Annotated in this window: 84 protein-coding genes and 1 pseudogene (1 of these 85 cut by a window edge); 46 read left to right on the top strand and 39 right to left on the bottom strand. The window is 72.0% G+C overall.

The window, feature by feature from the left end; all coding sequences use genetic code 11:
• Positions 1 to 497: pseudogene (locus ACWCSU_RS36745) on the bottom strand (hypothetical protein); the annotation flags it as partial.
• A gap of 235 nt (positions 498 to 732) precedes the next feature.
• Here ACWCSU_RS36745 and ACWCSU_RS36740 point away from each other — a divergent pair.
• Positions 733 to 2322 (top strand): lectin, encoded by a 1590-nt coding sequence (locus ACWCSU_RS36740; RefSeq protein ID WP_357710533.1) that lies wholly within the window; start codon positions 733 to 735, stop codon positions 2320 to 2322.
• A gap of 50 nt (positions 2323 to 2372) precedes the next feature.
• Here ACWCSU_RS36740 and ACWCSU_RS36735 read toward each other — a convergent pair whose 3' ends face one another.
• Positions 2373 to 3332 carry an NADP-dependent oxidoreductase gene (locus tag ACWCSU_RS36735; RefSeq protein ID WP_449941306.1) on the bottom strand — a complete coding sequence of 320 codons (960 nt, stop codon included), beginning with the start codon at positions 3330 to 3332 and terminating at the stop codon, positions 2373 to 2375.
• Positions 3333 to 3435: 103 nt separating this feature from the next.
• Here ACWCSU_RS36735 and ACWCSU_RS36730 point away from each other — a divergent pair, with 103 nt between their 5' ends.
• Positions 3436 to 4032 (top strand): TetR/AcrR family transcriptional regulator, encoded by a 597-nt coding sequence (locus tag ACWCSU_RS36730; RefSeq protein ID WP_449941304.1) that lies wholly within the window; start codon positions 3436 to 3438, stop codon positions 4030 to 4032.
• Here ACWCSU_RS36730 and ACWCSU_RS36725 read toward each other — a convergent pair.
• From ACWCSU_RS36725 to ACWCSU_RS36710, 4 genes are all read right to left on the bottom strand, one after another.
• Positions 4010 to 4864, bottom strand: coding sequence for a dioxygenase family protein (locus ACWCSU_RS36725; RefSeq protein ID WP_449941303.1), 855 nt, complete (start codon positions 4862 to 4864; stop codon positions 4010 to 4012). The two genes, ACWCSU_RS36730 and ACWCSU_RS36725, sit on opposite strands and share 23 nt — an antisense overlap.
• A gap of 66 nt (positions 4865 to 4930) precedes the next feature.
• A complete protein-coding gene (locus ACWCSU_RS36720) occupies positions 4931 to 5944 on the bottom strand; it encodes an NAD(P)/FAD-dependent oxidoreductase (protein ID WP_357710544.1) in 1014 nt (337 codons plus the stop codon).
• Positions 5945 to 5989: 45 nt separating this feature from the next.
• Positions 5990 to 6511, bottom strand: coding sequence for an isoprenylcysteine carboxyl methyltransferase family protein (locus ACWCSU_RS36715; RefSeq protein ID WP_357710547.1), 522 nt, complete (start codon positions 6509 to 6511; stop codon positions 5990 to 5992).
• A 32-nt stretch (positions 6512 to 6543) separates the two neighbouring features.
• Positions 6544 to 7596 carry a type III polyketide synthase gene (locus ACWCSU_RS36710; protein WP_364103877.1) on the bottom strand — a complete coding sequence of 351 codons (1053 nt, stop codon included), beginning with the start codon at positions 7594 to 7596 and terminating at the stop codon, positions 6544 to 6546.
• Positions 7597 to 7722: 126 nt separating this feature from the next.
• Here ACWCSU_RS36710 and ACWCSU_RS36705 point away from each other — a divergent pair, with 126 nt between their 5' ends.
• Positions 7723 to 8595 (top strand): UbiA family prenyltransferase, encoded by an 873-nt coding sequence (locus tag ACWCSU_RS36705; protein WP_449941299.1) that lies wholly within the window; start codon positions 7723 to 7725, stop codon positions 8593 to 8595.
• Here ACWCSU_RS36705 and ACWCSU_RS36700 read toward each other — a convergent pair.
• From ACWCSU_RS36700 to yczE, 3 genes are all read right to left on the bottom strand, one after another.
• Complete coding sequence (locus ACWCSU_RS36700) at positions 8585 to 9760, bottom strand: NAD(P)/FAD-dependent oxidoreductase (RefSeq protein ID WP_449941296.1); 1176 nt, start codon at positions 9758 to 9760, stop codon at positions 8585 to 8587. The two genes, ACWCSU_RS36705 and ACWCSU_RS36700, sit on opposite strands and share 11 nt — an antisense overlap.
• 50 nt (positions 9761 to 9810) lie before the next feature.
• Positions 9811 to 11571 (bottom strand): glycoside hydrolase family 15 protein, encoded by a 1761-nt coding sequence (locus tag ACWCSU_RS36695; RefSeq protein WP_357710557.1) that lies wholly within the window; start codon positions 11569 to 11571, stop codon positions 9811 to 9813.
• Between the two features lie 77 nt (positions 11572 to 11648).
• Positions 11649 to 12251, bottom strand: coding sequence for a membrane protein YczE (gene yczE, locus ACWCSU_RS36690; RefSeq protein ID WP_357710559.1), 603 nt, complete (start codon positions 12249 to 12251; stop codon positions 11649 to 11651).
• Positions 12252 to 12313: 62 nt separating this feature from the next.
• On the opposite strand from yczE, the gene yczR reads away from it, so the two are divergent.
• Entirely contained in the window at positions 12314 to 13744 is a 1431-nt protein-coding gene (gene yczR, locus ACWCSU_RS36685) for a MocR-like transcription factor YczR (RefSeq protein WP_449941295.1), read from the top strand.
• A gap of 15 nt (positions 13745 to 13759) precedes the next feature.
• On the opposite strand, the gene ACWCSU_RS36680 is transcribed toward yczR, so the two are convergent.
• Positions 13760 to 14374, bottom strand: a complete 615-nt coding sequence (locus ACWCSU_RS36680) for a trimeric intracellular cation channel family protein (RefSeq protein ID WP_357710563.1) — start codon at positions 14372 to 14374, stop codon at positions 13760 to 13762.
• An 11-nt stretch (positions 14375 to 14385) separates the two neighbouring features.
• Positions 14386 to 15876, bottom strand: a complete 1491-nt coding sequence (locus tag ACWCSU_RS36675; RefSeq protein ID WP_357710565.1) for a peptide MFS transporter — start codon at positions 15874 to 15876, stop codon at positions 14386 to 14388.
• A gap of 148 nt (positions 15877 to 16024) precedes the next feature.
• Here ACWCSU_RS36675 and ACWCSU_RS36670 point away from each other — a divergent pair, with 148 nt between their 5' ends.
• The 3 genes from ACWCSU_RS36670 (at position 16025) to ACWCSU_RS36660 (ending at position 19591) form a co-directional block, all read left to right on the top strand.
• Entirely contained in the window at positions 16025 to 17869 is a 1845-nt protein-coding gene (locus tag ACWCSU_RS36670; RefSeq protein ID WP_357710568.1) for an AMP-dependent synthetase/ligase, read from the top strand.
• 80 nt (positions 17870 to 17949) lie between these two features.
• Entirely contained in the window at positions 17950 to 18945 is a 996-nt protein-coding gene (locus ACWCSU_RS36665; protein ID WP_449941293.1) for a hypothetical protein, read from the top strand.
• Positions 18946 to 19096: 151 nt separating this feature from the next.
• On the top strand, positions 19097 to 19591 hold the full coding sequence (locus ACWCSU_RS36660) for a hypothetical protein (RefSeq protein ID WP_357710572.1): 495 nt from the start codon (positions 19097 to 19099) through the stop codon (positions 19589 to 19591).
• A 63-nt stretch (positions 19592 to 19654) separates the two neighbouring features.
• On the opposite strand, the gene ACWCSU_RS36655 is transcribed toward ACWCSU_RS36660, so the two are convergent.
• Positions 19655 to 20308 carry an NAD(P)-dependent oxidoreductase gene (locus ACWCSU_RS36655; RefSeq protein ID WP_449941292.1) on the bottom strand — a complete coding sequence of 218 codons (654 nt, stop codon included), beginning with the start codon at positions 20306 to 20308 and terminating at the stop codon, positions 19655 to 19657.
• A 113-nt stretch (positions 20309 to 20421) separates the two neighbouring features.
• On the opposite strand from ACWCSU_RS36655, the gene ACWCSU_RS36650 reads away from it, so the two are divergent.
• The 3 genes from ACWCSU_RS36650 to ACWCSU_RS36640 all read left to right on the top strand — a co-directional run bounded on the left by ACWCSU_RS36650 (position 20422) and on the right by ACWCSU_RS36640 (position 22730).
• Positions 20422 to 20799, top strand: coding sequence for a winged helix-turn-helix transcriptional regulator (locus tag ACWCSU_RS36650; RefSeq protein WP_357710781.1), 378 nt, complete (start codon positions 20422 to 20424; stop codon positions 20797 to 20799).
• 139 nt (positions 20800 to 20938) lie between these two features.
• Positions 20939 to 21928 carry a GTP 3',8-cyclase MoaA gene (moaA, locus tag ACWCSU_RS36645; protein ID WP_449941289.1) on the top strand — a complete coding sequence of 330 codons (990 nt, stop codon included), beginning with the start codon at positions 20939 to 20941 and terminating at the stop codon, positions 21926 to 21928.
• Between the two features lies 1 nt (position 21929).
• Positions 21930 to 22730 (top strand): NTP transferase domain-containing protein, encoded by an 801-nt coding sequence (locus ACWCSU_RS36640; RefSeq protein ID WP_449941288.1) that lies wholly within the window; start codon positions 21930 to 21932, stop codon positions 22728 to 22730.
• Positions 22731 to 23043: 313 nt separating this feature from the next.
• On the opposite strand, the gene ACWCSU_RS36635 is transcribed toward ACWCSU_RS36640, so the two are convergent.
• Positions 23044 to 23358: a DUF3099 domain-containing protein gene (locus tag ACWCSU_RS36635; protein WP_357710775.1), complete on the bottom strand. Its 315-nt coding sequence runs from the start codon at positions 23356 to 23358 to the stop codon at positions 23044 to 23046.
• Positions 23359 to 23457: 99 nt separating this feature from the next.
• Here ACWCSU_RS36635 and ACWCSU_RS36630 point away from each other — a divergent pair, with 99 nt between their 5' ends.
• A complete protein-coding gene (locus tag ACWCSU_RS36630) occupies positions 23458 to 23670 on the top strand; it encodes a dodecin (protein ID WP_357710772.1) in 213 nt (70 codons plus the stop codon).
• 193 nt (positions 23671 to 23863) lie between these two features.
• On the opposite strand, the gene ACWCSU_RS36625 is transcribed toward ACWCSU_RS36630, so the two are convergent.
• Together ACWCSU_RS36625 and ACWCSU_RS36620 are read right to left on the bottom strand one after the other, a co-directional pair.
• The gene (locus tag ACWCSU_RS36625) at positions 23864 to 25222 is read right to left on the bottom strand and encodes a metallopeptidase TldD-related protein (RefSeq protein WP_449941326.1); all 1359 of its coding nucleotides are present in this window, start codon (positions 25220 to 25222) and stop codon (positions 23864 to 23866) included.
• Between the two features lie 14 nt (positions 25223 to 25236).
• A complete protein-coding gene (locus tag ACWCSU_RS36620; RefSeq protein WP_357710769.1) occupies positions 25237 to 26730 on the bottom strand; it encodes a TldD/PmbA family protein in 1494 nt (497 codons plus the stop codon).
• Positions 26731 to 26807: 77 nt separating this feature from the next.
• On the opposite strand from ACWCSU_RS36620, the gene ACWCSU_RS36615 reads away from it, so the two are divergent.
• Both ACWCSU_RS36615 and fabI read left to right on the top strand, forming a co-directional pair.
• Positions 26808 to 27503 (top strand): beta-ketoacyl-ACP reductase, encoded by a 696-nt coding sequence (locus ACWCSU_RS36615; protein WP_357710766.1) that lies wholly within the window; start codon positions 26808 to 26810, stop codon positions 27501 to 27503.
• A 1-nt stretch (position 27504) separates the two neighbouring features.
• Positions 27505 to 28269, top strand: coding sequence for an enoyl-ACP reductase FabI (fabI, locus tag ACWCSU_RS36610; RefSeq protein WP_357710763.1), 765 nt, complete (start codon positions 27505 to 27507; stop codon positions 28267 to 28269).
• Positions 28270 to 28276: 7 nt separating this feature from the next.
• Here fabI and ACWCSU_RS36605 read toward each other — a convergent pair whose 3' ends face one another.
• Both ACWCSU_RS36605 and ACWCSU_RS36600 read right to left on the bottom strand, forming a co-directional pair.
• Positions 28277 to 29161 (bottom strand): hypothetical protein, encoded by an 885-nt coding sequence (locus tag ACWCSU_RS36605; RefSeq protein WP_449941286.1) that lies wholly within the window; start codon positions 29159 to 29161, stop codon positions 28277 to 28279.
• A gap of 124 nt (positions 29162 to 29285) precedes the next feature.
• Positions 29286 to 30233, bottom strand: coding sequence for an aldo/keto reductase (locus ACWCSU_RS36600; RefSeq protein ID WP_357710759.1), 948 nt, complete (start codon positions 30231 to 30233; stop codon positions 29286 to 29288).
• Positions 30234 to 30378: 145 nt separating this feature from the next.
• Between ACWCSU_RS36600 and ACWCSU_RS36595 the strand changes: the two genes are divergently transcribed.
• The 5 genes from ACWCSU_RS36595 to mshC are packed head-to-tail and all read left to right on the top strand — an operon-like array spanning position 30379 to position 34286.
• A complete protein-coding gene (locus ACWCSU_RS36595) occupies positions 30379 to 31065 on the top strand; it encodes a histidine phosphatase family protein (RefSeq protein ID WP_357710756.1) in 687 nt (228 codons plus the stop codon).
• Between the two features lie 9 nt (positions 31066 to 31074).
• Positions 31075 to 31623 (top strand): DUF3090 domain-containing protein, encoded by a 549-nt coding sequence (locus ACWCSU_RS36590; protein WP_357710753.1) that lies wholly within the window; start codon positions 31075 to 31077, stop codon positions 31621 to 31623.
• Positions 31620 to 32384 (top strand): SCO1664 family protein, encoded by a 765-nt coding sequence (locus tag ACWCSU_RS36585; protein WP_357710751.1) that lies wholly within the window; start codon positions 31620 to 31622, stop codon positions 32382 to 32384. The genes ACWCSU_RS36590 and ACWCSU_RS36585 overlap by 4 nt, the downstream gene beginning before the upstream one ends.
• A 31-nt stretch (positions 32385 to 32415) precedes the next feature.
• Positions 32416 to 33072, top strand: coding sequence for an NRDE family protein (locus ACWCSU_RS36580; RefSeq protein WP_357710747.1), 657 nt, complete (start codon positions 32416 to 32418; stop codon positions 33070 to 33072).
• The gene (gene mshC, locus ACWCSU_RS36575; RefSeq protein ID WP_397045598.1) at positions 33069 to 34286 is read left to right on the top strand and encodes a cysteine--1-D-myo-inosityl 2-amino-2-deoxy-alpha-D-glucopyranoside ligase; all 1218 of its coding nucleotides are present in this window, start codon (positions 33069 to 33071) and stop codon (positions 34284 to 34286) included. The genes ACWCSU_RS36580 and mshC overlap by 4 nt, the downstream gene beginning before the upstream one ends.
• Positions 34287 to 34403: 117 nt before the next feature.
• Here the strand turns inward: mshC and ACWCSU_RS36570 are convergent, their stop codons facing one another.
• Genes ACWCSU_RS36570 through ACWCSU_RS36530 form a run of 9 tightly spaced genes read right to left on the bottom strand, consistent with a single transcriptional unit; the run spans position 34404 to position 43875 of the window.
• Positions 34404 to 35366 carry a UDP-glucuronic acid decarboxylase family protein gene (locus ACWCSU_RS36570; protein WP_357707007.1) on the bottom strand — a complete coding sequence of 321 codons (963 nt, stop codon included), beginning with the start codon at positions 35364 to 35366 and terminating at the stop codon, positions 34404 to 34406.
• Complete coding sequence (locus ACWCSU_RS36565; RefSeq protein WP_357707006.1) at positions 35363 to 36235, bottom strand: glycosyltransferase family 9 protein; 873 nt, start codon at positions 36233 to 36235, stop codon at positions 35363 to 35365. Before ACWCSU_RS36565 ends, ACWCSU_RS36570 begins: the two co-directional genes overlap by 4 nt.
• Positions 36226 to 36900: an SDR family oxidoreductase gene (locus ACWCSU_RS36560; protein WP_397044247.1), complete on the bottom strand. Its 675-nt coding sequence runs from the start codon at positions 36898 to 36900 to the stop codon at positions 36226 to 36228. Before ACWCSU_RS36560 ends, ACWCSU_RS36565 begins: the two co-directional genes overlap by 10 nt.
• On the bottom strand, positions 36897 to 38240 hold the full coding sequence (locus ACWCSU_RS36555) for a PfkB family carbohydrate kinase (RefSeq protein ID WP_449941280.1): 1344 nt from the start codon (positions 38238 to 38240) through the stop codon (positions 36897 to 36899). Before ACWCSU_RS36555 ends, ACWCSU_RS36560 begins: the two co-directional genes overlap by 4 nt.
• Positions 38240 to 38788 carry a D-sedoheptulose-7-phosphate isomerase gene (locus ACWCSU_RS36550; protein ID WP_449941279.1) on the bottom strand — a complete coding sequence of 183 codons (549 nt, stop codon included), beginning with the start codon at positions 38786 to 38788 and terminating at the stop codon, positions 38240 to 38242. Before ACWCSU_RS36550 ends, ACWCSU_RS36555 begins: the two co-directional genes overlap by 1 nt.
• Positions 38789 to 38790: 2 nt before the next feature.
• A complete protein-coding gene (locus ACWCSU_RS36545) occupies positions 38791 to 39981 on the bottom strand; it encodes a glycosyltransferase (RefSeq protein ID WP_449941277.1) in 1191 nt (396 codons plus the stop codon).
• Positions 39978 to 41201 (bottom strand): glycosyltransferase family 9 protein, encoded by a 1224-nt coding sequence (locus tag ACWCSU_RS36540; RefSeq protein ID WP_449941275.1) that lies wholly within the window; start codon positions 41199 to 41201, stop codon positions 39978 to 39980. The genes ACWCSU_RS36545 and ACWCSU_RS36540 overlap by 4 nt, the downstream gene beginning before the upstream one ends.
• Positions 41198 to 42247, bottom strand: a complete 1050-nt coding sequence (locus ACWCSU_RS36535) for a glycosyltransferase family 2 protein (protein WP_449941273.1) — start codon at positions 42245 to 42247, stop codon at positions 41198 to 41200. The genes ACWCSU_RS36540 and ACWCSU_RS36535 overlap by 4 nt, the downstream gene beginning before the upstream one ends.
• Positions 42244 to 43875 carry a carbamoyltransferase family protein gene (locus ACWCSU_RS36530; RefSeq protein ID WP_449941271.1) on the bottom strand — a complete coding sequence of 544 codons (1632 nt, stop codon included), beginning with the start codon at positions 43873 to 43875 and terminating at the stop codon, positions 42244 to 42246. Before ACWCSU_RS36530 ends, ACWCSU_RS36535 begins: the two co-directional genes overlap by 4 nt.
• Before the next feature lie 172 nt (positions 43876 to 44047).
• Between ACWCSU_RS36530 and ACWCSU_RS36525 the strand changes: the two genes are divergently transcribed.
• The 3 genes from ACWCSU_RS36525 to ACWCSU_RS36515 are packed head-to-tail and all read left to right on the top strand — an operon-like array spanning position 44048 to position 45873.
• Positions 44048 to 44641, top strand: a complete 594-nt coding sequence (locus ACWCSU_RS36525; RefSeq protein ID WP_357706996.1) for a D-glycero-alpha-D-manno-heptose-1,7-bisphosphate 7-phosphatase — start codon at positions 44048 to 44050, stop codon at positions 44639 to 44641.
• On the top strand, positions 44638 to 45558 hold the full coding sequence (locus tag ACWCSU_RS36520; protein WP_357706994.1) for a glycosyltransferase: 921 nt from the start codon (positions 44638 to 44640) through the stop codon (positions 45556 to 45558). Before ACWCSU_RS36525 ends, ACWCSU_RS36520 begins: the two co-directional genes overlap by 4 nt.
• Positions 45559 to 45588: 30 nt before the next feature.
• Positions 45589 to 45873 carry a WhiB family transcriptional regulator gene (locus ACWCSU_RS36515; RefSeq protein ID WP_449941324.1) on the top strand — a complete coding sequence of 95 codons (285 nt, stop codon included), beginning with the start codon at positions 45589 to 45591 and terminating at the stop codon, positions 45871 to 45873.
• Here ACWCSU_RS36515 and ACWCSU_RS36510 read toward each other — a convergent pair.
• Entirely contained in the window at positions 45809 to 46273 is a 465-nt protein-coding gene (locus tag ACWCSU_RS36510; RefSeq protein ID WP_357706991.1) for a peptide deformylase, read from the bottom strand. The two genes, ACWCSU_RS36515 and ACWCSU_RS36510, sit on opposite strands and share 65 nt — an antisense overlap.
• 305 nt (positions 46274 to 46578) lie before the next feature.
• On the opposite strand from ACWCSU_RS36510, the gene ACWCSU_RS36505 reads away from it, so the two are divergent.
• Both ACWCSU_RS36505 and ACWCSU_RS36500 read left to right on the top strand, forming a co-directional pair.
• Positions 46579 to 47856, top strand: a complete 1278-nt coding sequence (locus ACWCSU_RS36505; protein ID WP_449941270.1) for a uroporphyrinogen-III synthase — start codon at positions 46579 to 46581, stop codon at positions 47854 to 47856.
• The gene (locus tag ACWCSU_RS36500) at positions 47853 to 48608 is read left to right on the top strand and encodes a sirohydrochlorin chelatase (RefSeq protein ID WP_449941268.1); all 756 of its coding nucleotides are present in this window, start codon (positions 47853 to 47855) and stop codon (positions 48606 to 48608) included. Before ACWCSU_RS36505 ends, ACWCSU_RS36500 begins: the two co-directional genes overlap by 4 nt.
• A gap of 178 nt (positions 48609 to 48786) precedes the next feature.
• On the opposite strand, the gene ACWCSU_RS36495 is transcribed toward ACWCSU_RS36500, so the two are convergent.
• On the bottom strand, positions 48787 to 49641 hold the full coding sequence (locus ACWCSU_RS36495) for a PAC2 family protein (protein WP_357706987.1): 855 nt from the start codon (positions 49639 to 49641) through the stop codon (positions 48787 to 48789).
• A 284-nt stretch (positions 49642 to 49925) separates the two neighbouring features.
• Between ACWCSU_RS36495 and metH the strand changes: the two genes are divergently transcribed.
• The 8 genes from metH to ACWCSU_RS36455 all read left to right on the top strand — a co-directional run bounded on the left by metH (position 49926) and on the right by ACWCSU_RS36455 (position 60878).
• Positions 49926 to 53390 (top strand): methionine synthase, encoded by a 3465-nt coding sequence (gene metH / locus ACWCSU_RS36490; RefSeq protein WP_449941265.1) that lies wholly within the window; start codon positions 49926 to 49928, stop codon positions 53388 to 53390.
• An 18-nt stretch (positions 53391 to 53408) separates the two neighbouring features.
• Entirely contained in the window at positions 53409 to 54050 is a 642-nt protein-coding gene (locus tag ACWCSU_RS36485; protein WP_449941262.1) for an HAD family hydrolase, read from the top strand.
• Between the two features lie 85 nt (positions 54051 to 54135).
• Entirely contained in the window at positions 54136 to 54612 is a 477-nt protein-coding gene (locus tag ACWCSU_RS36480; RefSeq protein WP_449941259.1) for a cellulose synthase, read from the top strand.
• A 274-nt stretch (positions 54613 to 54886) separates the two neighbouring features.
• Positions 54887 to 55885 carry an ABC transporter permease gene (locus ACWCSU_RS36475; RefSeq protein WP_357706982.1) on the top strand — a complete coding sequence of 333 codons (999 nt, stop codon included), beginning with the start codon at positions 54887 to 54889 and terminating at the stop codon, positions 55883 to 55885.
• A gap of 63 nt (positions 55886 to 55948) precedes the next feature.
• On the top strand, positions 55949 to 57718 hold the full coding sequence (locus ACWCSU_RS36470) for an ABC transporter substrate-binding protein (protein ID WP_357706980.1): 1770 nt from the start codon (positions 55949 to 55951) through the stop codon (positions 57716 to 57718).
• Positions 57719 to 57811: 93 nt separating this feature from the next.
• A complete protein-coding gene (locus ACWCSU_RS36465; protein WP_357706979.1) occupies positions 57812 to 58825 on the top strand; it encodes an ABC transporter permease in 1014 nt (337 codons plus the stop codon).
• Positions 58822 to 59850 (top strand): ABC transporter ATP-binding protein, encoded by a 1029-nt coding sequence (locus tag ACWCSU_RS36460; protein WP_357706978.1) that lies wholly within the window; start codon positions 58822 to 58824, stop codon positions 59848 to 59850. The genes ACWCSU_RS36465 and ACWCSU_RS36460 overlap by 4 nt, the downstream gene beginning before the upstream one ends.
• On the top strand, positions 59847 to 60878 hold the full coding sequence (locus ACWCSU_RS36455) for an ABC transporter ATP-binding protein (protein ID WP_449941255.1): 1032 nt from the start codon (positions 59847 to 59849) through the stop codon (positions 60876 to 60878). The genes ACWCSU_RS36460 and ACWCSU_RS36455 overlap by 4 nt, the downstream gene beginning before the upstream one ends.
• A gap of 47 nt (positions 60879 to 60925) precedes the next feature.
• Here the strand turns inward: ACWCSU_RS36455 and ACWCSU_RS36450 are convergent, their stop codons facing one another.
• The 3 genes from ACWCSU_RS36450 to ACWCSU_RS36440 all read right to left on the bottom strand — a co-directional run bounded on the left by ACWCSU_RS36450 (position 60926) and on the right by ACWCSU_RS36440 (position 63714).
• The gene (locus ACWCSU_RS36450; RefSeq protein ID WP_357706976.1) at positions 60926 to 61609 is read right to left on the bottom strand and encodes a response regulator transcription factor; all 684 of its coding nucleotides are present in this window, start codon (positions 61607 to 61609) and stop codon (positions 60926 to 60928) included.
• A complete protein-coding gene (locus tag ACWCSU_RS36445; protein ID WP_449941252.1) occupies positions 61606 to 62781 on the bottom strand; it encodes a sensor histidine kinase in 1176 nt (391 codons plus the stop codon). The genes ACWCSU_RS36450 and ACWCSU_RS36445 overlap by 4 nt, the downstream gene beginning before the upstream one ends.
• 72 nt (positions 62782 to 62853) lie before the next feature.
• The gene (locus tag ACWCSU_RS36440) at positions 62854 to 63714 is read right to left on the bottom strand and encodes a RecB family exonuclease (RefSeq protein ID WP_357706972.1); all 861 of its coding nucleotides are present in this window, start codon (positions 63712 to 63714) and stop codon (positions 62854 to 62856) included.
• A 116-nt stretch (positions 63715 to 63830) separates the two neighbouring features.
• Between ACWCSU_RS36440 and ACWCSU_RS36435 the strand changes: the two genes are divergently transcribed.
• Positions 63831 to 64967: a site-2 protease family protein gene (locus ACWCSU_RS36435; protein ID WP_357706970.1), complete on the top strand. Its 1137-nt coding sequence runs from the start codon at positions 63831 to 63833 to the stop codon at positions 64965 to 64967.
• Positions 64968 to 65284: 317 nt separating this feature from the next.
• A complete protein-coding gene (locus ACWCSU_RS36430; RefSeq protein ID WP_449941247.1) occupies positions 65285 to 66811 on the top strand; it encodes an FHA domain-containing protein in 1527 nt (508 codons plus the stop codon).
• Positions 66812 to 67045: 234 nt separating this feature from the next.
• Here ACWCSU_RS36430 and ACWCSU_RS36425 read toward each other — a convergent pair whose 3' ends face one another.
• Both ACWCSU_RS36425 and ACWCSU_RS36420 read right to left on the bottom strand, forming a co-directional pair.
• Entirely contained in the window at positions 67046 to 67543 is a 498-nt protein-coding gene (locus tag ACWCSU_RS36425; RefSeq protein WP_397044269.1) for a hypothetical protein, read from the bottom strand.
• Positions 67544 to 67704: 161 nt separating this feature from the next.
• Positions 67705 to 68796, bottom strand: coding sequence for a GNAT family N-acetyltransferase (locus ACWCSU_RS36420; protein WP_449941242.1), 1092 nt, complete (start codon positions 68794 to 68796; stop codon positions 67705 to 67707).
• Between the two features lie 55 nt (positions 68797 to 68851).
• On the opposite strand from ACWCSU_RS36420, the gene ACWCSU_RS36415 reads away from it, so the two are divergent.
• The 6 genes from ACWCSU_RS36415 (at position 68852) to dop (ending at position 77944) form a co-directional block, all read left to right on the top strand.
• The gene (locus ACWCSU_RS36415) at positions 68852 to 69703 is read left to right on the top strand and encodes a tRNA (adenine-N1)-methyltransferase (protein WP_357706966.1); all 852 of its coding nucleotides are present in this window, start codon (positions 68852 to 68854) and stop codon (positions 69701 to 69703) included.
• 204 nt (positions 69704 to 69907) lie between these two features.
• Positions 69908 to 71671, top strand: a complete 1764-nt coding sequence (arc, locus tag ACWCSU_RS36410) for a proteasome ATPase (RefSeq protein WP_357706964.1) — start codon at positions 69908 to 69910, stop codon at positions 71669 to 71671.
• A 192-nt stretch (positions 71672 to 71863) separates the two neighbouring features.
• Entirely contained in the window at positions 71864 to 74122 is a 2259-nt protein-coding gene (gene hypF / locus ACWCSU_RS36405) for a carbamoyltransferase HypF (protein ID WP_449941237.1), read from the top strand.
• 52 nt (positions 74123 to 74174) lie between these two features.
• A complete protein-coding gene (locus tag ACWCSU_RS36400; protein ID WP_449941234.1) occupies positions 74175 to 75194 on the top strand; it encodes a pyridoxal-phosphate dependent enzyme in 1020 nt (339 codons plus the stop codon).
• Positions 75195 to 75260: 66 nt separating this feature from the next.
• Positions 75261 to 76340, top strand: coding sequence for an acyltransferase family protein (locus tag ACWCSU_RS36395; protein ID WP_357706959.1), 1080 nt, complete (start codon positions 75261 to 75263; stop codon positions 76338 to 76340).
• A gap of 86 nt (positions 76341 to 76426) precedes the next feature.
• Positions 76427 to 77944 (top strand): depupylase/deamidase Dop, encoded by a 1518-nt coding sequence (dop, locus tag ACWCSU_RS36390; RefSeq protein ID WP_357706958.1) that lies wholly within the window; start codon positions 76427 to 76429, stop codon positions 77942 to 77944.
• Positions 77945 to 77969: 25 nt separating this feature from the next.
• On the opposite strand, the gene ACWCSU_RS36385 is transcribed toward dop, so the two are convergent.
• The gene (locus ACWCSU_RS36385; protein ID WP_357706957.1) at positions 77970 to 78374 is read right to left on the bottom strand and encodes a hypothetical protein; all 405 of its coding nucleotides are present in this window, start codon (positions 78372 to 78374) and stop codon (positions 77970 to 77972) included.
• Positions 78375 to 78523: 149 nt separating this feature from the next.
• On the opposite strand from ACWCSU_RS36385, the gene ACWCSU_RS36380 reads away from it, so the two are divergent.
• Positions 78524 to 78733 carry a ubiquitin-like protein Pup gene (locus tag ACWCSU_RS36380; RefSeq protein WP_132622197.1) on the top strand — a complete coding sequence of 70 codons (210 nt, stop codon included), beginning with the start codon at positions 78524 to 78526 and terminating at the stop codon, positions 78731 to 78733.
• 70 nt (positions 78734 to 78803) lie between these two features.
• Here the strand turns inward: ACWCSU_RS36380 and ACWCSU_RS36375 are convergent, their stop codons facing one another.
• The 5 genes from ACWCSU_RS36375 to ACWCSU_RS36355 are packed head-to-tail and all read right to left on the bottom strand — an operon-like array spanning position 78804 to position 83987.
• Positions 78804 to 79841, bottom strand: coding sequence for a DNA polymerase IV (locus ACWCSU_RS36375; RefSeq protein ID WP_397044278.1), 1038 nt, complete (start codon positions 79839 to 79841; stop codon positions 78804 to 78806).
• A 22-nt stretch (positions 79842 to 79863) separates the two neighbouring features.
• Complete coding sequence (locus ACWCSU_RS36370) at positions 79864 to 80910, bottom strand: ABC transporter ATP-binding protein (protein ID WP_449941228.1); 1047 nt, start codon at positions 80908 to 80910, stop codon at positions 79864 to 79866.
• Positions 80907 to 81725: a carbohydrate ABC transporter permease gene (locus ACWCSU_RS36365; protein ID WP_357706953.1), complete on the bottom strand. Its 819-nt coding sequence runs from the start codon at positions 81723 to 81725 to the stop codon at positions 80907 to 80909. The genes ACWCSU_RS36370 and ACWCSU_RS36365 overlap by 4 nt, the downstream gene beginning before the upstream one ends.
• Positions 81722 to 82648, bottom strand: coding sequence for a carbohydrate ABC transporter permease (locus ACWCSU_RS36360; RefSeq protein ID WP_364095628.1), 927 nt, complete (start codon positions 82646 to 82648; stop codon positions 81722 to 81724). The genes ACWCSU_RS36365 and ACWCSU_RS36360 overlap by 4 nt, the downstream gene beginning before the upstream one ends.
• Positions 82623 to 83987 (bottom strand): extracellular solute-binding protein, encoded by a 1365-nt coding sequence (locus tag ACWCSU_RS36355; protein ID WP_357706951.1) that lies wholly within the window; start codon positions 83985 to 83987, stop codon positions 82623 to 82625. Before ACWCSU_RS36355 ends, ACWCSU_RS36360 begins: the two co-directional genes overlap by 26 nt.
• A gap of 170 nt (positions 83988 to 84157) precedes the next feature.
• Between ACWCSU_RS36355 and prcB the strand changes: the two genes are divergently transcribed.
• The 6 genes from prcB to ACWCSU_RS36325 all read left to right on the top strand — a co-directional run.
• Positions 84158 to 85006, top strand: a complete 849-nt coding sequence (gene prcB / locus ACWCSU_RS36350) for a proteasome subunit beta (protein ID WP_449941223.1) — start codon at positions 84158 to 84160, stop codon at positions 85004 to 85006.
• Positions 85007 to 85027: 21 nt separating this feature from the next.
• The gene (gene prcA, locus ACWCSU_RS36345; protein WP_449941220.1) at positions 85028 to 85870 is read left to right on the top strand and encodes a proteasome subunit alpha; all 843 of its coding nucleotides are present in this window, start codon (positions 85028 to 85030) and stop codon (positions 85868 to 85870) included.
• A gap of 153 nt (positions 85871 to 86023) precedes the next feature.
• Complete coding sequence (locus tag ACWCSU_RS36340) at positions 86024 to 86569, top strand: hypothetical protein (RefSeq protein WP_449941217.1); 546 nt, start codon at positions 86024 to 86026, stop codon at positions 86567 to 86569.
• Between the two features lie 135 nt (positions 86570 to 86704).
• Positions 86705 to 88063, top strand: a complete 1359-nt coding sequence (gene pafA / locus ACWCSU_RS36335) for a Pup--protein ligase (protein ID WP_125642647.1) — start codon at positions 86705 to 86707, stop codon at positions 88061 to 88063.
• 89 nt (positions 88064 to 88152) lie between these two features.
• On the top strand, positions 88153 to 89091 hold the full coding sequence (locus ACWCSU_RS36330; RefSeq protein ID WP_357706948.1) for an FKBP-type peptidyl-prolyl cis-trans isomerase: 939 nt from the start codon (positions 88153 to 88155) through the stop codon (positions 89089 to 89091).
• A gap of 120 nt (positions 89092 to 89211) precedes the next feature.
• Positions 89212 to 89777, top strand: partial view of an FKBP-type peptidyl-prolyl cis-trans isomerase gene (locus ACWCSU_RS36325; RefSeq protein ID WP_357706947.1) — the 5' portion only. Its footprint extends 337 nt past the window's final position; only the first 566 of its 903 coding nucleotides appear in the window; it begins with the start codon at positions 89212 to 89214; its stop codon lies off the right edge, out of view.

The following is an 89777-nucleotide window of genomic DNA, read 5'->3' as shown; positions in this document are numbered from 1 at the left end:
CAGCGGTCGTCGTCCTTCCGGCGGTCGTCGTCGTCCCAGGGGCGGTTGTTGTCCCACTGCTGCCGGTGGTCGTCGTCCTTGCAGCGGTCGTCGTCCTTCCGGCGGTCGTCGTCGTCCCAGGGGCGGTTGTTGTCCCACTGCTGCCGGTGGTCGTCGTCCTTGCAGCGGTCGTCGTCGTCACCGTCCCAGGGGCGGTTGTTGTCCCACTGGTGCCGGTGGTCGTCGTCCTTGCAGTGGTCGTCGTCCTTCCGGCGGTCGTCGTCGTCGTCCCAGAGAAGGTCGCCGACCCAGGGGTGCCGGTGGTGGCCGTCCTTGTTGTGGTCGTCGTCCTTGCAGCGGTCGTCGTCGTGGTCGCCGAGGTACGGCCCCCTGACGTCGTAGCCCGGAGCCGCGAAGAACGGCTCCGGACCCGGGTCGGCGACGGCCGGGACGGCGGTGACGAGCGGAATGGCGCCGATCGTGGCGCAAGAGGCAAGTGCTGCGATGAGTCGTCGCATCACACCGATCCAATCACTGTCGATGATCTAACCGCTACAGATAGTAACCGCAGGTCAGCGACTTGAAACGCGGCCCGAAGGGCTCCGTGTCACCCCTTCGGAAGCCCTTTGCGCGCCGGACGGCAGGCAACAGAATCCCTCAAGACCCCTTGACTCCACACGCAAACCGACGGACGATCCCGTTTGATTTAGTCGGATCATGTTGGGTTCTCATCCTCGGTGTTGAAGGAGTCCCATGCGTGCGATCCTTCGGTCAACCCTCGCCCTGGCCCTCACCGCGACCTGCCTGATCGCCGTCCCCGGCCTGGCGCCGCCCGCCTCCGCCCTGGACAATGGCCTCGCCAGAACGCCCCAAATGGGGTGGAATGACTGGAACAGCTTCGGCTGCTCGGTCAGCGACGCCCTCGTCAGGCAGACGGCCGACGCCATGGTGGCCTCCGGCATGGCCGCGGCCGGCTACGCGTACGTCAACATCGACGACTGCTGGTCCACCAGGACCCGCAGCGCGGCCGGCGACCTCGTCCCCGACCCGCAGAAGTTCCCCGGCGGCATCAAGGCGGTCGCCGACTACGTCCACGGCAAGGGGCTCAAGCTCGGCATCTACTCCTCGGCCGGCACCACTACGTGCGCCGGCTACCCGGCCAGCCTCGGCAACGAGCGCAGGGACGCGGCCCTGTGGGCGTCCTGGGGCGTGGACTACCTCAAGTACGACAACTGCGGCGACCACCTCGGGCAGAGCGCGCAGCAGCGCTACACCGCCATGCGCGACGCGCTGGCCGCCACCGGCCGGCCGATCCTCTACAGCCTGTGCAACTGGGGTCAGGACAGCGTCTGGACCTGGGGCATGCCGGTCGGCAACTCCTGGCGCACCACGGGCGACATCCAGGCCAACTGGGGCTCGGTCATGGGCATCCTGGACAGCCAGGCCGGGCTGGAGGCGTACTCGGGGCCGGGCGGCTGGAACGACCCCGACATGCTGGAGGTCGGCAACGCCGGGCTCACCGCCACCGAGTCCCGGGCCCACTTCAGCCTGTGGGCGCTGCTGAACGCGCCGCTGGTCGCGGGCAACGACCTGCGTTCGATGAGCGCCGAGACCCGGACGATCCTCACCAACGGCGAGGTCATCGCCGTCGACCAGGACTGGGGCGGCCGGCAGGGGCACAAGATCGCCGACAACGGGAACCTGGAGGTCTGGCGCAAGCCCATGGCCGCGACCGGCACGGGCACCGGCTCGGTCGCCGTCGTGCTGCTCAACCGGGGGAGCGCGGCGGCCACCGTCTCCACCACCGCCTCCGCGCTGGGCCTCGGCGCCGCCTCCGGCTACGCCGTCCGCGACCTGTGGGCCCACACGACCGGCTCCTCGACGGGCACGATCAGCGCCTCCGTCCCCGCCCACGGAGCCGCCATGTACGTCGTCACCGGCGGCGGCACGCCCCCGGCGGCCACCGCGCTCAAGGGCGCCGGCTCCGGCAGGTGCCTGGACGTGCCCGGCGCGTCCCAGACCAGTGGCACCCAGGTCCAGATCTGGGACTGCAACGGCGGCCCCAACCAGCAGTGGACCCCGACGGCCGGGGGCGAGCTGCGCGTCTACGGCGGCAAGTGCCTCGACGTGTACGACCGCGGCACCGCCGACGGCACCCGCGTGATCATCTGGGACTGCAACGGCCAGACCAACCAGCAGTGGCGGCTCGGCGCCGACGGCACGGTCACGGCCGTCGGCGCGAACAAGTGCCTCGACGTGCCGGACAACGCCACCGCCAACGGGACCAGGCTCGTCATCTGGACCTGCAACGGCGGCGCCAACCAGCGCTGGACCCGGACCTGAGGCCCACCGCGGGACCATGCGGGCCCGCTCCGGGCCCGCTCGGGGCCAGGTCAGGCCACGCGAAGGACGATCTTCCCCTGGATGTGGCCCTGCTCGGCGCGCTCGTGCGCCTTCGGGGCCTCCTCCAGCGGGAAGACGCTGTCGACGCCGACGCGCAGCCGTCCGGCGTCGATCAGCTCGGCGAGCGCGGCCATCTGGGCCCCGTCGGAGTGCACCTGGCCGCCGCGGCGCACGATGCCGCGCCGCGCGACCTCCTCGTCGTGGTAGTCGCCGAAGAAGACCGGGCTGAGCGTGCCGCCGTCCTTGAGCACGGGCAGCAGGCGGTGGCCGTCGGGGCCGCCCACGGCGTCGATCAGACAGTCCACGTCGCGTACCGCGTCCTGCGGGGCGACGCGGGTGTAGTCGACGAACTCGGCCACGCCCAGGTTCTTCAGGAACGCCTCGTGCCGGCCGGAGGCGACGCCGATGACGTGTGCGCCGAGGTCCGCGGCGAGCTGGACGGCGAAGTGGCCGACACCGCCGGCCGCGCCGTTGACCAGGACCCGGCTGCCGGGCCGCAGGCCGATGATGTCGTGGACGTACTGGTAGGCGGTCAGGCCGGCCATCGGCACCGCGGCGGCGGCGACGTGGTCCACCGTGGCGGGCTTGCGGGCCAGGTGACCGGCCGGGGCGGTGGTGTACTCGGCGTACCCCCTGCCGCCCTCGTCGCCGACGCGGGGGAAGCGGACGAGGCCGTACACCTCGTCGCCCTCCCGCCAGTCGGTGACGCCGGGGCCGAGTGCCGCCACGACGCCCGACACGTCCGAGCCGGGGGTGAAGGGCAGCGGGATCTCCGGCCGCATCGACGGCGGGATGTTGGCGAACCCCCTGCGGGCGTACCAGTCGGGCGGGTTGAGCGCGGCGGCGCGCACCTGGACCAGGACCTCGCCCGGCTTCGGCACGGGCACGGGGACCTCTTCGAGCCGCAGGACCTCGGGGCCGCCGACCTCGTGCACGCGGATGGCCTTCATCGTCGATTCTCCTCGGGGAGACGGGCGCCGCTATGATGCGGAGCAGTGTTCCGGATCATAATCGGAGCACTGCTCCACTTGTCAATCGGCCGGAAGGTGGCGGATGACCGAAACACCCCGTAACCAGCGCGCGGACGCCCAGCGCAACCGGGAGCGCATCCTGGCCGTGGCCGCCGCCGTCATCGAGGAGCAGGGCACCGAGGCGTCCCTGCGCGACGTCGCCCGCCGCGCCGAGGTCGGGATGGGCACGCTCTACCGGCACTTCCCGACCAGGGAGGCGCTGCTGGAGGCGCTGCTGCGGCAGCGCTTCGACCGGCTCGCCGAGCGCGCCCAGGCGCTGGCCGGCGCCGCCGCGCCGCGCGAGGCGCTGGTGGAGTGGCTGCGCGCGTTCGTCGAGGGCGCGGGCGCCTACCGGGGGCTGGCCGCCTCGATGATGGCCACGATCAACGACGAGGGCTCGCCGCTGCACGCCTCCTGCCACGCGATGCGCCACGCGGGAGGACGGCTCCTGGAACGCGCCCAGGCCACGGGCGAGGTGCGCGCCGACGTGACGGGGCTCGACCTGTTCGCGCTGGCCAACGCGGTGAGCTGGATCGCCGAGCAGGCCCCCTCGCTGGCCGCGCGCGGCGACCACTTCTTCGGCCTGCTCATGGACGGCCTCCGCCCGCCGGGCGACCTCACCGGCCGGGAGCCTGGCTGAGCGGCACCAGCCTGAGGTCGAACTCCACCTCCTCGTACGGCCCGTCCATGTCCCACCCCCCGGTACGCGGCACCGGCCGCCGCACCAGCTCCTCCTTGACCGCGTACGCCGCGTCGGAGCCCAGGTAGGGGTCGCCGGCCAGGAACACGTGCGTGGTCAGCGGCCGGTGGCCGGGCGCGATGACCTGGTAGTGCAGATGGGCCGGGCGCATCGGGTGCCGCCCGACCGCGCGCAGCAGCCGGCCGGCGGTGCCGTCGACGGGCACCGCGTAGCTGCTCGGGCGGACGGTGCGGAACCAGTAGCGGCCCTCGGCGTCCGCGGTGAACAGGCCGCGCAGGTTGCCGGGCTCCTGGGCGGCGTCCTGGCTGTCGTACAGGCCGTTGTCGGCGGCCTGCCACAGGTCCACGGTCGCGCCGGGCAGCGGGACGCCGTCGCAGGACAGCACCCGGCCGTGCACGACCATGGGCGTCCCGCGCCCGCGCTCGGGGCCGCCGCTGATCCACGCGCCGGGCTCGCGGGCGGGGGCGGGGGAGTGGAAGGGGCCCTCGACCGAGGAGGGCGTCATGTTCTCCGGGCCGGCGTGGTTGACCTCGTCCACGGCTGAGGTCAGGCCGAGCATGTCCGACAGCAGCACGAACTCGTCGCGCTCCGGCGTGCACCACGTGCCGGTCTCGGCGAGGAAGGCGAGCCCGGCCCGCCATTCGGCCTCGGTGGGACGCACCTCGTCCACGAACGCGTGCAGGTGGGCGACCAGCGCGGAGACGATCTCGTTGACCCGCGGGTCGGGGCCGTGGACCTGGTCGAGCACCTGCCGCACGAGCTTGTCTGTCATGGCGACCGTCCTTGACGGGGACCGTGGGGGTTCATTATCCGCACACGTCCGGGCCCCCGGGAAGACTCAGGCCAGGACGCGGACCACGCCGGCGAACACGCGGGGCAGCCGGCGCGCCGCGGGCACCACCAGCCGGGCCGTGCCGGGCCGCCGGGCCGCCTGGACCAGCGCCGCCGTCAGCAGCCGGTGCGTGCGCGACAGCCGCAGCCACGCGCCGTCGTAGTCCTGCGGACGGTCCGCCGCCAGGCACGCGACCAGCAGCTCCGCCGATCGCACGGCCAGCGAGACGCCCTCGCCGGTGAGCGCGTCCACATAACCGGCCGCGTCGCCGACCAGCAGGACACGCCCGGCGCGGCGGGCGCGCACGCCCTGCCGCAGCGGGCCCGCGCCGCGCACCGGGGTGACGGCCGGGCCGTCCAGGCGGCGGGCCAGGCCGGGGAAGCCGCGCAGGTGCTCGTCGAAGCCGCGCCGCGCCGAGCTGAGGACCGCGACGCCGACCAGGTCGTCGCCGACCGGCGTGACGTACGCCTCCCCGGCGCCCGACCAGTGGACCTCGACGAAGTCGCTCCACGGCTCGATCCGGTAGTGCCTGCGCAGCCCGTACCGGCGGGGGCCGCGGGCCGGCCGGTCGAGGCCGAGCGAGCGGCGCAGCGGGGAGTGCAGGCCGTCGGCGGCCACCAGCCAGCGGGCCCGCAGCCCGATCGCGCGCACGCCGTCCCGGTCCTGCTCGGCGCGGGTGATCCGGCCGGTGACCGTCTTGACGCCCAGCTCGGCGGCCCGCTGCCAGAGCGCGCCGTGCAGGCTCGTACGCCGCACGCCCAGCCCCGGCCCGGCGGCGAACGCCGCCCGCGCCTCCCGCCGCCCGTCGAGGTAGTGGATGCCGCGGAAGCCGCGTCCCTCGACCGGCACGCCCATCGCCGTCAGCGCGGCCACCCCGCCCGGCATGACGCCCTCGCCGCACGCCTTGTCCACCGGCGCGGCGCGCGGCTCGACGACGACCGCCTCCATCCCGGCCAGCGCCGCGTGGATGGCCGTGGCCAGCCCCGCCGGGCCGCCGCCCGCGACCAGCACGTCGATCACCGGCCCACCTCCCGGCCGCCCGCCCCGAGCACGTCGATCACCGGCTCACCCCCCTGCCGCGACGGCGAGCGCGGCGTTCTCGCACCGGATGCGCACCACCATCAGCGCGGCGTTGAGCAGCGTGAACGCCAGCGCCGTCAGCCACGCCGTGTGCACCAGCGGCAGCGCCAGCCCCTCGGCCGCCACCGCCACGTAGTTGGGGTGCCGCAACCACGCCAGCCGGTACGGCCCCCGCCGCACCAGCGGCAACCCCGGCACCACGATCACCTGCGTGTTCCAGCGCGGCCCGAGCGCCGTGATGCACCACCACCGCAGCCCCTGGGCCGCCACGACCACCGCGAGCATCGGCCAGCCGAGCGCGGGCACGAACGGCCGCCCGGCCAGGGCCACCTCCAGCGGCGCGCACACCAGCAGCCCGGTGTGCAGCGCCACCATCCACGGATAGTGCCCTCGGCCGGTCACCACGCCGCCGCGCGCCATGCTCCAGGCGGCGTTGCGCCTGGCGACGACCAGCTCGGCCAGGCGTTCCAGGCCGACGAGCACGATGAGCGCCAGATACCAGGTCACAGGTCAACCGCCGGAGGAGTAGAGGGAACGGGCTAGAAACGCAGCAGGACGAGCTCGGAGCAGAAACCGGGGCCCATCGCGATGACCAGCCCCCAGGACCCCGGCGCGGGCGGCTCGCCGGCCAGGGTCTCGCCGAGCACGTGCAGGACCGAGGACGACGACAGGTTGCCGTTGGCCGCCAGCGAGCGCCACGTCACGTCGAGCGCGCCCGCGGGCAGCTCCAGCACCTCCGACACCGCCTCCAGCACCTTGGGCCCGCCCGGATGGCACACCCACGCCGTCACGTCCGCGGCGGTGAGCCCGTGCTCGGTCAGGAACCCGTGCACGTCGTCGGCCAGGTGGCGGCGCACCACGGCGGGGACGCTGGCGTCCAGCATCACACGGAACCCGGTGTCGCCCACCTGCCAGCCCATGACGTGCTCGGACCCGGGATACAGGTGGCTGCGGGTGGCGACGACCTCGGGCCCGGCCGTGCCGCGCTCGGCGCCGCCGGCGACCACGGCCGCCGCGCCGTCGCCGAACAGCGCACTGGCGACCAGGTTCGCGGGCGAGGAGTCGCCGCGCTGCACGGTCAGCGAGCACAGCTCCACCGACAGCAGCACGGCCACGTGGTCCGGCCAGCCGCGCAGGTAGTCGTGCAGCCTGGCGATGCCCGCCGCGCCCGCCACGCAACCCAGGCCGAAGACCGGCACCCGCTTGACGTCGGGCCGCAGCCCGAGCCCGGCGGCCAGCCGGGCGTCCACGGACGGCGCGGCGATGCCGGTCACCGACGTGAACATGATCAGGTCCACGTCGGTCGGCTCCAGCTCGGCGGCGTCCAGGGCGGCCTTCACGCTCTCCAGCCCCAGCTCGACCGCGACGGAGACGAACGCGTCGTTGGCGGCGCCGAAGCCGTTCAGCTTCTCGTACCGGTCGATGGGGAGGGCGAGGTTGCGGTGCTCCACGCGGGCGCTGCGGTGCAGGCGGTCGAGGAGGCGGCGGTCGGCGCCGTCGGGCAGGCACAGGCGGGCGGCCATGTCGGTGAGCTCGGACTGTGGGTACCGGTGAGGAGGGAACGCACAACGGACTGCGGAGATTCGGGTCATGCAGTGCTCCCTCGGCAGGTCGCCCACAACACTCACTCCCCGCACGCTTCCCGCAAGGATGGTCATTTAAGCCATACGCGGCGCGCGGGAATTCTCGCCGCGCGTCCTGCGGTCTACGATCACCGTGTGACCGACCCGGATCCCGCGGCCGCCGCCGTGGCGCGCGGCGGGCCGGCCCGTACGGCTGCCGCGCTGGCGCTGGCCTGCCATCCGGGCCCGACCGTGGCCGTGACCGCCCTGGTCACCGCGCTGGCCGTGGCGGCGGGCCGGGACGCGGGCGGCTGCGTCCTGGTGGCCGCCGCCGTGCTGGCGGGGCAGTTGTCGGTCGGCTGGTGCAACGACGCGCTCGACGCCGGACGGGACGCCGCCGCCGGGCGCGCGGGCAAACCGGTCGCCGACGGCACGGTGAGCGTGACCGCCGTCCGGGTGGCCGCGCTGGCGGCGCTGGTTCTGTGCGTGCCGCTCTCGCTCGCCTCCGGCCTTACGGCGGGACTGCTGCACCTGGCGGGCGTGCTGGGCGCCTGGGCGTACGACTTCGGCCTGAAGGCCACCGTCCTGTCGTGGGCGCCGTACGCGGCCGGGTTCGGGGTGCTGCCGGCGTTCGTGACGCTCGGACTGCCCGGGGAGCCGTGGCCGGCCTGGTGGGCGGTCGTGGCGGCGGCGCTGCTCGGCGTGGGCGCGCACCTGGCCAACGTGCTGCCCGACATCGAGGATGACCTGGCGACCGGCGTGCGCGGGTGGCCTCAGCGGCTGGGGGCGGCGCGCGTACGGGCGCTGGTGCCGCTGCCGCTGCTGGCCGCCACCTGCCTGCTCGTCCTCGGCCCTCCCGGCGGTCCCGGCGTGGCGGGATGGCTCGCCATGGGGGCCGCCGTCCTGCTCGCCGTCGGGGGGACGCTGCTCGCGGGCCGGTCCGCGCGGGCGCCGTTCGTCACCGCCGTGGCCGTGGCCGCCGTGGACGTGCTCCTGCTGCTCGCCAACGGCGCCGCCCTCACCGCCTGACGCCGTCCCGGCGCCCCCGGGGCAGGCCCGTCGCGCCGCGCAGCCAGCGCAGCCCGACCGCCAGGGCCAGCGGCGCGGGCACCGTCCCCGCCCCGAGACCGACCTCCACCAGCAGGTCGAACACCTCCTTGCGGTGCGCGGCGGTGCCGATGGCCGCGTCGATGAACCCCGGCGACTGCGCCAGCCGGGCCAGCACGTCGGTCGTGCGCAGGTGCCGCCCGAGCGCGCCGCGCAGCTTGGCCCGGTACCGGGCCAGCGGGTCGTCCGGCGCCTCGACCGCCGCCTCGGCCGCCAGGCGCCCCGACAGCAGCGCGTAGTAGATGCCCTCGCCGGTGAGCGGGTTGATCAGCCCCGCCGCGTCCCCGGCGAGCAGCACCCGCCCGGCGCCCGGCGCGGGCCGCCCGGTCGACAGGGGCAGGTGGTGGGCGCGCAGGTCGCGCGCGGGCCGGTCGGGCAGCAGCTCGGCCAGCCTGCCGTGCAGCACCTGGCGGCCCGGCGCCCCCGCCGTCCGCAGCCGGGGCAGCAGCATGCCGAACCCGACGTTGGCGGTGCCGTCGCCGATCGGGAACGACCACGCGTAGGCCGGCCAGCCCGCCCGCTGCATGGCGATGAGCTGCACGTCGTCGGACTCGGGCACGTCGGCGTAGCCGCGCACGGCCAGGGCGGTGTGCCGCTCGGCCGCCGCGGGCATCCCGATCAGCCGGCGCACCGCCGAGTAGGCCCCGTCGGCCGCCACCACCGTACGGGCCCGCAGCCGCCCGTCCAGGACGACCCAGGACCCGTCGCGGGCCAGCTCCCTGACGCGGTGGCAGCGCACCTCGACCCCCCGGGCCCCGGCCGCCTCCACCAGCCGCGCGTCGAACACCCGGCGCGGCACCACGTGGTTGGGCCGGGCCGCCTCGGCCGAGACGCGCAGCCCGCCCGGCGAGACCACGGTCAGCCGGGGCGTGGGCCGGTAGTCGTCGATGAGATCGGGCAGCCCCAGCCGGGCCAGCTCGTCGCGCCCGTGGGCGGCGATGCCGTCGCCGCACGGCTTGTCGCGGGGGAAGCCGGCCCGGTCGAGCAGCACCACGCGCAGGTCCGGCCGCAGCTGGACGGCCCGCAGCGCCGCCGCCGAGCCCGCCGGTCCCGCGCCCACGACCGCCAGGTCCCACTCCTCACCCATGCGAGGTCTTGTCCCACCCCGCGCGCGGCGGGAAACCCGTTCCCGCCGGGTCAGGCCCGCGACAGCGCGCGGGCGGCGTGGACGAGGGGCACGTGGCTGAACGCCTGCGGGAAGTTGCCCACCAGGCGTCCGTAGCGCGGGTCGTACTCCTCGGCCAGCAGCCCGACGTCGTTGCGCAGCTCCAGCAGGCGTTCGAACAGCTTCTCCGCCTCCTCCTTGCGGCCCTGCATCGCCATCACCTCCACCAGCCAGAAGCTGCACGCCAGGAACGCGCCCTCGCCGCCGGGCAGGCCGTCGACGTCGTTGTCGGCGGCCAGCGGATAGCGCAGGACGAACCCGTCGGACATCAGCTCCTTCTCGATCGCCGCCACCGTGCCCGCCACGCGGGGGTCGTCGGGCGGCAGGAAGCCCACCACGGGGATCATCAGCAGCGCCGCGTCCAGCTCCGACGACCCGTACGACTGGGTGAAGGTGTTGCGGTGGGGGTCGAAGCCCTTGTCGCAGATCTCGGCGTGGATCTCGTCGCGCAGCGCGCGCCACTTCTCCACGGGGCCGGTGCGGCCGAAGCTGTCGACGTACTTGACGGCCCGGTCGAGGGCGACCCAGCACATCACCTTGGAGTGCACGAAGTGCCGGCGCGGGCCGCGCACCTCCCACAGGCCCTCGTCGGGCTCGTCCCAGTGCTCCTCCACGTAGTCGAGCAGCTGGCGCTGGATCGACCAGGCGCGCTCGTCGGCGGCCAGGCCGCGGGTGCGGGAGACGTAGAGGCAGTTCATCACCTCGCCGTAGACGTCGAGCTGGAGCTGCTGGACGGCCTCGTTGCCGATGCGGACCGGGCGGGAGCCCTCGTAGCCGTCGAGCCAGTCGAGGCGCAGCTCGGGCAGGCGGCGCTCGCCGGCGACGCCGTACATGATCTGCAGGTCCTGGGGGCGGCCGGCGATGGTGCGCAGCAGCCAGGAACGCCAGTCGGCGGCCTCGTCGAGGTAGCCGGAGCTGATCAGCGCGTCGAGCGTCATCGTGGCGTCGCGCAGCCAGCAGAACCGGTAGTCCCAGTTGCGCACGCCGCCGATGTCCTCGGGCAGGGACGTGGTGGGCGCGGCCACGATGCCGCCGGTCGGCGCGTACGTCAGGCCCTTCAGCGTGATCAGCGACCGCGTCACCGCCTCCCGGTAGGGGCCCTGGTAGGCGCACCGGCTCACCCACTCGGTCCACATGGCCTCGGTCTCGGCGAGCTGCTCCTCGGCGTCGATGCGCGGCGGCATCGGCTCGTGGGAGGGATGCCAGGTGAACACGAACGGCAGCCGCTCGCCCGCGTTGACGGTGAACGTCGCCCGGTGGGCGTAGTCGCCGCCTTTGAGCGGCACGGGGGAGTGCAGCCACACCGAGTCGGGGCCGCCGACGGCCTGGAGGTGGCCGTTCGTCCGGCGCACCCACGGCACGATGCGCCCGTAGTCGAAGCGCACGCGCAGCTGGGTGGAGACCTCGACGCTGCCCGAGACGCCCTCGACGATGCGCACGACGTCGGGGTTCCGGTCGCGCGGCGGCATGAAGTCGATCACCCGGACCGTGCCGGTCGGGGTGTCCCACTCGGTCTCCAGGATGAGCGTGTCGGGCCGGTAGCGGCGGCGGGTGGCCGGCCGCCGGGCCGACGGCCCCAGCCACCAGTGGCCGTTGCGCTCGCTGCCGAGCAGGGCCGCGAAGCACGAGGGGGAGTCGAACCTGGGCAGGCAGAGCCAGTCGATGGAACCGTCCCTGGCCACCAGCGCGGCCGACTGCATGTCTCCGATCAGCGCGTAGTCCTCAATCCGCATGCCGAAGACGCTACTCGCGCGCGGGTGATCCCGCGCCGGGTCCGGGCCTGTCGCGTCAGGACGGGCCCGCCGCGGGGTCACGACAGGGGGAACCAGCGGGTGAACAGCTGGGTCAGCGGACCGATGGCCAGGGCGAAGACGAGCGTGCCGACGCCGACGCTGCCGCCCAGCAGCCAGCCCACGGCCAGCACGGTGAGCTCGATGAGGAAGCGGGCCAGCCGCACGGACAGGCCGAGCCGCATCAGCCCGGTCATGACGCCGTCGCGCGGCCCCGGGCCCATGCCGGCCCCGATGTAGAGCACGGTGGCCAGCGCGATCGCGACCACGCCGAGCGCCACGTACAGCGCCTGGACGGCCAGGTGGGACGGCGTGGGCAGCAGCAGGATCGCCGCGTCGGCGAACAGGCCGAGGAACACCACGTTGCTGACCGTGCCGAGCCCGGGCCGCTGGCGCAGCGGGATCCACAGCAGCATGACCAGGGCGCCCACGCCGATGATGACCGTGCCGATGGACACGTCCAGCCTGAGGGCCAGGCCCTGGTGGAAGACGTCCCAGGGGTCGTTGCCGAGGCCGGACTCCACCTGGAGGCCGATGCCGGCGCCGTACAGGGCCAGGCCGCCGTAGAGGCGCAGGAGCCGGGCGGGGAGGGAACTCAGGCGGGGGACGGTTGCTTCGCTCATGATGGCCTCATAGTGGCAGGCCAATGGTTGCCAAAACAGGGCCAATCCTGGAAAGTGGCCTTATGAGGCATTTGTCGGCAGCGCAGGTGGCCCGGCTGGTCGACGTCGATCCGGCCGCCCGCCCGTACTATCGCGCCCTGGCCGACGGCGTGCGCGCGCTCATCATGGACGGCCAGATCCCCGTACGCGTCCGCATGCCCGCCGAACGCCACCTGGCCGAGACTCTCGGTGTCAGCCGCACGACCGTCACCTCCGCCTACGACCTGCTGCGCGAGCGCGGCTACCTGGACAGCAGGCAGGGCTCGGGAAGCTGGACCACCCTGCCCGACCCGGCCACCACCCGTGAGAACCCCTGGCTCAGCACCGGCGACGACGGCCTGATCCAGCTCCACTGCGCCGCCCCGTCGGCGCCGTCCACGCTGCGCGAGGCCATGGCCGAGGCCCTGGACGACCTGCCCAGGTACGGCATGGGCAACGGCTACGACCCCATGGGCCTGCCGCTCCTGCGTGAGCGCATCGCCGCCCGCTACACCGAGCGCGGCCTGGCCACCCGGCCCGACCAGATCGTCGTCACCACCGGCTCCCAGCACGCCATCTCGCTCGTGGCCGGTCTGCTGATCGGTCCCGGCGACCCCGTCCTGGTCGAGTCGCCGACCTACCCGCACGCCATCGACGTGGCCCGCCAGTGCGGCGCGCGGATCGTACCCTTCGGCATCTCGCACGAGGGCTGGCAGCCCGACCTCATGGCCGCCGCGATGCGGCAGTCGGCCGTCCGCCTGGCCTACCTCATGCCCGACTTCCACAACCCCACCGGCGCCCTCATGGACGACGCCACCCGCGCCGCCGTCGCCGGGGCGGCCCGGCGCAACGACGTCATCCTGCTGGTGGACGAGACCTGGAGCGAACTGGCCCTGGACGAGGTGCCGCACACCTCGCCGATGGCCGCCTTCGACACCGACAGCCGCGTGATCAGCATCGGGTCGGCGTCCAAGTTGTGGTGGGGCGGCCTGCGCATCGGCTGGATCCGCACCACGGCCGCCCTGGCCCGCCGGCTGGCCCGGCATCGCGCGGCCGTCGACATCTCCAGCCCGGTGATGGAGCAACTGGTCACCGCCCGCCTGTTCGAACGGCTGGCGCAGACCCGCGCCGAACGCCGCCGCGGCCTGCGCGCCTCGCGCGAGGCGCTGGTCGGCGCGCTGGCCCGGCACCTGCCGGACTGGACGTACACGCCGCCGCGCGGCGGCGGCACGCTGTGGGTGCGCCTCAACGGCGACACCTCCAGCACGCTCGCCGACGCCGCCGCCTCCCACGGCGTGCGCCTGGCCCCGGGCTCCTGGTTCGGCCTGGAAGGCACTCTGGAGGGCTACCTGCGCCTGCCGTTCACCCTGCCACCCGAGACCGTCGCCGATGCCGTCGCCCGCATCGCCCGCGCCCGCGCCGAGGGCCCCACGAGCGCCCGCCGCCACCCCGACTCGCTCGTGCCGATGCTGTAAGTGCTGCGTGAGGGGTTAGGAGTGCTCCTCGGCGCCCTTGGCCAAGGGCGCCCGCCAGTTGCGGCGCATCGCGGTGATGCGCAGGCCGAAGGCCAGCAGCGCGGCGGCCAGCGTGGCCGGCCAGCCGTGCATCCCCGCCGACGACAGGCCCGCCATCACGGCCGAGCCCAGCAGGGCGGGCACCGCGTAGAGCTGGCGGTCGTACAGCAGCGTGGGGATCTCGCCGGCCAGCACGTCGCGGATCACGCCGCCGCCGACGGCCGTCGTGACGCCGAGGATGGCGGCGTGCAGGGGGCTGAGGCCGTACTCCAGGGCCTTCTCGGTGCCGACGGCCGCGAACAGGCCGAGACCGGCCGCGTCGAGCACGAGGATGACGGGCATCACGCGGGCCACGTGCGGATGCCAGAAGAAGACGATCACCGTGGCGGCCACCGGCACCAGCACGTAACCCAGGCTCTGGAAGGCGGCCGGACGCACGTTGAGAATGAGGTCGCGGACCAGTCCGCCGCCGAGCGCGGTCATCTCGGCCAGGACGCCCATCCCGACGACGTCGAGCCGCTTGCGCACACCCATGAGCGCACCGGTCAAGGCGAAGACAAAAATACCGACAAGGTCGAGAATTTCAGACACGTTGGATGTTTTTACCGGATCGGCGGCATGGCCGCCGCATGGTAGTGCTCGGCCATGAGCACCCGCAGCTTCCGCGTGAACAGGAACAGCGCCACCCCGGCCGCGATCGCCATGATCGCCAGGACGAGGTAGTACATCGGATCGGACAGGTAGCGGCTGAGCCGCCCGGTCTGCCCGCCCACCGCGTCGCCCACCGACACCGCGATGAACCAGATCCCGAGCATCTGCCCCTTGAACGCCTCGGGCGCCAGCTTCGTCGTCACCGACAGCCCGACCGGGCTCAGCGACAGCTCGCCGAACACCTGGATCAGGTAGACCAGCACCAGCCACCACACCGACACCCGCCCGCCGGTGGCCAGCGAGGCGGCCAGCGCCATCACCACGAAGCTCAGCCCCACCATGACCAGCGCGAACGCGAACTTCTGCGGCGTGCTCACGCGCACCCCGAGCTTCACCCACAACGCCGCGAACACCGGCACGAAGATCATGATGAACAGCGGGTTGAACGACTGCGTCGTGGCCGCCTGGATCGGCACCCCGAACAATTCCAGCCGGGTGTGGTCGGCGGCGAAGAACAGCAGCTTGCTCGGCGCCAGGTCGTAGATCATCCAGAAGATCGCCGCCGCGACGAACAGCCAGATGTAGGCCTTCATCCGGCCGCGTTCCTCGTCGGTGAGGTTGTGGCTGCCCATCAGGATGTAGGCGAAGTAGACGATCGGCACGATCAGGATGACGATCGTGATCGCCAGCGCCAGACGGTCGATCGTGAGCGTGCCGGTGGCCGCCCACACGCCGAGCGCGACGGCCGTCGCGGCCGCGCCCACCCCGGCCAGCCGGCCGAAGCGGCGGCGCTCGGGCGGCGTCAGCCGGACGCCGGGACGCTCGCCGATGCCGCGCAGGTTGCGGCCGCCCCAGACGTACTGGAGGAGGCCGAGGGCCATGCCGACCGCGGCGGCGCCGAAGCCCAGGTGCCAGCGGTCGCCGTCGGCCAGCCAGCCGACGACGAGCGGCGCGAAGAAGGCGCCCAGGTTGATGCCCAGGTAGAACAGGGAGAAGCCGGCGTCTCTGCGGCCGTCCTCGTCCTCGCCGTACAGGCGGCCGACCATGACCGAGATGTTTGGCTTGAGCAGGCCGGTGCCGCTGATGATGAGCAGCAGCCCGAGCCAGACGAAGAACGACGTCGTCACCGGGATCGCCATGCTGATGTGGCCCAGCATGATGACGAACCCGCCCCAGAACACCGACCGGCGCGCCCCCAGGATGCGGTCGGCGATCCAGCCGCCGGGCAGCGCCACCAGGTAGATCAGCGCGCCGTAGACGCCGACCACCGCCTGCGCGGTCTCCTGGGACATGCCCAGGCCCCGGTGGGCCGGCGAGGCCGCCATGAACGTGGCCAGGATCGCCCGCAGGCCGTACCAGCTGAAGCGCTCCCACATCTCGGTGGAGAACAGTGTCGCCAGCCCCCACGGATGCCCGAAGAAGGTCCTTCCGCCCTTGCTCATGCGCGCCCCCCCAAGACACGTACGGCACCTGGTCGATCACTCTACGTGAACGGACCGACCGTTTCGCGGCTGGGTCTTGCCGCTGCCCAGAGGGTGTGGTGCGATGCATGCCACCTGTGCAAGTGATTACTGACTGGAGGCGGGTGCCATGGCCGAAGTCCTCGACGTACGGGCCTCGATCGAGCGGGAGATCGCCGGTCGCACGGTCTGCGAACAGCTCAGGCAGGTGGCCGCCCAGCACCCTGACGCGCCCGCGTACTCCGACCCCGACGGGGACGGCTGGTCCACCTTGACCTACGGGCAGGCCCGGCGGCGCATCCTGGAGATCGCGGCCGCCTTCGCCGCCCTCGGCCTGGAACGCGGCGAGGCCGTCGCGATCATGATGGTCAACCGCAGCGAGCACGTGCTCGCCGACCTTGGCGCCGTGCACGCGGGCGGCGTCGGCTGCACGGTCTACTCGACGTTCGCGCCCGACCAGATCGCGTTCGTGGCCGGCGACGTGGGCGCCCGCTTCGCCGTCCTGGGCGGCCCGGCCGAGCTGGCCCGCTGGCAGCCCGTGCTCGACCGGCTCGACGGCCTGCGCCGGATCATCATGCTCGACGGCGCCCCCGCCGGCGACGAGCGTTTCCTGTCCTGGGCCGACTTCCTCGACCTGGGCCGCGCCCGCCTGGCCGAGGACGAGGACGCCGTCGAGGCCCGCGCCCGCGAGGTGACCGAAGGCGACGTCGTCACCGTCCTGTACACCTCGGGCACCACCGGCATGCCCAAGGGCGTGCCGCTCACCCACACCAACGTCTTCTACGAGGTCGCCGCCACCGACCGCATCACCACGCTGCCGACGCACGGCACCCAGATCTCCTACCTCACCTACGCCCACATCGCCGAGCGCATCCTCAGCCTCTACCTCCCGCTGGTCAAGATGTCGCATGTGCACTTCTGCACCGACCTGGCGGGCTTGGGCGCCACGCTCGGCCAGGTCAGGCCGATGATGTTCTTCGGGGTGCCGCGCGTGTGGGAGAAGATGATGGCCCGGCTGCTCGCCGTGCTCGCCACCCAGCCGGAGGAGCAGCAGGCCGCCGTACGCCAGGCCATGGCCGCCGGCGCCGCCTACGTCGAGGCCGGCCAGTACGGCGGCACGATCACCCCCGAGATCCAGGCCGCCTACGACCAGGCGGACGCGTCCCTGCTGTCGGTCGTCCGCGGCATGATCGGCTTCGACCGCGCCGAATGGACCGCCACCGGCGCCGCCCCCCTGCCCGCCGAGGTCCAGCACTTCTACGCCGGCCTCGGGCTCAAGGTCATCGACGTCTACGGCATGACCGAGACCACCGGCGCCTTCACCGGCAACAGCCCCTCCTGCTACCGCCTGGGCACCGTCGGCAGGGCCGAGCCCGGCGTCGAGGTCCGCATCGCCGAGGACGGCGAGATCCTCACCCGCAGCCCGCTCAACACCGGCGCCTACCTCAACCGCCCCGAGGCCACCGCCGAGCTGATCGACGCCGACGGCTGGCTGCACACCGGCGACATCGGCACGGTCGACGACGACGGTTTCTACCGCGTCGTCGACCGCAAGAAGGAGCTCATCATCACCGCGGGCGGCGAGAACGTCTCACCCGCCGAGATCGAGAACCACCTCAAGGAGCACCTGCTCATCGGCCAGGCCCTCGCCTACGGCGACAACCGCCCGCACCCGGTGGCCGTGCTGACCCTCGACGGCGAGACCGCGCCCGGCTGGGCGAGCTCCCGCGGCATCGGCTTCGCCTCACTGGCCGAGCTGGCCGAGCACCCCGACGTCCTGAAGGAGGTCTCGGCCGCCGTCGAGGCCGCCAACGCCAAGCTGGCCAGGGTGCAGCAGGTCAAACGGTGGGCCCTGCTCGGCACCGAGTGGACGGCCGAGACCGAGGAGCTCACCCCGAGCCTGAAGCTGAAGCGCCGCGTCATCCACGCCAAATACGCCGACGTCATCGAGTCCCTCTACGGCGAGGCGCGCTGACCCCTCGCCCCGGTGGCTTTGCCATAAGGGGTGTGTGTCGCGGTCCTGGTCATGACCGGGCGCTTCCTAGCGTCTCGCTCATGACCAGAAGCCTCCTTCTCGTCTCGCTCGCGGCGGGATCGCTCACGGCGCCCGTGCCCGCGTATCCCGCCGCGACCGAGCTCGCCATCCGCGCCATCACCGTACGGCCCGCGGAACCGGTCGTGGGCGCCCACGACTCCGTGAGCCTGGTGATCGACGTGATCGCCCGGGGCGCGCGCGGCAAGAACGGCGTCACCGTCAAGGTCGAGCCCGGCGTGCCTCCCGGCCCGCTGCTGTCGGCCAAGCCTCCCCAGCCGGACCCGTCCGGCCTCCCGCCCGCCTCGGAACCCGCCCTCCCGGCGCCCTCCACGCCCTCCGGGCCCGACACGCCTTCGGAGCCCCCCGCCTCCCCTGACGCCAGGCCGGGAATCGTGCCCGAGGACGCGCCCTCCGGCGGCCCGGCCGGGGCGCCGCTGGCCCAGATGCCCCTGGCGCTCGTCGCCGATCCCAGGCTCGACCTGCAGAAGGCCCCGGTCACGAACGCGCTGCCGCCCAGGCTGGTCTGGCGGCAGGGGGAGGTCCCTCCGGCCAGGCTGGCGGGCGACTGGCAGACCTGGCGCTTCCTGCCGGACAAGAAACTGAACCGCTTCTACCCGACCGGCACCTGGACGATCAGCGCCACCGCCCGCGACGCGGACGGCGCCACCGTCACCGAATACGCCTCCTTCGAGCTCAGGAGGGCGACCAGGCTGTCGTCCGTCCGGGTGGAGAGGTCGCCGAAGGCCGCCGGCGGCGTACGGCTGCGCGGCTCGCTGACCCGGATCGACCCGCGCGGCTTCACCGACTTCGGGCCGTACGCCAAGCAGCGGCTGCGGCTCCAGTGGCGCGGGGAGGGCTCGCCCGCCTGGGAGGACGCGGGGGAGACGACGACCGACGCGGCCGGGGCGTTCGTGCAGACCGTCCCGTCCAGGAGGGGCGGCCTGTGGCGGATCCACTTCCCCGGAAACTCCCACTACGCCGCATACACCACAAAACCCCGACAAATCGCCAGTTAAGGCGATAAAACACGCACAAAAGCCGCCAGGGTATTTGTCGTTATCTGATTGTGATCTGTCGTTTCGCAACTTTTCTTTACCCTTACGCGTCATTAGGCGTTGACGTGCTTCGTCCCTGAGGCGCGTCCCAGACGGGGAAGGATTTGTTTTGATGATGCGACGTCTAGCCGCCGGACTGGCCGCGGCCGCCGTGGGCGCCACCCTGGTGGCCACCGCCGCCGCGCCCGCCCTGGCGGACACGGACCCCGATCCCGACTTCGCCGGCGGGCGCACGAGCCTCCAGCTCGACGTCAGCCCGGACCCGGTTCGGCGCGGCAAGGCCATCGACATCGAGGGCAAGCTGTCGGTGTCCTGCGACGAGGACTACATCAGCGGTTTCGTCTCGGTCCACCACGCCGACTACTGCAAGGACAGCGAGCGCTGGCACCGTCTGGCGTCGAAGCGGGTCACGATCCTCTTCCAGGCCGACGGCAGCAGCGGATGGGACTACGTCGAGTCGGTGCGGACCAGCCGCGACGGCTACTTCCACACCACCGAGCGGGCCTACACCTCGGGCACCTGGCGTGCCGTCTTCGAGGGTTCCCGGTACCTGGCCCCCTCCGAGGGCAAGGACTGGGTGAAGGTCTACGGCGGCCGCCGCCACTAGCAGCACCCGGCGGAAGCCCGGCCGCGTGCGGCCGGGCTTCCGGCATGTCCGGCCCCGGATGTCTCAGTAACCGACGGCGACCTGGACCCGGTGGTGCCGCGGCTGCTCGATCTCGTCCACCACCGCCGCGGCCAGATCGGCGTAGGAGAACGCGGGACCGCCCTCCTCGGCGGCCATGACCTGCTCCCCGCCGAACCGGTGACGCCCGCTGCGCTCCGCCAGGTCGTCGAGCACCACGGGCGGCGGCGCGATCACCACCCAGTCCAGCGCCCCGCCCTCCTCGCGCAGCACGTCCAGCTCGGCGGCGTGCCCGAGCGAGAACGTCCGGGCGTCCTCGGGGAAGCCCGGCGTGTCCACCAGCCGCGTCCCCGGCGCGACCTCCAGCAGGGTGCCGATGCCCAGCGCCACCAGCCGGGGCACGCCCGCCTTCGCCAGCCCGGCGGTCAGCGCCCGTGCCGCCGCCGTGTAGAACTCCGCCGACGGCACGTCCATCCGGGCGCCCGCCTGCACCGCCACGTCGTGCCCCGCCGAGACCGCCGCCACGCTCCCCGGGTCGGTCACGTCACCCGCGACCACACGGACGCCGTCGCCGGAGGGCCCCGCGTACCGGGCCGGGTCGCGCACCACGGCCGTCACCTCGTGCCCCCGCTCCAGGGCCCGGGCGACCACCCGCGCGCCGGCCCGCCCGCCACCGCCGAAAACCACGATCCTGCTCATCGTCCAGCACTCCGTTCAGCGGCCGGCACGCCCGGCCGCGCCCGGCAGACGGTAGACGCCCGGTGGTCACTTCCCGCAACGATAGTGACCCTCCGCCGCCTACCATGGACGCCATGGCCGAACCCCTTGACCCCGACATGTTCGCCGAATGCGTCCACGTCCCCCCCTTCCGGGTCGGCGACAAGTGGACCGCCAAGATCATCCACTGCCTGGAGCAGGGCCCGAGGCGCTTCACCGAGCTCCAGGTGCCGCTGCGCGGCATCACCCCGAAGGTCCTCACCGAGTCCCTGCGCGCGATGGAACGCGACGGCCTGCTCACCCGCACGCCCTACGCCGAGATCCCGCCCCGAGTCGAGTACGCGCTCACCCCCCTCGGCCGCAGCCTGCTGGCCCCCATGGCGGCCTGCTGCGAGTGGTCGAGGACCCACCTGTCGGAGCTCATCGACGCCCGCGAGTCCTGGTACGCCGACCACGCCCTGCCCACCTCCTGACGATCCGCCGCGACCCGGCGGAATCGATCACGAGCGCGGCGCGTTGCCGCGAGGGCGAGGCGGTTTTGAGGGTCGCGCGACACCCGTCGTACTCTGGCTCTCTGGCTCTCTGGCGAAAACGGACAGGAGGTGACGCCCCATGTTGCGAGACTCGTTCGGACGGGTGGCCACGGATCTGCGGGTGTCCCTCACGGACAAGTGCAACCTGCGCTGCACGTACTGCATGCCGCCCGAAGGGCTCGACTGGCTGCCCACGGCGCAGCTGCTGACGGCCGACGAGATCGTCCGGCTGGTGCGCGTCGGCGTCGAGCGCCTGGGCATCACCGAGGTGCGCTACACCGGCGGCGAGCCGCTGCTGCGGCGCGAGCTGGTCGACATCGTCACCCGCACCACCGCCCTCGAACCGCGCCCCCAGGTGCTGCTGACCACCAACGGCATCGGCCTGGCCCGGGTGGCCGAGCCGCTGGCACGGGCCGGCCTCGACCGGGTCAACGTCTCGCTCGACACCCTCGACCCGGCCACGTTCAAGCGGCTGGCCCACCGCGACCGGCACGCCGACGTCATCGAGGGGCTGGCCGCCGCCGACGCGGCGGGCCTGCGCCCGGTGAAGGTCAACGCGGTCCTCATGCGCGGGGTCAACGACCACGAGGCCGTCCCGCTGCTGCGCTTCTGCCTGGCCCAGGGCTACGAGCTGCGCTTCATCGAGCAGATGCCGCTCGACGCCCAGCACGGCTGGACCCGCGAGGGCATGATCACCGCCGACGAGATCCTCGAACGCCTCTCGTCCGCCTTCGACCTGGCGCCCGACGACCTGGAGCGGCGCGGCAGCGCCCCGGCCGAGCGGTTCCTGGTCGACGGCGGCCCGGCCAGGGTCGGGGTGATCGGCTCGGTGACGCGCCCGTTCTGCGGGGCCTGCGACCGGGTCCGGCTCACCGCCGACGGCCAGGTGCGCAACTGCCTGTTCGCCACCGAGGAGTCCGACCTCAAGAGCGCCATGCGCGCGGGCGCCTCCGACGACGACCTGGCCGCCCGCTGGATCGCCGCGGTCTCGCGCAAGCGCGCCGGGCACGGCATCGACGACCCGTCCTTCCTCCAGCCGTCCAGGCCGATGTCGGCCATCGGCGGCTAGCGTGCCCGTCGACCCCTTCGACGCGGTGATCCTGGCCGGGGGAGCGGCCCGCCGCCTGGGCGGCGCGGACAAGCCCGGCCTGGCCGTCGGCGGCCGTCCGCTGGTCGAGCGGGTGGTCGCGGCGGCGTCCGGGGCGCGCCGCACGGTCGTCGTGGGCCCCCGCCGCGACCTGCCCGGGGTGCTCTTCACCCGGGAGGACCCGCCGGGCGGCGGGCCCGTCCCCGCGCTGGCCGCCGGGCTGCGCGAGGTCGACGCGCCGTGGCTGGTCCTGCTCGCCGGCGACCTGCCGTTCCTGACGGCGGCGCACGTGCGGGAGCTGCTGGCGGCGGCCCGTCCGGGCGCCGGGGCGGTCATGGTCGACGACGAGGGCCGCGAGCAGTGGCTCGTCGGCGCCTGGCCGGTGCCGGAGCTGCGGGCGTCCCTCGACGCCTACGCCGGGCGCTCGCTCAAGGGCCTGCTGGGCCCCCTGACCGGAACGCGGCTGGCCTCGCCCGGCCGGCCGTGGTTCGACTGCGACACGATGGACGACCTGAAGGAGGCTCGCATGAACGTACTCACCGAGTGGACCGCGCTGGTGTGCGGGGAACTGGGCGTCGACCCGGCCCGGGTTGACCGCGACCTGGTCCTCGACCTGACCAAGGAGGTCGCCCACGGGGTGGCCAGGCCCGCCGCGCCGCTCACCGCCTACCTGCTCGGGCTGGCCCAGGGGGCGGGAACCGCCCCTGAGGACGCCGCGGCCAAACTGATCACATTGGCGAAGAACTGGGAGCGGGCCACCACCGAGACGCTGACTGACGGCTGACACTCGAACGAACTCTTGAAGTCAAGCCGTCCCCTTCCTCAAGATTTCCTGTGAAATACGAGGAGGAGGGCGGTGTAAACGATTTCGGGAAAGCGGTCCTATCGGACTCCGGCCGGCGCGGGGACTGATCGTCCAATGCAAAGGGCTGGCCAGGAAAAGGGCGACGCCGGGTGGTTACGGGGGCAAACCACCCGGCGTCGCTTCATCGGCGTTCCGACGGGGGCCCGGAACGCCGGCACCAGCACTCCGACGGGGGACCGGAGCGCTTGCCTAAAGCGTACACCTACAACCCATGGGATGCGTCAAGACTTAGTCACGACCCGATCTCGCGTCGATGCAGCGGTATCTCGGTTTGGTTAGCCTCGGGAGACTGAAAGGCAGGTGGCGGGGCGCCCTCGCCTCGCTCATTGGCCCCGATTACCGCAATGTATGGCAAAAACACGGCCCCGGCGATGAACACCAGCCGGAACGGCCACGGCAACGGCAGCACGACCGCCAGGATCAGGCAGATCGTCCGGATGCCCATCTTGATCAGGTAGGCGACCTCGCGCTTGCGGATGTCGGCCGTCAGCGAAGGTCTGGCGTCCGTGACCTGGTGAACGTCCTGCTTCTTGCGCCACCCCTTCATACCTTCCACGGTAGACCTCGTACGGGCAGGGCGCGACGGCGCGGCCGGGCGGCGGAGAGGGACATGCGATCATGGCCTTCGAGTAAGGAGGATGGGGAGATGACGGATCGAACGTATCGGGTCACTGAGATAGTCGGCACGTCGGGGGAGAGCCTTGACCAGGCCATCCGCAACGGCCTCCAGCGGGCCTCGCAGACCCTGCGCCACCTGGACTGGTTCGAGGTCACCGAGATCCGCGGCCATCTCGACGGCGGCGACATCGCGCACTACCAGGTGGGCATGAAGGTGGGCTTCCGCCTGGAGGACTCCTGACCGTCCCTGGAGCCTCCGCGGGCACGCGCGGAGGCCACTGACACCCGCCCCACCCGGGGGCCGTCCAGCGGCGCCCTGGGGGCCTCTCGGACGGCGGACCGCACGACGACGCCCGCCGTCCCGTCCGATCGCGGGGCGACGGGCGGGACGGCGGGCGCGGCGGGTTCGGGCGGCGCGTTCGGGCGGGTGGGCGTCAGCTCGCCTGGCTGACCGTCGACATGTTGAAGTCCGGCACCCGCACCGGCGGCATCACCGTGCGCTGGAAGTAGTCGTTCCACTCGCGCGGCAGCGTGCGCTCCGGCGCGCCCACCTCGGTGACGCGCCCCAGCAGGTCGACCGGGCTCTCGTTGAACCGGAAGTTGTTCACCTCGCCGACGACCTCGCCGTGCTCGACCAGGTAGACGCCGTCGCGGGTGAGGCCGGTGACCAGCAGCGTCTGCGGGTCGACCGCGCGGATGTACCACAGGCACGTGACGAGCAGCCCGCGCCGCGTGGAGGCGATCATCTCCTCCAGCGAGCGCGCGCCCTCCGCCGGGCCGGTCATGACGAGGTTGTCGATGCCGGGCGTCACCGGCAGCCCGCTCAGCCCGGCCGAGTGGCGCGTCTGGAGCAGCGCCTCCAGCCGGCCGTCCCTGATCCAGTCGGTCCGGCCCAGCGGCAGCCCGTTGTCGAACACCGAGCTGTCGCGGCTGGAGGTGTGCGCGGTGACGAACGGCGCGCACGAGATGCCCGCGGCCAGGGGATCGCTGGACAGCGTGATCGGCAGCGTGGCGAGCTGCTCGCCCACCCGCGTGCCGCCGCCCGGCCCGGAGAACACCGAGCGGCCGTCGAGCGCGTCCCTGGCCCCCGAGGACCAGTACAGGTAGATCATCAGGTCGGCCACCGCGCTGGGCGGCAGCAGCGTCTCGTAGCGGCCCGCGGGCAGGTCGACCCGGGTCTTGGCCCACTCCAGGCGCTGGGCCAGCGAGGCGCCGAGCGCGGCGACGTCGACGTCGGCGAAGTCCTCGGTGAACACGCCGGTCCAGGCCGACCGCTTCAGGTCGCCGGACTTGGCGTTGAGCTCCAGGCGGCCCGTCGGCTGGTCGTGGCGCAGCCGCACGCCGGTGGAGGTGCCGAGGAAGGTCGAGGTGAGGGAGTGCTCGGCGAAGCCGTAGAGCTTCCTGTCGCCGGCCTCGGCGGCCGAGAACGCCTCGCCGAGCGCGGGCGCGAACCTCTCGAACACCCCGATGTCGGTCGGCCGCACCTCGTCGTCCCAGCCGGCCGCGGCGGTGCCGCCCTCGACCAGCGGGCGGGCGTCCTCGGCCGGACGCGCCTCGCGCGCCGCCCGGTCGGCCGCCGCGACCACGTCGGCGAGCTGGTCGTCGCGCACCGACGAGCGCGAGACCACGCCCACGCCCTCGCCCGCGACCGAGATCACGGTCAGCCGGGACGAGCGGGCCACGCCGTTGGTGGTCAGTGTGTTGCCCGCGAAGCGCAGGTTGGCGGTGGACCCCTCGTCCACCAGCACCACGCAGCCGTCGTTCGCGGAGAGCTCCAGGGCCCTTTCCACCATCTCCTGCGGAGTAGTCACTTCCCGCCCTCCTGCACGGTGTTGAGCACGCGCACGCCCCTGAACAGCGCCGACGGGCATCCGTGGCTGACCGGCGCGACCTGCCCCGGCTGGCCCTTGCCGCAGTTGAAGGCGCCGCCCAGCACGTACGTGCCCGGCCCGCCGACCCCTTCCATCGACTGCCAGAAATCGGTCGTGGTGGCCTGGTAGGCGAAGTCTCTGACCTGCCCGGCCAGCTTCCCATGCGAGATCTTGTACGCCCGCTGCCCGGTGAACTGGAAGTTGTAGCGCTGCATGTCGATCGACCAGCTCTTGTCGCCCACGATGTACAGGCCGCGCTCGACGCCCGCGATCAGCTCCTCGGTGGAGGGCCCGCCGGGCGCGGCGGCCAGCGACACGTTCGCCATGCGCTGGATCGGCATGTGGCCGGGGGAGTCGGCGAACGCGCACCCGTTGGAGCGGCCGAACCCCTTCATCAGCGCCATGCGCCGGTCGAGCTGGTAGCCCACCAGGACGCCGTCCTTGACGATGTCGAAGCTCTGGCCCCGCACGCCCTCGTCGTCGTAGCCGACCGTGGCCAGGCCGTGGGTGACCGTGCGGTCGCCGGTGACGTTCATCAGCGGCGAGCCGTAGACCAGCTCGCCGAGCTGGTCGAAGGTGGCGAAGCTGGTGCCGGCGTAGGCGGCCTCGTAGCCGAGGGCGCGGTCGAGCTCGGTGGCGTGGCCGATCGACTCGTGGATCGTCAGCCACAGGTTGGACGGGTCGATCACCAGGTCGTAGTCGCCCGCCTCCACCGACGGCGCGGCCAGCTTCTCGGCCAGCAGCTCCGGCAGGCGGGCCAGCTCGGCCGGCCAGTCCCAGCCCGTGCCGGTCAGGTACTCGTAGCCGCGGCCGACCGGCGGCGCGATCGTGGACATGTCGTCGAAGCCGCCCTCGTGCGCCTTCATCGCGTTGAGCGACGGATGCACGCGCACGCGCTGCTGCGTGGTCACGGTGCCCGAGCTGTCGGCGTAGAACTTCTGCTCCTTGACCTGCAGCAGCCGCGCCGAGACGTGGTCGGCGCCCTTGAGCAGCCCCGCCGACCACTCGGCCAGCAGCCCCACCTTGTCGGAGGTGGGCACCTCGAACGGGTCGACGTCGTAGTCGGAGACCCACACCGCGTCGGCGTGCACCGGCTCCGGCGCCAGCTCGATGGGCTCCCGGTTGACGGGCGCGCTCACCTCGGCCACCCGCACCGCCTGCTCGGCCACGGCGGCGGCGGCCTGCGGGGTGAGGTGGATGCCGGCCGCGAACCCCCATGTGCCACCCTTGACGACACGGACCGCGTAGCCGAGGTCGTCGGCGTCGAGCGAGCCTTCGAGGCGGGCGTCGTACAGGCGCAGCGTCTCGGCCCTGACGCGTTCGAGCCGGAAGTCGGCGTGCTCGGCGCCGAGGTCGCGGGCGCGCTGCAAGGCGGCGTCCGCGAGCTGCCGCAGCGGCAGTTCCAGGAAATCGGGATCGATCTGGCGCATGTCCACGATCCTAACCCTGTGATCTTGTACCACCCGGACAAGCGGATACTCGCAAGTAAGAGATAGCGTCAGATGCCATGGCACGCTCTGTACTCGTCACCGGAGGCAATCGCGGCATAGGCCTCGCGATCGCCCGTGAACTCGCCGCGGCCGGCGACGCCGTCGCGGTCACCTACCGATCGGGGGAGCCGCCGGAGGGCCTGTTCGGCGTCCGCTGCGACGTCACCAGCACGGCCGAGGTGGAGGCCGCCTTCGACAAGGTGGAGGCCGAGCAGGGGCCGGTCGAGGTCCTCGTCTCCAACGCGGGCATCACCAAGGACACCCTGCTGGCGATGATGAAGGAGGAGACCTTCACCGACGTCATCGACGCCAACCTGACCGGGGCCTACCGCGTGGCCAAGCGCGCCATCAGGCCCATGATGAAGCTCAAGCGCGGCCGCATCATCCTCATCTCCTCGGTGGTCGGCCTGTCCGGCCAGGCGGGCCAGGCCAACTACGCCGCCTCCAAGGCCGGCCTGGTCGGCTTCGCCCGCTCCCTGGCCCGCGAGTACGGCTCGCGCAACATCACCGTCAACGTGGTCGCGCCCGGCTTCGTGGCCACCGACATGACGTCCGGCCTCGACCAGGAGGCCATCGTCAAGAACATCCCGCTCGGGCGGCAGGCCGCCCCCGCGGAGATCGCGCGCGTCGTCCGCTTCCTGGCCGGCGACGACGCCTCTTACATCACCGGGGCCGTGATCCCGGTCGACGGCGGACTCGGAATGGGGCACTGACGTGGGAATTCTCGAAGGCAAGCGGATCCTGGTGACCGGCGTGCTCACCGACGCCTCCATCGCCTTCTCGGTGGCCAAGCTGGCCCAGGAGGAGGGCGCCACGGTGGTGCTCACCGGGTTCGGCCGGCTGAGCCTGGTCGAGCGCATCGCCAAGCGGCTGCCGCAGACCCCGCCGGTGCTGGAGCTCGACGTCCAGGACACCGACCAGCTCGACACGCTGGCCTCCCGCGTCGGCGAGCACGTCGACGGGCTCGACGGCGTCGTGCACTCCATCGGGTTCGCGCCGCAGAGCGCCCTCGGCGGCAACTTCCTCAACACGCCGTGGGAGGACGTCGCCACCGCCCTGCAGGTCTCCACGTACTCGTTCAAGTCGCTGGCGGTGGCCTGCCTGCCGCTGATGAAGGAGGGCGGCGCGGTCGTCGGCCTCGACTTCGACGCCTCCAAGGCGTGGCCGGTCTACGACTGGATGGGCGTGGCCAAGGCGGGGCTGGAGTCGTGCAGCCGCTATCTCGCCCGCGACCTGGGCAAGCACAACATCCGGGTCAACCTGGTCTCGGCCGGGCCGCTGCGCACGATGGCCGCCAAGTCGATCCCGGGCTTCAAGGAGTTCGAGGAGAGCTGGCCGGAGCGCTCGCCGCTGGGCTGGGACCTCACCGACACGGTCCCGGCCGCCAAGGCGTGCGTGGCGCTCATGTCCGACTGGTTCCCCGCCACGACGGGCGAGATCGTCCACGTCGACGGCGGCGCCCACGCGATCGGCGGCTGAGCCCGCCTCACGCCAGGCGGTGCCTGCCGTTGTTGGCCGGGGCCGGCTCGAACGGGATCGTCTCGCTCGGCTCGGCCCGGTGCCGCCGCTGCTGCACGATCCGGGTGGCCAGCACCGCCGACCCCAGCAGGAGGATCGTCAGCACCGTGCCCAGCACGTCGCGAGCCGGCGGGCTGGGCCGCACCACCCGCTGGTCGCGCAGCGGCACGGCCAGCTCCCGTGCGAACGGGTTGGGCCACAACAACTCCACCCGCGAGTCGTCGGGATCGGCGGTCGGCTCCTCGGCGGTGACCGGCCGCTCGTCGTCCAGCGTGTAGGGCCTGTGCTGCGGCGGCGTGGGCGGCTGTGTCGGCAGCGGCGCGGTGTCCTGCTCGGTGCGCTCGCGGGGCCGGTCCCGGCGGCGCCCGGCCTCTGTGTCGGTGTCGGTCCCGGTCTTCGTCCCGGTCTCGGGCGAGGTCGTGGCGTGCGGCGCGAGCGTCTCGAGCACGCCCTGGTCGTCGCAGGCCAGCACCGGCAGGCAGACGTCCTTGAGGGCCTCGGGCACCAGGTCGTCGGTGGGGCTGGGGGAGGGCCGGGCCGAGCTGCCCGGTTTACTAGATTTGTCGGGTTTACCGGGTTTGCCGGTCGGTACGGCGTCGCCCACAGCGCCGAGCACCTCGTCGGTGGTGTCCTTGACGCCCTTGGTCACCGGCTCGGTCTTGCCGCCGGTCAGGTCGTCGACCGTGCCCGTGAGCGCGCCGACGACGTCGCACAGCGTGCTGGTCACGCCCGAGAGCAGGCCCCCGTCGCGTGAGCAGTCCTGGGCGGCGGCGGAAGCGGCGGGCGCCCCCACCGGGATCGCCCCCAGTGCCACCGCGAGCACCCCGGCCGAGATCGCGGTCCTGCTCCCCATCCGTCCCCTCCTGTGTCGCTTCAGGAGGAAATCCTTATGGACAAGGCCCGTCAGACGCAGGCTTTTTCCCGGTAAAGTTGCGATTCGGTATCGACTAGTGATACGCGAGATGGATTCTCGTTCGTCAGTCGAGCGACGACACGTCATCGAGTGCCTCCCGGATCTCGATCGGGAGCACGACGTCCTCGGCCGACAGGATGCCCTTCAGTTGCGTGTGCGTACGGGCGCCGACGATCGCCGAGGCGATCCCCGGCTGGTCGCGCACCCATGACAGCGCCACCGCCAGCGGCGAGACGCCGAGCCCGTCGGCGGCGGTCGTGACCGACTCGACCACGCTGCGGCCGCGCTCGTCGAGATAGGGCCGGACGAAGTCGGCGAAGTGCGGCGTCGCGGCGCGGGAGTCGGCCGGGATGCCGGTGCGGTACTTGCCGGTCAGCACGCCCCTGCCGAGCGGCGACCAGGCCAGCACCCCGACGTCGAGGTGGGCGGCGGCGGGCAGCAGCTCGCGTTCGGGCTCGCGGGCCAGCAGGGAGTACTCCACCTGGGCCGAGGTGATCGGGATGCGGCCGGGGACCGACTTCTGGGTGACCGCGGCGGCGGCGAGCTGCCAGCCCGCGTAGTCGCACACCCCGGCGTAGACGGCCCGGCCCGAGGAGACGATCGCGTCGAGGGCGGCCAGGGTCTCCTCCAGCGGCACCTCGGCGTCGTAGGTGTGGAGCTGCCACAGGTCGACGTAGTCGAGGCCGAGCCGGTTGAGCGACTCGTCGACGGCGGCGATCAGGTGGCGCCTGGAGGCGTCGCGCGGCCGGCGGCCGGTCGGCGTGACCACGGCCTTGGTCGAGATCACCAGCTCCGAGCGCGGCACCGAGTCGCGCAGCATGCGGCCGAGCAGCCGCTCGGAGTCGCCGCCGGTGTAGACGTCGGCCGTGTCGACGAGAGTGCCGCCCGCCTCGACGAACGAACGGAGCTGGGCGGCCGCCTCCTCCGGGTCGGTGTCACGGCCCCAGGTCATCGTGCCGAGCCCCAGCCGGGACACCGACAGGCCGCTGCGGCCGACATAGCGCTGCTCCATGATCCCGCCAGGTTACCAAGAACGGGCCCGCCCGCCAGTCAGCCGCTCCAATGTCCTGCCTGGTGAGGACCGTGGCGGTGGCTGTATGTGAAGATTTCTCGCAGGTGTGTGAAACATGGTGATCCGCGCCTGCGACACTTGCTGTGTGACCACCCTTCTGCTGGCCCGCCACGGGCTGACCGACCTCACCGGGCCGGTGCTGGCCGGGCGCACCCCGGGGGTGCACCTGAGCGAGGCCGGCCGGGCGCAGGCCGAGGCGCTGGCCGGGCGCATCGCCGGGGTCCGGCTCGACGCCGTCGTCTCCAGCCCGCTCGAACGGTGCCGCGAGACCGCCGAGGCCGTCGCGAAGGGGCGCGGCGCGGACGTGCGGATCGACGAGCGGCTGATCGAGTGCGGCTACGGCACCTGGACGGGCCGCCCGCTCAAGGAGCTCGCCCAGGAGCCGCTGTGGCAGACCGTCCAGGCGCACCCGAGTGCGGTGACATTTCCGGAAGGGGAGTCGCTGGCCGATATGCAACATCGAGCGGTCGCGGCCGTCCGGGAGTGGAATCAACGCCTCGGGTTGAAGGGTGTCTACCTGGCGTGCACCCACGGAGACGTCATCAAGGCGATCGTGGCCGACGCTCTGGGGCTGCACCTCGATCATTTTCAGCGGATAACAGCCGATCCTGCGGCCCTCACAGTCATTCGCTATGCCCCCCTGCGTCCCTTTGTTCTCAGGATTAACGATATGGGGGAATTGCGGTTGCCTGAGGATTCGGAGGAGAAAGACGGGGGAGAAAACATCACCGGGAGCGATGCCGCCGTCGGCGGTGGACCCGGGACCACGTAAGGTCAGGCTATGCCGGTCTTCGACTACGACCCACCGGAGAGGTTCGTCGCCGGCGCCCTGGGGCAGCCGGGCGCGCGGGTCTTTTTTCTGCAGGCCAGGGCCGAGGGCAGACTGACCACCGTGGCGCTGGAGAAGCTGCAGGTCGCTGCGCTCGCGGGCAGGCTCGACGAGCTGCTCGACGAGGTGCTTCGGCTCAGCGGGGGCACCGCGCACGTGCCCGCGCTCGCCCCGGCCGACCTGACCGACGACGCCCCCCTCGACGTGCCGGTCTCGGAGGACTTCCGGGTCGGCACCATGGCGCTGGCCTGGGACGCCGACAACTCCCAGGTGGTGATCGAGGCGCAGGAGGTCATCGACGAGGAGGACCTCGACGGCCCCGACCCGGCCGTGCTGCGCGTGCGGATCAGCGCGGGGGCGGCGCGCGCCTTCACCCGGAGGGCGCTCGAGATCGTGGCGGCGGGGCGGCCTCCCTGTCCCCTGTGCGGGCAGCCGCTCGACGCCGAAGGCCATGTCTGCGTCCGACTCAACGGCTACCGCGGGGGTGAGGCGGCTTCATGACCGCTCCTGAGAGCGAACCGGCCGTCAAGCCGCAACAGGCGCCGATCATGCAGGAGGAGGAGGCGCTCACCCTGCTGCGCGACGGGCGCCTGGAGGTGGCCGGCCGCCTGGTCGAGGCCACCAACATGACCCTCTACTGCTCGATCAAGCTCGGCGGCCGCAGCGCCGCCTGCGTCTACAAGCCCGTACGCGGCGAGCGCCCCCTGTGGGACTTCCCCGACGGCACCCTGGCCGCCCGTGAGGTGGCCGCCTACGAGGTCTCCCAGGCCACCGGCTGGCGCATCGTGCCGCCGACCGTCTATCGCGAGGGCCCGTTCGGGCCCGGCATGTGCCAGCTCTGGATCGACACCGAGCGCGAGATCGACCTGATGCGCCTGGTCAAGAGCCGCAACCCGGTGGTGCGCCGGATGGCGGTGTTCGACGCGATCGTCAACAACGCCGACCGCAAGGGCGGTCACCTGCTGCCACTGCCGACCGGGCACGTCTACGGGGTCGACCACGGCGTCTGCTTCTCGGCCGAGGACAAACTGCGTACCGTGCTGTGGCAGTGGCGGGGCAAGCCGCTGGCGCGCGAGGCCGTGGCGGTGCTGGCCAAGCTGGAGCGCGACCTGGAGTCCGGCTCGCTGGGCCGCCGGCTGCGCGAACTGCTCACGCTGGCCGAGGTGGAGGCCACCTGGCGACGGGTCAGGCGGCTGCTGGACACCGGCGTCCACCCGTATCCCTCGGAGGGGTGGCCCGCCGTTCCCTGGCCCCCGATCTGACGAGTCCCGGGGGTTTTATACCCTTTGCCGCATGTGCACGCTGATCGTGAGAACCGGGGAGCCGCTGACCCTCATGGGCGTGCGGGACGAGCTCACCGACCGCCCCTGGGAGGCGCCGGGGGAGCACTGGCCCGAGCATCCCGGGGTGATCGGCGGCCGTGACCTCAAGGGAGGCGGCACCTGGATGGCCGTCTCCCCGTCCGCCGGCCGGGCCGCCGCCCTCCTCAACGGCCACGGCAGGCAGGCCCCCGAGACCACCAGGATCTCCCGCGGCGACCTGGCCCTGATCGCGGTGTCCACGGGCGGCGCCCCGGACGTCGACCTGACCCGCTACGACCCCTTCCACCTCGTGCTCGCCGACCTGTCCGGCGTCCGCCTGTTCAGCTGGGACGGCGACCGCCGCACCGACTCCCGGCTGCCCGAGGGCACCAGCATGGTCGTCAACACCGGCCTCGACCCCGGCGCCGACCGCGTACGTGAGCACCTGCCGCGCTTCGCGGGCGCGGCCGACTGGGCGGAGCTGATCACCGGCGCGCACTCCGACCGGCCGGGCGCCCTCCTGGTCCGGCACACGCTGCCCGACGGCCGCGTCCACGCCTCCCTGTCGGTGATGCGGGTCACCCTGGGGCAGGACGACACCGCCTACGAGTTCACGGACCTTACGGCACGGATAGGCTCAAAGGCATGAGATCGTGGTCTGCCCAGAACATCCCCAAGCTCCCAGGTGAGAGCGTTCCGCTGCGTCTCTTCGACACGACGACCAAGCAGGTGAGGCAGACCGATCCCGGCCCCACCGCCAGGATGTACGTCTGCGGCATCACCCCCTACGACGCCACCCATCTCGGCCACGCCAACACCTACCACGCCTTCGACCTGGTGGGCCGGATGTGGCGGGACGCCGGCCACGAGGTCCACTACACCCAGAACGCCACCGACGTGGACGACCCGCTGCTGGAGCGGGCCGCCCAGACCGGCGTCGACTGGCAGGAGCTGGCCGAGCGCGAGATCGAGCTGTTCCGCACCGACATGGAGGCCCTGCGCATCCTGCCGCCGCGCGAGTACGTGGGCGTCACCGAGGTCGTGGGCCACGTCGCCGACCTGATCACCGAGCTGGCCGCCAAGGGCTGCACCTACGACCTCGACGGCGACGTCTACTTCAAGGTGGCCGACGCCCCCAAGTTCGGCCAGGTGTCCGGCTACGACGAGGCCGAGATGCTGGCCCTGTCCGCCGAGCGCGGCGGCGACCCCGACCGGCCGGGCAAGCGGCACCCGCTCGACTGGCTGCTGTGGCGGGCCGAGCGGCCCGGCGAGCCGGCCTGGGAGTCGAGCCTCGGGCGCGGGCGTCCCGGCTGGCACATCGAGTGCACCGCGATCGCGCTGCGCAACCTGGGCGCCGGCTACGACGTGGCCGGGGGCGGCTCCGACCTGATCTTCCCGCACCACGAGTGCGGCGCGTCCGAGGGGCACGCGGCGACGGGGGAGTGGCCGTTCGCCAAGTTCTACACGCACGCGGGCATGGTGGCGCTCGACGGCGAGAAGATGTCGAAGTCCAAGGGCAACCTGGTGTTCGTCAGCCGGCTGCGGCAGGCGCACGACCCGATGGCCATCCGGCTCGTCCTGCTGGCCCACCACTACCGGGAGGACTGGGAGTACACGCCCGACCAGCTCGCCGCCGCCGAGCGCCGGCTCGGGCTGTGGCGCTCGGCCGTCGCTCTGGAGGGCGCGCCGCGCGCCGAGGAGCTGCTGGCCACGGTACGCGAGCGGATGGCCGACGACCTCGACTCGCCGGGCGCGCTGGCCGCCATCGACGCCTGGGCCGAACGGGCGCTGGCCGAGGGCGGGCCGCAGGAGCCGGGCCTGGTCAAGGACCTGACCGACGCCCTGCTCGGCATCGCCCTCTGACCGACCGCCCGCCGGCCGTCGGTGGCGAGCGGGGGTGTGGTGGACATGGTCGTGGGCCGGGTTCTCGGGCCCGGCCCACGACCTCCCGTGGAGTCGCCGAAGTCTCGGCGCTCTCCCTCACACACGCAGCTGCTCGAACCTCTCGTTCGCGGCGAGCTCCGCGGTGAACCATTCGATCGTGCGCCGCAGCCCCTCCTTCGCGGGCACCTCCGCCCGCCAGCCCAGCCGCTCGGCGGCCAGCGTGGTGTCGGGCCGGCGCACCTTCGGGTCGTCGGCGGGCCGGTCGATGAACTCGATCTCCGAGCTCGACCCGGTCAGGTCGCGGACGAGGGCGGCCAGCTCCAGCATGGTCAGCTCGTCCGGGTTGCCGATGTTGACCGGGCCGGGGAAGTCACTGCGGGCCATGGCAAGGATGCCCGCGACGGTGTCGTCCACGTAGCAGATCGACCTGGTCTGGGAGCCGTCGCCGGTGATGGTCAGCGGCTCGCCCTTCAGCGACTGCCGGATGAACGTCGGGATCGCCCGGCCGTCGAACGGGCGCATGCGCGGGCCGTAGGTGTTGAAGATGCGCACGATCCCGGTGTCGGTGCCGCGCGACTGCCGGTAGGCGGTGGTCAGCGACTCGGCGAAGCGTTTGGCCTCGTCGTACACGCTGCGCGGGCCGACCGGGTTGACGTTGCCCCAGTACGTCTCCTTCTGCGGGTGTTCCAGCGGGTCGCCGTACACCTCGCTGGTGGACGCCAGGACGAACCGGGCGCCCTTCTCCCTGGCCAGCCCGAGCGCGTGCAGGGTGCCCACGCTGCCCACCCGCAACGTCTCGATCGGGTAGCGCAGGTAGTCGGCCGGCGAGGCGGCCGAGGCGAAGTGCAGCACGAGGTTCACCTGGCCCGGGACGTGCACGTACCCGGTCAGGTCGCTCTCGATGAGCCGGAAGGCCGGATTGTCCAGCAGGTGCTCGACGTTGCGCGGGCCGCCGGTCAGGAAGCTGTCCATGCAGATGACCTCGGCGCCCTCGGCCAGCAGGCGTTCGCACAGATAGGAACCGAGAAAGCCGGCTCCGCCGGTGACCAGAGCCCTCATGACGTGACCTCCAGAGCTGCGTCGACGACTTCGGACACCTCGATCTTCAGCAGACCGGGGTCCGGGCGCTGGCCGTGCGGGTCGCCCTTGCGGCCGGCCCACAGGGCCACGTGCCGCCAGCCGGGCGGTGGCCCCCACTCCGACGGCGGGACCGGGCCGAACAGCACCACCGACGGCACGCAGAACGCCGTCGCCAGGTGCGCGACCCCGGTGTCGCCGCAGACCACCAGCCTGGCCCTGCTGACCAGGTCGATCAGGTCGGCCAGCCGGGTACGGCCGGCCAGCATGCGCTCCTCCGGCAACCCGGCCAGCTCGGCGACCCTCCTGGCGATCGGCACCTCGTCGGCGTTGCCGGTGACGACCACGTCGTCCAGCGCCGCCGCGACCTCGCCGAACCGCTCGGGCGGCCAGCGCCGCGCCGGGTAGGCGGCGCCCGGATGCACGATCACGGGGCCCGTCCGGTCGGAGACGCCGAGCGTCAGGTCCTGCGGGTCGGCGGGGATGCCGTGCCATTCCAGCAGGCCGCACCACCGCCGCACCTCGTGCACGCCGTCCTGCCACTGCGGGCCGACGCCGAAGCTGATCAGCCGGGCCGGGTCGGTGGCACGCAGCGCCTCGATGCTCTGCGGCCCCTTGCCGTGCAGGTTGACCGCGATGTCGGGCCGCTCGAACGGCACCGGGCCCGGCCCGGCGACGTCCACCTGGGCGTCCACCGCGCCGATCAGCGGCAGCAGGGCCTCCAGGGACCTCGGCGCGGCCAGCGTGATCCGGTGCCGGGGAAAGGACTGCCGCAGCGCCCGCAGCGCGGGAACGGCCGTGAGCAGGTCGCCCAGGCCGAGCCCGCGCAGCGCCAGCAGCTCTAGGGCCATGACGTCTCCGTCGAGGGGCAGACGACCAGCTCTCTGACCTCGCACCCGGCCGGCTGCCGGAGCGCGAACACGACGGTCTGGGCGACGTCGGCGGGGTCGTTCAGGCCCGCCTCGGGGCCAGGCTTGTACTGCTCGGGACGCCCGTCGAAGAAGCCCGTCCGCATGCCGCCCGGGATCAGCAGGGTCACCCCCACCTCGCCGCGCAGCTCGACCGCCAGCCCCCTGGTGAAGCCGACGACGCCGAACTTCGAGGCCGAGTACGCCGAGGCGTCGCTCAGCGGGCGCAGCCCGAGCGTCGAGGCGCAGGTCACCACCTTGCCGCGGGTCCGCTTCAGGTACGGCAGCGCCGCCCGTACGACGGCGGCCGTGCCGAGCAGGTTGACCTGGATCACCCGCTCCCAGTCGTCGGCGGGCACGTCCTCCAGGCGCCCGCAGGCGTCGATGCCGGCCGCGGTCACCACCCCGTCCAGGCCGCCGGCCCGCTCGGCCAGCTCGTGCACGGCCCGCTCGGCCTGCCCGCGGTCGGCCAGGTCGGCGGTGACGTGGTCGAAGCGCTGGTCCGGCTCGCGCACGTCGACGACGAGCGCCCGCCAGCCCTCCTTCTCGACCGCTTCGGCGGTGGCCAGGCCGAGTCCGGAGGCGCCCCCGGTGATCAAAATATTCACTGGATCTCCCTGATCAGATTGCTGGTCGAACGTCCCGGCAGCGTGCTCAGCGCGACGAACTCGGCGCCGAGCCGCTCCAGGACCTTTGACTCGGGCAGGACCTCCCCCTCGTAGTCCCCGCCCTTCACCCACACGTCGGGCCGCAGCAGCTCGATGGACTCGGCCGGGGTGTCCTCCTCGAACACCAGGACCGCGTCCACGCAGCTCAGCGCCCGCAGCACCTCGACCCGGTCACGCGCGCCGACGATGGGCCTGGACGGGCCCTTCAGCCGGCGCACCGAGTCGTCGGAGTTGACGCAGACGACGAGAGCGTCGCCCAGCGCCCTGGCCCGCCGCAGGAGGCTCACGTGCCCCGCGTGCAACAGGTCGAAGCAGCCGCCCGTGGCGATCAGCCGGCCGCCCTGCGCGCGGGTGAGCCTGGCCACCTCCAGCGCGGTGCGCGGCCGGTCGCCGAGCCGCTGCTCATGCGTCCGGACGGTGGCGGCCCCGCCGCGCTCGACGAAGCGCGAGGCCTCGCCGACGCCGATGGTGACCGCCTCCACGACGTCCGCGCCGTCGCGCAGCGCGAGCGCCGCGGCGCCGGCCAGCCGGTCGCCGGCGCCGCACGCGTCCCGCCCGGACGCCGTCACCGGCGCCGGCACGCGCGTCAGCGGACCGCCCTGGACGGCCAGCGTGGCCCCGTCGCCGCCGGTGGTGACCGCCACGGCCCCGGCGCGCAGCTCCCGCACCAGGCGGCGGGCCGCGTGGTCGGGGCCGCGGTAGCCGTCCGGGCACAACATCCTGGCCTCGGCCTCGCTCGGCGTCAGCAGCGCGCAGCCCGGCATCGGCGGCCCGCTCCGGGGATGCGGGTCCCACACGACCGGTACGCGCACCTCGCGCAGCAGTTCCCCGGCCGACGCGGCCACGCCCCTGCCGTAGTCGGAGACCAGCACGGCGCCCGCGCGGGCCACCGCGGCCGTGACCTCCTCGGGGATCTCGCCGAGCGGGTCGGACCGGGCGACGCCGTCGCCGGTGTCGAGCCTGAGCGTGGTCTGGCCCCTCGACCTGACCCTGGTCTTGCGCACGGTCCCGCCGTTCAGCGGCAGGCGTACCAGCTCGACCTCCTCCGACAGCAGGGCGCACAGACGGTGCCCGTCGGGGTCGTCGCCGATCGCGGTGATCAGGACCACGTCCGCGCCGTCCCGCGCGGCCAGCAGCGCGGCCAGGCCCGCGCCGCCGGGGCGGGCGTGCTCGGCCGAGATGTCGACCACCGGGACCGGCGCGTCCGGGCACAGCCGCTCGCTGTCGCCCTCGACGTCCACGTCGAGCAGTGTGTCGCCGACGACGACAAGGGGGCCCATCAGACGGCCTCCTCGATGGCGTCGCAGAGCAGGTGGATCATGGCGAGGTGCACCTCCTGGACGGTGGCCGTCTCCTCGGCGGGCACGGCCACCGCCTCGTCGCACAGCTCGGCCAGCGGGTTCGGCGCGGGCCCGGTCAGCGCCCAGGCGGCGATGCCGACCTCCTGCGCCGCCCTGGCCGCGGCCAGCACGTTCGGGCTGCCGCCGCTGGTCGACAGGCACACCAGCACGTCCCCAGGACGGCCGTGCGCCCGCACCTGGCGGGCGTAGACCTCCTCGTGGCCGAAGTCGTTGGCGATCGCGGTCATCGAGGAGCTGTCGCCGTGCAGCGGGATCGCCGCGTACGGCGGCCGGTCGACCCTGAAGCGGCCCACCAGCTCGGCCGTCAGGTGCTGGGCCTCGGCCGCCGACCCCCCGTTGCCGCAGGCCAGCAGCCGGCCGCCGGCCGACAGCACGCCGGCCAGCTTCCCGCCCCACGCACGGATGGTGACCGCGTGGCCGTCGACCTGCTCCAGCGTGTTCCAGAGCTTTTCCAGATGTCTGTCCATGATCAACCCCCCAGAGCCGCGAGGCGGCCGAGCTTGCCGTCGATGACCTGCGTGTACACCGCCTCCGTCTGCTCGGCGATGCGGGACCAGCCGTACCGTTCGCGGGCCCGCCGGGCTCCGGCGGCGCCCAGCGCCTCGCGCCTGCGCCCGTCGGCGAGCACGTCGCGCAGCGCCCTGGCCAGCGCCCGGGGGCGGCGCGGCGGGACCAGCACGCCGCAGCCGGCGACCGTGTCCAGGTGGCCGCCGACCGCGGAGGCCACGACGGGCACGCCGCAGGCCATCGCCTCGATCGGGACCATCCCGAAGGGCTCGTACCAGGGGACGGTCACCACGACGTCGGCCGAGCGCATCAGCGCGGGCACGTGCGTGCGCGGGACGCTGCCGATCAGGTGCACCCGCTCCCGCAGCCCGTAGGCCGCGGCCAGGTCGCGCAGCCGCTCGGTCTCCCCGTCGTCGTCCGGGCCGCCGCCGGCGATCACCAGGTCGGCGTCCGGGATCTGGCGCAGTGCGGCGATCATGGTGTCCACGCCCTTGCGCGGCACCATCCGGCCGATGCTGAGCACCACCTTGGCGCCCGCGCGCGGCGCGACCGGCCCGTCCGGGCGGAACGCCGTCAGGTCCACCCCGCAGGGCACCACCGTGACGCGCCGCTCGGGGACGCCCATCGCGCACAGCTCGCTCACCTCGTCGCTACAGGTGGCCAGCACCGCGTCGGCCCGCTTGCCGATCTCGCGCTCGGCGTCGATCCGGTGCGCCGGGCTGGTGTCGGCCTCGCCCTGCCAGCGCCGCTTCACGGTCCCGAGCGCGTGGAAGGTCTGCACCACCGGCACGCCATGGGCGGCCCGCAGGGCCGCCTGGCCGCTCATCCAGAAGTGCGCGTGGGCCACGTCCGGCGGGTTCGCCGCCCACCGCTCGGCCAGGCGTTCGGTGAACTCCGGCATGTACGGCGGCAGCTCGTCCTTCGGCACGACCGCGGCCGGGCCGGCCGTGACGTACTCGACCGTGACGCCGGGCGCCATGGCCACCGCGCCGGGCTGCGACCGCGACGAGCGTCTGGTGTGGACGACGACCGTGTGACCGCGCTCGGCCAGCGCGATCGCCAGGTGCGCGACGTAGACGTTCTGGCCGCCCGCGTCCACGCCACCGATGGCCGCCAGCGGATCGGCGTGCTCGGAGATGAGATCGACCTTCACTGCATCAACTCCCTCACTGCCTTGACCACCTGCTCACTTGTCACCATGGACAGGCACGGGTGCCCGGCCACCGGACAGGTGCGCGCCCTGCTTCCCGAGCAGGGCGCCTGCTGGTCGCCGAGCAGCACCGTGGGCACCCCGTACGGGGCCCATCTGGCGGCGGGGACGACAGGGGCGAACAGGCTCACGACCGGCGTGCCCACCGCAGCGGCCAGGTGCGCGGGACCGGTGTTGCCGGCCACGAGCACGCCGGCACGTTCGATCACGGCGGCCAGCTCGGCGAGCGTGGTCCTGCCCCCGAGGTCGACTGCCGCGTCGCAGGCCACGTAGGCGGTGAGGTCACGTTCCGTGCCGGTCACGACGACCCGGTGCCCGTCGTCCACCAGCTCCCTGACAGCCTGCCGGTGCCTGTCGGCCGGCCACGTTCTGGCAGGGGCTGACGTCCCTGGATGCACCACGACGTACGAGCGTTCATCGGCAGCGGCGCCGACGCCTAGGAGATGCCCTGTTTCTCGGCCTATATCCGGCAATGGCCGCCGAACTGCGAGTTCGCCGTCGTCGCCGGGCGGCAGATCGAACCCGGCCGCCCGCGCGAGGGCCAGCATGCGCTCGGCCTCGGGCACGTCGATGGACTCGTCCACGACGTGCCGGACGTCCAGGAGTGAGCCGGGGTAGTCGTTGCTGATCGCGGAGACGCGCCGCACGCCGGCCATCCGCAGCAGCAGGGCCAGCGGCAGCGCCGACTGGTGGAAGGAGGTCAGGAGCACCGCCTCGTCCACGCCCTTGACCCGGGCGATGAGGTCGGCCACCTGGGCGCTGGAGACGGGGGCGGGGGAGTGGTCGATCCACGGCGCCCGCCACTCGATCACCCGGTCCACACCGGGCAGCAGCTCGGCGGCGGCCCGGCCGTTCGGGCCGGCCAGGAAGACCAGCTCGTCGGCGAGCGTGCGGACGGCGCGGGTGGCGGGGCCGGCCAGCAGGACGTCACCGGCGTCGTCCAGCCGCGCCACCAGGACGCGCCCCCGGCCGCCGCCGTGCTCTCCGGCCGTCCGGCACGCCACCGCCTCCGGTGTGCCGGGCTCCGCGGTGGTGGCTTCCATGGGCGCGGCCTCCGCGGCCGCGGGCCTGCGGGCGCGGGGGGCCCGTCCGGCCTTCCCGCGGCACCGCGTGGCGTTCGTACGGCCGCGGTCGCACCGAGCCGCCGAATCGCGACGTCTCATCGCCGCCACCTCCATTCCCCCCGAAGCCGGTGCACGCAGGCGACCGGCGGGATCAGCACGCTGGTGACGGCCATGCGCCACACCTCGCGCGGGGTACGCGGCCCGGGGGCGATGCGCCGCCAGGCGAACTCGGCGGTCATCGCGGCCCACAGGGCTCCGGCGACCGCGGCCAGCACCGGCAACGCCCGCCACCCGCCGGTCGCGCGCCGCCTGCCGGGCCGTCTGTGGGGCCGTCTGTGGGGCCGTCTGTGGGGCTGTCCGTGGGGCCGCACGCCCGCGAGTCCGCTCCCGGAGCGGCGGGGCAGGGTGGCGGCCAGGCCGAGGGCGGCGGCGGTCAGGGCGGCGGCGGAGGTGGCGGCGTGGCGGCGCAGCCTGCCCCCGGAGCTGCCGATGGCCTGACGCCAGCGCGGGCCGTGCAGCCGCCGCATCAGCGCGTCGTCGGCGTTGCCGCGCTGGAAGCGCACGCTCGCCCAGAACCCGTCCTCGCGCACCGGATGCGTGGTCACCCGCTCGCCCATGACCAGCCGGTGCCCCGCCCGCGCCACCCGCAGCGCGATGTCGGCGTCCTCCCGGTAGGCCCGGGGGAAACGTTCGTCGAATCCGCCCGTCTGCTCCAGCACCGAACGCCGGTAGGCCATGTCGGCCGTCACCCAGAGGGCCTCCGACAGCCCCGCCGTGTTCCGCTCGGCGTCGGTGGGACGCCGGCCGGCCGGCAGCGGCACCTCGATCCGGCCCTGGCTCCCGGCCACGTCCTCCGGCAGGTCCACCAGGTCCTTCCAGACCGCCTCGGCCCACCCGGGACGGGGGATCACGTCGTCGTCCAGGAACACCACCCACGGCGTCCCGGCGGCCCGCCAGCCGGCGTTGCGCGCCGCGGCCGGGCCCCGCCCGCCCGAGCGCACCACCCGGACGTGATCGGGCAGCTCCAGCGCGGCGGACCGCGCCCGCCGGTCGTCCACCACGATCACGGGCGTCGCCCGGCCCACCGCCTCCAGCGTCCGCCGCAGCGTGGCGCGGCCGATGGTGGGGATCACGACGGTGATCACGAGGCGAACACCTCCCCACGCCGCACCAGGTACGGCCCCAGCGCCAGCACGTCCACCGGCGAGGAGCCGAAGCACTCCAGCGCGTCCCGGGGATCGTCGACCATCGGCCGGCCGGCGGTGTTCAGGCTCGTGTTGACCACCACCGGCAGCCCCGTACGCGCCTCGAACTCGGTCAGCACCCGCGCCATCAGCGGGTCGTCGGCCGGCGAGATCGTCTGGATGCGCGCGGTGCCGTCCACGTGCACGACCGCCGGGATGCGCTCCCGCCAGGGCTCGCGCACGTCGTGCACGAACAACATGTACGGCGAGGGCACCGGCCCCCGCCCGAAGATCTCCGGCGCCCTGGACTCCAGGACCATGGGCGCGATCGGCCGGAACTGCTCCCGGCCCTTGACGTCGTTGAGCCGCTCGGTGTTGCGCGCGTGTCCCGGATGGGCCAGCAGCGACCGGCGTCCGAGCGCGCGCGGCCCGTACTCGGCGCGGCCCTGGAACCAGGCCACGATCTTGTCGGCGGCCAGCTCGGCGGCCACCGCCGCGCCCAGGTCGGCCGGCCGCGTGTACGGCACCCGCGCCACGTCCAGCCAGGCGCCCAGCTCCTCGTCGGTGAACCCGCGCCCGAGCGCGGCGCCCGGCATCGGACCGGCCGGCTCGCCGTAGGCCTGCGCCAGGTGCAGCGCGCCGCCCAGAGCCGTGCCGGAGTCGCCGGCGGCCGGCTGGGCCCACACCTCCTCGAACGGCCCCTCGTCCAGCAGCCGGGTGTTGGCCACGCAGTTCAGCGCCACCCCGCCGGCCAGTGCGAGCCGCCGTTCGCCGGTGCGCTCGTGCAGCCAGCGGGCCAGCTCCAGCAGCACCTCCTCCAGCCGGGCCTGCACGCTGGCGGCCAGGTCGGCGTGGTCGGAGGTCCAGGGCTCGCCCCGGTCCAGGGCCTTGACGTAGACGTTCCAGTCGACCGGTTCGACGCGGAAGCCGCCGTCGCCGGTCGTGTGGACGATCTCGCGCAGCGACTCCAGGTGGCGCGGCCGGCCGTAGGAGGCCATGGCCATGACCTTGTACTCGTCGCTGGACCGCAGGAATCCCAGGTGCTGGGTGACGTCCTCGTACATCAGGCCGAGGGAGTGCGGCAGCTCCTGGGCGGCCAGCACCTCCAGCTCGCCGTCGCGGTAGCGGCCGGCGAGGTGGGAGACGTTCTCGCCGCGCCCGTCGCACACCAGCACCGCGCAGTCCCGCCAGGGGGAGGCCAGGCCCGCCGAGGCGGCGTGCGCCACGTGGTGCGGGACGTAGGAGACCTGCCCGGGGTCCAGGCCCGGCAGCGCGGTCGCCAGGAAGGCGGGGGCCCTGACGGCGTACTTCGTGCGCAGGTCCTCCCAGTCGCCCTCGGGCCGCTGGACGACTAGGCCCGGGTCGTAGGAGTAGGCCACGGCGTCCAGGTCCTCGGGGGACAGGCCCGCCTCCTCCAGGCACCACGCGGCGGCCTGCTCGGGCAGCTCCCACGCGGAGAACGCCAGCGGCCGCTTGCCGTGCTTGCGGCGGCTGAAGCGCTCCTCCTCCGCCGCGGCCACGATCCTCCCGTCGACGACCAGGGCCGCGGCCGGATCGTGGAAGATCGCGTTGATGCCGAGAAACTTCATCGTTTCCTCCCCCGCAGATGTCGAGAACCGCTACCGAGAGAAGCGCCTCTCAAACCTTCGGTCACCTCAGACGATGCGAAAACGGGCATAACCGCCTGGGATTGGTCACCCTTTGTAGTTGTTTGCCGGTTTCTGGTCCGGGTAGCTGCCGGTCATGCGACGGAGGTGAGAGGTGTTCGAAAAGCGACGTCCCGGGGCCGTCCTCTTCGACCGGGACGGAACCTTGATCAAAGACGTGCCGTACAACGGCGACCCGCGCCTCGTCGAGCCCATGCCGGGAGCGGTCGAGGCGCTCGGCAGGCTCCGCCGGGCCGACGTGCCCGTCGCGGTGGTCACCAACCAGTCCGGCGTGGCCAAGGGCCTGCTCTCGCCGGACGAGATGGACCAGGTGAACGCCAGGGTGGAGGAGCTGCTCGGGCCGTTCGACGCGTGGGCCATCTGCGTGCACGACGACGCCGACGGCTGCACCTGCCGCAAACCGGCGCCGGGGCTGGTCATCAGGGCGGCCGCCGTCCTCGACGTCAGCCCGCGCGACTGCGTGGTGGTCGGCGACATCGGCAGGGACATGGAGGCTGCCAGGGCCGCGGGGGCCCGGGGCATCCTCGTGCCGACGCTGCAGACGCTGGAGGAGGAGATCGAACAGGCGGCCGAGGTCGCCGAGGATCTGACCGACGTCGTGGAACGGGTGCTGAGCGCGCCCGAGGCGCCCGTCGCGGCGGTCTCGGCCGCGCCCTGGGCCCGGGCCATGGGCTGGAGCCGCTGGTGAGGATCCTCGTCTGGCACGTCCACGGGGCGTGGACCAGCGCCTTTGTCAGCGGCGGCCACGACTACGTGCTGCCGCTCGTGCCCGGCCGCGGTCCCGACGGCCGGGGGCGCGCCGCCACCTACGACTGGCCCGCCAACGCCCGCGAGGTGCCGTACGACCGCATCCGCGACGAGCCGATCGACGTCGTCGTCTACCAGCGGCCGTACGAGATCGACCTGGCCCGCGACTGGCTCGGCCGCGCGGTGCCCGGCGTGTACGTCGAGCACAACACCCCGGCCGGCGACGTCCCGCGTACCAGGCATCCGCTGTCCGGCCAGGACGACATCACGCTCGTGCACGTCACCCACTTCAACGAGCTGTTCTGGGACAACGGCCGGGCCCGCACCCGCGTGATCGAGCACGGCGTCCCCGACCCGGGTCACCTGTACACCGGCGAGCTGGCCAGGGCAGGCGTCGTGGTCAACGAGCCGGTACGCCGTACCAGGGTCGCCGGCACCGACCTGCTGCCGCGCTTCGCCGAGCGCGTGCCGCTGGACGTGTTCGGCATGAAGGTGGACGGCCTGCCGTACGGCACCTACGAGGACCTGCCGCAGCACGTCATGCACGCCGCCCTCGCCCGCAGACGCGCCTACCTGCACCCCTACCGCTGGACGTCGCTGGGCCTGGCCCTCATCGAGGCCATGACCCTCGGCCTGCCGGTCGTGGCGCTGGCCACGACCGAGGCCGTCGAGGCGGTGCCGCAGGAGGCCGGGGTGATCTCCACCAAGGTGGACGTGCTGGCCGACGCCCTGCACGCGTTCGTCGCCGACCCCGAGCGGGCCGCCCAGGCGGGCAAGGCCGCGCGGGCCGCCGCCCTGGCCCGGTACGGCCTGCCCCGGTTCCTGGAGGACTGGGACCGGTTGCTGGCCGAGGTATGACGTCGGAAGGCATGGGTAGGCGCGATGAGCATGATGATGCTCAACTGGTCACGCCGGGCGGCCTGCCTGGAACTGGACCCCGAACTGTTCTTCCCGATCTCGCTCGAAGGGCCCGGTCGCTCGCAGGTCGAGAAGGCCAAGGCGATCTGCGGCCGGTGTCCCGTGCGCAGACCCTGCCTGGAGTACGCGCTGGACACCAGGCAGGCGCACGGCGTGTGGGGCGGCACCGACCCCGAGCAGCGGCGGGAGCTCAGCTCGCCGGCAGCGCCTCGGCCAGGAAACGTTCCCGCTCCGCAGCTTCGAGGTGGTCGCTGAACAGCACGCCGTCGAGATGGTCGGTCTCGTGCTGCAGCACCCTCGCCAGCACGCCCAGCGCCCGTAGCGTCACGGGCTTGCCGAACATGTCGCGGCCACGCGCCGTGACCATGTAGGAGCGTTCCAGCGGACGCCAGAGGCCCGGCGCGGACAGGCACGCCTCGTCGGCGGTGATCCGCCGCTCCGACAGCTCCAGCCGCGGGTTGACCAGATGGCCGGAACGTCCGTCGTAGGAGTAGACGACCACCCGAACCGGCTCGCCGATCTGCGGAGCCGACAGGCCCGCCCGGCCGGCTCCCGCCCGCAGGGTGAGCGTCAGGGACTTCACCAGGCGCCGCAGCTCCCGGTCGAAGTCGTGCACCGGTTCCGCGACCGCGCGGAGCACCGGATCGTCGAACACGCGAATAGGCCGGACCGTCACCCGCAACTCCCCGAAACGCCGTGATCGTCATGCGGAACGGTTCCCGCCGCCGGCTGCCCTCAACCCTGGAGGCCGTGCCTTGTAGCACAGCGGTAACAGAGGAGACCCAGGGGTGAAACCACCCGAAAGCAGGATCGGAGGGTGATCTCACTTGCGTCACCCGCGTCTGTGATCCCCGGCCCCCCGCCCGGACCCCTCCCAGGCCGGCCCGCCCGCCTGAGCCGGCCCGCCCGCCCGGGCCGGACGGCTCACCTGGGGTGGATCTCCCGCCCGGAGGTGACGGCATGACCGCCGCCGAAGGCCCACGGGACCGCGCGGACGCGCCTCCGACGGACCTCGCGGCCGCCGGGTGGTCCCCCGAGCCCTTGGGCCTCGCGCCCGATGGATCGTCACCCGGGACGGCGGGTCTCGCGGCCGCCGGGTCGTCTCCCGAGACGGCGCCCGACGCGCTGGCCGGGTTCACCGTCGGGGTGACCGCCACGCGGCGGCGCGAGGAGTTCGGCGCGCTGCTGGAGCGGCGCGGCGCCCGCGTCGTCAGCGCCCCGGCCATCCGCCTGGTGCCCCTGGCCGAGGACGCCGACCTGCTCGCCGCCACCCGCCACACCCTCCAGGCCCCCCTGGACGACCTGGTCGTCACCACCGGCGTCGGCTTCCGCGGCTGGATGGCCGCCGCCGAAGGATGGGGCCTGTCCGCCGACCTCGGCGACCACCTCGCCGGCGCGCGCCTGCTCACCCGCGGCCCCAAGGCCAGAGGAGCCGTACGGGCCGCCGGCCTGACCGACCACTGGACGCCCGCCACCGAGTCCTGCGACGAGATCAAGGAGTACCTCCTCGCCCAGGACCTGCGCGGCCGCCGCATCGCGGTGCAGCAGCACGGCGAGCCGCTCACCGCCTTCGTCGCCGACCTGCGCCGGGCCGGGGCCGAGGTGATCGAGATCCCGGTCTACCGATGGCTGCCCTACCGCGACATCTCGCCCCTGCGCCGCCTGATCAGCCAGACCGTCTCCGGCGCGGTGGACGCGGTGGCCTTCACCAGCGCGCCCGCCGTCCACGCGATGCTCGGCGCGGCCCGGTCCGACGGGCTGGAGGAGGCGTTGCTGGCCGCGTTCGGCGGGCCCGTCGTGGCCGCGTGCGTGGGCCCGGTGACGGCCGAGCCGCTGACCTCGCGCGGCGTACGCGCCCTGCTGCCCGACCGCGCCCGGCTGGGGGCCCTGGCCCGCGTCCTGGCCAGGCATCTGCCCGAGCACGGCGTCACCCGGCTGGTGGCGGGCGGGCACCGGCTGGAGATCCGCGGCCACGCCGTCGTCGTGGACGGCGACCTGCGTCCCCTGCCGCCCGCGCCGATGGCGGTGCTCAAACGCCTGGCCGACAAACCGGGCCACGTGGTCTCCCGCGCCGACCTGCGTACGGTCCTGCCGGGCAGCACCGCCCGCGACTCGGCCGAGCACGCGGTGGAGATGGCCGTCACCCGCCTGCGCCGCGCCCTGGGCCCGCATGGCATCGTCGAGACGGTCGTCAAACGCGGTTACCGCCTGGCCTGCTCCCACGAGCCGACCCCGTGACCTCCCACCGGCCCACCCTGCCCGCCCCCGTGCCGGCGGCCGGACCGTTGCCCACGCTGGTGCTGGCCGCGCACGGGACGCGGAGCGCGGCGGGGGAGCGGACCCTGGCCGCGCTGGCCGGCTCGGTCCGCCGGGCCCGTCCGGGGCGCCGGGTCGAGCCGGCCTTCCTGGAGATCAGCGGCCCGCTGCTCAAGGACGTGCTGCCCGCCGTGGCGGGGCCGGTGGTCGTCGTGCCGTTGCTGCTGGCCGGCGGCTATCACGTGCACATCGACCTGCCCGAGGTGATCGCCGCCCGCCGCCCGGACGCGCTGGTCGCCGACCGGCTGGGGCCGCACCGCCTGCTGACCTCGGCACTCGTCCGCACGCTGGACCGAGCCGGGCTGCGCGCCGCCGACACGGTGATCCTGGGCGCCGCGGGCTCCTCGGACCCCGCCGGGCTCGCCGACGTGCGCGCCGCGGCCCATCGGCTCTCGGTACGTCTGTCGCGCCCGGTCACGGCGGCCTTCGCCGCGTCGGGCACGCCGTCCCTGCGCGAGGCGGTGGATCAGGCGCGGACGACGTCCGGTGGCCGGGTGGTGGTCGCCTCGTACGTGCTGGCCCCCGGCTTCTTCCACGACCGGCTGACCGGCGCGGGCGCCGACCTGGTCACCGCCCCGCTGGCCCCGGACCCCGCCGTGACCGCCCTGATCTGGCACCGCTTCGACCAGGCACTCGAAAGCCGTCAGCCCACCCCGGCACCCACCCGGACGTAGGCGGTCAGAGGCCGGCCGGCAGCGGCATCAGAACGGTCGGAGCCGGGCCGACAGCGGCATCAGAACGGTCAGAGCCGGGCCGACTGCGGGCATCAGAACGGTCCGAGGCCGGCCGGCAGCGGCGTTGAAGCAGTCGGCCGCCGGTCCCGACGCCTGCCCCGACAGGCGCGGTCGGAGGTCAGCCGTCGGTGTCGCGGTCGCGTCGCCGCAGGTAGCGCTCGAACTCGGCGGCGATCGCGTCTCCGCTGGCCTCGGGCAGCTCGGCGGCGTCCTTGCGCTCTTCCAGCTCCTTGACGTATTCGGCCACCTCGCTGTCCTGCGAGGCCAGCTCGTCGACGCCGCGCTCCCAGGCCCGCGCCTCCTCGTCGAGGTCGCCGAGCGGCATCGGGATCTCCAGCACGTCCTCCATGCGGCGCAGCAGCGCGAGGGTGGCCTTCGGGTTGGGCGGCTGGGCGACGTAGTGGGGCACCGAGGCCCACAGGGAGATCGCGTCGAGCCCGGCCTCGCCGAAGGCGTGCTGGAGCACGCCGACGATGCCGGTGGGGCCCTCGTAGCGGCTGAGCTCAAGGTTGGTCGAGCGGGCCAGCGCCTCGTCGGTGGCCCCGCCCAGGATCGGCACGGGACGGGTGTGCGGCGAGTCGTTGAGCAGCGCGCCCAGCATCACCGCCAGCTCGACGCCCAGCTCGTGGCAGACCTTGACGATGTCGGCGCAGAAGGAACGCCAGCGCATGTTGGGCTCGATGCCGCGCAGCAGCACGACGTCGCGCTCGCTGCCCGGCGGACGGGCGTGGAACAGCCGCGTCGTCGGCCACACGATGGACCGGGTGAGCCCGTCGCCCATCTCCACCACGGGACGGGTGACCTGGAAGTCGTAGTAGTCGTCGGGGTCGAGCGCGATCAGCGGCTCGGCCTTCCAGGACGACTCGAGATGGGCGATCACACCGCTGGAAGCCTCGCCCGCGTCGTTCCAGCCCTCGAACGCGGCAATGAGCACCGGGTCGACGAGCTCGGGCAGCCCTTCGAGCTCGATCACGTGTCGCCTCCTCTCTCCGTCATCGCGCTAAGCCTATGCGGTAAGCAGGCGTCGGCGTCACCGATCTCCCCGCGAACGCTCCGAGCCACCGGCCCACCCCTTTCGCCCAGCCCACCACGCGACTATCCCCCGTCCCGCAGCTCTCACCCCTCCCTTTCGTTCGCCCCTAGCGGATCATCCCAAAAGGGGCAGAACGGTCATGGGTGTCAGGGCCTTGTTGGACGCCACGTCAATTGACAGGCGGAAGAATAAGCGGTCGGGACGCACCCGATAAGCTCTACGGCATGAGCATCTCCCCGTCCTTCCGAGAAGTGTTGTCCCAGCGCGTGATCGTGGCCGACGGGGCTATGGGCACGATGCTCCAGGCGCAGGACCCGACGCTCGACGACTTCGAGGGTCACGAGGGGTGCAACGAGGTACTCAACGTCACCCGCCCCGACATCGTCCAGGGCGTGCACGACGCCTACTTCGCCGTCGGCGTCGACTGTGTCGAGACCAACACCTTCGGCGCCAACCTGGCCGCGCTCGGCGAGTACGACATCGGCGAGCGCGTCTTCGAGTACTCCGAGGCCGGCGCCCGCATCGCCCGCGAGCGGGCCGACCACTGGTCCACGCCCGACCAGCCGCGCTTCGTCCTCGGCTCGATGGGGCCCGGCACCAAGCTGCCGACCCTGGGCCACCTGCCCTACCGGAACCTGCGCGACGCCTACCGCGACAACGCGGCCGGCCTGATCGCGGGCGGCGCCGACGCGCTCATCATCGAGACCTGCCAGGACCTGCTCCAGGTCAAGGCCGCCGTCATCGGCGCCAAGCGGGCCGTCGAGGCCGCCGGCCGCGACGTCCCGATCATCGCCCAGGTGACGATCGAGACCAACGGCGCGATGCTGCTCGGCTCCGAGATCGGCGCCGCGCTCACCGCGATCGAGCCGCTCGGCGTCGACATCGTCGGGCTCAACTGCGCGACCGGCCCGGCCGAGATGAGCGAGCACCTGCGCTACCTCGCCCGCCACTCCCGGCTCAGGCTGTCGTGCATGCCCAACGCCGGCCTGCCGGTGCTCACCTCCGACGGCGCGTACTACCCGCTGTCGGCGCAGGAGCTGGCCGACGCGCACGAGACCTTCGCCCGCGACTACGGCCTGTCGCTGGTCGGCGGCTGCTGCGGCACCACCCCCGAGCACCTGCGCCAGGTGGTCGAGCGGGTGCGCGGCAAGGAGGTCGCCGCGCGCCGCCCCCACCCCGAGCCCGGCGCCTCCTCCCTCTACCAGACGGTCCCCTTCCGCCAGGACACCTCCTACCTGGCCATCGGCGAGCGCTGCAACACCAACGGCTCCAAGGCCTTCCGCGAGGCGATGCTGGAGGGCCGCTGGGACGACTGCGTGGAGACCGCCCGCGACCAGGCCCGCGACGGCGCCCACATGCTCGACCTGTGCGTCGACTACGTCGGCCGCGACGGCGTGGCCGACATGAAGGAGCTGGCGTTCCGCTTCGCCACCGCCTCCACGCTGCCGATCATGCTCGACTCCACCGAGCCCGCCGTGCTCCAGGCCGGCCTGGAGATGCTCGGCGGCCGCGCGGCCGTCAACTCCGTCAACTACGAGGACGGCGACGGCCCCGACTCCCGCTTCCAGAAGATCATGCGCCTGGTGCGCGAGCACGGCGCGGCGGTCGTCGCGCTGACCATCGACGAGGAGGGCCAGGCCCGCACCGCCGACTGGAAGGTGCGCGTGGCCAGCCGCCTCATCGAGGACCTGACCGGCAACTGGGGCATGCGCGTCGAGGACATCATCGTCGACTGCCTGACCTTCCCCATCGCCACCGGCCAGGAGGAGACCAGGCGCGACGGCCTGGAGACGATCGAGGCCATCCGCGAGCTCAAGCGCCGCTACCCGGGCGTGCAGACCACGCTGGGGCTGTCCAACATCAGCTTCGGCCTCAACCCGGCCGCCCGCATGGTGCTCAACTCGGTGTTCCTCAACGAGTGCGTCAACGCCGGCCTCGACTCGGCCATCGTGCACGCGTCCAAGATCCTGCCGATGGCCCGCATCCCCGACGAGCAGCGCCAGGTCGCGCTCGACATGGTCTACGACCGCCGCCGCGAGGGCTACGACCCGCTGCAGCGCTTCATGGACCTGTTCGAGGGCGTCGACGCCGCGGCCATGCGCGCCGGCAAGGCCGAGGAACTGGCCGCGCTGCCGCTGTGGGAGCGCCTCAAGCGGCGCATCATCGACGGCGAGCGCAAGGGCCTGGAGGCCGACCTCGACGACGCGCTCAGCCAGCGGCCCGCGCTGGAGATCATCAACGAGGTGCTGCTCGACGGCATGAAGACGGTCGGCGAGCTGTTCGGCTCCGGCCAGATGCAGCTGCCGTTCGTGCTGCAGTCGGCCGAGGTGATGAAGGCCGCCGTGGCCTACCTCGAGCCGCACATGGACCGCGTCGACGGCGAGACCAAGGGCCGCATCGTGCTGGCCACGGTCAAGGGCGACGTGCACGACATCGGCAAGAACCTCGTGGACATCATCCTGTCCAACAACGGGTACCAGGTGGTCAATCTCGGCATCAAGCAACCGGTCTCGGCCATCCTGGAGGCCGCCGACGAGCAGAAGGCCGACGTGATCGGCATGTCCGGCCTGCTGGTGAAGTCGACGGTCATCATGAAGGAGAACCTGGAGGAGATGAACTCCAGGGGCCTGTCGGAGAGGTACCCGGTGCTGCTCGGCGGCGCCGCCCTCACCCGCGCCTACGTCGAGCAGGACCTCGCCGAGCTGTTCGAGGGCGAGGTGCGCTACGCCCGCGACGCCTTCGAGGGGCTGCGGCTGATGGACTCGTTCATGGCCGTCAAGCGGGGCGTCGTGGGCGCCACGCTGCCGCCGCTGCGCGAGCGGCGCGTCAAGACCGGCGCGGTGCTGCAGCGCACCCCGGTCGAGGCGTTGCCCGCCCGCTCCGACGTGGCCGCCGACAACCCGGTGCCCGCGGCGCCCTTCCACGGCGACCGCGTGGTGAAGGGCATCTCGCTGGCCGAGTACGCGGCCTTCCTCGACGAGCGCGCCCTGTTCCTGGGCCAGTGGGGCCTCAAGCCCACCAGGGGCGGCGACGGGCCCGGCTACGAAGAGCTGGTCGAGACCGAGGGCCGGCCCAGGCTGCGCATGTGGCTGGAGCGCATGCAGACCGAGGGCCTGCTGGAGGCGGCCGTCGTCTACGGCTACTTCCCGTGCGTCAGCGACGGCGACTCGCTGATCATCCTGGGCGACGACGGCAACGAGCGCACCCGCTTCACCTTCCCGCGCCAGCGCCGCGACCGGCACCTGTGCCTGGCCGACTTCTTCCGGGGCAAGGACTCCGGCGAGGTCGACGTGGTCGGCTTCCAGGTGGCCACCATGGGCGCCAAGATCTCCCAGGCCACCGCCGAGCTGTTCGCGAAGGACGCCTACCGCGACTACCTGGAGCTCCACGGCCTGTCGGTGCAGCTCACCGAGGCGCTGGCCGAATACTGGCACGCCCGGGTGCGCGCGGAGTGGGGCATCGGCGGCCAGGAGACGCTCGACGACATGCTCAAGGTCAACATCCAGGGCTGCCGCTACTCCTTCGGCTACCCCGCCTGCCCCAACCTGGAGGACCAGCGGCAGCTGTTCGAGCTGCTCGAGCCCGGGCGCATCGGCGTCAGCCTGTCGGAGGAGTTCCAGCTCCACCCCGAACAGGCCACCTCGGCGCTGGTCGCCCATCACCCCGAGGCCAAGTACTTCAACGTCTAGATCCGGGGGGAACAACCCGTGGAAGCGGTCTTCTTCGACATGGACGGCCTGCTCGTCGACAGCGAGAAGGTCTGGCTGGAGATCGAGACCAGGGTCATGGCCCGGCTCGGCGCCGAGTGGACGCCACAGCACCAGGCCCACCTGGTGGGCGGTTCCATGGAGCGCACGCTCGACTACATGCTGGGCGTCTCCGGCGCCGACGTGCCGGCGTCGACGGTGCAGGAGTGGATGGTCTCCGGCATGGTCGAGCGCCTGGCGGAGGGCGTCGGGGTCATGCCGGGGGCCGCGGAGCTGCTGGAGGCCCTGCGTGACGAGGGGGTGCCGGTCGGCCTGGTCACCTCCTCGATGAAGGAGATCGCCGAGGCCGTGCTCAAGGGCTTCGGCAGAGACCGCTTCGACGTCGTCGTCACCGCCGCCGACGTCGAGCGGACCAAGCCCGACCCCGAGCCGTACCTCAAGGCCGCCCGGCTGCTCGGTGTCGAGCCGGTGCGCTGCGTCGTGCTGGAGGACTCACCCAACGGCGTGGCGGCCGCCACGGCGGCGGGCTGCGCCGTCGTGGCCGTCCCGAACCTGCTGCCCGTCGAGCCGGCTCCCGGCCGCCTGGTGGTCTCCTCGCTGGCCGAGATCGGGGTCGCCGATCTGCGCGCGTTGATCCCCTAGGGGGCGTCTGGTCCTCGCGGAGGAGGGGCCGCCCGTGTTTCGCGTGCCAGGATGGAAGGCGTAGTCGAGACGAGGGGCGGCCTCAATGTTCAATCAGATCGCCTGGTTGCCGCTGTGCGCCGGGGTGACGGCGGTAGGGCTGGTGCTGAGCTTCCTGGCCTTCAGGCGCAGGGGAGCGGCCGCGGGGATGCGGCTGGCGGCCTGGTCGCTGCTGCCGGTGGCGGCCTACCTGACCGGCGCGCTCAGCGCGCTGTGGACGATCGGGGCGACCGCGGTGGGGTTCGTCACCGGGCTGGTGCTCAACCCGATGGTGTGGGCCGGCGTGGCCGTGGCGGGTCTGGCCGCCGTGCTGTTCGTCGTCTCCGGGTTCATGCGCGGCCGCAGGCTGTCCGTGGGCCGCAAGAAGAAGGCGGCCCCCGAGCCGGGCGGGAAGCCGGACGGGAAGCCGTCGGTTCAGCCCGTAGCGAACAAGCCGCAGCCGTCGGTGGCCCCCAAGACGCCCAAGAGCGACGATGACTTCTCCGATATCGAGGCTCTGCTGAAGCGCCGCGGCATCAGCTGATTTCGGACGGAATCGGTCGTGGATCGGCACTGTCACAGTTCCGAGACCCAACCGGGACGGGCTGTAGACATTCTCATCAAGATCGATACGAATAAGTTTCGCGTCAATCACAGTTGAGCCACATCGAGCGCTGAGGGACTGGTCATACCAGCTCAGGCCATAGATTCTGCCTCCTGGGGCCGCGACTGCGCGGACTCGCCTTGCACGGGCGCACTACCCTGACCGGGTCGCGCCGACACGGACGACGTCGTCTGGAATCCAGGGGGCCACTGGCATGACCGCACCGCTCGATGTTCCTGGCTCGGCCGTCGAGGCCGGGCCGGAGACCGTTCTTGAGGGGGCGGAGTCTTCAGTCATCCGGGGGCGTTCCCTCGGGCAGATCGCCTGGATGCGCCTCAAGCGCGACCGCATCGCGATGATCGGCGGCATCGTCATCGTCCTGCTGATCCTCGTGGCGATCTTCGCGCCGCTGCTGGTGTCGTGGTTCGGTCACGACCCGGCCGAATGGCACCGGGAGAAGATCGACCCGGCGATCCAGGCTCCGATCGGCGCCTTCGGCGGCATGAGCTGGGACTTCCTGTTCGGTGTCGAGCCCACCACGGGCCGCGACCTGTTCAGCCGGATCCTGTACGGCGCCCGCATCTCCCTGCTGATCGCGTTCTTCGCGACTCTGCTGTGCGTGGTGCTCGGCACGGTGATGGGGATGATCGCCGGCTTCTTCGGCGGCTGGGTCGACACCGTCATCTCCCGTCTCATGGACATCTTCCTCGCCTTCCCGCTGCTGGTGTTCGCGCTGGCGCTGGCGGGCGTCATTCCCGACAAGGCGTTCGGCATGTCGGGCGACACCCTCAGGATCAGCCTGCTGGTCTTCATCATCGGCTTCTTCAACTGGCCCTACATCGGGCGCATCATCCGAGGCCAGACGCTCTCCCTGCGCGAGCGGGAGTTCGTCGACGCCTCAAGAAGCCTGGGCGCGCGCAGCCACACGATCCTGTTCAAGGAGATCCTGCCCAACCTGCTCGCGCCGATCCTCGTGTACTCGACGCTGCTGATCCCGTCGAACATCCTGTTCGAGGCCGCACTCTCCTTCCTCGGCGTGGGCGTGCGGCCGCCGACCCCCACGTGGGGAGGCATGCTGGCTGAGGCGGTCCACAACTACGACGTGGCGCCCAACTTCATGATCTTCCCCGGCCTCGCGATCTTCATCACCGTGCTGGCGTTCAACCTGCTCGGTGACGGCCTCAGGGACGCGTTCGATCCCAAGGCCCGATAAGGCCTCGTGAGTAGTTATCCGCAAGTTCTCTCAACTCCTAGATTCAAGGGGTGTGTCAGGTCGATGAAGATGAGATCTAAGGCGTCGGCGATCGCGGTGACCGCCGCTCTCGCCGTGGTCGTCTCCGCGTGTGGCGGCGGCGGTGGCGGCAGCAAGAACACCAGCGGTTCGGGCAGCGACGACAAGCCGTCCAGCAAGTACAACGCGGGCGTGACGGCGGTCATCAACCCGTCGGAGAAGGCCGGCGGCACGCTCCACATGGGCATGCCCGGCGACTTCGACTCGGTCGACCCGGGCGACATGTACTACGGCTACGCCTGGAACTTCGCCCGCCTCTACACGCGTGCGCTGACCATGTTCAAGCCGGTCCCCGGCGAGGAGGGCCTGCAGCTCGTCGGCGACCTGGCCGAGGGCCTGGGCACGCCGAGCGACGGCGGCAAGACCTGGACGTACAAGCTGCGCAAGGGCGTCAAGTTCGAGGACGGCACCCCGGTGACCGCCAAGGACGTCAAGTACGGCGTGGCGCGCTCGCTGGACAAGGACATCCTGCCCAGCGGCCCGACGTACTTCAACGACTGGCTCGACCTCGGCGGCTACACCGGCCCGTACAAGATGAAGGGCAAGCTCGACGACCTCAAGGCGATCGAGACGCCCGACGACCAGACGATCGTCTTCCACCTGAAGAAGGCGTACGGCGGTTTCGACTACTTCGCCATGCTCCCGCAGACGGCCCCCGTGCCCGAGGCCAAGGACACCGGCTCGAAGTACAAGGAGCACCCGGTCGCGACCGGCCCGTACATGTTCAAGGCGCACGAGCTCACCAAGCGCATCGAGCTCGTCAAGAACCCGAACTGGGACGCGGCGACCGACCCCAACCGCAAGCAGCTCAACGACTCCATCGAGGTGCTGCTCGGCCAGAACGAGGACGACCTCGACCAGCGCCTGCTCTCCGGCAAGATCGACGTCAAGGTCAACAGCACCGGTGTGGCGGCCAACGCCCGCAAGACGGTCCTGACGGACGAGAAGGTCAAGCAGTACGCCGACTCGGCCCCGATCGACCGCACCTGGTTCACCAACATCAACGGTGACGTGCCGCCGTTCGACAACATCCACTGCCGCAAGGCCGTGCAGTACGCGACCGACCGCTCGGCCATCCAGGGCGCCTACGGCGGCCCGGACGCCGGTGGCGACGTGGCACTCAGCCTCATGCCGGCCAAGATGACCGGCTACCAGAAGATCGACCCCTACGGCGTCGAGGCCAACCCGACCGGTGACGTCGCCAAGGCCAAGGAGGAGCTGGCGGCCTGTGGCCAGCCCAACGGCTTCAGCACCACCATCTCCTTCCGCAACGAGCGCTCCGCCGAGAAGCAGACCGCCGAGGCGCTGCAGCAGTCGCTCGGCCGCGTGGGCATCAAGCTGGAGCTCAAGGGCTTCCCGCAGGGTGACTACTTCAAGCTCTACGCCGGCAAGCCCGACTTCGCCAAGAAGAACGGCCTGGGCCTCATGGTCTACGGCTGGGGCGCCGACTACCCCGAGGGCTTCGGCTTCTTCCAGCAGATCGTCGACAGCCGGGTCATCCGTCCCGCCGGTAACACCAACCTCGGCGTGAAGGACCCCAAGATCGACGAGCTGATCGACCAGGCCGCGGGCGAGACCGACGCGACCAAGCGCAACGCCATCTGGGCCGCGGTCGACAAGGAAGTCATGGAGTCGTCGTACATCCTTCCCTACGTCTGGGCGCACGGCCTGTTCTACCGGCCGCCGCAGCTGAAGAACGTCTTCGTCTCCCAGAACTGGGGCATGTACGAGTTCCTCACGCTGAGCACCCAGTAGCAACGGCGCATACTGCCGGAACGTCACGTACCGAAAGCAGGTGAAGGCTTCGGCGGCCGGGCCCACAAGGCCCGGCCGCCATGGCCGAGATCAGTGTTCACATACATTCTCAGACGGTTGATAGCGGCCGTCATGCTGCTCTTCGTGGTGAGCATCGCGACGTTCGCCATCTTCTTCCTCGTGCCTCGGCTCGCTGGGATGTCCGCTGACGACCTGGCCTCCCGGTACGTGGGCAAGGCGGCCAACGCCGAGGTGATCCACGACACGGCTGTGCGCCTCGGCTTCTACGACCCGATCATGGTCCAGTACGGACGTTTCGTGCAGGGCATCTTCGTCGGCGTCGACCGCAACTACGGCCCCGGCATCGAGCACTGCCCGGCGCCCTGCTTCGGCTACAGCTACGTCAGCCAGAACCCGGTCCTGCCCGACCTGCTCAACCGCCTGCCGATCACGTTGTCGCTGGCGCTCGGCGCGGCCGTGGTGTGGGTCATCTTCGGCGTGGCCACCGGCGTGCTGTCGGCGCTGCGCCGCGGCAGCTTCTTCGACCGCCTGTCCATGGGCATCGCGCTGGCCGGCGTCTCGCTGCCGATCTTCTTCACCGGCATCGTCTCCCTGGCCATCTTCCGCGACCAGCTCGGACTGGTGGGCGACGTGGCCGACTGGGTGCCGATCAGCGAAGACCCGCTCACCTGGGCCAACAACCTCATGCTGCCCTGGGTGACGCTCGCCTTCCTGTACGCCGCCGGCTACGCCCGGCTCACCCGGGCGGGCATGCTGGAGACCATGTCGGAGGACTACATCCGCACGGCCAGGGCCAAGGGCCTGGCGGAGCGGAAGGTGGTGCTCAAACACGGGCTGCGGGCCACGCTCACCCCCGTGCTCACCATGTTCGGCCTCGACCTGGGGCTGCTGCTCGGCGGCGCCGTCCTGACCGAGAGCACCTTCTCGCTGCCCGGCATCGGCAAGTACGCCGTCGACGCCATCAGCAACAACGACCTTCCCCAGGTGATGGGCGTCACGATCGTCGCGGCGGCCTTCATCATCCTGGCCAACCTGATCGTCGACCTGCTCTACGCGGTCGTTGACCCGAGAGTGAGGCTGGCGTGAGTCCCTTTCTCGACGTCAAGGACCTGAAGATCCACTTCCCGACCGACGACGGCCTGGTCAGGTCCGTCGACGGTCTGACCTTCAGCCTCGAACGCGGCAAGACGCTCGGCATCGTCGGCGAGTCCGGCTCGGGCAAGTCGGTGACCAGCCTCGGCATCCTCGGCCTGCACAAGGGCAAGGGCGCCAACGTCTCGGGCGAGATCTGGCTCGACGGCGAGGAGCTCGTCGGCGCCTCGCAGGAGCACGTGCGCGGGCTGCGCGGCAAGAAGATGGCGATGATCTTCCAGGACCCGCTGTCGGCGATGCACCCGTTCTACACGGTCGGCGACCAGATCATCGAGGCGTACCGGATCCACCACAAGGTCTCCAAGGCCGTCGCCAAGAAGCACGCCGTCGACATGCTGGGCCGCGTGGGCATCCCCGAGCCGCACAGCCGGGTCGACTCCTACCCGCACGAGTTCTCCGGCGGCATGCGCCAGCGCGCGATGATCGCCATGGCGCTGTCGTGCGACCCCGAACTGCTCATCGCCGACGAGCCGACCACCGCGCTCGACGTGACCGTGCAGGCCCAGATCCTCGACCTCATGGTCGACCTGCAGCGCGAGTTCAACTCCGCGCTGATCATCATCACCCACGACCTGGGCGTGGTGGCCGAGCTGTCCGACGACATCCTGGTCATGTACGGCGGCAAGTGCATCGAGTACGGCACCGCCGACGACATCTTCTACCGTCCCGAGCACCCCTACACATGGGGTCTACTGGGATCGATGCCCCGCCTCGACCGCGAGCCCACCGAACGGCTGCTGCCGATCAAGGGTTCGCCGCCGTCCCTCATCAACGTGCCTCCGGGCTGCGCCTTCCACCCCCGCTGTCCCTACGCCGAGCGCACCGGGGACAAGGCCAGGAGCGAGGTGCCCGGCCTGATCGAGACCGAGGGCGGCCACCTGGTGCGCTGCCACATGAGCAGGACGGAGCGGCGGGAGCTGTGGGAGAACGAGATCAAGCCAGTGCTGGAGAGCCAGTGAGCGAGACGGTGACCGCGAACGAGCCGCTTCTTTCCGTCCAAGGGCTGGAGAAGCACTTCCCGGTGACGAAGGGCCTGCTCAAGCGGCAGGTCGGCGCCGTCAAGGCGGTCGACGGGGTCAGCTTCGACGTCTTCAAGGGCGAGACGCTCGGCCTGGTGGGGGAGTCCGGCTGCGGCAAGTCCACCACCGGCCGCCTGGTCACCAGGCTGCTGGAGCCGACCGGCGGCAAGATCCTCTTTGAGGGCCAGGACATCACGCACATGGGGCAGGGCAGGCTCAGGCCGCTCCGCCGCGACATGCAGATGATCTTCCAGGACCCGTTCTCGTCGCTGAACCCCCGCCACACCGTCGGCACGATCGTCGGCGCGCCGTTCCGCATCCAGGGCGTGCAGACCGAGAACGGCGTCAAGAAGGCGGTCCAGGACATCCTCGCCCTGGTCGGCCTCAACCCCGAGCACTACAACCGCTATCCGCACGAGTTCTCCGGCGGCCAGCGGCAGCGCATCGGCATCGCCCGCACGCTCGCGCTCAAGCCCAAGCTCATCATCGCCGACGAGCCGGTCTCCGCGCTCGACGTGTCCATCCAGGCCCAGGTCGTCAACCTGCTGGAGGACCTGCAGAACGAGCTCGACCTGACCTACGTCGTGATCGCCCACGACCTGTCGGTGGTGCGCCACATCAGCGACCGGGTCGCGGTCATGTACCTGGGCAAGATCGTCGAGATCGCCGACCGCAAGAGCCTCTACAGCTCGCCGATGCACCCCTACACCAACGCCCTGCTGTCGGCCGTGCCCGTGCCCGACCCCAAGGCGCGCAAGGAACGCGAGCGCATCAGGCTCACCGGCGACGTGCCCAGCCCGCTCAACCCGCCGCCGGCCTGCCGCTTCCACACCCGCTGCTGGAAGGCGCAGGAGATCTGCAAGACGGTCGAGCCGCCCCTGGAGACCATGGCCGGCGGCCACCGCGTGGCCTGCCACTTCCCGGAGAACGCGCCCGCCGCCGCGACCGCTGCGGCGACCCAGGCCTGACCGCCTGACCGCCCCTGGCCGCCGCCCTCCTGCCGGGGGCGGCGGCCTCAGGACAGCGCGCCGGGCGTGATCAGCCCGGTCTCGTACGCCAGGACCACGGCCTGCACCCGGTCGCGCAGCCCCAGCTTGGTCAGCACGTTGCCCACGTGCGTCTTGACCGTCGTCTCGCTCACCACGAGCTTGGCCGCGATCTCCGCGTTGGACATGCCCTTGGCGATCAGCCGCAGCACCTCCAGCTCCCGCTCGGTCAGCCGGTCGAGCCGGGCGGGCGTGGCCTGCTCGTAGGCCGAGGGCAGCCGCCTGGAGAACCGGTCGAGCAGCCGCCTGGTCACGCTCGGCGCCACGATCGCGTCGCCGGCCGCCACCACCCGGATCGCCTGCACCAGCTCGTCGGGCGGCACGTCCTTCAGCAGGAACCCCGACGCCCCCGATCGCAGCGCCTCCACGATGTACTCGTCGAGGTCGAACGTGGTCAGCACCAGCACCTTCGGCACGTGCGCCGTCGGCGCGGCTTCCCGCACGATCCTGCGGGTCGCCTCGATGCCGTCGACGCCCGGCATGCGGATGTCCATGAGCACCACGTCGGGCAGCAGCGCCCTGGTCTGCTCCATCGCGGCCTTGCCGTCGCCGGCCTGGCCGACCACGGTGATGTCGGACTCGGCCTCCAAGATCAGCCGGAATCCCGTGCGCAGCAGCGGCTGGTCGTCCACCAGCAGCACTCTGATCGTCATTGGCCGTCCTTCAACGGGAAGCTCGCCCGCACCTCGAAACCGCCCCCCGGTCGCGGACCGATGTTCAGAATTCCACCATAGAGTGCGACCCGCTCGCGAATGCCGACCAGTCCGTGGCCCGGCCGGTCGGTCGCCGGCGCGGTGCCCTTGCCGTCGTCCTCGACGCGTACGTCCAGGCCGGTGGGGGCGTGGCGGACGGTGACCACCGCCTCGGCCCCGGCCCCCGCGTGCCGCAGGCTGTTCGTCAGCCCCTCCTGGACCAGCCGGTAGGCGGCCAGGTCGACCCCGGCGGGCAGCGGCCGCGGCTCGCCCTCCACGCGCAGCAGCGTGGGCAGCCCCGCCTCGCGCATCTGCTCCACCAGCCCGGGCAGGTCGCCCACGCCCGGCTGCGGCCCCAGCTCGGCCCGCGCGTCGGTACGCAGCACGCCCACGATGTTGCGCATCTCCGTCATCGCCAGCCGCCCGGTGTTCTCGATCGCCGACAGCGCTTCCCGCGCCAGGTCGGGATCGGCGGAAAGCACCCGCCGCGCCGCGGCCGCCTGCACCGTCATCACGCTCACGTGGTGGGCCACCACGTCGTGCAGCTCGCGGGCGATGCGCGAACGCTCCTCGGCCCGCGCGGCCCGCGTGTCGGCCGCGTGGGCCCGCTCCAGCCTGGACGCCCGGTCGCGCAGCTCCTCCAGGTACGCCCGCCGCAGCCGCAGGCTCCTGCCCGCCCCCCAGACCGCCAGCAGCACCACGATCGCCACCACGTGCTCACTCGGGCCCGGCAGCGTGACCGGCCCGGCCAGCGCCCCCACCGTGTACGTCAGCAGCGAGACCAGCAGACCGCCCAGCGCCACCGCCAGCCCCCGGTTGGAGGCCACCGAGTACAGCAGCACCAGCCCCGACACCCCCGACGCGCCGGCGCCGTAACCCAGGGAGGTCAGCAGCGTCTCGGGCACCAGGCCCGCGCACAGCGCCGCCAGCGGCCAGCGCCTGCGCACCGCGATCGGCGCGGCGGCCAGCACCAGCAGCGCCGCCCCGAGCCCGTCGGGCGCGCGCATGCCCTCGGGCGCCAGCTCCGGCGGCTGCAGGCGCTCGGGCCCGTAGAGGAGGAAGAGCGTCACCGAGGCCGCGGCCACCACCACGGCCAGGGCCGTGTCGTGGAACAGGGGTCGGTCGATCCGCACCGCTTCACTGTAGGCCCAGGTGAGAGCCTGGAACTCCTCCCTCGGGAGGATAAGGGGCGGCCTGTCGGAGGGCTACAGCTCGTCGGTGGCCGCGCGCCGGTTGCTGCGCACGGTGTCGCCGGGCTGACGGTCGGGCACCGGCGGAGGGGTGCCGCCGAACTCGGGGCACAGCGCCTGATGGTCGCACCAGTCGCACAACTTGCTGCGGCGCGCCCGCCACTCGCCGGTCTCCAGCGCCCGCTCGATCGCCGTCCACAGCGCCATGACCTTGCGCTCGGTGGCCAGCAGGTCGGCCTCGTCGGGGGCGTAGCGCAGCACCTCGCCGCGCCCGCCCAGGTAGACCAGCTGCAGCAGCCGGGGCACCTCCCCGCGCAGCCGCCACAGCACCAGCGCGTAGAACTTCATCTGGAACAGCGCCTTGGCCTCGAAGTCGGGGCCGGGCGCGCTGCCCGTCTTGTAGTCGACCACCCGGACCTCGCCGGTGGGCGCCACGTCGAGCCGGTCGACGTAGCCCCGCAGCATCAGGCCGCCCTCCAGCACCGCCTGCACGTAGAGCTCGCGCTCGGCCGGCTCCAGCCGGGTCGGGTCCTCCAGGGTGAAGTAGCGCTCCAGCATCGCCCGCGCCTGCGCCAGCCACTCGGCCTGCTCGGCGTCGTCGGCGAACATGCGCGCATATTGCTCGTCGTCCTCCAGCAGCCGCTGCCACTGCGGCTCCAGCAGCTCCAGCGCCGCCTGCACCGAGCGGCGCGGCGCCGGCAGGTCGTAGAGCCGCTCCAGCACGGCGTGCACCACGGTGCCGCGCACGGCCGCGGGGGAGGGTTTCTCGGGCAGCTGGTCGATGACCCGGAACCGGTAGAGCAGGGGACAGGTCATGAAATCGCCTGCCCGGGACGGGGAGAGAGCTCCGATGATCACCGGTTCGGTCAACGTCATGCACCGCACTCTAGGTCAAGAGCCCGACAGAATAACCCTCGCCGGGACGAGGAACACGTGATCGGGCGCGTAGCATCGAGGCAGCAACAGCACGTAATGGACGTACGAGGAGTGCGGTGAGCGAGCAGAGCCCGCGTCAGGAGTTCCCCGGCCTTCGGATGGGGCGTCCCTTCGGCATCCCGGTGTACGTCTCCTGGACGTGGTTCATCGTCGCCGGCTTCATCACCGTCATGTTCGGCCCCCGCATGCGCGACATGCTGCCCGAGCTGGACAGCACCGTCGCCTACGCGGTGGCCTTCGTCTTCGCCGTGCTGCTCTACGTCTCGGTGCTGCTGCACGAGCTGGCCCACAGCGTGCTGGCCAAGATGTTCGGCCTGCCGGTGCGCCGGATCACCCTCTACTTCCTCGGCGGCGTGTCCGAGATCGAGAAGGAGCCGCCCACGCCGGGCAAGGAGTTCCTGGTCGCCGCCGCCGGGCCTGGGCTGTCGCTGGGCCTGGCGGGCCTGGGCCTGCTCGCCGACACCTACCTGATCAACGACGGCGGCATCGCCGAGGTGCTCATCTGGCAGCTGTGGGTGGCCAACCTCATCGTCGGCGTGTTCAACCTGCTGCCCGGCCTGCCCCTCGACGGCGGCCGCATGCTGCGCGCGGGCGTCTGGAAGCTGACGAAGAACCCCGGCTCCGGCACGGTCGTGGCCGCCTGGGGCGGGCGCGTGCTGGCCGTGCTCCTGGTCGTCCTGCCGTTCGCGACGTCGATGACGAGCGGGCAGGGGTTCGACCCGGTCGAGCTGCTGTGGCCGGTGGTGCTGGCCTCCTTCATCTGGATGGGCGCCACCCAGTCGCTGCGCGTGGCCCGCATCCGCGCCCGCATCCCGCAGGTCAACGCGCGGGCGCTGGCCCGCAGGGCGATCCCGGTGGCGGGCGAGACGCCGCTGGCCGAGGCGCTGCGGCAGGCCACCGAGCAGCGCGCGGGCGCCCTGGTCGTGGTCGACCACGACGGACGGCCGGTCGCCATCGTCAACGAGGCGGCCGTCCAGGCCACCCCCGAGCACCGGCGGCCGTGGGTCGACGTGGCCTCGCTGGCCAAGGCGATCGAACCCACCATGGTGCTCGCCGCCGACCTGACCGGCGAACCGCTCATCGACGCCATGCGCTCGGCCCCCGCCGGCGAGTACCTGCTGGTGGAGCACGGTGGCGAGATCTACGGCGTGCTCGCCACCGCCGACGTCAACCGCGTCTTCACCGGGGTCTGACATGCCCCGCGTGTTTGCGGCTAAGGTCTTGTCCGGCCACTTCCCGTAGCCCGGCGATTTCGATGCCAGGACGGCAGGCCGATAGTCTTCTGTTTGGCCGAACTTGCACAGTTGACGGGTTGGTCGTGGTCCACCGGTTCACCGAATCGAGACGCCTGGGCCGCGACACGGGCACGTCGCCTGGGTATGCGTATGGCTGGTGGCCGGCACGGCAGTGCGGGTGCCGTAATATCGCCGGCTTCCGGGGAGGAGAGTTGAGTGACCGAGCGCAGCGAGGGCACCGATGAGCGCAGCACGGTCGTCATGAGGGAGGGCGCATGAGCGGCCAGGGCTTCGGAGTGGTGCGTCCCCTTCCCGGTGACGGGCTCGTCGCCTACGTCGGCGGGTTGTTGCTGGTGTGCGACGCGGGCGAGACGGCCGCCGACGGCCTGATCGAGGCGCTGCGCGACACCGCCGCCTCCGGCGGCGACGGCCGGGCGCTGGCCCGCCGCGCGGCGCAGGTGCTGGCCGCCAACATGGCGGGCGACCCGGTCACGTGCGCGGTCGCCGGTCCCGTCGGCGGCGGCGTGGCGGTGCTGGTCAGCGGCTCCGCGTCCGCCTCGGTCAGCACCTCGGGCGGCGAGACGCGCCTGGCCGGCAGCGACTCGCTGACCTGGGCCGACCGGCTGATCAGCGGCCCGGTCGAGCGCGTCGAGCTCACCCTGCCCGGCGCCGGCGCCGCGCATCCCGCGGTCGGCTTCGAGGGCGGCGTCGTCCACGGCGGCGGCCTGATCGGCGACCTCACCGACCAGCCGGTGCACGTACGTCCCCAGGCGCAGGCGCCCGACCGGTCCAGGCCGCTCACCAGCGAGCTGCCCAACACGGGCCTGCACATGGAGCCCGACCTGGCCCCGCCGGTCGAGCCGCCGGTCGAGCGACCGGTCGAGCGGCCTCCCTACCCGCTGGCCGACCAGCCGCCGCTCGTCCAGCAGGGCCCGCCCTCGGGCGCGCAGGCCGGCGTCCCGCACCCGGGCCCCTCGTCCGGCCCCCACTCCGGCCCTCCGTCGCTGGACCAGCCGCCGTTCGGGCACGACCAGCCGCCCTTCGGCCAGGAGCAGCCGCCGTTCGGCCACGAGCAGCCGCCCTACCTCCCGCCCCAGGACCAGCCTCCCTACCTGCCCCCGCAGGAGCAGTCCCACCCCGAGCCCCCGCAGCAGTTCCCCTCCTACGACGACCTGCCGCCGGCCGGCGGCGGCATGGCCGACCACCAGCAGCAGCACCTGGGCCCGCCCGACCACTTCGACCAGCCGGCCCCGCCCGTGCTGGGCCCGCCGGAGCACTTCGACCACCCGGGGCCGCCGCCGCAGGAGCAGCAGGGCGACCACGGCGACCGTCCGCTGGTCTACGGGGTCGACTGCAAGAACGACCACTTCAACGACCCCAGGGTGCCCTATTGCGCCGTCTGCGGCATCGCCCTGGTGCAGCGGACGCTGGTGCCGTACAAGGGGCCGCGGCCCTCGCTCGGGGTGCTCATCCTCGACGACGGCACGGCGCTGCCGCTGGAGAGCGACTACCTGCTGGGCCGTGATCCCGAGCGCGCGCCCGAGGTGGCGGGCGGCTCGGCCAGGCCGGCCAAGGTCACCAGCCCCGACGGCTCGGTCTCGCGCCGCCACCTGCGGGTGGCCCTCGACGGCTGGGACGTCAACCTGGTCGACCTGGGCTCGGTCAACGGCACCCAGATCCAGCCGCCCGGCGACCCCAACTTCTACGACATCCCGCCCAACGAGCCGGTCACCATCGCGCCCGGCACGACGGTCCGGGTGGGCGTCTCCCGCACCCTGCGTTTCGAGGCCCACCGGGGCTGACCGAGGGGCTGATCGAGGTCCCGTCCGCCCGCATTCCCTCGCCGGGAGTGCGGGCGTTCGTGTGCCGGGAAGCCGTTGCTGGAATTGCTTGGATAATGGCTGATATTTCCCGTCTGAATGCGAAATATCGGGACCGGAGAACGCATTTCCTGTGATCGCCGCGTGACGTTTCCGGAAAAGTCCGGACTTGATCGGCGGCCCTCTTGGAAAGCGGGATCCGGGCCGTCCAAAGGGTCAGCCGGGCCGGAAGGTCCGTACGCCGCGGAACAGCCGCACGGCCGTCTCCAGCCCGCGCGCGCCCTCCACCGCCCGCCCCGCCGCCGTCGCGAACCGGCCCAGCAGATGCTCGTCCCCCTCCTGGAACCCCCGTCCCGCCACCCACACGAACGTGTGGTCGCGCACCTGCGCCGGCACCGGGACGGCCAGGAACCCCGGCTCGCCCATCGTCTCGTCCCGGGCCAGCCGCAGGGCCTCCTCCACGACGGCCAGCTCCTTCAGCACCCCCGACTCCGTCAGCCACCGCCGCACCCGCAGCGGGTCACCCGGCGGCGCGTGGACGTGCACCGGACGGGCCTCCCGCCGCAGCACGTCCACGTGGACGAACCCCGCGTACGCGGTGCCCGCCACGACGGCCGCGGCGCGCGCGAGCCGATCGATCACGTCGGCGACCTCCAGGCAGGAGAACGCGGAGATGAGGTCACGCATGGCGATATCGACACGGTTGTTTGGCATCGCGGTGATTCCCTCGGGTAGAGGGGGAAGAGATCGCGCGGCCCGGTCACGCGAAACTCCGAACGGTGCCCCGGAGTATCACCCTCGACGCGGCTCTTGACTACCCCTCAACAGGAAATTGCGATTTTTCCGCATTTAGGAGGTCAGGCCGGCCGAGCCCTTCACGACGACCGCAGCCGCACCCACTCCACGTCGTCCGCCCGCGTGCCGTCCGGCTTCGGGAACAGCTCCCGGTGCAGGCTCTCCCTGCTGAAACCGGCGCGCTCCAGCACCGCGTGCGAGGCCGTGTTCACCACGTCGGTGCCCGCCACGATCCGGTGCAGGGACGTGCGCGCGAACGCCCAGTCGACCAGCAGCCGCACCGCGCGGGTCATGAACCCCCTGCCGCGGAAGCCCGGCACCAGCGAGTAGCCGATCATGGCCTGCCCGAGCACGGGGGCGACCTGCATGAGCTGGAGGTGCCCGGCGAAGGCGCCGGTGGCCGCGTCCCTGATCGCCAGCTCGATCCGCTGGCCGGTGGCCCACCAGTAGCCGGTGCAGCGGCAGCGCTGCTCGTCCTCCGCCAGGGAGGCCGGCGGGGTCAGGGAGTAGGCCGTCACGCTCGGGTCGCACATCATCCGGTGGTACTCGGCGGCGTCGTCCACCGAGAGCGGCACGAGCCGCACCACGCCGTCGTTCAGCTCGCCGCCGTCGAAGAAGGGCAGGTACGGCTCGTCGGCCGGCGCCGGCTCCCCGGCGATCCTGGCGAAGGACACCAGGTCGGCCCACCGCCCGTCGCGCAGCCGCCTGGCCCTGCGCCGCCGGCCCTCCTCGCGGAACCCGGCCCTGAGCGCCACCTTGAGGCTCGCCACGTTCTCCACCTCGGCCTGCAGCTCGACCCGGTGCACCCCCTGGTCGGCCAGCCAGTCGGCGACCGCCCTGGCGGCCCGGGCGGCCACGCCCCTACCGCGCGCCCAGGGCGCCACCACGTAGCCGATCTCGGCCGTGCCCCAGCGGTCGGGCGGGCGGACCCCGATCGCGCCGCAGTAGCGGCCGTCCTCGGTGACGGCCCACTCCGCGCCGCCCGACTCCCACTTGTCCTCGGCGTACTTCAGGTAGGCGAGGGCGTCCTCGGCCCGGTACGGCGAGGGCAGCAGCGGCAGATGTCGGGCGGTGACGGGATCGTCCATCGTGCGCGCGACGGCCTCGGCGTCGGGCTCGGCGGGCATTCGCAGGATCAGGGGGCCGGTGGAGATCACGTCGCGCGGGAGCATCCCCCATAGATACCGTGCGTCCGGACGCGGGAGAAACCCATATAACCTTGCCACCATGGGTTTCCGCAGGCATGGGCCGTTCCAGGCAGGGGATCAGGTGCAGCTCACCGACCCCAAGAACAAGCGCCACACGATCACGCTCAAGCAGGACGGCGTCTTCCACACGCACAAGGGCGCCATCCCGCACAGCGACCTGATCGGGCAGCCTGAAGGCTCCGTCGTGCGGTCCTCCGGCGGCACCGCCTACCTCGCCTTCCGCCACCTCCTGCAGGACTACACGCTCGCGATGCCGCGCGGCGCGGCCGTCATCTACCCCAAGGACGCCTCGATGATCGTCGGCATGGCCGACGTCTTCCCCGGCGCCCGGGTGATCGAGGCCGGCGTCGGCTCCGGCGCCCTGACCTGCTTCCTGCTGCGCGCCGTAGGCCCCGAGGGCCACGTGACCTCCTACGAGCGCCGCGAGGAGTTCGCCGAGGTGGCCCGCAAGAACGTGGAGAAGTTCTTCGGCGGCCCCATGGACGACAACTGGCGCCTGGCCCTCGGCGACCTGGTCTCCTCGATCGACGAGACCGACGTCGACCGCGTCATCCTCGACATGCTCGCCCCCTGGGAGTGCGTCGACGCCGCCGCCAAGGCCCTCACCCCCGGCGGGGTCATCTGCTGCTACGTCGCCACGACGACCCAGATGTCCAAGACCGTGGAGGCCATTCGCGATCACGGGTGTTTCACCGAGCCTCATGCGTGGGAGACCCTGGTTCGCGACTGGCATGTCGAAGGGCTCGCGGTTCGTCCCGATCATCGGATGATCGGCCACACCGGCTTCCTCGTCAGCGCCCGTCGCATGGCAGACGGAGTGACGCCGCCACCGCGACGCCGCCGACCGAAGGGAACCACCGAGGAACTATGACAATTTGGCCACGAGGGTGCGTTGGTGCGTGACACGGGAACAGATCGCCGTGTTCATATGCTGGGAGTATTAAACGCACCATTGGGGATTATTCACCGAATACTGCATGTCACTCGACGAACACTGCCCGGCCAGGTTACGGAGGGGCCCGAGATAGGTAAGGTCCTTAGTAGTCGCCCTCGACTGGGAAGGAGGTGACGGGGCGTGGCAGCTCGCGATGATGCTGAGGCTCGAGCCGCGCAGCGCGAACGGGAGGTCGCTGATCTTTCAACACAGGTCTCCTTCCTGCAGGAGGAGATCACCGCGCTGAGGCGGAAGCTGGCCGAGTCACCCCGTCAGGCCAGAGTCCTCGAAGAGCGTCTCCATGAGGCACAGGCGAATCTCGCGGCCGTGACCGGCCAGAACGAGCGCCTGGTGGCCACACTCAAGGAGGCCAGGGACCAGATCGTCGCTCTCAAGGAGGAGGTCGACCGGCTGGCGCAGCCGCCGTCCGGCTTCGGCACCTTCCTTGAAGCCCGAGAAGACGGCACGATCGAGGTGTTCACCGGAGGGCGCAAGCTCCGGGTGAACGTCAGCCCCGCCGTCGACGTCGACTCGCTGAGGCGTGGCCAGGAGGTCATGCTCAACGAAGCGCTCAACGTGGTCGAGGCACTCGGCTACGAAGAGGTCGGCGAGATCGTCATGCTCAAGGAACTGCTGGACGAGGGCAAGCGGGCCCTGGTCATCTCGCACGCCGACGAGGAGCGCGTCGTGCGACTGGCCGACTCGCTGGTCGGCCAGCCCATCAGGGCCGGTGACTCGCTCCTGCTCGAACCCCGCTCCGGCTACGTCTACGAGCGCATACCCAAGTCCGAAGTAGAAGAGCTCGTCCTCGAGGAGGTCCCCGACATCTCCTACGAGGAGATCGGCGGGCTCATGCGGCAGATCGAGCAGATCAGGGACGCCATCGAGCTGCCCTACCTGCACGCCGACCTGTTCCGCGAGCACAAGCTCCGTCCCCCGAAGGGCGTGCTGCTCTACGGCCCGCCCGGCTGCGGCAAGACGCTCATCGCCAAGGCGGTCGCCAACTCGCTGGCCAAGCAGGTCGCCGAGAAGACCGGCCAGTCGGGCAAGAGCTTCTTCCTCAACATCAAGGGCCCGGAGCTGCTCAACAAGTACGTCGGCGAGACCGAGCGGCACATCCGCCTGGTCTTCCAGCGGGCTCGTGAGAAGGCCTCCGAGGGCACCCCGGTGATCGTGTTCTTCGACGAGATGGACTCGATCTTCCGCACCCGAGGCTCCGGCGTCTCCTCCGACGTGGAGAACACCATCGTCCCTCAGCTGCTGTCGGAGATCGACGGCGTCGAGGGCCTGGAGAACGTCATCGTGATCGGCGCCTCCAACCGCGAGGACATGATCGACCCCGCGATCCTGCGGCCCGGCCGCCTGGACGTGAAGATCAAGATCGAGCGGCCCGACGCCGAGGCGGCCAAGGACATCTTCTCCAAGTACCTGCTGGCCGAGCTTCCCCTGCACCCCGACGATCTGTCCGAGCACGGCGACTCTCGCGAGGCGACCATCCACGGCATGATCCAGAGTGTGGTCGAGCGCATGTACACCGAGAGCGAGGAGAACCGCTTCCTCGAGGTGACCTATGCCAACGGTGACAAGGAAGTCCTCTACTTCAAGGACTTCAACTCGGGCGCGATGATCCAGAACATCGTCGACCGGGGCAAGAAGATGGCCATCAAGCAGTTCCTGGAGAGCGGCCAGAAGGGTCTGCGGGTGCAGCACCTGCTCACCGCCTGCGTCGACGAGTTCTCCGAGAACGAAGACCTGCCCAACACCACCAACCCCGACGACTGGGCCCGCATCTCCGGCAAGAAGGGCGAGCGGATCGTCTACATCCGCACGCTGGTCTCCGGCAAGCAGGGCACCGAGGCCGGCCGTTCGATCGACACGGTCGCCAACACCGGCCAGTACCTGTAGGGAAGCAGCTGGAAAGGGCCGCGCGGCCGACCGCGCGGCCCTTTCCATGTCCGCTGTGCGCCCACTGGGGGCTCGCCGGGCCCGACGTGGGGCGCTCGCCGGGAGAGCCGTGGGGCGCCTGCCGTCAGAAGGGGCGCGCGACACGCGTCATCCGCCGTACAAGCAGGCTCGATGAGGCGCACACTGGGGCCTGTGACAGTCCGCAAACGGGTGGACGTCCGCGTCGAAGGCGTCGTCCAGGGCGTGGGCTTCCGCCCCTTCGTGTATTCGCTGGCCAGCAGACTCGGCCTGGCCGGGCGCGTGCGCAACGACGTCGAGGGGGTGTTCATCGAGGTCGAGGGCGCCTTGGCGGGGGTCGAGGAGTTCCTGACCGCGCTGGAGCGCGACGCGCCGGCCCTGTCGGAGATCGAGAGCGTCACCGTCGTCAGCGGTGCGCCCGCGGGCCACCGGGGCTTCACCATCACCGCCGGCGACCCGGCCGGCCCGCGCCGCGCCCTCGTCCCGGCCGACCTGGCCACCTGCGACGACTGCCTGCGTGAGCTGGCCGACCCGGCCGGTCGCCGCCACCGCTACCCGTTCGTCGCCTGCGCCAACTGCGGGCCGCGCTTCACCGTCGTGCGCGGCGTGCCCTTCGACCGGCTGCTGACCACCATGGCCGGGTTCGCGATGTGCGCCGACTGCTCGGCCGAGTACCACGACCCCGGCGACCGCCACTTCCGCGCCGAGCCCACCTGCTGCCCGGCCTGCGGCCCGTCCCTGCGCCTGCTGGACGCGCGCGGCGCCGACCTGTGCGGCGACCCGATCGCCGCCTGCGCGAGCCTGCTGCGGGCCGGCCGCGTCGTCGCCGTCAAGGGCCTGGGCGGCTTCCACCTGGCCGTGCCCGCCGCCCACCAGGAGGCCGCCGCGGCCCTGCGGGCCCGCAAGCACCGCGCGGAGAAGCCGTTCGCCGTCATGGTCGCCGACCTCGACCAGGCCCGCCGCCTGTGCGCGGTCGACGGGCAGGCCGCCGAACTGCTCACCGGCCGCGCCCGTCCGGTCGTGCTGCTGCCCCGGCTGCCCGGCGCGCCGGTCGCCGACGCGGTCGCGCCCGGCAGGCGTGACCTCGGCCTGATGCTGCCCTACACGCCGCTGCACCACCTGCTGCTCCGGGAGCTGGCCGAGCCCATGGTGCTGACCGGCGGCAACGTCTGCGACGAGCCCATCGCCCACGAGGACGCCGACGCCGTCACCCGGCTCGGCGGCATCGCCGACGCCTTCCTCGTGCACGACCGGGCCATCCACGTGCGCGCCGACGACTCCGTGCTGCGCCCGTGGTCCGGCGGGCACACCGTGCTGCGCCGCGCCCGCGGCCACGCGCCCGAGCCGCTCACGCTGCGCCGTCCCGCGCCCCGCCCGGTGCTGGCCTGCGGCGCCGAGCTGGGCAGCACCTTCTGCCTGGTACGCGGCCGGCGCGCGTTCCTGTCCCAGCACCTCGGCGACCTGGACGACCAGGAGACCCTGCGCTCCTTCGTCGAGGGCATCGACCACTTCTGCGGCCTGTTCGACATCCGCCCCGAGGTCGTCGCCCACGACCTCGACCCCGGCTACCTGTCCACCAGGCACGCCCTGGAGCTGACCGGCGTCGAGCTCGTCGGCGTCCAGCACCACCACGCCCACATCGCCTCCTGCCTGGCCGACAACGGCGAGACGGGCCCGGTGATCGGGGTGGCGCTCGACGGGCCCGCCCACGGCCTCGACGGCACGCTGTGGGGCGGCGAGTTCCTGCGTGCCGACCTGGCCTCCTGCACCCGGCTCGGCCACCTGGCCCTGGTCCCGATGCCCGGCGGCGCGGCCGCGGTCCGCCAGCCGTGGCGCATGGCCGCCGCCTACCTGCGCGACGAGCACCCGGGCCTGGACGTCGTCCGCCGCAACGCCGCCCACTGGCCCGACGTGCTCGCCCGGACCCGTACCGGGGTGGGCGCGCCCATGACCTCCAGCGCCGGCCCGCTGTTCGACGCCGTCTCGGCGCTGCTCGGCATCCGCGACACCGTCACCTACGAGGGGCAGGCGGCCGCCGAGCTCGAACAGCGCGCCGACCCCGCCGAGACCGGCTCGTACGCGGCCACCATCACCGAGGGCGACCTGCTCGTCGTGCACGCCGCCGACCTCGTACGGGCCGCCGCCGCCGACGTCGCGGCCGGGATCGGCCCCGGCACTATCGCGGGCCGCTTCCACAACGGCGTGGCCGACGCCGTCGTACGCTGCTGCGTCATGCTGAGGGACGGCACCGGCCTGAACACCACGGCGTTGTCGGGCTCCGTCCTGCAGAACGCGCTGCTGCTCGAACGGACCGTCGAGCGCCTGCGCGCGGCCGGGTTCCGGGTGCTCACCCACACCCGGGTGCCGCCCGGCGACGGCGGGCTCAGCCTCGGCCAGGCCGCCGTGGCCGCCGCCCGCGACCGCTCCACGTGACACCCGCCCGGGTGCCGGGGAACGACGCCCGGCCCGTCCTAGCATGGCGATCATGCACTTCTTCAACCCCGGCCGCACGCCCTCCACCGAACGCGACCGCGAGCTGATCGGCGTCGGGCACGCCCGGCAGGCCCGCGCGCACTTCGCCCGGCACCCAGCCTACCGGCCCACGCCCGTGCACACCCTGACCGACCTGGCCGGGGCGGGCACCGTGCACGTCAAGGACGAGAGCGGCCGCATGGGCCTGGGCAGCTTCAAGGCGCTCGGCGGGGCCTACGCCGTGCACCGGCTGTCCGAACGCGACGGCGGCGGCACCACGTACGTCTGCGCCAGCGCCGGCAACCACGGCATCTCGGTCGCGGCCGGGGCCAGGGAGCTCGGCGCGCGCTGCGTCGTCTACCTCAGCCACCAGGTCCCCGAGCCGTTCGCGCACCGGCTGCGCGCCCTGGACGCCGAGGTCGTCCGCGAGGGCGACGACTACGACGCGAGCTTGGCCGCCGCCCTGCACGCCTCCCAGGAGCACGGCTGGCGCCTGGTCGCCGACACCTCCTGGGAGGGCTACCACGACATCCCGCTGGACGTCATGCGCGGCTACACCGTCCTGTTCGACGAGATCGAGATCCCGCCGACGCACGTGTTCGTGCAGGCCGGGGTCGGCGGGCTGGCCGCCGCCGCGGCCGGGTACACGCGCGACCGGTGGGGCGAGCTGCCCAGGATCGTCGTGGTCGAGCCCGACGGCGCGCCCTGCCTGCTGGAGAGCGCCCGCGCGGGCGAGCCGGTGCACTCGGCCGGCGCGCCGACCCGGCTGGGCAGGCTCGACTGCCTCGAACCGTCCCTGATCGCCTTCGACCTGCTGCGCCGTCAGGCCGACCTGTTCGTCACCGTGGCCGACGAGCAGGCCGCCGAGGCCGCCGCCCTGCTGGCCGGGCACGGGGTGGCGCTGTCGGAGTGCGGCGCGGCGGGGGCCGCCGGGCTGCTCGCCCTCGACCCGGGCACCCGCGAGGCGATCGCTCTGGGCCCCGCCTCACGCGTGTTGCTGGTGGGAACAGAGGGACCTGTGGAACCAAAGTGATCACAGGGTCGTCAAAAGGGCGTGCACCAACCTAACCGGCCAAAGCATGCTCGGGGAGACGGCCGGTTGGCCGAACTCGACCTCCTGCGCTTCATCGCCGCCCTGGCGGTCGTCGCCTTCCACTATCTGGTGGCCTTCGCCTCGGTCTGGGGGGCCAGGCCCGCCGCGCTGTTCCCCCCGCTCGCGCCCTTCGCCGGGCTGGGCATCCTGGGCGTGGAGCTGTTCTTCGTCATCAGCGGGTTCGTCATCCTCATGACGGTCTGGGGGCGGGGGCTCGGGGCGTTCGCCCGGTCGCGGCTGGTGCGCCTGTATCCGGCGTACTGGCTGAGCCTCGGCGCCGTGGCGGCCCTGTACGGGCTGACCGGCGCCACCGCGCTGGACCCAAAACTTTCACCAGGCCAGTACCTGGTGAACGCCACCATGTTCCAGCGGCTGTTCAAGGTGGCCGACGCCAGTGGCGTCTACTGGTCGCTGTGGGCCGAGCTGCGCTTCTACCTGCTGATCGCGATCCTGGTGATCGTGGGCGTCACGTACGGGCGGGTGCTGGTCTTCTCGGGCGTCTGGCTGGCCGCCGCGCTGGCCGCCAGGATGATCGAGAACGACCTGCTGAACGAGATCCTCATGCCCGACTACGCCCCTTATTTCGTCGCCGGCATGGCCCTGTATCTCATCCACCGCAACCGCAAGGCCCTGCTCCCGTGGCTGTACGTCGCCGCCGGGTACGCCATGGCCATCCCCGCCGCGCTGGGCCGCGTGCACCGCCGGATCGACGCCGCCGGGTTCAAGAACATGCCCGTCACCGACACCAGCGTGATCGTCACCATCACCCTGATCTTCATCGCCATGGCCCTGGTCGCCCTCGGCCTGATCCGGCTCAAACCCTCGAAGACGCTCACCGCGCTCGGCGCCACCACTTACCCGCTTTACCTCTTCCATGGGGTCACCGCGGCGGCGCTCATCCCGTTGCTCACCGGCGACCTGCCCCCCTGGACGGTGGCCCTGGTCACGACCGTGGCCGCCGTCGTGCTGTCGTATCTGATCTACTCCTTTGCCGAACGGCCGATCCAGCGACTACTCAAGCCCCGCAGATCCCCGCAAATCACAACAAGCTCCGCCGTACAGATTGAAAAGGCGTCGGTGCCATAACTCTGTGGCCTCGGGGCACTGTGAAGGGCATAGGCTCGGGCATATAAACGGCGGATAGGCAGATCCGGACGAACAGAGGGTGTTGCATGACGGTGCGTCGGGTGATGGGCATCGAGACCGAATACGGCATCTCCGTACCAGGTCAGCCAGGCGCCAACGCGATGGTGACCTCCTCCCAGGTCGTGAACGCCTACCTGGCCGCCTCGGCGGCCCGCGCGCGCAGAGCGCGCTGGGACTTCGAGGAGGAGAACCCGCTCCGCGACGCGCGCGGCTTCGACCTGGCCCGCGAGGTCGCCGATCCCAGCCAGCTCACCGACGAGGACCTCGGGCTGGCCAACGTCATCCTCACCAACGGGGCCAGGCTCTACGTCGACCACGCCCACCCGGAGTACTCCTCGCCGGAGTGCACCAACCCGCGGGCGGCGGTCATCTGGGACAAGGCCGGCGAGCGCGTCATGTACGACGCGGCCACCCGCGCCTCGGCGGTCCCGTCCAACGCGCCGATCCAGCTCTACAAGAACAACACCGACGCCAAGGGCGCCTCCTACGGCTGCCACGAGAACTACCTGATGCGGCGCGCCACGCCGTTCGCCGACATCGTCCGGCACCTGACGCCGTTCTTCGTCTCCCGGCAGGTCGTCACCGGCGCGGGCAAGGTCGGCATCGGCCAGGACTCCCGCGGCGAGGGCTTCCAGATCAGCCAGCGCGCCGACTTCTTCGAGGTCGAGGTCGGCCTGGAGACCACGCTCAAGCGGCCCATCATCAACACCCGCGACGAGCCGCACGCCGACCCCGAGAAGTACCGCCGGCTGCACGTGATCATCGGCGACGCCAACATGTCGGAGATCTCCACTTACCTCAAGCTGGGCTCCACCGCGCTCGTCCTGGCCATGATCGAGGAGGGCTTCCTCACCCGCGACCTGGCCGTGGAGAACCCGGTCCAGTCGCTGCGGGCGGTCAGCCACGACCCGAGCTGCCGCTACGAGATCCCGATGCGCGACGGCCGCAGGCTCACCGCCGTGCAGCTCCAGATGGAGTACCTGGAGCAGGCCCGCAAGTACGTCGAGGAACGCGGCACCGCCCAGGACGAGATGAACAAGGACGTCCTCGACCGCTGGGAGTCGGTGCTCACCCGCCTGGCCGAGGACCCGATGCAGCTCTCGCGCGAGCTGGACTGGGTCGCCAAGCTGGAGCTCCTGGAGGGCTACCGCACCCGCGACAGCCTGCCCTGGTCCCACCCGAGGCTGCAGCTCGTCGATCTCCAGTACTCCGACATCCGTCCCGACCGCGGCCTGTACAACCGGCTCGTGGCGCGCGGGCGCATGCAGCGCCTGATCAGCGAGGAAGAGGTCGAGCGCGCGATCGAGCTGCCGCCGACCGACACCCGCGCCTACTTCCGGGGGCGCTGCCTGAGCCAGTACAGCGAGTCGGTGGCCGCCGCCTCCTGGGACTCGGTGATCTTCGACATCCCGGGCCGGGAGTCGTTGCAGCGCGTGCCCACGCTCGAACCGCTGCGTGGCACCAAGGCCCACGTCGGCGAGCTCTTCGACCGCTGCCGCACCGCGGCCGACCTGGTCGCCGCGCTGACCGGCACCGGGGAGTAGAGCGGCCCCGGGCCGCCCCCGGGGCTCACAGCAGGCCGATCCCCAGCGTCAGCGTGCCCACGGCCAGCGACGCGCCGCCCACCGCGGTCAGCCAGATCAGCCGGTTGGGCTTGGTGTCGCGCGGCCGCACCACCGACAGGAAGAAGCCCAGCGGCATCAGGATGGGCGCGGCGACGATGAGCGTCCGCGTCAACGCCTTCACGCCGTCCGGAAGGCTCGCCTGGTCCACGTACAGCATCGCGACCAGGCTGAACAGCACCAGGACGCCGGCGTGCGCGTGCCCGGCCCGCCACAGCCCCCTGCGGACGGGGTTGTCCAGGTAGCCCGGTTCGTTGCGCATGAGGAAACGCAGCAGGGTCACGCCGCCGAACGCGACGCCCGGGACTGTGATGAGGAGCACACCTGCCGTGCTCAGCGAAGAAGGTGACATGTCGGGATCTCCTTGTGCATAGGTGCATCCATTATTGGATAGGAGTGCTATCCAGTCAAGCCGCCAAGATCGCAGGCTGTTCGACGCGAAATGTCGTCAGGTTCGGGGAAGATATGCCTTAGAGGCAGTCCCCCAAGCGGAGGTAGGACATGGCAACCAAGGACACCGGCGGGCAGAAGCAGACCGGCCGGCGTGAGGCCGAAGTTGAGGAGACCGAGGCCTCGGCGGCGCCGGACGTGCAGGAGCGACAGGAGAAGCTCACTGACGATGTCGACGCGATCCTGGACGAAATCGACGAAGTGCTCGAAGAGAACGCAGAGGAATTCGTGCGTTCCTATGTGCAAAAGGGTGGCGAGTAGGGCTGACGAAGCCTTGTCCTCACCGCTTTGACCATGGGGAAGGATGAGCCCCGGCCGTTCCGGCCGGGGCTCACTCCTCGGGGGCGGTGTACTCGACCGCCACGCCGAGCAGCCTGACCGGCCGGTCGAGGTCGAAGCGGCCCAGCACGGCGAGCGCCGCCCGGGTCAGCGTGCCGGGATCGGCCGTCGGCGCCGGGAGCGTGGACTGCCGGGTGCGCGTCAGGAACGGGGCGAAGCGCACCTTGACCGTCACCCGCGCGCAGAGACGCCCCTCCGCGGCCGCGTCGCGGGCGACCTGCCCGGCGAGATCGGCCACGTGGCCGGCGATGGCGTCGCGATCGGTGAGGTCACGGGGGAACGTGGTCTCGCGGCTGTGACCGCGGGCCACCCAGGGGGTGGTGACCACCTCGGCCTCGCCCCTGCCGAGAGCCAGGTAGTGGTACCAGGGGCCGTTGACCGGCCCGAAGACGCCGGCCAGCGCGGCCGGGTCGGCGGCGGCCAGGTCGGCGACCGTGCGCAGGCCGAGCCCGGCGAGCTTCTTCGCGGTCCGGGCGCCGATGCCCCACAGCGCGTCCGTCGGGCGGTCGTTCATCACCTCCGCCCAGTTCTCGCCGGTCAGGCGGTAGATCCCGGCGGGTTTGGCGAACGCCGAGGCGAGCTTGGCCTGGTGCTTGTTGTCGCCGATGCCGACCGAGCAGCTCAGCGTGGTGCGGTCGAGCACGACCCGCCGCAGGTCGGCCGCCAGCGCCTCGGGGTCGTCGGTCGTGGCTCCGACGAACGCCTCGTCCCAGCCCCAGACCTCCACGAGCACCGGCAGCTCGCGCAGGGCGGCCATGACCCGCTCGGAGGCGGCCTCGTAGGCGGGCGGGTCGCTGGGCAGGAAGACGGCCTCGGGGCAGCGCCGCAGCGCGGTGCGCAGCGGCATGCCGGAGTGCACGCCGTGCTCGCGGGCCTCGTAGGTGGCGGTCGCGGCGACCGTGCGGGGCTGGGTGGGGTCGCCGGAACCGCCCACCACGACGGGCCTGCCGCGCAGCTCGGGATGGCGCAGCAGCTCCACGGCGGCGATGAACTGGTCGAGGTCGACGTGCAGGATCCAGGACCTGGCCATGGGTCCAGTATGCGGGCCGGGCTCACAGCAGCCGGTCGTCGCGGTAGACCAGGGCGCGGCGCGGCACGGCCCAGCGCGAGGCGCCGAGCGGCGGCTCCTCGCCCTCGGGTACGACGGCCTGGATGAGCCCGCCCGGGGACTCCAGGGTGATGAGGGCGTGGGTGCCCATGTTCTCCAGGACGGAGACCACGCCGGGGAAGGCGTCGGGGCGCTCGGCGGGGGACAGGTCCATGTACTCCGGGCGTACGCCGTACGTCACCGGGACGTCGTCGTCCGGGGCCAGGCCCTCGGGCAGCGGGCGAAGGGCGCCGGCCACCTTGAGCCCGGAGTCGGTGACCTGGGCGGGCAGCAGGTTCATCGGGGTGGAGCCGATGAAGGAGGCCACGAACGTGGTGGCCGGCCGGTGGAAGATCTCCGACGGGGTGCCGACCTGGATCATCGAGCCCTTGGACATGACGGCGATGCGGTCGGCGAGCGCGAGCGCCTCGGCCTGGTCGTGGGTGACGAACACGGTGGTGACGGCCAGCTCCCGCTGCAGCCGCTTGAGGAAGGTGCGGGCCTCCAGGCGCAGCCGGGCGTCGAGGTTGGACAGCGGCTCGTCGAACAGGAACGCGGCCGGATGGCAGGCGATCGCGCGGGCCAGCGCCACCCGCTGCTGCTGTCCGCCCGACAGCTCGGCCGGACGCCGCAGCAGCAGCTCGGTGAGGCTGAGCCGGGCCGCGACCTCGGCCGCCTTCTCCACCCGCCGGGCGCGGGGCACCTTCTTGATGCGCAGCGGGTAGGCGATGTTGGCGGTGACGTCCATGTGGGGGAAGATCGCGTAGTCCTGGAAGACCATGGCGACGTCGCGCTCGCCCGGCGGCAGCGCGGTGACGTCCCGGTCGTTGATGGCGATGGTCCCGGAGGTGGGGGTCTCCAGGCCGGCGATGCTGCGCAGGAGGGTGGTCTTCCCGCAGCCGGAGGGGCCGAGCAGGGCGAAGAACTCGCCGTCGGCGACGGTGAGCGCGAGGTCGTCGAGCGCGCGCACGCCGCCGGGGAACACCTTGGTCAGGCCGTGCAGGGAGATCAACGCTTGATTCCTCCGTGGAAGCGGAAGCCGTACCGCTGGGAGACGAACAGGTACATCAGCACCACCGGCAGGGAGTACAGCAGGGAGAAGGCGGAGATGAGGTCGAGCCTGGGCGCGCCGCCCTCGGTGTAGAGCGTGTAGAGGATGATCGAGCCGGGCGCCTTGTCGGGGTCGCGCAGCAGGATGAACTGGAACAGGAACCCGCCCCACACGCTGGCCAGCGCCCACACGGCGATGGTGGCCAGGCCGGGCCGGACGAGCGGGACCACGATGTGCCGCAGGATCTGCAGCGAGGAGGCGCCGAAGACGCGGGCCGACTCCTCGTAGGAGGTGGGCGTCTCGTCCATGAAGTCCTTCAGGATGAAGATCGCGGCGGGCAGCAGCCCGGCCGAGACCACGAGGATGACGCCGAGATGGGTGTCGATGAGGCCGAGCCGGGTGGCCAGCTCGAAGATCGGCACCATCGCCGCCGTGCCGGTCACCACGGACGACAGCAGCAGGAGCAGGTAGAGCAGGACGTCGCGGCCGGGCAGCCGCACCCGCGACAGCGCGTACGCGGCCAGCGCCGACAGGACGACGACCAGCAGCGCGGCCCCGCCGCCCTGGATCAGGGAGTTGCGGATCGAGCCCAGCGCGTACGGGTTGTCCAGGACGGCGGCGAAGTTGCGCAACGTGAACTCGGGGATCGACGTGGTGATCGTGGGCGTGTCGTCGAAGGGCGCGCTGGCCAGCCAGAGCATGGGCAGCGCGAAGAAGGCCAGGACGACGGCGACGACGACGGTGGCGGCCAGCCGCCCGACGGTGTGACGGATCATGCGGGCGGTCCTCCGGCGGCGGCGGCCTCCGGCGTGCGGCGACGGCCGCGCAGCAGCCGCAGGTAGGCCAGGGCGAAGACGAGGTTGATCAGCAGGATGAGGAAGGAGATGGCGGCCCCGACGCCGAGCTGACCGTCCTGGAGGGCGACGCGGTAGACGTACACGGGCAGGATCTCCGAGCGGCCCTCGGGCCCGCCGCCGGTCAGCACGAACGGCGTGAAGTCGTTGAACGTCCACAGGCTGATCAGCAGCAGGTTCGTCAGGACGTGCCGCCTGATCGTGGGCAGCACCACGTCGCGCAGCTGCTGCGGCACGCTCGCGCCCGCCAGCCGGGCGGTCTCCAGGTGCGAGGGCGGTACGTTCTCCAGGGCGGCCGAGTAGAGCATCATCGAGAACGCGGTGCCGCGCCACACGTTGAAGACGATGATCGACAGCAGCGGGTAGTCCAGCAGCCAGGCGAACCCGGGCGTGTGCAGCAGGGCGTTGAGCGTGCCGTCGTCGCGGTCGAGCAGCGCGAACCACAACATGCCGACCACGGTGCTGGGCAGGATCCACGAGAGCAGCACCGCGCCCTCGACGATCCTGCGCAGCGGGCCGGTCCGGGAGCGCAGGATCCAGGCCAGGGCGAACCCCAGCCCGGCCTGCCCGACGACGGCCGAGCCGCCGACGTACAGCAGGGTGAGCCACAGGGAAGACAGGAAACGCGGGTCGGCCAGCGCGGTGGTGTAGTTGTCGAGCCCGACGACCTGGGGGTCGGCGGCGGCCAGGCCGGTCAGCCGGTAGTCGGTCAGGCCGAGGTAGACGGTCCACAGGGCGGGGAAGAGCAGGAAGACGCCGATCAGGACCAGGGCGGGCAGGACGAACGCGACCGCCCTGCCCCGGCCCAGCCCCGCGGCGTCAGCCGCCGACGTTGGCCGCGCCACCGACCAGTCCCTCCAGCCTGCCCTGGTACGCCGCGGCCGCCTCGTCCGCGCTCTTGCCGCCGACCACGGCCGCCGTGGCCTCCTGCAACGCGGTCGAGACCTGCGGGTAGACGGCCAGTCCCGGACGGTAGGCGGTGACCGGCAGCACCTCGTCGGCCACGTACTTGAGCATGGGGTCGGCGGTCAGCACCTCTTCGTTGACGTCGGTACGGGAGCTGATGCGGGCCTGCCCGGCCAGCTGCGACTTGGTCGCGGCCGCGGAGTGCATGAAGGCCAGCAGCTCCCAGGCCAGCTTGGGGTTCTTGGAGAAGGGGTTGAGCACGCGTACGGCCCCGCCCGACATGCTCACGAAGTCCTGGCCGCGGATTCCGCCGCCGGGCTGCCTGGCCGGGATCTTGGCGTAGCCGACGACCTGGTCGCGGTCGGGCATGGGGGCGACCCCGGCCTTGGGCTCGATGACCGAGCGCCAGAAGTAGTCGCTCTCGGCCAGGATGGCGATCTTCCCGGCGGCGAACTGGGCGAAGGACTTGTCGCGGCCCTTGGCCTCCTGCTGGAGCTTGGGGTCGCCGAGCCCGCTGCCGCCGTAGATCTGCTGGTAGAAGCCCAGGACGTCCTTGACGGCCTGGGAGGCGCCGGCCCACTTGCCCGAGGCGTAGATCTCCGAACCGGCGCCGGCCAGCAGGGGGAGCACGCCCTGCATGGTGGTGGCCTCGCCCATGGCGGTGCCGGCGTCGATCTGGACGGGCGTGGGCACCCCGGCGGCCTTGAGCTTGACGCCGGCGTCGATGATCTGCTGCCAGCTGGTCGGCTGCCAGGTCTCGGGCAGCCCGGCCTTCCTGAACAGCGCCTTGTTGTAGAACAGCACCCGGCCGTCGGTGCCCTGGGGCAGGCCGTACTTCTTGCCGTCGAAGATGCCGAGGCCCTGGACGGCCTGCGGGATCTGCGACCAGCCCTCCCACTGCTCGACGCCGGCGCCGCCGACCTCGGTGAGCGGCTTGATGTATCCGGCCTGGGCGAACTCGCCGACCCAGATGCCGTCCAGGTCGATGACGTCGGCCCCGGTCCTGGACTTGAGGTCGAGAGCGATCTTGGTCTTGTACTGCTCGTCGTCCACGCCGTTGCCCTGGAAGAGCACCTTGACGTTCTGATGGGTCTTCTCGAACTCGGGGATGACCCACTTCTTGATCCAGGCGGCGGACTCGGAGTTCTTGCCGCCCTCGATGGAGTTGGCGGTGATGGTGAGGGTGATGCTGCCCCCGGACTGGGTGCCGGAGCCGCAGGAGGTGAGGGCCAGGACGGCGGCTGCCGCGACGAGCGCGGGCCGGCTGGGGAGTCGCAAGTCGGCCTCCTGTTCAGGACGTGCAGACATACCGACAATTGCACGGGGTGTGGCGGGCGTAAAGAAACGATCTGATGAACGGTTCGCCGTGAGCTGATCGTGGGAAGTGCAGACAGCAACGCAACATGAGTAGGGTCGGCCTAGAGACACTGATGTTGGGAGGGAGTCGCGTGGCACCTAACAGGGATCTGCCCGTCGGCCTGGTGGACCAGCTTTTCCGAAACTCAGGGAACTCCTCGTTCACCGAGTTCGTCGGCTCGTACGCGCCCGAGTTGCTGCCACAGCGTCACCAGGCGCTGGCCACTCCGATCGGCGACCAGGTCCCGCACGCGACCACGATCGTGGCGGCCACCTTCGCGGGCGGCGTGGTGATGGCGGGCGACCGGCGGGCCACCTCGGGGAACATCATCTCGCAGCGTGACATCGAGAAGGTGTTCCGCGCCGACGACTACTCGTGCATGGGCATCGCGGGCACGGCCAGCACGGGCATCGAGATGGCCCGGCTCTACCGTGTCGAGCTGGAGCACTACGAGAAGATGGAAGGCCGCACGCTGTCGGTGGCGGGCAAGGCCAACCGGCTGGCCACCATGATCCGCGGCAACCTCGGCATGGCGATGCAGGGCCTGGTGGTGGTGCCGCTGTTCGCGGCCTACGACCCCGACCGCGACCAGGGCCGCATCTTCAGCTACGACGTGGCGGGCGGCCCCTACGAGCGTGACAGGTTCGACGCCATCGGCTCCGGTTCGATCTTCGCGCGCGGCTCGCTGAAGAAGCTCTACCGCGACGGCGCCTCGGCCGACGACATGGTGATGACGGTGATCCAGGCCCTCTACGACGCGGCCGACGACGACTCGGCGACCGGCGGGCCCGACGTGTCCAGGAAGATCTGGCCGATCGTGTCGGTGATCGACGCCGACGGCTTCCGCAGGCTGAGCGATCAGCAGGTGGCCGGCCACGTCGAACAGATGCTGGAGGCCCGGATGATCTCGCCCGACGGCCCCATCGCCCCGCTGCGCTAGAAAGGACCACTGCCCGTGTCCATGCCTTTTGGATATGCGTCCCCTGAGCAGATCATGCGGGACAAGGCCGACTACGCGCGCAAGGGCATCGCGCGGGGCCGGTCCGTCGTCGTGCTGCAGTACGTCGACGGCATCCTGTTCGTGGCGCCCAACCCGTCGCGGGCGCTGCACAAGATCAGCGAGATCTACGACCGCATCGGGTTCGCCGCCGTCGGCCGCTACAACGAGTTCGAGGAGCTGCGTCTCGGCGGCATCCGCTACGCCGACATCAACGGCTACACCTACGACCGCTCCGACGTCACCGGCCGCGGCCTGGCCAACCTCTACGCCTCCAACCTGGGCCGCATCTTCACCGAGTCGATCAAGTCGCTGGAGGTGGAGGTCGTCGTCGCCGAGGTCGGCGACACCCCCGACGGCGACGCCATCTACCGGCTGACCTTCGACGGCTCGGTGTTCGACGAGCACGGCTTCGCGGCCATGGGCGGCCAGGCCGACGCCGTGGCCGGGCGGCTGAAGGAGCGCTACCGCGAGTCGATGTCGCTGGCCGACGCCCTGGAGGTGGCGCTGGCGGCGCTCACCGAGCCGGGCGGCGAGCGGCCGCCGGTCGCGCAGCTGGAGGTCGCGGTGCTCGACCGCAACCGTGAGCACCGCAAGTTCGTGCGGCTGACGGGCGCGCGGCTGGAGCGCCTGCTCGCCCGGACCACGTCGTCCGCGACGCCGCCCGCGACCCCGCCGGCCGAGTCCGACTCGGAGCCGCCCGCCACTCCGCCCGCCACTCCGCCCACGACGCCGCCTGCCGCGCCCCCGACCGGCCCGCCCACGGGCCCTGAGGGCGACGTGGACGACGGGTCAGGGCCGCTGTAAGGCCCGAAGACCACCGGCAGAGGGCGAGGGCCGCCACGGCGGCCCTCGCCCTCTGCCGTGCGGCGTCACCGTCGCGAGAGCGGCGCGTGCTGTGTGACCTGTATCACTGGCGCGACGGTGAACCCTGGGGCGCGAGGTGGGATCTCAGCAAGCGTGAACACTTCGATGCGCACCCTCCTCGCCGGCGGCACCGCCGCCGCCGCGCTGCTGGCCTCCGTCGTCGCCGCCAGCGCGGCCACCGCAACGACCTCGACGGCCACGGCCTACCCGGCGTACAAGAAGCCCGCGATCTTCGGCACGAGCTTCCAGGCCGACCCCGGCCACGACTTCACCAAGGGCATCCACTCCCGCCACAACGGCATCCTGCGCGGCTGGATCACCGACGTGCGCGGCGGCGTCGCCGAGTACGAGCCCATCAAGTGGAAGCGGTCCAAGCAGACCGAGGGTTACTTCGTCGGCCCGCCCGAGGGCGACGTGACGGCCTACGCCTCCCCGATCGCCAAGGACGTCGTCTTCCTGTCGGCCTACGGCTGCAAGCCGGAGATGGCGGCCATGACCGTCGACCGCAACACCGGCCTGGGGGCCAAGCGCTGTCCCTCGTCCGTCCTGGTCAAGCGGCACAGCAAGCAGCGGCAGCCGTCGCTCGTCACGGTGTACCAGGGCAAGATCGTCAAGGTGCAGGAGATCTACACCCCGTGAACCGGCTCCGCGCTTCGCGGGGGCGGGCGCGGACCTGGTAAAGCCCATCCAACAAACCTGGCAAATGGGACGTCCGCCGGAAAACACCTGTGAAGATCTCTCCCGATCGCCGATCCATGGGCATAGTGTGAGGTGATGGATCGTCGCATCTTCGGGCTGGAGAACGAGTACGGCGTGACCTGCACGTTCAGGGGACAGCGCAGGCTGTCCCCCGACGAGGTCGCGCGCTACCTGTTCCGGCGGGTCGTGTCCTGGGGCCGATCGAGCAACGTCTTCCTCCGCAACGGCGCACGTCTCTACCTCGACGTGGGCAGCCATCCTGAGTACGCAACACCCGAGTGTGACAACGTCATCGAACTCGTCACGCACGACAAGGCGGGCGAGCGCATCCTTGAGGGCCTTCTCGTCGACGCCGAGAAACGCCTGCGCGAAGAGGGCATCGCGGGTGACATCTATCTCTTCAAGAACAACACCGACTCGGCCGGCAACTCCTACGGCTGCCACGAGAACTACCTGGTGGGCCGGCACGGCGAGTTCGGCCGCCTGGCCGACGTGCTGATCCCGTTCCTGGTGACCCGGCAGATCGTGTGCGGCGCGGGCAAGGTGCTCCAGACGCCGCGCGGCGCCGTCTACTGCGTCTCGCAGCGGGCCGAGCACATCTGGGAAGGCGTCTCCAGCGCCACCACCCGGTCCCGGCCGATCATCAACACCCGTGACGAGCCGCACGCCGACGCCGAGCGCTTCCGCCGCCTGCACGTCATCGTCGGCGACTCCAACATGAGCGAGACCACGATGCTGCTCAAGGTCGGCGCGACCGACCTGGTGCTGCGCATGATCGAGGCCGGCACGGTGATGCGCGACCTGTCCCTGGAGAACCCGATCAGGGCCATCCGTGAGGTCTCCCACGACATGACCGGCCGCCGCCGGGTGCGCCTGGCCAACGGGCGCGAGGCCTCCAGCCTGGAGATCCAGCAGGAGTACCTGTCCAAGGCCCAGGACTTCGTCGACCGGCGCGGCGGCGACGCCATCACCCGCCGGGTGCTGGAGCTGTGGGAGCGCACGCTGCGCGCGGTCGAGACCGGCGACCTCGACCTGGTCTCGCGCGAGATCGACTGGGTGACCAAATACCAGCTCATCGAGCGCTACCGCAAGAAGTACGACCTGCCGCTGTCCTCGCCCAGGGTGGCCCAGCTCGACCTGGCCTACCACGACGTCCACCGCAAGCGCGGCCTGTTCTACCTGCTGCAGAAGCGCGGCTCGGTCGAGCGGGTGGCCTCCGACCTGAAGATCTTCGAGGCCAAGTCGGTGCCGCCGCAGACGACCAGGGCGCGCCTGCGCGGCGAGTTCATCCGCAAGGCGCAGGAGAAGCGGCGCGACTTCACCGTCGACTGGGTTCACCTGAAGCTGAACGACCAGGCCCAGCGCACGGTGTTGTGCAAGGACCCCTTCCGCAGCGTGGACGAACGGGTCGACAAGCTCATCGCGGGCATGTGAGGAACGGGCCGGGGCGTGGTGTTTACCTCGGCCCTACCTCGATGTCGGGTAGGGTGACGCGAATCTGACGTCTTTTCCGAGGGAAATCCATGCGCCGCGCTCTGGCCGTACTGGCAGCCGTGCCTCTGATCTTCTTCGCCGCCGCGTGCGGCGACACCGACGCCGGGGCGAACGGAGGCGCCGCCACCAGCACCGGCTCGGCCGGGCTCAAGGTCACCGGCGACGTGGGCGCCAAGCCCACGGTGACCTTCCCCGCCGGCTCGCCGGCGACGAAGTCCTCCTACCAGGTGATCCAGCCGGGCACCGGCCCCGAGGTCAAGACCGGCGACAAGCTGATCGTCAACCTGACCGTCTACAACTGGGACGGCAAGGGCAACGCGATCCAGGGCTCCTCCTACGACACCAAGCAGCCCGAGACCGTCCCGGTCAACGAGCAGCTGCCGCAGGTGCTGCGCGATGGCTTCACCAAGGTCAAGCACGGCGGCCGGCTGCTGGCGGTGCTGGCCAACGACTCGGCGCCGCAGGGGCAGGCCACGGCCGGCGCCGAGCCGACGAAGGTGTTCGTGCTCGACGTGGTCGGCGCCCGGCCTCCCGTGCCGAAGGCGGCCACGGGCAAGGAGACCGGCCAGAGCCTCGACGGCGTCAAGGTGGTCAACCCGGGTGGGGACAAGGCCCCCACGCTGACCACCAAGACGGACAAGAAGCCGTCCAAGGAGCTGGTGGTCAAGACCGTCATCGAGGGCACCGGCGCCAAGGTGCTGCCCACCCAGACGCTGACCGTCCACTACACGGGCAAGATCTGGGGCACCGACAGCCAGTTCGACTCCAGCTGGGAGCGCGGCGAGCCGGCCGAGTTCCCGCTCGCGAACGTGATCCAGGGCTGGCAGAAGGGCCTGGCCGGAGTGCCGGTCGGCAGCCGGGTCGTCATGAGCATCCCGCCGGACCTCGGCTACGGCGACCAGGCCCAGGACAAGATCCCCGCCAAGAGCACGCTGGTGTTCGTGGTGGACGTGCTGGCGGCCTCCTGACGGGCGATCTCCTGACGGGCGTTCCGACGACGCGGTAGCATCTCGTGGCCCGGTGGCTTCCCGCCGCCGGGCCGCTTCGTCGTGGGAGGACCGACGGGCCGCTTTGTCGTAGGAGGACCGATGCGCCGCCGTACGATCGTGCCGTCGCTGGCGCCGCTGCTCCTGCTGGCCGCCGGATGCACGGGCGCGACGGCCGGCGACCTCGACCTGAAGGTGGGCGGCGCGTTCGGCGCCAGGCCCACGATCGTCTTCCCCGACGGCAGGCCCGCCGCCGGCCTGCGGGTCGAGGAGCTGAGCACGGGCGGCGGCGACCGGCTCGGCGACGACGACGTCGCGGTCGTCCAGTACACCGCGCACGTCTGGGACGGCCGCGACAACCGCCTGGTCGACTCCAGCTTCAACCGGGGCACCCCGGCGGCCTTCCCGGTGGGTTCGCTGCTGCCGGGGCTGGACCGGGCGCTGCGCGGCCGTACGGTGGGCAGCAGGGTGATCGCGGCGATCCCGCCGGGGGAGGGCTTCGGCACGAGTCCGCCGCGCGGCGTCGGCCCGGCCGACGACCTGTTCTACGTCGTGGACATCCTGGGCGCCCACCACAAGGGCGCCTCGGTCAAGAGCGCCGGCGGGTCGCTGGCCGGGGTGCGGGTGACCGGTGACGACCGTCCTGAGCTGTCGATCCCGTCCGCCGC

The sequence above is a fragment of the Nonomuraea sp. NPDC001699 genome (assembly GCF_053596455.1).
This window is presented reverse-complemented; position numbering and strand designations above follow the sequence as displayed.

Coding starts and splice junctions, on each gene's coding strand:
- ACWCSU_RS36740 (WP_357710533.1), top strand. CDS start 733: ATGCGTGCGATCCTTCGGTCAACCCTCGCCCTGGCCCTCACCGCGACC.
- ACWCSU_RS36735 (WP_449941306.1), bottom strand. CDS start 3,332: ATGAAGGCCATCCGCGTGCACGAGGTCGGCGGCCCCGAGGTCCTGCGG.
- ACWCSU_RS36730 (WP_449941304.1), top strand. CDS start 3,436: ATGACCGAAACACCCCGTAACCAGCGCGCGGACGCCCAGCGCAACCGG.
- ACWCSU_RS36725 (WP_449941303.1), bottom strand. CDS start 4,864: ATGACAGACAAGCTCGTGCGGCAGGTGCTCGACCAGGTCCACGGCCCC.
- ACWCSU_RS36710 (WP_364103877.1), bottom strand. CDS start 7,596: ATGACCCGAATCTCCGCAGTCCGTTGTGCGTTCCCTCCTCACCGGTAC.
- ACWCSU_RS36700 (WP_449941296.1), bottom strand. CDS start 9,760: ATGGGTGAGGAGTGGGACCTGGCGGTCGTGGGCGCGGGACCGGCGGGC.
- ACWCSU_RS36695 (WP_357710557.1), bottom strand. CDS start 11,571: ATGCGGATTGAGGACTACGCGCTGATCGGAGACATGCAGTCGGCCGCG.
- yczE (WP_357710559.1), bottom strand. CDS start 12,251: ATGAGCGAAGCAACCGTCCCCCGCCTGAGTTCCCTCCCCGCCCGGCTC.
- yczR (WP_449941295.1), top strand. CDS start 12,314: ATGAGGCATTTGTCGGCAGCGCAGGTGGCCCGGCTGGTCGACGTCGAT.
- ACWCSU_RS36675 (WP_357710565.1), bottom strand. CDS start 15,876: ATGAGCAAGGGCGGAAGGACCTTCTTCGGGCATCCGTGGGGGCTGGCG.
- ACWCSU_RS36670 (WP_357710568.1), top strand. CDS start 16,025: ATGGCCGAAGTCCTCGACGTACGGGCCTCGATCGAGCGGGAGATCGCC.
- ACWCSU_RS36665 (WP_449941293.1), top strand. CDS start 17,950: ATGACCAGAAGCCTCCTTCTCGTCTCGCTCGCGGCGGGATCGCTCACG.
- ACWCSU_RS36660 (WP_357710572.1), top strand. CDS start 19,097: ATGATGCGACGTCTAGCCGCCGGACTGGCCGCGGCCGCCGTGGGCGCC.
- ACWCSU_RS36655 (WP_449941292.1), bottom strand. CDS start 20,308: ATGAGCAGGATCGTGGTTTTCGGCGGTGGCGGGCGGGCCGGCGCGCGG.
- ACWCSU_RS36650 (WP_357710781.1), top strand. CDS start 20,422: ATGGCCGAACCCCTTGACCCCGACATGTTCGCCGAATGCGTCCACGTC.
- moaA (WP_449941289.1), top strand. CDS start 20,939: ATGTTGCGAGACTCGTTCGGACGGGTGGCCACGGATCTGCGGGTGTCC.
- ACWCSU_RS36635 (WP_357710775.1), bottom strand. CDS start 23,358: ATGAAGGGGTGGCGCAAGAAGCAGGACGTTCACCAGGTCACGGACGCC.
- ACWCSU_RS36630 (WP_357710772.1), top strand. CDS start 23,458: ATGACGGATCGAACGTATCGGGTCACTGAGATAGTCGGCACGTCGGGG.
- ACWCSU_RS36625 (WP_449941326.1), bottom strand. CDS start 25,222: ATGGTGGAAAGGGCCCTGGAGCTCTCCGCGAACGACGGCTGCGTGGTG.
- ACWCSU_RS36620 (WP_357710769.1), bottom strand. CDS start 26,730: ATGCGCCAGATCGATCCCGATTTCCTGGAACTGCCGCTGCGGCAGCTC.
- ACWCSU_RS36615 (WP_357710766.1), top strand. CDS start 26,808: ATGGCACGCTCTGTACTCGTCACCGGAGGCAATCGCGGCATAGGCCTC.
- ACWCSU_RS36605 (WP_449941286.1), bottom strand. CDS start 29,161: ATGGGGAGCAGGACCGCGATCTCGGCCGGGGTGCTCGCGGTGGCACTG.
- ACWCSU_RS36600 (WP_357710759.1), bottom strand. CDS start 30,233: ATGGAGCAGCGCTATGTCGGCCGCAGCGGCCTGTCGGTGTCCCGGCTG.
- ACWCSU_RS36590 (WP_357710753.1), top strand. CDS start 31,075: ATGCCGGTCTTCGACTACGACCCACCGGAGAGGTTCGTCGCCGGCGCC.
- ACWCSU_RS36585 (WP_357710751.1), top strand. CDS start 31,620: ATGACCGCTCCTGAGAGCGAACCGGCCGTCAAGCCGCAACAGGCGCCG.
- ACWCSU_RS36580 (WP_357710747.1), top strand. CDS start 32,416: ATGTGCACGCTGATCGTGAGAACCGGGGAGCCGCTGACCCTCATGGGC.
- mshC (WP_397045598.1), top strand. CDS start 33,069: ATGAGATCGTGGTCTGCCCAGAACATCCCCAAGCTCCCAGGTGAGAGC.
- ACWCSU_RS36570 (WP_357707007.1), bottom strand. CDS start 35,366: ATGAGGGCTCTGGTCACCGGCGGAGCCGGCTTTCTCGGTTCCTATCTG.
- ACWCSU_RS36565 (WP_357707006.1), bottom strand. CDS start 36,235: ATGGCCCTAGAGCTGCTGGCGCTGCGCGGGCTCGGCCTGGGCGACCTG.
- ACWCSU_RS36555 (WP_449941280.1), bottom strand. CDS start 38,240: ATGGGCCCCCTTGTCGTCGTCGGCGACACACTGCTCGACGTGGACGTC.
- ACWCSU_RS36550 (WP_449941279.1), bottom strand. CDS start 38,788: ATGGACAGACATCTGGAAAAGCTCTGGAACACGCTGGAGCAGGTCGAC.
- ACWCSU_RS36540 (WP_449941275.1), bottom strand. CDS start 41,201: ATGAGACGTCGCGATTCGGCGGCTCGGTGCGACCGCGGCCGTACGAAC.
- ACWCSU_RS36530 (WP_449941271.1), bottom strand. CDS start 43,875: ATGAAGTTTCTCGGCATCAACGCGATCTTCCACGATCCGGCCGCGGCC.
- ACWCSU_RS36515 (WP_449941324.1), top strand. CDS start 45,589: ATGATGATGCTCAACTGGTCACGCCGGGCGGCCTGCCTGGAACTGGAC.
- ACWCSU_RS36505 (WP_449941270.1), top strand. CDS start 46,579: ATGACCGCCGCCGAAGGCCCACGGGACCGCGCGGACGCGCCTCCGACG.
- metH (WP_449941265.1), top strand. CDS start 49,926: ATGAGCATCTCCCCGTCCTTCCGAGAAGTGTTGTCCCAGCGCGTGATC.
- ACWCSU_RS36480 (WP_449941259.1), top strand. CDS start 54,136: ATGTTCAATCAGATCGCCTGGTTGCCGCTGTGCGCCGGGGTGACGGCG.
- ACWCSU_RS36475 (WP_357706982.1), top strand. CDS start 54,887: ATGACCGCACCGCTCGATGTTCCTGGCTCGGCCGTCGAGGCCGGGCCG.
- ACWCSU_RS36470 (WP_357706980.1), top strand. CDS start 55,949: ATGAAGATGAGATCTAAGGCGTCGGCGATCGCGGTGACCGCCGCTCTC.
- ACWCSU_RS36450 (WP_357706976.1), bottom strand. CDS start 61,609: ATGACGATCAGAGTGCTGCTGGTGGACGACCAGCCGCTGCTGCGCACG.
- ACWCSU_RS36440 (WP_357706972.1), bottom strand. CDS start 63,714: ATGACGTTGACCGAACCGGTGATCATCGGAGCTCTCTCCCCGTCCCGG.
- ACWCSU_RS36430 (WP_449941247.1), top strand. CDS start 65,285: ATGAGCGGCCAGGGCTTCGGAGTGGTGCGTCCCCTTCCCGGTGACGGG.
- ACWCSU_RS36425 (WP_397044269.1), bottom strand. CDS start 67,543: ATGCCAAACAACCGTGTCGATATCGCCATGCGTGACCTCATCTCCGCG.
- ACWCSU_RS36420 (WP_449941242.1), bottom strand. CDS start 68,796: ATGCTCCCGCGCGACGTGATCTCCACCGGCCCCCTGATCCTGCGAATG.
- ACWCSU_RS36415 (WP_357706966.1), top strand. CDS start 68,852: ATGGGTTTCCGCAGGCATGGGCCGTTCCAGGCAGGGGATCAGGTGCAG.
- ACWCSU_RS36400 (WP_449941234.1), top strand. CDS start 74,175: ATGCACTTCTTCAACCCCGGCCGCACGCCCTCCACCGAACGCGACCGC.
- dop (WP_357706958.1), top strand. CDS start 76,427: ATGACGGTGCGTCGGGTGATGGGCATCGAGACCGAATACGGCATCTCC.
- ACWCSU_RS36385 (WP_357706957.1), bottom strand. CDS start 78,374: ATGTCACCTTCTTCGCTGAGCACGGCAGGTGTGCTCCTCATCACAGTC.
- ACWCSU_RS36380 (WP_132622197.1), top strand. CDS start 78,524: ATGGCAACCAAGGACACCGGCGGGCAGAAGCAGACCGGCCGGCGTGAG.
- ACWCSU_RS36375 (WP_397044278.1), bottom strand. CDS start 79,841: ATGGCCAGGTCCTGGATCCTGCACGTCGACCTCGACCAGTTCATCGCC.
- ACWCSU_RS36365 (WP_357706953.1), bottom strand. CDS start 81,725: ATGATCCGTCACACCGTCGGGCGGCTGGCCGCCACCGTCGTCGTCGCC.
- prcA (WP_449941220.1), top strand. CDS start 85,028: ATGCCTTTTGGATATGCGTCCCCTGAGCAGATCATGCGGGACAAGGCC.
- pafA (WP_125642647.1), top strand. CDS start 86,705: ATGGATCGTCGCATCTTCGGGCTGGAGAACGAGTACGGCGTGACCTGC.
- ACWCSU_RS36330 (WP_357706948.1), top strand. CDS start 88,153: ATGCGCCGCGCTCTGGCCGTACTGGCAGCCGTGCCTCTGATCTTCTTC.